Here is a 115343-nt window from a genome sequence, read left to right as displayed (position 1 = left end):
CCATGCCGGTCGTCAGATCGGCCTTGGCCAGCAATGCCGCGCGCTGGGCCTGAGCCTGGGCTTGCGCATCAAGACCCATGGCCTTTGCCACAGTCCCAGCGAGCGCGACGATGCGTCGAACGCGTGCGCCTTGGCTGCCCAGACGGGCATGGAAGGTCACACCATCCAGCGCAGCAACGCGTTCCGCCAGTTTGGTCTTGCGATCCAGATCCCAGAAATGCCGCGCGTCGGCAAAACGGGCGCGCAGCACGCGCTCATTGCCAGCCACGGTCAGCGCGCCACCATCGGCAAAATCCATATTGGCGATGAAGGCAAAATGCGGGGCTGCCGTTCCGTCTGCGCTGCGCAGGGCAAAGTAGCGCTGGTTGATGCGCATGGAGACCTGCATCACCTCAGGCGGCAGGTCCATATAGGCTTCATCGATCCGGCCGAGGAGAGCGACTGGCCATTCGGCCAGGCCCGACACTTCCTCGACCAGCTTCTCATCCTCGACAAGCGTGAGACCGGCCTTGTCGGCCTGTGCCTTGAGACCATCGCGGATGATTGACAGGCGCTTTTCCGGATCGAGCACGACACTGCGGGCGAGAAGTTCGGAGGTGAGCTGGGCGTAGGAGGAGACGGTAAACGCGCCCGGCGCCATGAAACGATGGCCTTCGCTCTGCGCGTCGGAGGTCAGACCATGGGCGTCATCACTCTCGGTCGCCAGGGTGAAAGGCACGAGAGTCCCGTCGAGCAGACATACAATGCGACGCAAGGGGCGCACCCAGGTGAACAGGCTGCCACGGCCCCAGCGCATGGATTTGGGCCAGGGAAAGCGCCAGAGCAGGGCAGGGAGTGTTGCGGCAATCTGCTGGGCGGCACTGATGGCGGGCAGCGTGCGATTGAGCACCCAGAAACCGTTTTCGAGCACCAGCGCGTCGCGATCGGCACCGTGCTTGCGCAGAAAACCCGCCAAAGCCTGCTCGGGCGCCGTCTCACGCGGACCGCGCTCTGATTGGGTGGTTTCGGCAATGTGCTCGGCAATCTGCATGACCACGCCGATGCGGCGTGCACCCCAGAACGGGGTGATGTCCGAAGGGGAGAGGGGAGAGAGGGCCTCGGAAACAAGGCGCGCCAGATCCTGACCGGCGCTTTCCTGCATGCGGGCAGGAATTTCCTCGCAATCGAGAACGAGAAGGAATTCGGCCATTATTTCGACTCCTCGTCGCCAGCAAGCCAGGTTTCGCAGCAGAGCTTCGCGAGATTGCGCACGCGCCCGATATAGGAGGCGCGCTCGGACACCGAAATGACACCGCGTGAGTCGAGCAGGTTGAACAGATGGCTGGCCTTGACGCACTGGTCATAGGCGGGCTGGGCTACGCCCGCCTCAGCCAGACGCACGGATTCCGCTTCGGCATCGCGAAAATGGCGCATCAGCATTTCGGTATCGGCCAGCTCGAAATTATGGCGTGAATAATCCTGCTCGGCGCGCAGGAAGACGTCGCCGTATTTCAGGCCTTGACCATTGAAGTCGAGGTCATAGACGTTCTCGACCCCCTGCACATACATGGCCAGACGCTCAAGCCCGTAGGTCAGTTCGGTCGAGGGAACGACGGTCGGAATGCCGCCAACCTGCTGGAAATAGGTGAACTGCGTGACTTCCATGCCATCGCACCAGACTTCCCAGCCCAGCCCCCAGGCGCCGATGGTCGGGTTTTCCCAGTCATCCTCGACAAAGCGGATATCGTGCTTTTCCGGGTCGATGCCAATGGCACGATAGCTGTCGAGCAGCAGGCGCTGGCTGTCTTCCGGCGTTGGCTTGAGCAGCACCTGATACTGGTAATAATGCTGGAGCCGGTTCGGGTTTTCACCATAGCGTCCGTCTGAGGGCCGACGACAGGGCTGCACATAGGCGGCCTTCCACGGCTTGCGCCCCAATGCCCGCAGCGTCGTATGCGGCGAGAGCGTACCCGCACCCAGTTCGGTATCATAAGGCTGGAGCAGGGCGCAGCCCTGTGCCGACCAGAACTGATGCAGGCGCAGGATCAGATCCTGAAAGGAAAGGGGGCGTCCGCCGTTTTCGGGCAAGGGGGTCAAGGATCGAGGCTCCGGTCTTGTTCAGTCGGTCCGTTCTACCCCGATGGCGGGAACAAGCCAATCTCGCGCCAACGTAACGGTCTTGTGGTTTGTCCCAGATAGTTTTCAGTCCAAAGCCTGGACAGAAATGAGACGTCTGACAGCGTGACAGGCCCTGGCCCAGATATGACCGCATCTCCTGAAAAAGGGGTTCGCGGTCGCTTGGGTTTTGATGCTGGGCTCATCAGTTATTTAGGCGCACCCGTACGCAGGATCGGCTCCGGTCCGGGCGACGCTTCCGCAGTTCCATGAACGCGTCTGGCCATGGAAACGGCCCGAAGAGGAGGACCGTGTCCGTTCCTGGGGGATCACCGTCTATGACGAGTTTTCAGACTTTGGGCCGTCGGTAGCCATATGCCCGACGCACTTCTTTACAGGGGATGGGACTCATGGCCGGTCGCGCCATGCGATGACTGATGCGCCGACATCTTCTTCGCGGGCATCGGCGTCGCCGCTACCGTCATGTTCTCATAAGGAGCGCAGGCAGTTCGCACTCGAACAGCTTGATGCGGTGATGCGCGCCTCTTGCAACTCTTTCGGGCTCCGACCACATTATGTGGCGTTATCATTTTGACCGGATGGAGAGTCATCCCCATGAACCAGCAAGAGCGTGATCTTATTTCGCAGTTCGTCGCCCGCGTCGGCGGGGCGCCGAATAGCGGGTTCGGTGGCTCTCAGGCCCCGGCCAATCTGCCGCCCATCGATCAGGAAGCTGATCGCTGGATCGGGGAGAATTTCCAGAAATATCCTGAAGCCCGTTACCGCGTGACCCAGATGGCCGTGGTGCAGGAGGTGGCGCTGGCCGAAGCGCAGAATCGCATCCGTCAGCTCGAATTCCAGCTCCAGCAGGCGCAGTCCCAGTTGCAGCAGGCTCAGCAGCAGCGCCCGCAGGGTGGCGGCGGCCTGTTTGGCGGATTATTCGGTGGTGGGGGTAACCGTACGCAGCAGGCTGGCCCGCCGCCGGGCTGGGGCGGTCAGCCGCAGCCGGGGCCGCAGCAAGGGTATGGGCAGAATTACGGTTATGCTCCCCCGCCGCAGGCCAATCTGCCCCCGGGCTATTCACCCGGCATGTTCCAGCAGCGCGGATCGGGTTTTCTCGGATCGGCCCTTACAACGGCCACAGGTGTTGCCGGGGGTATGCTGGCGGCCAATGCCATTGAGAGCCTGTTCTCGGGCCATCATGGCGGTGATGCTGCCGGGGGTTTTGGCGGGGGCGAGACGATCATCAACAACAATTATGGCGCTGGTGCTGGAAACGATCCCTTTGCGGGGAGCGGCCAGGATGCAGGCCAGTCTTATGACGCCGATAACTGGGGCAATGGTGGCGGCGACAATGGGGGTGACTGGGGCGGCGATAGCGGCGGTGGCTGGGGCGACGATTCCTTCTGAAACCCCGTCGACACGGTAAATCTCGCCGACTTGATCAGTGAAAACCCGGCCTTGGTGCCGGGTTTTCTTTTGCCTGTGCGTCCGCTGTGCCAGACTCCGGGGAGTGCTGGCCCTGCCTGTTCCGCCTCTTAGTCAAAGGACGCATGCCATGAGTTCTCCCCTGTTTCGCCGAATTCTTCTGACCAATGACGATGGGATCGATGCGCCCGGCCTCTCGGTGCTTTTCGAGGTTGCGTCTCTTCTCTCCGATGATGTCTGGGTCGTGGCGCCTGCGCGTGATCAGAGCGGAATCTCCCACGCGCTCAGCCTGCATGATCCGCTACGCGTCCATCAACATGGCCCGCGGCGCTTTTCCGTGAATGGTACGCCGGGTGATTGCGTGGCGATTGCCGCACGGCAGATCCTGGGCGATGCACCGCCGAGCCTCGTCCTGTCCGGTATCAATCGCGGCGCCAATCTGGGGGTCGAAACCGTGTTTTCGGGTACGGTCGGCGCCGCGATGACCGCCATGCTGCTTGGCCTGCCTGCTTTTGCCCTCAGCCAGGCTTTCAGCCCTATGAAAGAGGTGCCATGGGAGACGGCACGTGTTCTCGCGCCTGATATCATCCGCCAACTCGCCTCCCACGTTCTGCCTGAACCCTGCTGCCTCAATGTGAATTTCCCCGCTTGTGACGTTCAGGATGCCAAGGGTCTCGTGGTGACCGAGCAGGGCAGGGGATTGCTGCGCGATATCGATATCGTTGCACGCGAGGATGTCCGCCGCATGGCTTATCACTGGCTCCATCTGCGACGCGATCACGAGAGCGATGCCCCCGGTACGGAAACGAGAGCGATCGCCGATCATCATGTCAGCGTCACGCCGCTCTCCTTCGGTCGGACAAATCTGGAAGTGCGCCATTTCCTGACAGAATTACTGAGCTAGGAACGGGGACGGATCGATCGGTTTTTGTATTTTCCGAAGCTGGGATCACACCTGTCCCCAGGCGAAAGACAGGAACCGCCTCAACCCGAGCCCATTCCTCACGTTGCATCCGGTATCGCTTCGAAATTCCTGATCGAACTGGATGCAAGATGAGTCAAGACCTGCTGGACTGGACGGATGTTCTGGCCCTTGATGACCTCCCCCTCGAGGTGATCACTCCCGTCAGCATCGGTGAAAAGGCGCTGGTGCTCTACCGCTCCACAGACGGAATACGCGCCTTCGACGGCAAATGCCCGCATAAGGGTGCGCCTATGGAGCAGGGCGTCGCCTGCAAATCACGGCATGGCGATGTGCAACTAGTGTGCCCCTGGCACAAGGCAAGTTTCTCCGCAGAAAGTGGAAGGCTGATCGCGCCACCCGCTCTCGATCCCCTGAACCGCTACCCGGTGGAGGTCCATGACGGGCGTGTCCTTGTGGGCAAGCAGGCTATCAGGCGCGAGCCGCCTGCTCCGATGCACGAGCACGAGACGGTTGCGATTATCGGGGCCGGTGCTGCCGCGATAGCCGCTGCCGTCACCCTGCGCGAGGAAGGCTATGCCGGACGCGTGCTGCTCATCAGCCCTGAGGCCGAGCTTCCCTATGATCGCACGGCACTGAGCAAGATGGTGCTCGGCAGTGGTGAGAAAGATGCGGCCCCACCTGCCTTGCGCCCGGAATCCTGGTACGAGGCCAATAATATCGAGCGCATTACCGACCGTGTGACGAAGCTTGATATCGAGGGACGCACGCTCTCGCTCGGGTCTGGAAAGACGCTCACGCCCGATCATATCCTGATCGCCTCTGGATCGCGCGCACGGGCACTCGATATTCCCGGTGCAGCTCTTCCCGGTGTGAAGCTGTTGCGCGGCGCTGAAGATGCACGTGCGATCATCGCATCGGTCGACGAGAAAATCAGTGTTGTCGTCATCGGCTCCGGCTTTATCGGTATGGAAGCCGCAGCGGCGTTGCGCAAGCGCGGTGCGGGGGTGACCGTTGTGTCGCAGAGCGCGCTGCCTTTTGAGAAGCAACTGGGCAAGGATATCGCGAGCGCCATGCGCAGCCTGCATGAGGAAAAGGGGGTGGCCTTCATTCCCTCGCGCAAGGTCAAAGCCATCACGGGAGGGGAGGCGGTCAGCGGCGTCGAACTCGATGACGGGACGCGTATCGGCGCAACGCTGGTCCTTGCCGGGATTGGCGCGGAGCCGGTGCTCGATTTCCTGCCGGACTACGCCATCAATGATCAGGGCGGGATCGATGTCGACGAGGCGATGCGTGTCGGTGCCCATGTCTATGCGGCAGGCGATATTGCGAGCATGAGCCATGAGGGCCAGCGCTATCGCATCGAGCATTGGCGCACGGCGCAATGTCAGGCCCGTATTGCCGCGCGCACCATGCTCGGCTTGCCGGGAGGCGACCTGCCGACGCCCTGGTTCTGGACCCAGCAATATGATCGCAAGATCGAATATCTGGGTTGGCCGCAGCCGCACGACGCCGTGCAGATCGATGGTTCGGCGCAGAGCTTTGATTTCATGGCGCAGTACGTTGCGCAGGATAAAACAGTCGGTCTGGCAGCAGCCTCGCGACCAAAAGAGATGGGCAAGGCGGCTGTCACCTTCGACGATGCTTGACAGACAAGGGGTGGAGCGGCTTCCTGCGCTTCATTCGCGGGGGGACTACCCCCGCACCCCCGAGGTCACGAATCAGGAAGACGCCCATGCACCCCTATCGCACCCATAGCTGTAGCGCCCTGCGCGAAAGTGACGCCGGGCAGACTGTCCGTCTTTCCGGCTGGGTGCACAGCAAGCGCGATCATGGTGGGCTCCTGTTCATCGATCTGCGCGATCAGACCGGCATGACCCAGATCGTTATTCCCTCTGGCACGACTCTTCTGGAGACGGTCGAGCGTCTGCGTGTCGAGAGCGTCATTACGGTTACGGGCGAGGTCGTGGCGCGTGAGGACGGCCAGCGCAATCCGCATCTGCCGACCGGTGCCATCGAGTTGCGCGCCAGCGCGATCGAGGTGCGCTCCCACGCGGCCGTGTTGCCTTTCCAGGTGGCTGGCACCGAGAACTATCCCGAGGATCTGCGCCTCAAATACCGCTACCTCGATCTGCGCCGTGAGAAGATGGCCGCCAATATCCGTCTGCGCTCGGCGGTCATTGCCTCCATGCGCGCACGCATGATCGGTCATGGCTTCACCGAATTCCAGACACCCATCCTGACCGCATCCTCACCGGAAGGCGCACGCGACTTCCTCGTCCCGGCCCGCCTGCATCCCGGCAAATTCTATGCGTTGCCCCAGGCGCCGCAGCAATTCAAGCAACTGGCCATGGTGGCGGGGTTCGACCGCTACTTCCAGATCGCGCCCTGCTTCCGCGATGAGGCCTCTCGCGCCGATCGCAGCCCCGGCGAGTTCTATCAGCTCGATTTCGAAATGGCCTTCGCAACCCAGGAAGACGTGTTTGCGGTTCTGGAAGACGTGCTGAGCGGCCTGTTTGCCGAGTTTGGCAAAGGCCGCAAGGTCGATACCGCGCCGTTCCGTCGTATTCCCTATGACGATGCGATGCGCCTGTACGGCTCCGACAAGCCCGATCTGCGTAACCCGCTGCTGATCAGCACGGTCACCGAAGCCTTTGCCAATTCCGGTTTCGGCCTGTTCGCCCGTATCGCGGCCAATGGCGGCGAAGTGCGTGCCATTCCGGCACCTGGCGCCGGGACGCGCCCGCGTGGCTTCTTCGACAAGCTCAATAGCTGGGCGCGCGACGCTGGCGCCGGTGGACTTGGCTACATCATTTTCGAGGAAGATGGCGGCAAGGGGCCGATTGCCAAGAACCTCGAGGCGGATCGTGTCGAGGCCATCCGCGAGGCATGCGGCCTGAAGGCTGGCGATGCCGTGTTCTTCGCCGCAGGTGAGGGCGATGCCGTCGCCAAGTTCTCCGGTCAGGTGCGTACGCGTATCGCACAGGAACTGGATCTGATCGAACAGGACGCCTTCCGCTTCTGCTGGATCGTCGATTTCCCGATGTTCGAGCTCAATGAAGAGACGGGCCAGGTCGATTTCTCGCACAACCCGTTCTCCATGCCGCAGGGTGGTCTCGAGGCGCTGAACTCGCAGGACCCGCTCACCATCAAGGCCTATCAGTACGATATCGTGTGTAACGGCATCGAATTGTCATCGGGTGCGATCCGTAACCATCTGCCTGAGGTCATGATCCGCGCCTTCGCCATAGCGGGCTATGGCGAGGATGTGGTCGAGGCGCGTTTTGGTGGCATGCTGAATGCGTTCCGTTACGGCGCCCCGCCGCATGGCGGGTCAGCTCCGGGTGTGGACCGTATCGTGATGCTGCTGGCTGATGAGCCGAACATCCGTGAGGTCATCCTTTTCCCGCTCAATCAGAGCGGCGAAGATCTCATGATGGAAGCCCCGGCGCCCGTGGAGGCCGCCCGTCTTAAGGAGCTGTCCCTGGCCATTCTGCCGCCCAAGCCCAAGGCTACCATGGTCAAGGGCGACAGCGACAAGGCAGATCCGGAAAAGGGTGCCGACCAGAAAGGCTGAGGTGAAAGCGGAGACGCGTGGGTGAAACGAACATGTCTCGCGGCGGCCATGGCGATCGGGCTTGCCGCTCTCCCCGCGCTGGCGGCTCCCTCCGGGCGTGATGCCCCATCGGCTGCCGTGCTTCTGCCGCACAGGGTTAGCTACACGCTCAACCTTGCCCGTCTCAAGGCGGGTTCTCTGGTGGCAGCCGGAGGGAAGGCGAGCTATCAACTGCGCGATGCGTGCGATTCCTGGTCGTCCAGCCAGAGGCTGGAAGTCCAGATCATGAGCGGCGATGGCAGTACGAGCACGGTGACTTATCAATCCGCCACGCTGGAAGACAAGGCGGGGCGTCATTTCCTCTTTCGCACGGTGCAGAGCCAGGACGACGAAACGACCAGCGAGACGGCCGGCGAGGCCAGCCGCCAACGTAACGGGCAGGTGGTTGTCCGCTTCACGAAGCCCGAGACGAAAACGATCACCCTTCCGGCGGCAACAGTCTTTCCTGTTCAGTTTACCGGGCAGTTGCTTCAGGCGGCCCGTAAGGGGATGTTGCATCTTCAGAGCCAGATTTTCGACGGGGCATCGATCGACGGAGCAACGCCGAATTACGTGACGCTCGGCAAGCTCGCGCCTTCCACACCGGGCTTCGACAGCGCTGTCTTTGCGGGGGGCAAAGCCGTCCCCATTTCGGTCGCGAGTTTCGGAGGAGGAGACGCCGCGCTGCTGCCGGATTCGACGTATAGCGATCGTCTCTGGACCAACGGGGTCGAGGACAAGCTCCTCATCGATTTTGGCGACTACGTGCTTTCAGGCCAGATCGACACTCTGACCCCGCTGCCTGCAGCGTCATGTCCGATGACCCGATGACCCGATGACCCGCCCGGTGTCCACCGCCGCTCGGGACAGGCAGAGCCGGAGCAGGGCCGTGGCGTCTCATTTCATAGGTCGATCGTGCCCGTCACCCGGGTTGTCGTACGTCCACTCACCCAGATTGTTTCCCCCCGTTTTTCGACAGAGACAGCACCCGCGCGGCCCAAAACCGTTCCCTGCGCGGCGATATAGCTGTCGGGGGCCAGGCCCTCCTCAATCAGCCACTGGGCGATACTCGCATTCAGGCTTCCTGTGACAGGATCCTCATACCCCGGGTCGTCCCCGACAAAAGCCCTGATCTCGACATGCGCGCCATAAGGATGCTCTGCTGGCTCCCAGGCGCCGACAACTCCGAGTTTCTGGCCAATCAGCGCACCCCAATCCGGCTCTACTGCGAGGACCTGAGCGCCGCTACGCAGGCGAAGAGCCAGCCAGCCCGGCCCGTTATCGGCCCATCGCGCATCGAGAATGTCGTCTGGATGGAGCCTGAGGGCGTTAAGGGCCCGGGAAAGCACGGCGGGACTCGCCGGACCGGAACGCTGTCTGGGTGGTGCCGCGAAAGCCAGTCCTTCGCTTGTCTGGCGCAGGGAAATGAGCCCTGAGCCGCATTCCTGGACAATGCGCTCGCTGCCCGTCGCACCATGGAGCGATTGCCAGACATGGGCTGTGCCAAGTGTGGGATGCCCGGCGAACGGCAATTCAGAATGCGGGGTGAAGATTCGCACACGATAATCGGCCGCCTCCGATCGGGGCGCGAGCAGGAAACTCGTCTCGCTGAGATTGGTCCAGTTGGCGATGGCCGCCATTTGCGTAACGGAAACAGTGTCCGCGCCGACGACAACCGCCAATGGGTTGCCGTTGAAAGCGCCAGTCGCGAAGACATCGACCATATGGAAAGCGAGCTTCATGATCAGGGTGCCTCCTGTGCGAGACCGCGCGTCCCGATCATGTCCTGGGCCAGTTGCGACAATATCGGGCTGTGGAGCGAAGAGACCGAAGCGGTCAGGCTTGTGCGGTGACAGTCCGAGCGTTCGATCGCTTCCTGCAGCGGGAGCGACATGCCATCCATGGCACCACATGCCTGCATCGAGGCGCTATCCAGACGCCAGAGCAACTTCCGGGCGCGTACCGGATCGGTGAGATCGGTGGCCTCATAGGTGACGGGAATGCGTTCGATGCGGTCATCGTCGTTCTCCGGGGCTGCGTGGCATGGCGTGGGGAGGCCCGCGAGCATGCTTGCGATCAGCAATGCCGTCACGGCGCCGAGTGTGGCACCAAACCCTGAAGGGGACGGGCTGGGTTCAGGCGGGCAGCGCAAGGCGCTTTTCGCTCGACAGGGATGTCTCATGATTTCCTCTATTGTACTGATACAATTATAACGAATCGATTCGATTGTATTATTTTGATTGGTATCTTATAAATGGCAATCAGTATATTGAACCATGACAATATAGAGGCGCGTTACCCAGATGTGGCACCCTGAGATCGAAGCCGGTCCGATGCCGTTCTATGAGCGCCTGGTCCGCGCTATTGCCTCCGACGTCCGGCGCGGCGCACTTGCCGCAGGCGCTCGTCTGCCCCCGCAGCGCGATCTTGCATTTCGTCTGGGTGTCAGCGTCGGAAGCGTCACTCGGGCCTATGCCGAGGCAGAGCGGCGGGGCCTTCTGGTGGCGCATGTCGGTCGGGGGTCATTCGTCAGGGGGGCGTCTTCCCCCGTGCCTGATGTCCCTGCTCTCGAACGTGGCTCCGGGGGGCGCGCCGGAATCATCGATTTGCGGTGCAACACGCCCCCTCCTGTGCCCTTGATGCAGGAGCTCGATCTCGCGCTCACACAACTATTGAAGCGCGGCGCTCTTGATCCCGCATTGCATTATATACAGGGGCCAGGCCTGGTGCCTGTACGGCAGGCCGCAGCGCGCTGGATCGGTGAAAGCTATGGCCTCGATGTCGCTGCGGAAAACCTCATCCAGTGCAATGGGGGCCAACATGGTATTGCTCTGGCATTTTCGTCCTTCTGTGGGCCGGGCGATACGGTTCTGTGTGAATCCACCACGTTCTATGGTGCGCGCATGGCGGCCGAACATCTCGGGCTAAGGCTTCATGGGGTGGCGATGGATGAACAAGGACTTTGTCCCGAAGCGCTTGATCGAGCTGCAGCCGAAACGGGCAGCCGGATGCTTTTTACCCTGCCAACGCTGCACAACCCGACAACACGGACAATGTCGCTGCAGCGCCGCGAGGAAGTCGCCAGGGTTGCGCGCGCGCGTGATCTGCTGATTCTTGAGGATGATGCGTATTATGCCTATTCGTTGCGCCCACCGCAGATTGCCCGTTTCGCGCCGGAACGGACGCTCTATCTCGTCAGCCTGTCCAAGGGAATATGCCCGGGGCTGCGGCTGGCCTTCCTTGCATTGCCTGCCGAACTGCCGAGGGAGCGTCTAATCCGCGGCGTGAGAGCCTTTGGCTATTGTCCTCCCGCCCTCGGGGCGCTGATCTTCATGCAATGGGTCGAGGATGGCCGCATCGAGGCCATGGCGAGGGCAATCCAGCAGGAGGCCTCAGCACGCTGGGTCATAGCGCAATCTGCTCTTGGCGAGCTCTTGGCAACGCCCGGCGCCGCCCATTCTCCTCATGCCTTTCTACCCATGCCCGCCATCGAGGCCGAACGTATGACGGCGCGGCTGCTCCGCGCGGGCGTCGAAGTAACACCCCCTGAGGCCTCAGGCGTCTCGCATGAGGCTGATACCGGGCTTCGCTTATGTCTCGGCGCGCCAGGGAGCCGTGAGGAACTTGAGGATGCGTTGCAAATCGTCAGCGGTGTTATTGCCGGGCGCGGTGGCGCGGAGCGGGATGGGATCATCTGATCCGGATCATGCTCCTGTGCCCCGCACTCAGGATAGTGTGACCACAAGAGGAATATGGTCCGAAGGCTGGTCCTTTGCCCTTTCGTCACGGTCGGGCGTAACCGACACAAGACGCTCGGTCAGTCGTGGCGAGAGCAGTGCGTGGTCGATGCGTAAACCGGCATTCCGCTGGAAGGCCGCGTTCTGGTAATCGAAGAACGTATAGTGCCTTCCGGTGGGGCGAATCGCGCGCAGGGCGTCGGTCAGGCCCAGCCAGAGCAGACGGCGCCATCCTGCCCGGCTTTCGGGGCGCAGAAGGGCGTCATCGGGGCTCAGCGCGCCCGGCGCGAAATCCTCGTCGGTGGGGCAGACATTGAAATCCCCCGTAAACAGGAAATCTTCCTCTGCATCGAGTAGAGCCCGTGCGCGCTGGGCAAGCGCGTCGAAGAATTCGAGTTTGGTGGCAAAACCCGTCGTCCCACCGGAATTGCCATTAGGCAGATAGAGATTGCCGATCACCATTCCCGATATGCGTATCTCGACATAGCGCGCCACGTCATGATCGAAGCCGGGGAGCTTCTCATGCACTATTTCGACCGGTGTACGTGAGAGCATCGCCACGCCGTTATAGGCTTTCTGCCCCACCACCACCGGATGATACCCCGCCTCGGCAAAGCTCGCCGGGAAGAGATGCGTCTCGCATTTCAGTTCCTGAAGGCAGAGCAGATCGGGCTTCTTGCGGTCGAGCCAGTCGAGCACGTGTTTCTCGCGCTGGCGTATGGAATTGACGTTCCAGCTCGCAAACGTGAAGCTCATGCGAGGGAAAAACTCGTGCCGCATCCACAGGATGACGCCGCATTGGGGTTGGTCACCGTGAAATGTGCCCCCATCAGCTTGTCCACGAATTCGAGCTGCGCCCCTTCGAGCAGATCGAGGCTCACGGGATCGACAAGCACAGTCGCCCCATCCTGGTCGATCACAACGTCATCCGATGCGCGGCCAGTTTCCAGCTTGAACTGATACTGGAATCCATTGCACCCCCCCGCGAGCACCGCCACGCGCAGGGCCAGCCCCTCAGGCTCGTCCTGCTGGGCAATGATCTCGACAATCCGGGCAGCGGCACCGGGCGAGACCGAAAAGCGACCCGTCTGGGCCGCGTCGGAGGGGGGCGTGGTCTGGCTCATGTTTTCCCATATAATGCGCGTAGCCACGCTCTTAAAGCGGGCAAAGTGGAGAGTGTGGATGATCAGTCAGGATGTCGCCCCTTATGCCGTGCGTCGCGAGACTGCGCGTGGTCGTCTCCACCCCGAGGAAGACGCGCCGACACGCTCGCCCTGGCAGCGCGATCGTGACCGCGTGATCCATTCCGCAGGGTTCCGCACGCTCCAGTACAAGACGCAGGTCTTCATCAATCATGAGGGCGATTTTTTCCGAACCCGCCTGACGCATTCGCTCGAAGTCGCCCAGATCGCGCGCTCGATCGCGCGTCAGCTCAGACTCGACGAAGACCTGACGGAGGCGCTGGCCCTGGCGCATGATCTCGGCCATACGCCCTTCGGCCATGCGGGCGAGGACGCGCTCAAGGCCTGCATGCAGGATTTCGGCGGGTTCGATCACAACACGCAATCCCTGCGGCTCGTGACGCTGCTCGAGGGGCGCTATCACGCCTTTGACGGGCTCAACCTTACCTGGGAAACGCTGGAAGGGCTCGCGAAACATAACGGACCGGTCAAGCGGCCCACCCCGTATCTGCTGGACTACGACGCCCAGCATCATCTCGATTATGGCAGCTACGCCTCGGCCGAGGCGCAGGTCGCGGCTCTGGCGGACGATATCGCCTATCACGGGCATGATCTGGATGACGGATTGCGCGCGGGCTTGCTGAGCTTCGACGATATCGCGGGTCTTCCGATCGTGGGGCAGGCCTATGAGCGCGCTTTGGGCGGCGCGCGGGCAGGGGAGCGCTATGACCGCGAGCGTCGCATCCGGCACGAGACCATCAGACAGGTCATCAATGTGCTCGTCACCGATCTGACCACCACCACACGCGCCAATCTGGCTGCACTGAAGCCGGACTCCTCCGACGATATCCGTCAGGCTTCCGGCCCGGTGGTCGGGTTCAGCGCGCAGGTGGCGCTGGAGAACAAGGAAATCCGTAAATTCCTCTATGCGCGGATGTATCGTCACTGGAAGGTGAAGCGCATGACGCGCAAGGCCCGCTTGGCGCTCACCGCCATTTTCGAGATATTGGCCGAAGATACGAGCCTGCTGCCCGATGGCTGGCGCGACAAGGCGCAACAAGGCGATGAGAACGGGCGCCGGCGCGTCGTCGCCGATTATATCGCCGGAATGACCGATCGATTTGCGATGGATGAACATCGACGGTTGACGGAACTCTCCGTGCTGGGTTGATACAGGCAGCAGAATACACGTCAGGAACGCAAGGCCCTTCATGTCCGATACCATTACGCCAACTACAGACTGCCTTTTCGCCCGCTACCAGAATCAGGTGCGCGAGGCGCTGCGCTCGGTGGTGGCCGATCTTCCTGACGATATTGCCGCGCGTGTCGAACTGACCCCCACGCGTGATCCGTCCCACGGCGACATGGCCACGAATGCCGCCCTTCTGGCCTCGAAATTCGCCCGTCGCCGCCCGGCCGACATCGCCGCCGATCTGGTCCCGCTCCTGACGGCGCTTCCCGGCGTTGCGAAGGCGGAAGCCGCAGGGCCGGGCTTTGTGAACATCACTCTGAGCCCCGACGTGCTGCAATCGGTCGCACGTAGCGTGATCGAGGCAGGGCCGCGCTTCGGTGAGTCGCGTCTGGGCGCAGGCAAGCGTGTGAATGTGGAATATGTGTCGGCCAACCCGACCGGGCCGATGCATGTGGGTCACTGCCGTGGTGCCGTGGTGGGCGACGCCCTCGCCAATCTGCTGGCCAAGACAGGTCACACCGTCACAAAGGAATATTACATCAACGATGCCGGGGCGCAGGTCATCGCGCTCACCTGGGCGGCGTACTGGCGTTATCTTCAGGCGATCGGCACGGCGGTCGATGCCGAGGCCTTTGCAGCACTGACTCCTACAGGGCTGCAATATCAGGGCGACTATCTGATCCCCGTGGGTGAGGCTCTGGCGGCGGAGCATGGCAAGGCACTGGCCGATGATCAGGGGCAGGCAGCCGATCCTTCGGTCTGGTTCGACATCGTGCGCACCGCGACGCTCAAGGTGATGATGGCGGAAATTCGCACCGATCTGGGCCTGCTCGGCATTCATCACGAGGTGTTTGCCTCGGAAGCCGAAACGCTCGCCAATGGCCGTGTGGACTCGGCGATCAACGCGCTCGATGCGAAGGGCCTGCTTTATGAGGGCGTGCTCGAGCCCCCCAAGGGCAAGACGCCTGAAGACTGGGAGCCGCGCCCCCAGACGCTGTTCCGCTCGACCCAGTTCGGCGATGACGTGGATCGCGCGCTCCGCAAGTCCGATGGCAGCAATACCTATTTCGCCAATGATATCGGCTATCACGCCAAAAAGGCCGAGGGTGCCGATATTCTGATCGACGTGCTGGGCGCCGATCATGGCGGCTATGTTTCGCGTATGCGCGCCGCTGTCAGCGCGCTGACCGATGGCAAGACCGCATTTGAAGTCGTGATGTGCCAGATTGTACGGATCATGAAGAGCGGCGAGCCCGTGCGCATGTCCAAGCGCGCGGGCACTTTCGTGACCCTGCGTGATCTGCTGGACGAGGTCGGTCGTGATGCCGTGCGCTTCACCATGCTGACCCGCAAGGCGGACGCACAGATGGATTTCGACCTTGATGCGGTCGTGGCGCAGACGCGCGATAATCCGGTGTTTTACGTGCAGTATGCCCATGCGCGCTGCCGCTCGGTCATGCGCAGCGCCGAGGCAATGTTCGGAGCCGAGGTGACGTCCGATGCGTCGCTGCTCGGGGCAGACCTGTCGCGCCTCGCCTCGGATGTGGAACTTGCCGTGCTGCGTCGCCTGTCTACCTTTCCCCGGGTGGTCGAGGGCGCGGCCCAGACGCGCGAGCCGCATCGTATCGCCTATTACTGCGGTGAGCTGGCGGCGGATTTCCACGCCTTGTGGAACAAGGGCCGTGAGGATACGACCCTGCGCTTCCTGCATGAGCAGGACCGCCCGGCGAGTCTGGCCAAGCTCGCGCTCGTGGCGTCGGTTGCCAGCGCGCTGCGCTGCGGTCTGGCCATTCTTGGTGTCGAGCCGGTTGAGGAGATGCGATGAGAGACGACACGCCGGACTGGCGGGACGACCGCACGGGCGATGAGGGCGGCTATGAGCGCCCCCGCCAGAGCGAGGATGCCGAACGTCGCTCGCGCGATCCGCGCTTTACTGACACGCGTCCGCCCTCCTATGCCGATGACGCCGGAGCTGGCCCGCGAGAAACGGGTCGCAGCGCGCCGCCCCGCGAGCGTCTGAGCGCCGATTATGACGAGGAGCCGGTTTTCCGGCGTCGTGCCGGCGGATCTGCGGGCGGGCTCTCGGCCTTGCTGGGCTCGGATGCGCTGACGCGCCGCCTGGTCTACGGGGCAGCGGGGCTTGGCGCCCTGCTGGTCATCGGAGTGGGGGGCTGGTCGCTGCTTGGCGGACATTCGGGCGGTATTCCTGTCATCGGCCCGCCTCCTGGCCCCGTGCGCGATCGCCCGGCCGATCCGGGCGGGATGCAGATCATGGGCGACGGTACCGATCTGGATGTCACGGGGCAGGGCGAAGCGCATCTGGCCCCTGAACCCGAGCAGCCTCGACCCGAGGCGCTTGCCGCCCGCGCTGCGCCCGAGACACCAGCGGCCCCGACCGCCAAGGATGCAGCAGGGAATGCGCCCGCTTCCCCGGCCGATGGCCCTGCCAGCAGCGACGGGGTAGCACCTGCCCAGAATACTCCCGCAGCACCTGCCGAAACCGGTTCGGCGCCAGGAGCAACGCGGGAGTCCGCACCGCGCAAGGCCCCGGAAACAACATCCGTGTCCAGTCCTGATGCGTCGCCCGAGGCCCGGCCTGCACCAAAGCATGAGGTCGCATCCGGCACCCCGGCCACTTCTCCTGCCGATTCACCTCCGGCCTCGTCGGCGGTCCCCGCTGCGGAAGCCCCGGCTTCCGCCAAACAGGCTTCCGGTGGCCATATGGTGCAACTCGCCGCGCTCGGGAGCGAGGCGGATGCCAAGGCGACCTGGGGCAAGCTGAGCAAGCAGGCCACTGACCTGCTGGCCGATCGCACCCCGATGATCGAGCAGAAGACGATCAATGGTCATGTCTTCTTTCGCCTGCGCGTTGGCGGGTTCGACACGGCCCAGGCGGCGCGCGCCTTTTGTGTGCGCCTGCATGCGCGCTCCATTGCCTGCACCCCGGCGGTTTTCTGATCGGTATGGGTGAGGGGGGATCGGTCTTTCTGTCGGGCGTGGAGCAGGAAACCGCGCCCCATCTTTCCCTCACCGGTTTTGAGGGGCCGCTCGACCTGCTGCTCGATCTGGCCCGTGCCCAGAAGGTGGATCTGGCGCAGATCTCGATCCTGCAACTGGTCGAGCAATATCTGGCCTTTGTAGAGGGGGCCCGGCAGATCCGGCTTGAGCTGGCGGCAGACTGGCTCGTCATGGCGGCCTGGCTGACCTGGCTCAAATCCCGGTTGCTCCTTCCGGCCGAGAACGAACCCGATGGCGAGGCCGAGGAGGCTGCCGGTCTTCTGCAGACGAGATTGCAGGAACTGGAGACCATACGCGCTCTAGCCCTTTGGCTCGATGAGCGCCCCCGCCTGGGCGAGCATGTGTTCGCGCGCGGCTGTTCGGAAGACATGACCCGTATCGACCGCTCGGGGCTGCGCGTGGATCTGATGGGGTTGATCGGCGCCTATCTGGCCATGACGCGTCGTCGCGGCCGCAAACGCTTTTATGCCCCGCCCCGGCCTCGCTACTGGACCGTTACCGAAGCTGTTTCGGCGCTCCAGCGTCTGCTCAATGCCAGCGAGGTCGCTGGCTGGCAGAAGCTGACAGCACTCCTGCCTGCCCAATCTGCAAGCTCACCGCGCGCGCGGGCAGCGGCCATGGCCAGCGCGCTTGTGGCAGGGTTGGAAATGGCGAAAAGCGGCGCCGTGGAACTCAGGCAGGAGAGTTCCTTTGCCGAAATCATGCTTCGTGCGCCGCAGGACAGGGAAGAGGATCCGGCGCATGGCCCTTCTTCCGGCAATGTCGCCCAAGAGAGCGACACGATATGAAAGCGTTCGTCATGTCTGATTTCGAGGCTCTCACCCGACTGGTCGAGGGACTGATCTTCGCGAGCGCTGAGCCGGTCTCCGAGCACGCGCTCAAGGCTTTCATGGTGGCGCAGGGCGCAGACGAGGCAGGGCTCGGGCCTGTGCTGCAAGCCGTCATGACGCGCTACGACGATCATGCAGTCGAGCTTGTGGCCGTCGCGCGCGGCTGGCAGTTCCGCACGCGTCCGGAAATCGCGCCTGCCCTGACCCGCGTGGTGGAGAAACCGCGCCGTCTCAGCCGTTCCGCCATGGAAACGCTTGCCATCATCGCCTATCATCAGCCCTGCACCCGTGCCGATATCGAGGGCATACGCGGTGTTTCGCTGAGTCAGACCGTGCTCGACACGCTGATCGAGGATGGACTGATCATGACCAAAGGACGCAAGGAAGTGCCGGGGAGGCCCATTCTCTGGGGCACATCGGCGCATTTTCTGAGCAGTTTCGGCCTGAGCGATCTGGGGGCGCTCCCACGCAGGGAGGAGCTTTTGCTCGACCCGGATGCGTCGGGACGCAATGATCGTGTCGTGACCCAGAAAGGCAGTCTGCAGGCATGACCATGCAGGCGTTGGTCAGGGTGTGCGCAGGTGCGGGGCGCAGTTTTGGAATGAGTGAGGAACATGTTCGATTTTAGCTGGTCGGAAATTGCGCTGATCGTTGTCGTGGCGCTGGTTTTCATCGGCCCCAAGGACATGCCGACCGCCATTCGCGCCGTCAGCCGGGGGATCAAGGCCGTACGCCGCATGGCGTCGGAATTTCAGGGCCATGTGGATGAGATGATCCGCGAGGCAGATCTGGGCGAGGCACGCGATCATCTGCGTGATCTGAAGCGGTTCGACTTTCGCGACCGCATCGCCCGCACCATCGACTCCGATCAGACGATCAGCAAGAGCCTCGATTTCACGCCCCCGCCGTCGCTCTCTGCTCCGACCGGTACGACGGGCGCCCTGGCCGGTCAGGCGCCGAGCCCATCCCTGCCGGTCAGCGGTCCGGGGGTGACCCATACGGAGCCTGCGGCTGCCGAAACAAGGCCCACCGATCGACCCGGGCCTGCTATTCTGCCGCCTGCCACAGCCAGACGCCTGCGTCATGAAGAGACGTTATGGCACGCACCGGCCATTATACCCCCGCTCAGAGTCATCCATAACGGGCGACGTATCGCGCTCGATCCACCCCCTGTATCGCGCCAGATAGATGATACGGTTCCCGCCACAGGATCGACCGGTCACGACGCCACCGACTCCCAGCCCTTCCAGACAGAATTTCCGGCAGCGCCATGACGAACAACGATTCCCTCGACGACAAGGCGATGCCGCTCCTCGATCATCTGATCGAGCTGCGTAAGAGGCTGATCTGGTCTCTGGCCGCGTTCATTGTTGCCTTTTTGATCTGTTACCACTTCTCGGAGCAGATCTATCTGTTTCTCGCTGACCCGCTCGCGCGGATCATGCGTCAGCAGGGGGAAGAGCCGCATCTGATCTATACCGCCCTCTCTGAGGCGTTTTTCACCTATGTCCGAGTGGCGTTTTTCGGTGCGGCGTTCCTGTCTTTCCCGATCATTGCCATGCAGGCCTGGATCTTCATCGCGCCGGGCCTTTATCGCAATGAGAAGCGGGCTTTCGCGCCCTTCCTGATCGCGACCCCGGTGCTTTTTCTCGTAGGCGCAACGCTCGCTTATTACTTCATCTTTCCGATTGCCTGGCGCTTCTTTCTGTCGTTTCAGACCGCACCGGCGGGTTCGCATGGCATGCATATCGAGTTGCAGGCCAAGGTGTCAGACTATCTCTCACTGGTCATGAAGCTGATCCTGGCTTTCGGTGTTGCTTTCGAACTGCCTGTGGTGCTCACGCTCCTGGCACGTGTCGGGATCATTACTGCTGCTGGGCTGAAGAAATTCCGACGCTATGCCATTGTCGGGGCCTTCGTGATTGCCGCCGTGCTCGCGCCGCCCGATGTGATTACCCAGGTAGGCCTCGCCGTGCCCCTGATCTTTCTGTATGAAATCTCGATCGTCACGGCCCGTTTTGCCGAGCCGCGCCCTGCGGAGATCGACTAGGCGCCGACGACCGTACACAAAAGACCAAGAACCGAAGACCACGTACTGACGGGATAAGACTGAAATGCATGACTTGCGTGCCCTCCGCGCCGATCCGGCTGGTTTTGACGCAGCTCTGAACCGTCGTGGCCTGTCGCCCGTCGCCAGTGACCTGGTCAGTCGTGACGAAGAACGTCGCGCGGCGCTCCAGGTGCTTCAGGAACAACAGGCACAGCGCAAGGAGCTGGCAAAGGAGATCGGACAGGGCAAGAAGGCTGGTCAGGATACTGGCGCGCTCGAGCAAAAGGCCGTGGAACTGCGTGATCATATTGCCTCTCTCGAGGTCCGTGCCTCTCAGATCGAGGGCGAGATCAGCGCCATTCTTGCGGGCCTGCCCAATCGTCTGGATGAGACCGTGCCGGAAGGGCGTGATGAGGAGGCGAATCAGGTCGTTCATCAATGGGGCGAGGTTCCGGTTTTCGACTTTGAGCCCAAACAGCATTTCGAACTGGGTGAGCAGCTTGGCCTGATGGATTTTCCGGTCGCGGCCAAGCTGTCCGGCGCGCGCTTTACCGTGCTGCGCGGAGCGCTGGCACGGCTGGAACGCGCGCTTGGTCAGTTCATGCTCGATACCCACACGCAGGAATTCGGCTATAGCGAGACCGTCGTTCCGCTTCTGGTCAACGACGCAGCGATGTACGGCACCGACAAGCTGCCGAAATTCGCTGAGGATTCCTTTCAGACAACGGATGGTCGCTGGCTGATCCCGACCGCCGAGGTTCCGCTGACTGCCAGCGTGTCAGGCGAGATTCTCGATGCGAAAGCACTGCCTTTACGCATGACGGCCCTCTCAAGCTGCTTTCGCTCCGAGGCGGGGTCCGCCGGGCGTGATGTGCGTGGCATGCTGCGCCAGCATCAGTTCAGCAAGGTGGAACTGGTCTCGGTCACGACCCCCGAAGCCAGCGCGGATGAGCATGAGCGTATGACGCGCTGCGCCGAGACGATTCTTGAGCGGCTGAACATCCCGTATCGACGCATGTTGCTTTGTGCGGGCGATACCGGCTTTGGCGCGGCGAAGACCTTCGATCTCGAAGGCTGGCTGCCGGGACAGAAGGCGTGGCGCGAGATTTCATCGTGCTCCAACACGCGCGACTTTCAGGCGCGCCGCATGAATGCGCGCTACCGTACCGAAAACGGGCCCGCCTTCGTGCATACGCTTAATGGCTCCGGCCTGGCCGTCGGGCGCACGCTGATTGCGGTCATGGAAAACGGCCAGACGGCGGAGGGGGCTATCGAGATTCCAGCTTCCCTGCATCCCTATATGGGCGGGATCACGCGGATCGGCTGAGGGCCTCTCCGGGCGCGCGATCCCCGGCGACGCAGGGATCACGGTGGCGCTTTCCTGCCGGAGCGATCGTCGATGAGCCCCTGGGGGCAGGTTCTCTCCCGACAGGGGGAGAGCGAAAACCTGCGGAACCCGATGCGCTGCTTGGTGCACCGGGGGGACGCGGAAGGAATGATGGCAAGGGCCCGAGATGTCGGAAACGGGCCGCGCGGCCCGAAAGGGGCCGCTGACAGGGCGGGAAAAAGCTTACGGTGCCTTACTGCGGCACAGGGCGCGCGCTCTTCCGACGATGCTGAAAGGATGAGCCTCATGCGCCTGACCGAACCTACAATTCACGCTGACCGCCTTTTGGTCCTGCTTCGGCAAATTGTCGGGACGTCTCATGTGCTCGTTGCTCCTCATGCGACTGCGCCCTACACGAAGGGGTTCCGCTTCGGTGACGGCAAGGTACGCGCGGTGATCCGGCCGCGTACGCTCGTCGAGCTCTGGCGCGTGGCCGAGCTTTGCGTGGCGGCCGATCAGATCATGATCGTCCAGGCGGCCAATACCGGTCTGACCGGGGGCTCTACGCCCGACGGCAACGAGTATGATCGCCCGGTCATTCTCATCAATACGCGCCGACTGCGCGGGATGCATCTGCTGGCCGGTGGCAGGCAGGTGATCTGTCTGCCCGGTACGACGCTGCACAAGCTTGAAACCACACTGGCCCGCCATGGGCGCGAGCCGCATTCCGTTATCGGCTCCTCCTGCATCGGGGCGTCGGTCCTGGGGGGGATAAGCAATAATTCCGGCGGCGCTCTGGTGCAGCGAGGGCCGGCCTATACCGAGATGGCGCTTTTCGCGCGGGTGACCGAAGATCGCCGACTCGAACTCGTCAACCATCTCGGGATCCGTCTGGACCCGGACCCGATCAAGGCGCTGACCCGACTAGAAAGCGGTGCTCTCACCCGCGACGAGATCGAATGGTCAGGGGCGAAGGGCCATGATCAGGACTATGTCACCCATGTGCGTGATGTGGATGCCGAAACCCCGGCGCGCTTCAATCAGGATGAAAAGCGCTGGTTCGAGGCATCGGGCTGCGCGGGCAAGCTCATCGTGTTTGCAGTGCGTGTCGACAGCTTCCCGGCAGATGCCGATAGCCGGGTCTTCTATATCGGCACGAACAGCACGGATGCGCTGGAGGATCTGCGCCGCCATCTGCTGACAGCCTATGACGAGTTGCCCATCGCAGGTGAATACATGCATCGCGATGCCTTTCGCATCGCCGAGGAATATGGTCGCGATACGGTGGCGCTCATCCGCATCATCGGCACGCGGTCCATCCCGCGTCTTTTTGCCGCCAAGGCGTGGCTCGATAACCTGCTTGGCCGATTTGATTTCCTGCCAGACCATGTGACCGATCGGGTCATGCAGAAGCTGGGCCGGCTCCTGCCGCAGCAAATACCCGCAAAGATGCGGGAATTCGAAAAACGTTTCGCGCATCATCTGATGCTTCGTGTGTCATCGCGCCTCGCGCCGCAAATCGAGGCGTATTTGAAGACAACCATGCAGGGCGAGGCAGGAGGGTGGTTCGCCTGTACCCCTGATGAGGGCAAGCGCGCCTTTCTGCATCGTTTCGCTGCTGCCGGTGCGGCGCTGCGATACCGCGCGGTCCACGGAAAAAAAGCGGGAGAAATCGTGGCTCTCGACATAGCGCTCAGGCGCAATGAGCGCGCATGGTTCGAAACTCTGCCAGCATCACTCGAAGCGCGTATCGCACGCGCGCTCCATTACGGGCATTTTCTATGCCACGTGATGCATCAGGATTATGTTCTGAAACCGGGAGAATCCGCCGAGGCGGTAGAGCACGAGATGCTTCGTCTGCTAGATGCGCGCGGCGCGCGTTATCCGGCAGAGCATAATCTGGGGCATCTTTATGAGGCGGGGGAGGCGATATTGTCTCACTACCGGGATCTGGACCCGTGCAACTGTCTCAATCCCGGTATTGGAAGGTCGACAAAGGAACGAAACTGGAAAGCCGAAAGTATCTGAGGACATTAGGAGGAAGAGTGGCCCTGCGCATGGCCTGTTCATGCAGGAGGCGAAGGGCCGAGGCGCACCTTTACGGTGGGCCAACTCCTTTATATTTGGCATCTGCAAAGAAAACCCGGACCGAGGTCATAGTTTTCGGCGAAAATGTGCTTACGGAAAAACCAGACGACATATCTGTATTCCTTCTTCACATGGCGCAGGATGCGCACTATTTCGCGGAGTCCGAAGTTTGCTTTCAACTTCAGAAATATTTCTGAAGAATTACTTGAAGCAATCTCCGTTGCCGCAAGGAAACGCTAGCGCGGTTTTTGTGAAGAATGGAAGAACTTTTTGCGTCGTTTTCCGGAAAATTTTTAGCGCGCCATCATGTCGCTGCGCTCAAACGTCCTGGAAATCGAGGTTTGAGGGACACTCGAGCCTCTCCTGAGACGGTTTGCGACTCGGCGAGCGACTCGATCTTTTGAGGCAAGAGCAAAGCGTCGATCTTCCTTCAGGCATGTGCATCGACCCTGCCCCTGAAGCGAAGCGATATGATGCGCCTGATTTCATGCCTCAGCAGTGACACTCATCGCCCCGCGAGGCTTATGAAGCCGCAAGGGGAGGGCACGACATGGAACAGCAAGTGCTGAAAAGCGGCCTCAGCCGCGCCTGCGTCCGTTATTCGAGCCCTTGCGGGCGCCGCCGCCTGCCCCCTTGAAACGCTTCTTGCCGGGAGCGCCGCCAGTCGGGCGTTCGCTATTTTCGCGTCCCCCCTCACGCCCGCCGCCATGGGCGTGGCCTCCTTGCGGTCTGGGGCCACGTCCGGGGCCGGAATAGCTTCCCCCTGAACGGTCACCTCCTGATCGCTCACCACTGGCACGGTCACCGAAGCCCCTGGCACCGCCGCGCCTGCCGGGCGCGGCGCGTTTCTGGTGTTCGCGCTCGCGGCTCTGCTGACGCAGCACGGCCTCGATCCAGTCATTCAGCGCCGTCGTGTTGTCCTCAGCGGCCTGCTTGTCTGTGTAGGCATCGGCGAAGCGCAGCGAGAGCCAGCGCCACGCCACGAGGCGCTTGTGGCGCTTCTCGGCGCGTTCGAGTTCCTCGCGCCCGGCCTGTGAGGGCTGAACCAGACGCCCCGTGCCGGGCGGGGGTACACGACGCCCGGCCGCATGGTCGCTGGCCCAGCCGACCAGCCGCGAAATGCCGTTATCGCGCTCATCGATGGGGCACATGGCATAGACCCAGCGCTGGGTAAGGGAGAGCCCTTCCACACCTTCCAGCGCCGAGGCGATCTCGAAGGCCTGATCCATATCGGCCAAACGGTAATTCGGGTCATCGGCGCGCAGCACGGCGCGCTTGATGCGCACGAGCACACCGTAAAGGCTATCGGTTTCGATTTCCTCAGCTACGGCGCGCACGATATCGGCATCCGGTTGCACAAGGGGGCGCAGTTCCGTGATGGGCTCGGGCGGTGCAGCGAGCATCTTGCGGATATGGGCCGGTGTGCCTGCCTCGCCCAGCACGGCGACGACGCCGTTTTCATGATGGCCGTAGCGCCCAGCGCGCCCGCCAATCTGCTTGATCTCCTGCGCCGTCAGGTCACGCGTCTGCTTGCCGTCATATTTGCGCAGTGCACTGAACACGACGCGCTTGATGGACAGGTTGAGCCCCATGCCGATGGCATCGGTCGCGACCAGAATTTCGGCCTCGTCATTATTGAAGCGCGCGGCTTCGGCGCGGCGCACCTCAGGGCTCAGCGCGCCATAAACCACGGCCACGCGCTTGCCGAGCGTCAGAAGTTCAGCGCGCAGATCCAGAACCTCGCGACGTGAGAAGGCAATAAGTGCATCGCCCGCCTCCAGATCGCGCAGGCGCAAAGGCGCGCTGGCGGCGCGAAGCGGGGACTTGCGCTCGAGGCTGATCTCGTCCAGCGGATCGTCGCAAAGTTCGGCGATGCGCCTGATGAGCGGAATACAATCCGGTGCTCCCAGAATGTAAAGATGACGCGCTGGCACGCCCATGATGGCAGCCGTCCAGGCGGCACCACGGTCGGGGTCCATCAGCATCTGCGCCTCATCGATCAGGGCAACATCGACCGGGTTATGAAACGGGCACATCTCGACCGTTGCGGCCAGATGGCGCGCCCCGGGAAACTCGATGCGCTCCTCGCCCGTGGCGAGTGAGGCGGGAACACCGCGAGACAGCAGGGACTCGCGGAATTCATGCGCCAGAAGGCGTAGCGGCGCGAGCGCGAGACCGCTCTCGGCATTGGCCAGAGCATTGAGCGCGGTATAGGATTTGCCCGAGTTGGTCGGGCCGGTGACCAGCGTGATCCGACGCTTGAGCGAGCGCGCCGTGCGGAAATGCGCGACATAACGATCAAGCGCCGCTACACGGGCAATGACCGCATTCCCCACCTTGCGTCCGGCGAGAGCCGGCGTGCCTTTTTCTCCTCCGCGCCACTCGGCCAGCTGCGAACGCAGGCGCTTGAGAATTTCGGGATCGAACTCGAATTTCTCTGTACCGTCGGGTTGCGGAGTGCGGCGGGTGACCGGCAGGCGGTTCTCGGCAATCCAGCGTAGCGCCTCGCGCGGGGTGCAATGCAGGATGGCCGGCACCTGATCGAACCCGACAAGGCTATCTTCCCATGCCTTGAGGCGCTCGTTTTCCCGCTTGCGGCGTGCCTCGGCGCGTGCCTCGATGCGCTCTTCCTCTTCGCGACGCGCTTTCTCGCTTGCGATCAGCTCAGCCTCGAAGCCGGTATCTTCCACTCCGAAAGCCGAGGCGATGATCTGGGCAAGGCGATCGATCTGCCCGCCCGAGAGGAAAGTGCCCGCATCGGTCAGATCGGCCTGCACGGCCTCCAGTACATCGCGTGGCGTATGGCCCATATCGCGAAAACGCGCGGCCAGCGTGTCGTCCAGCGTGGCGCGCAGGAGATCCGGCGTCGCGCGCGGGTCGTGCACGCGGCTCACGGCATCGAGCATATCTGCCTTGCTGATCCAGAGCTCGCCCGCGCGGCGGGTGAGGTTCATGAGCTGCGCCGCCCAGTCTTTCCGTCGAACGTCGCAGATCAGCCGCTCATATTCCGAAGCGAGGATGGTGTTCGTCCCCGGTACGAGGCTGCGCGCGATCAGTTTGAGGAGGCGCGGCTCCTCCTTGGGGCTGGGCGAGAGGCCGGTTTCCTCAATCGCAACAGAGAGCGCGTGATCGGCGGGGGAGAGTGCTGAATCCATAGATACGTTTGTGCGATAGGACACGTTTCGCTGCAACGGGAGACTTGCGACATCCCCACTTTCGCCCTCCTATACGCAACCGGAACGAAACTCACGGTTACGACACGAGGAGACCCTGGTGCGGTTCAAGAAAGCTTCACGACTTTCCGCCATTCTGGCTTCTGCAACGCTGATGGGCAGTACGGCGCTCGCAGCGCCTGATATGCCGCCGCCGCATATGGGGCCGCCACCTCCACCCGGTGCTGGCCCTGATGGCGGGCCTATAGGTGGTCCCATGGGTGGCCCGGGTGAGGTGCACGGCCCCGCCTATCTGATGAAGCCGCAGCATGTTCTGAGCGATGGCAGCGCCACCATTCGCGGTCAGGTCATACCGTATCAGGCAGAATCCGGTACGCTGATCGTTCATCCTGAAGGCTGGGATGACGCCAATCCCGATCCCAAGGTCCCGCAGGCTGTCGCCTCCATTTTCTACGTCGCCTATCTCAAGAAGGGTGCGCATCCCGAAAACCGGCCCATCACCTTCATCTATAATGGCGGCCCCGGCTCCTCCACCGTCTGGCTGCATATGGGCGCACTCGGTCCCAAGCGCGTCGTGACCTCGGACGACGTGCATACCCCCGCCGCGCCGTACAAGCTGGTGGATAACGACGATTCCCTGCTGGACTCGACCGATCTCGTCTTTATCGACGCCCCGGGAACAGGCTTTGGTCGCGTGGTCGGCAAGGATCGGGACAAGGCCTTCTACGGCACCGATCCCGATGCCGCGGCCTTTACCGATTTCATTGCCCAGTTTCTGGCCCGTCACGGGCGCTACAACTCGCCCAAATATCTCTTCGGCGAGAGCTATGGCACCACACGCTCGGCCATCGTCGCCAATGCGCTGGCGTCGGAGAAGGGGATCGACCTCAATGGCGTGATTCTGCTGTCGCAGATCCTGAATTACGGGAATTCCATCGATCGCGCCCAGAGCAATCCGAGCAACGATCAGCCTTATGTGCTGGGCCTGCCGAGCTTTGCCGCGACGGCCTGGTATCATCACAAGCTGCCTGATCAGCCTGCCGATCTGAAAACCTTCCTTGCCGAGGTCGAGCATTTTGCCCTGACCGACTACACCTCCGCCCTGCAGGACGGCACCGGGATCAGCGATGAAAAACTCAAGGCCACGGCCGAAAAGCTGCATCGCTATACCGGTCTGCCGGTCGATTACCTGATCAAGGCTGATCTGCGCGTGAACGGGGGCGAATTCGCCAAGACGCTGCTGGGTGAGGAGGGGCGGGATACGGGTCGCCTCGACAGCCGCTTCTCGGGACCGAGCCTGGACCCGCTGGCCCAGCGGCCCGCCTATGATCCGCAATCTGCGGCGATGGAGTCCGCTTATGTCGCAGCGTTCAATGACTACGCGCGCAAGACGCTGCATTACGGGGCCGATCCGTCCTTTGGCGATGGCTACATGGAATATCGCGTGAGTGCCCATAGCATCGGAAAATGGAGCTTCACCCACAAGCAGCCCGACCAGCGCGGCGCGGCGCGGGGGGAGCCGAATGTGCTGCCGGACCTCGCCATGGCCATGAAGACCAACCCGTCACTTCAGGTCATGCTGAACCAGGGCTATTATGATCTCGGTACCCCCTATTTCGAGGGCGTGTACGAGATGCGCCACCTCCCAATCCCGCGCGCGCTCTCGAAGAATGTCGAGATCAAGCAATATGCATCTGGTCATATGGTCTACGCCCATCTGCCTGCGCTGAAGGAAATGCACGATAACGTGTCGCAGTTTATCGCAAGGACGCATCCAAAATCGTCGTAATAATTTAAAACAGACGAAGCTGTGGGGTTTTCAAACGGCGGAAGGATGCTCTAGAAATTTCGCCACTTTGGGCGGTGTCAGACCGCCCGCCCCCTGCTCCCTGCGAAAGAGTGCCGATGAACGCGCCTGTCTCCCTGCCGATGCCCATTATTGCCGAGCCGCTTTCGGGGCTCCTTCCTCTCGAGGGCCATCCCGGCCAGTATCGTCTGGCACCGCCCAGCAAGGAATATGGGCATCTTCAGGCCTGCGAGGTTCTGAGCGTCCATCACTGGACCGATCGTCTGTTCACCTTCACCTGCACCCGCGACCCTGGACTGCGCTTCGAAAACGGTCAGTTCACGATGATCGGCATTGAGGTTGAGGGCAAGCCGCTGCTGCGCGCCTATTCCATTGCCTCAGCCAATTACGAGGAAGAGCTCGAATTCCTCTCCATCGCGGTGGAAGACGGTCCGCTGACCTCGCGCCTGCGCCATGTGAAGGTGGGCGATACCGTGCTCGTCGGTCGCAAGCCGGTGGGCACGCTGTTGCTCGATAATCTGCGCCCGGGCCGCAATCTCTATTTCCTGTCAACGGGCACGGGCCTTGCACCCTTCATGAGCCTGATCGAAGATCCGGAATGCTATGAGCGTTACGAGAATGTGGTGCTGAGCCATACCGTGCGCGTCTCTGGCGAGCTGGCTTATATGAACCATATCCGCCACGATCTGCCGAACCACGAATTCCTGGGCGAATTCGTGTCCAAGCAGCTCCGCTATTATCCGGCTGTTACGCGTGAAGACTTCCCGGTGACCGATCGTATCACCACGTTGATCGAGAACGGCAAGATCTTCGAGGATCTGGGCCTTCCCAAGCTGGACCCCGAGCATGACCGCGTCATGATCTGCGGGTCGCCCGAGATGCTGGCCGATACCGAAAAGCTCCTTCTTTCCATGGGCTTTGACGAAGGCAATATGAGCAACCAGGGTTCCTATGTCGTCGAGAAGGCCTTTGCGGAACGTTGAGCCCTCTCGTCCCGTTCTGAACGGGCGCAAGACAGAATACTGATTATGCCATGCGCGGCCGGGAGGTTTCCCGGCCGCGTTTCATTTGGGGGAGGGGCTTCATGCCGGATTTCGATGTTTTCGTGATTGGCGCCGGATCGGGCGGTGTCCGCTTTGCGCGTATCGCCGCGCAGAACGGGGCCAAGGTCGCCATTGCCGAAAGCCGACATTGGGGTGGCACCTGCGTCAATCTGGGCTGTGTGCCCAAGAAGCTCATGGTCTATGCCTCGGAGGGTGCCGAAGCTGCAGAAGACGCCCGCGCCTATGGCTGGGACATCAAGACCGGCGCGCATGACTGGCAGAAACTGATCGCCGCCAAGGACAAGGAAATCGAGCGGCTCGACGGGATCTACAAATCCATGCTGGGCAAGGCAGGGGTCGAGCTTTTTATCGGGCGGGCCAAGCTTATCGACGCCAACACCATCGAGATCGGCCCGGGACCGCTGGACGAGCAGGCGGAGCCGAGGCGGGTCACCGCCAAGCGCATCGTGATTGCCACGGGCGGACGCCCCACGCGCCCCCCCATCGAGGGCGCGGAACACGCCATCATATCCGATCAGGCCTTCCACCTGAAAGCGCGCCCGGAGCGTATCTGCATTATCGGCGGCGGCTATATCGGGGTCGAGTTCGCCGGGATTTTCGCCGGACTGGGGTCACAGGTCGATCTCGTCTTCCGTCAGGACCTGCCTTTGCGCGGTTTCGATCAGGAATTACGTGAGAAACTGCATGAGGCGCTGCCGCATCATGGCATCACGGTCCATGCGGGTCAGAGCCCGGAGCGGATCGAAAAACTAGGTGAGTCCAGTTATCGTGTCACCCTCGGCAATGGCGAGAGCATCGAGACCGGACTTGTTTTCTTTGCCACCGGACGCAAGCCCAATATCGATGGGCTCGGGCTGGAAGCCGTCGGCGTGACGCTCAAGAATGGCGCCGTTGCAGTCGATGAGCGATCGGCGACCAATATCGCCAATATCTTCGCGATTGGTGATGTGACGGACCGGATCAACCTCACCCCCGTCGCGATTGCGGAAGGGCATATCCTGGCCGAGACCCTGTATGCCGGTCAGGCCAGAAGCTGGTCATTCGAGACGACACCCAAGGCCGTGTTCTTCTCGGAGACCCTCGCCAGTGTCGGCTTGACGGAAGAAGAGGCCGTGGGGGAGGCAGATATCGAGGTGTTCACTGCCGCGTTTCGTCCTTTGCGTCAGACCCTGATCGGGCGGGATCGCAAGGCGTTCATGAAGCTGATCGTCGAGCGTGAAAGCCAGAAAGTGGTGGGCGCGCATATGATGGGCGATGCGGCGGCAGAGATGATGCAGGGCATCGCCATTGCGGTCACGGCCGGGCTCAAGAAAATCGATTTCGACCGCACGATCGGCATTCACCCGACCACAGCGGAAGAATTTGTCACCATGCGCACGCCCACGCGTCAACGCGAGCGCACGCTCCGCTCCTGAACCGCCTTCCGAACCGTTTCCAACCCGGCCAAACGCGCGCATCGTCGGGTTGGGGCCTCTTTCGTTTCGTGCCTCGAGTTACCGGCTGAGGCTAGGGAACCGCGTGGCGCACGGGTTCGGGCAGTTTTCTCGACAGAGGCGCCGGAGCCGAGCCGGTGGCGGGGTCGTAGCCAGGGTTGTCCGGATCGTCAGGATGGGTTGGCGGAAGGGGGGAGAGGCCGCTCTCTTTCCAGGCGCGGGTCACCAGATCGCGCAGCATCGCCGATGCCGCGGCGCAACGCTCATAGACGAGGCTCCGGGCCTCCCGATTGCCGGCGTCGTGCAATGCGCCGTCCCGGTCCAGACGGTAAACGGTTTCGACATCCCGATGCGACCGGTCGAGATAGGCAAGCACGGCAGTAAAGACATCGCTGTGCTGATGCGCGACCGGCGCCAGATACGGGACAATATCGCTTTCCGAGAGGCCGATCAGGTTGACGTAATCGGTCTCGAAGCGGCCATGAACAGCCGGATCGCGGGTATAATGCGCCGGGTTCGGCCCGACCCAGCCATCATGATGAACGGTGACATGCAGGGGCTGGGAGCCATCGGCAATGTAATGCCCCATCCAGGCCACCAGAAACGCCGTATCGGTCTCGAACGGCGTGGTGTCCACGCCCTTCAGACGCAACGCCCGTATGAGCCGCATATCGGCGACCAGACGGCCATATCCCTCCAATACCGCATAAGGCAGAGTGCCGGTCCAGCGTATGTTCATGCGTTGTGCCGTGCCCGGGTCGCTCCGGGCAAGGCGCTCATGCTCGCGATAAAGCGACAGAAGGAAAGCGATACGCGAGCGCGGGATAGTGGTTATGAAGGCGAATTGTTCGCGAAACCATCCGTGGTTGGGGTCTTCTTCCATTTTGGAAAAGGCCTCGCTTTCGGCCCGCCAAGTATCGGGCAAGGTGGCCGATCGCGCGATCAGCGCCTCTTGCGCCTTCAGATAGACGGGACCGTCATCGGGGAGTGCATCTATGGCCGCGCGATTGATGACGCCATGCGCCCGTTCGCCCCAACCATAAACCGTGCAGGGGCACAGCAATGAAATTGCGATCAGCCCTGCAAACACGCCTCTCGGGTAGAACAACAAGACGGTCCTTCCGTGCATCCATGAACGAATGAGGCAGGATAGACCGTGAGCGCGCGTGGTAAGGTGACGCTTCGATGATATTGCCGGAAGGACGGAGTGACCCGAGCCTCGTCGCGGCATGGCATCCGCAGAGTGCTCGCTTAGTGTCGCCGCTTGTTTGGCCATGGCATGGCCCATGAAGCGGCGCGTGACAGGCCCATCACCCGGGTAACGAAGATTACCCGGGTGGAACGCGTATCAGAGTGCCGTGCTGGACAGGAAAGCCAGAAGATCGCGATTGAGCGCCTCGGCATCGGTCGCGAAAAGGCCATGAGGGGCGCTATCATACTCCACATAGCGCGCATGGGGCACGAGATCCTTCACGCGCTTGCCCGTCAGTTCATAGGGCACGGTCTTGTCGCCCGTGCCATGCACGACGAGCGTAGGCACGGTGAAAGCCGCCAGATCGGGGCGGAAATCGGTGCGGCTGAAGCTGTCGATACAATCCAGCGTGGCGTTCGGGCTTGCCATGATACCCAGCGTGAAGCTCCAGTCGATCAGCGCCTGGCTGACCGGCTTGCGGATCATGCTCACGCCGTAGAAGCTCTTGAGGAACTCAGCCAGGAAGGCGAAGCGGTCACGCCGTATCTGGGCCTTGAAATCCGCGAAGACATCGACAGGGACGCCGTCGGGATTGCTGCTGTCCTGAAGAAGATAGGGCACGACCGAGGCAACCAGGGCGACGCCTGCGAGACGCGTCGTGCCGTACCGGCTCAGATAGCGTGCGACCTCGCCACCCCCCATGGAGAACCCGACAAGCGTGAGGTCTGTCAGGTCGAGGCTTTCGATCAACTCGGCCAGATCGGCGGTGAGGGTGTCGTAATCATAGCCGCCAAAGGGATGACTCGATTGACCGAAGCCACGACGGTCATAGGTGATGACCCGGTAACCGGCCTCGAGCAGCGCGAGGGTCTGGTATTCCCACATGTCGCCGGTGAGCGGCCAGCCATGGATCAGCAGGACGGGGCGACCCACACCCATATCCTTGTAATGGAGAGAATTTCCGTCGCGCAGCTTGAGAGAGGGCATGGTCTCATCCTTTCCGGTTCGCCCGTCATAGGGGGCGGTGATTCCGGAAAGAAGAACCGGGACCGAGGCAGGGAGTTCCTGCCCGGGTCAGGAGTGCGCTTTCACCGGGGCGTGAGACCCACCAGGGCTGGCCTCACATTCTCAGGTCGGCTCGTGTGACAGCGGGCAGAGAAGAGATGTCGGGCAGGGGCGCAATAAGGTGATCAGCGCGGGGCAACCCAGCCGTTACCCGAGGCGTCGCCCAGCTGACCGCTCTGGACAGGGCTGCTATTGGAATAGGCTGAGCCGAACTTGCTCAGATCCGCGCCGGTCACCGCATCGCGCTGCACATTATCGGCGTGATCCGGATCGGGGCCATGCTGAAACTCGGTGCTCGGTGTTTCCTGATAGCCGGGCGGCAGGGAGTGACGCCCCTTTGCGGTCAGATGCTCGCCCTTGCCATGATATTCCACGCCCGTGTCATTGGCCGTGTTCTGCGGGGCATGGGCCTCGCTGGGTGCGTTCTGCCCGGTGAACTGGGCGAAAGCCGTTCCGGCGGGCAGGGCGAAAAGAGAGGCAGCCAGTAAGGCGGCGCGTCGGCGCGTTGACATCGAAGCATTCCCTTGCAGTTTCGTCCCATTCGGCAAGGCCTACAGGAACGGTGGTTGCCATTTCGGAAATAAGCCCGATCTCTGGCGCAGTCAGAGACTCCAAGTAATTCGTGAGATCGGAGGCGGCAAGAGCCTATCGTGATGGACGACCTCTTCAATGCGGTACGACAGACAGAGACCCTGGGACCGGATGCCGTTTTCCTGCCCGGGCGGGCGCTCGAGCAGGAACGCGACCTGGTCGAGACGATAGAAGCAATTGCCGCTTTTTCTCCCCTTCGCCGATTGCAGACACCGGGTGGACGGCAGTTCTCGGTCCGCATGACAAATTGTGGCGAGCTGGGCTGGCACTCGGACAGGGGCGGCTATCGTTACGAGTCCGTCGACCCTCTGACCGGCAGGAAATGGCCCGGTTTGCCCCGGGAATGGTCCCGGCTCGCGCGTGATCTGGCGCGAGAGGCAGGTTTTGACGGGTTCACGCCGCAAGCCTGTCTGATCAATTGCTATGAACCGGGTGCGCGGATGGGGCTGCATCAGGACCGTGACGAGGAGGCATTGGAAAGTCCGATCGTCTCGATTTCTCTGGGGGTTCCGGCCCTGTTTCTCTTTGGCGGGGTGGCCAAGACCGACGCCGTTCGCAAGATCCCCCTGTTGAGCGGCGATGTCGTCGTCTGGGGAGGCCGGTCACGGCTGTTTTATCACGGCATCGCCCCGCTCAAACCGGGCACGCACCCGCTGACCGGCGCGCTGCGATGGAATCTCACCTTCCGCCGGGTGAGGGCGCAGGATAGCCCCTAGGCGTATGGGCTATTAGGCTCCATACTAAGTTCCCTTTTTTCAACCAAAGGAAGACGCTCTCATGCACCCGAACCGCGAATCCGCTGCGCACGCCGGCTGGACGCCGTCGAGCTGGCGGTCGCACCCCATCCGCCAGGCGCCCCAATATCTGGATGCAGCCGCGCTCGACTCTGTCGAAGCCCGTCTGCGGCGATATCCGCCACTGGTGTTTGCGGGTGAGACGCGGCGCCTCAAGAGCCAGCTTGCCAAGGCAGCGCGTGGCGAGGCCTTTGTGCTGCAGGGCGGTGCCTGTGCCGAGAGCTTCAACGAGTTCACGGCTGATATCGTGCGCGACACGTTCCGTGTGCTCCTGCAGATGGCAGTCGTTCTCACCTTTGGAGCCAAGGTGCCGGTCATCAAGATCGGTCGCATGGCGGGGCAATATGCCAAGCCGCGCTCTTCCGACACAGAGACGCAAGACGGCGTCACCTTACCCTGCTATCGCGGTGACATCATCAACGGGCCGGAATTCACGGAATCCGCCCGCCTGCCTGATCCAGGGCGCATGGAAACCGGCTATTTCCAGTCTGCCGGCGTTATGAACCTGCTGCGCGCCTTCGCATCGGGGGGCTATGCGAATCTGCATGAGGTGCATCGCTGGAATCTGGGCTTCGTCAAGCGTTCGCCTCTGGCCGAGCGCTATCAGGATCTGGCCCAGCGCATCGATGAGACGCTCTCCTTCATGGGGGCCTGTGGGTTCAACCAGAGCGCCCCCCAGATCAACGAGACCGAGTTCTATACGTCTCATGAGGCGCTGCTTCTGCCCTATGAGCAGGCACTCACGCGCATCGATAGCCTGAGCGAGAACTGGTACGATTGCTCGGCCCATTTTCTCTGGATCGGCGATCGCACACGCCAGCCCGATGGGGCGCATGTCGAGTTCCTGCGCGGCGTGGGCAATCCGATCGGCATCAAGGTTGGACCGACGACCACGCTGGACGATCTGGAAAACCTGCTCGATATCCTCAACCCGAAGGATGAGGCAGGACGCATCACGCTCATCTCGCGCATGGGTGCCAGCAAGGTCGGGGATTTCCTGCCGCCTCTGCTCGACAAGGTCCAGGCAAGCGGTCGCACCGTCACATGGCTGTGCGACCCGATGCATGGCAACACCATCAGCACGGCTGACAAGGTCAAGACGCGCTCCTTTGACTCCATTCTGGGCGAAGTGAAGGGTTTCTTCTCCGTCTTCCAGAAGGCCGGGCTCCGTCCGGGCGGCATCCATATCGAGATGACCGGCCAGGATGTGACCGAATGCGTGGGCGGCGCCCAGTGCCTGACCGAGGCTGACCTGGCCGGGCGCTACGAAACCTTCTGCGATCCGCGTCTCAATGCGGAGCAGTCGCTTGAGATGGCCTTCCTCCTCGCCGAGGAACTGACGGGCCATTTCCGTGACCACGGGGCGCTTCGGGGATGACCCCGCCCAAGGCGGATGAGGGACGCGCAGCACTCGATGCGGCGCTCAGCCCCAGACTCTCGCTGACGCCTGGCGAGATCGCGGCACGGACGGATGCGTATTTCAATCGCACCCAGGCCATTGTGTCGCGCTTCGGCGAGTGTGAGGTCACCTATGCGCTGTTCATCCGGCGCCCGGTGATTGCTGCGCACGGGCTGATGGTGGCCTGGCTCGAAAACGTGGCGCGCGAGCAGGGTTTCGAGGTCGCGATCGACATCATCTCGGCGGAAGGAAGCTGGGTCGGGGCAGGAGAGCCCCTGCTTTATCTGACCGGCCCCTTTACGAAGCTTGCTCCGCTGGAAACCCTGCTGCTCCAGAAGCTCGGCTCGGCCTGTGTGGCTGCGCATAATGCCTATCAGATGGCGCTCGCTTTGCCGGATGCCGCCTTCATGGCCATGGAGGCCCGTCATTGCGCCGGGTTCGAAATGCAGGAGATGATGGGCTATGCGGCGTCCATCGGGTCGCGCGCTGCACGACGCGAGGGCGCGCGTGGTTTCGTTGGCTGTGCCAATGACGTGACCGCGGCCTTCTTCGGTCAGGATCACGGGCTGGGGACCATGCCCCATGCGCTGATCGGCTATGCCGGCTCCACGTTGCGCGCCGCCGAGATGTATCGCGAGGTCTATCCCGACGATCCGCTGGTGGTGCTGGTCGATTATTTCGGTCAGGAGATCACTGATGCGCTGGCCGTCTGCCATCGTTTTCCGGAACTGGCGGCGCAGGGGCGCATCAGTGTGCGTCTCGACACCCATGGTGGGCGCTTCATCGAGGGGCTTGATCCCCAGTCGTCCTATGCCGTGCTGGAACGTCATACGCCGGGCACGATCAGGCGCTATCGCTCCGATCACGAATTGAAGGATCTGGTCGGGACGGGCGTTTCGGCAGCCGCGATCTGGTGGATGCGTGAACAGTTGAATGCGGCGGGCTTCACGGAAGTGAAGATCATCGTCTCCTCAGGGTTCGGTCTGGAGAAATGCATGACCATGCGCGACTCCCACGCCCCGCTCGATGTGGTCGGCACCGGATCGTTTATTCCGGTCAAATGGAACGAAACCTACGCCACCGCCGATATCGTCGCTTATGACGGGGAGAAGCGGGTCAAGGTCGGCCGCGAATTCCTCCTTCAGAAGATACAGAGCAAGTCCAAGGAGAATGGCGCATGAGCAGCTCAGAAGCAGAACCCGATCGCGGCTGGTTCGTCAGGATTCTTGATAATTCGGGTGGCGCCGAGGAGGGGATCGTCGAGGAGGTCAAGGACTTCCAGGACCTTGCCCATGCCAATGCCTATGCCCGGGCCTATGTGCGTGACAGTGTGGAACGCTGCCGTGTTGGCGGGGCTGTCGGGCGTGAGGTGCTGGAAGCCTGGTTTTCGTTTGGTGAGGACGCGATTGTGGTCGAAGCCGGGGATGATGGCTGGAAATCGGCCTCGGAACTCGAGGATTTCGCGGCGACGCCTGCCACCCCCATGGAACGTGACTGGCGTACGCTCGACCCGCGACGACTTGTGGAGGATGACGAGGAGGTAGAGCTCTGATGACCCTGCCGCGTCGTCAGCTCATCATCGCCGCTACCTCTCTGGGTGTCGTTCTTCCTTTCGCCGCGCGGGCCGCACGGCCGGTGCTACCGACCCCCGCGCCCCCGGCCCCCGAAACCCATCTGCCGGATCTGAGCCGCCAGTTGACCGCTTTGCCGCGTCGTCGTGAGTTCACGACGCTGCCTCGGCTGCTGGATCATCCGGATCTGTGGGACGACGTCGCCTTCGATGCTCTGCGCGCCTATCGCGGGGCGGAGCGGATGATCGGGACGGGGACTGCCCTTTCCGGGGCCTGGCCCGTCGAGGCTCAGAATCTGCTGAACAGCGAGATCTTTGCCTTCGGTCATCCCGACGCGCTTCTGGTCATGGCGCTCTGGGGCGAGGCGCAGCTTGCGCTTTATGACGAGGCCGCATGGTCGCAATTCGATCTCGCCCGCCTGACCTCGCCGGGGCAATCTCCGCTGCCGCTCAAGCAGAGCGCTACGGGGAGCTCTCGCCACCATCAGGACGAATTGGGCGCGTATGGCGCGGCGGGGCGCGGTATTCCGGCACTTCAGGCACGCGGCGTTGTGTTTCTGGCCTGCCATAACGCGGTCTGGGCTCATGCGGGGCGTCTGCTGGCACTGGGTGCCGTCCCGGGAAATCCCGCACAGGAGCAGCTTGCGGCGCAGCTCACGAATCATCTCGACAAGCGGGCGATTGTTACACCCAGCGCGTTGGGCGCACTGGCCGAGTTGCAGCGCGCCGGTTTCTCGCGCGTTTTCTGAACGCGCCTGAAGTTCTGATCGTGCTCGGCGCGCACGGGCACTGGCAAATTGCCCGCGCGCTTGGCATAGAAGCAGCATGAAACTGCGCTTCGCCCCCAGCCCGACCGGCTATCTTCATGTTGGTAATGCCCGTCTGGCCATTGCCAACGCCCTCTATGCCCGCAAGCATGGTGCCCAATTCCTGCTGCGCATCGACGATACCGATCTGGAACGCTCAAAGGCGGAGTATGAGCAGGGCATCAAGACCGATCTGGAATGGCTCGGTCTGGACTGGGACGAAATGGCGCATCAGTCCGAGCGTCTCGATCGCTATGCCAAGGCCATTGAGGCCCTCAAGGCGTCCGGTCGGCTCTATCCCTGTTTCGAGAGCGAGCAGGAACTGGCCGCCAAGCGCGAGGCGCGGCTCAAGGCACGCAAGCCCCCCATCTATGACCGGGCCATGCTGCGCCTGACCGCCGATCAGCGCGAACGGGCCGAGGCCAATGGCAAGGTGCCGTATTGGCGCTTCAAACTGTCGGACGGCCATAAGAGCTGGCGCGACCTGGTCATGGGAGATCTGTCGGTCAAGCTGACGGCCATCTCCGACCCTGTTCTGGTCCGCGCCGATGGCACGGTGCTCTACACCTTGGCTTCGGTCGTGGACGATATGGAACTCGACGTGACCCATATCATCCGGGGCGAGGATCATATCACCAATACCGGCGTGCAACTCGACATCATCGAGGCTCTGGGCGGCCGTTCTTCACGTTTTACCTTCGCACATCTGCCGCTCCTGCTGGACGAGGGCGGTGGCAAGCTGTCCAAGCGTTTCGACTCCCTCTCTCTGAGAGCGCTTCGCCATGACGGTATGGAGCCGCAATCGGTGGTCTCCTACCTTTCGAAGATCGGCAGTTCGGATGACCCTGTGCCGATGACGCTCGAGGAATCGATTGCCAGCTACGATCTGTCCCATGTCTCGCGCTCTGCGGCGCGTTTCGACATGCAGCATCTGCTCGGGCTCAATCGCCGTCTGCTTCATACGCTCGATTTCGAGGCAGTGAAGACGCGCTTGCCCGAGGGCGCGAGCGAGGCCTTCTGGAACGCCATTCGCGGCAATGTCGATCTGACCGGCGAGATCGCGTTCTGGTGGGACGTGGTGCAGGGCGAGATTGCGCCGCCTTCCCTGAGTGGCGAGGCGGAGTTCCTGGCACAAGCCCGGCAAACCCTGCCTGCAGAATCCTGGGATGGCGAAGTCTGGAAGCAGTGGATCAACGCCCTCAAGGAGGTCTCAGGCCGCAAGGGCAAGGCCTTGTTCCATCCGCTGCGCCTCGCCTTGACAGGGGAAGAGGCCGGACCGGAACTGCATGCGCTTCTGCCGCTCATGGGGCGCGCCCTTGTGTTGCGTCGCCTTGAAGAAGCTGCACTGGCCTGAGCAGGGCAAGGGCGAAAAGGACGTGAAGGGCGACCAGAGCCAGAAAGGACCCCTCGAATGGGGCCGCCTCCTCAAGGGTCGGGTTGGGTTGCCGCTCCAGGGGCAGGAGGATGAACTGGATGCGGGGCAGAAACGCGAGCGTTCTGCGGTGGTACGGATCGGCATCGGCAGCAATTTCTGGACCGATCTCTATCACCACGCCCTGACCACCTCCTGGCCCCGCTTCATGGGGTGGTCGACCATCGCCTATGTCGTCGTCAATCTGGCTTTCGCACTGCTCTATCGCCTGTGCGATGCGCGTATCAACAACGCCGCTGATCTCGATCTGCTGGCATTGTTTTTCTTCAGCGTGCAGACTCTCTCGACCGTCGGCTATGGGGTCATGGCCCCCACAGGCCACATGGCGAACGCGCTCGTGTCGATTGAAGCCTTGCTGGGCATGATGGTCAATGCGCTCTCGACCGGTGTCGTATTTGCGCGATTCTCCAGGCCGCGCGCCCAGATCCTGTTCAGTCAGGTGGGGGTGATCAGCCAGCAGGCCAGCCCGCCAGCACTCTGCATAAGGCTCGCCAACTCACGCAAGAGTGCCGTCCTGGCGATGGACGTTCAGCTCTCGCTTTCCCAGTTCGTGATTGGAGAGGGCGGATACCCGACGCGCATCTTTTCTCCGTTGAAGCTGCTTCAATCCCAAGTGCCCGAACTGCGCTTCATCGAGACGCTGGTGCATCCGATCGACAGTACCAGCCCGCTCACATTGCTGAGCCTCGAGCAGCTTGATGCCACCCACGCCGAAATCCTGGTGACCGTGCGCGGCACGGATGAAGCCACAGGCCAGGCTGTTCTGCTGCAACGCAGCTATGACCACGCCCGGATGATGAAGGGAATGCGCTTTGTCGACATGGTGATCCATGACGGACAGGGAACCTATCGCATCGACTATCGCCGCCTTCATGACATCGAAAAGGAAGCTGATCGGCCCGTTTGATCGGCTGGAGCACTTGCTCAGGGGCCCGGCCTGAAGCGCGGCAGGAGAATAGGGCATCGTGATGCCAGTTAAACTTTTGCCTGTGACTCATATCGAAGCTGTAAACATCTTGCCATGAAACCGTCGGGGTGCGACGAGGAACCCGTTCAGGCATGTCGACTCACATCCTGCAGCGATGGACGCGCGAAATTACGCCACGGAGGAGCGGTTTCTCGCAGAACCAGCCCGCAAGTGTTTGGGGATTGGCGGTAAACCGATGCTGCGCGCAGTCTGGGGCGATGAGATGCAGGTCAGTGGGCCCGAATTGGTGTCGACGTGTATGAAGCGTTATGGAGATCGGTCAGGAATATGGTTTTCTTCGATAAATTGCGTCAGAATTTCTCGCATGTGCGGGAAAGCTGGTTTCTGGCGAGCCTATACCTTTTCTGCGGCTGTATTTGCGTCGCGTTTCTTGCGGCGATCGTTCCCCCTTTTGAGAACTCCGACGAGTTCAACCACCTCAAGCGTGTCGATCAGATTCTCACCGGTCATCTCATCGCCTGGAAACACGGTACACCAGCGCGTTCGGGGGGAAAGGTCGAGGTCGGTATCGATCAACTGGATCAGATCTACGGTGCCATGCGCTTTCATGCTGAAGTGAAAGTAACACCCGACATGATCCGGCGCGGTTCAGCGATCCGGCTCGGCAACAGGGGATATCAGGATTTCTCCAATACGGCGATCTACTCGCCACTCCTCTACATTCCCAACGTTGTGGGTCTGGGTATGGCGAGGCTTATTCACGTCAACCTTCATCACGCTCTGATCGTCAGTCGGGCTTTCGGTGGCGTTGCCTGTGTCCTGCTTGGGGCTCTCTCCATTTATCTGATGCCGGGTGTTGGGGCGACTTTTCTGTTTGTCATTCTCTCCCTCCCGATGACGCTCTCACTTTTCGCCTCCATCAGTCAGGATGGGTTGATGATCTGCTCGGCGACGCTGGCAGCCGCCTTGATGGCACGCATCGGCTCATTGGCGAGTTCGAGGCCGGATACAGCGGTCAGGGTTCTTTTTGTACTCGTAACACTTCTCACGCTTGGGCGCCCTGCCTATGCTCCTCTGATCTTTATTCCGTTCTTTTTTGCATCCCGTGAAAATTGGCGCAGCCTTCTCAAGTATTGTCTAATCTCTCTGCTGATCGTTGGTGCGTGGTCTCTGCTCGTCAAGTTCTTCGTGATGATACCTATGTGGGAGGGGCGCTCTTCATCCGGTCAGGTTCTGTTCCTGCTTCATCATCCTTTCCATGCCATACGTCTTGTCGTGAGTGCGTTTACCTCCCATCAGGGAATGGAGGGCATTGCCTTTTAGAAGGAAATGATCGGAGTTCTCGGGTGGATCGACGTCGTACTCCCCGCCTGGTTCTATGATCTGACAGCGCTTGTGCTGATTGCGGTACTCGTCTCTGGATGGAGGGCTGGGCTTGACGCGCGATCTTTGCTGAACTCCTCCTTTATCACCCTGATACTTGCCGGAAGCATTTTCCTTATCTTCCTGCTCGAATACATTACTTTCACGCCTGTGGGAGCGGATTATGTGTTCGGCGTACAGGGGAGATACTTTATTCCTCTTCTCCCATTTATGGTTTTTCTCATGCCTATGCGGGAAGCCCCACGTATCGCCTGGAGTGCGCGTGCACTGGCACTGTGCTGGATGCTTCTCTCGGTTGACGTCACCCTGTATCGCGTGACGGCGCGTTACTACATTCCGTAAGGGCCGAGTATACCCGGACTTTGAATCGCAGCGATGCTGCCAAAATCGCTTCTGAAGACGCTCTGGCGGGCAGATTGAAGGCTTTCTCGCCTGTGAAGAACACTTCATCAATGGAGGGTGTCCGATTGCCGGGATATGAATGCGTCAATAGTCGGCCTCCATCAAGGAGGCCGACCTTTCTAAAGTTCCACGGTAATGCGGTTGAGCTCGCCACGTCGGATTTGCGGGTGGAAGGGGCAGCGTACGGTAGCAAAGCGAGCTGGCCAGCGCTTACTGATAGGTCTTACGCTTTTCCGCCTCTTATGCTTACGCCCTCGACCATCGGCGGAACAAGCGTGTAATAATTCTATAATATGAATCAATTATGACGATGAAATAATATCTTCATCGTTCATACTTACTTCGCCACAAAACTATTTCTTTTTCGAATTAATTGAAACTGTCCCGATACGGTTTGTCACTGCGCTGCACCGATCGGGATTGTGTTCGGTTCGAAATGAGCCCGGACGGCGCGTGGCGGCCCCTATCCGGTCAGGAGAGAGTTTTGTGTTGAGAGGTAAGAGACTGTGCCTTGTGGTCACTTTTCTTTGCTGTACCGGCTCGGCCTTTGCCGCTGACCTGCAGGGAAGTGCAGGGCAGGGCGACCCATCTACTGGAATTGCATCGGGTCGCGCAGAAAAGGCAGATTCAGTCAGTGCCCCTCCCGGGAGGGGCGCCCCCCAGGATATGATCGGCGGATCTGTTCGTCGGGGTGAGGTTCCCAGAAAAACCAGACGTCATCCGGCCAGCCGCCGGGGTGCTGCCGGGCAGGAAACGACCGTTGGCGCTGCGAAAGACCCGGTGCAGGTCGCAGCAGCCCCCCCATCGAAAGCGGCACATCTGGCGGCAAAGAAGCACGCAGCGCATGTTTCGACGCCAGAAAGCATCAGCGTGACCGGCACCGGTCATGGGCGCAACGTCCAGAAAGATCCGGCATCGATCACGGTTTTCAGTGCCAAACAACTTGCCAATCGTCATGTCGTTTCGCTTGTCGATCTGGGTGACGGCTCCATCCCCTCGCTGCGTATCGCCCAGTTCTCGGGGCGTAATTCAGCACTTGTCGTGAATATTCGCGGCGTCGGCGTTCTCGGAGACAGCAACCAGCCCGCACGAGACCAGGGCGTGGGCGTGTATATCGATGGCGTCTATGTCGCGCGTCCTCAGGCTCTGGGTACCGCCTTGTTCGATGTCGAGAGTATGGAGGTACTCAAGGGCCCGCAAGGGACGCTTTTCGGGCGTAATACCGAGGCTGGTGCGCTCAACATCATTACCCGCAAGCCAACCGGAAAATTCGGAATGCGCCTGGTGGGCGGTTTCGGTAATTACAGCAGCAGCAAGGGCGAGTTGCATCTTGATCTGCCCGCCTTTCACGATCTCGCCATCAAGGTCGATGCGGTCACTGCGCATCGCTCGCCCCTTGTCTCGAATCCGCTGCCGGATACGGGCGGGTTCAACCAGTATGACAAGCATGGCGTGCATGTTGAGGCGCTCTATCGTCCGGTCGATAATTTTTCCGCCGATTATGCCTATGACAATTCCTATGACAGCACGACCACGCTCTGGATGCAGTTGCTGAAAGGCGGGTCGAACAAGCTCGCCAAACTCGCGACCTTACAAACTGCGCGCGCCAAAGAGGCCAATATCGGCGTGCCCGAGCGGCCGAGCATCGGGAAAAATAGCGGGCACCGCATGACGCTCGACTATAAGGCGATACCCCAATATCTGGCGTTTCGTTCGATCACGGCTTATCGCTCCCTCAGTCAGAGCCAGTTCGATAACGGCATGGCTTCAGGCAGTATGTCCAATACCTCGGGCAATTTCCTCGGCATGAACTTTGCGCGTAACTCGCTCGCGGGATTCTGGCAGAACCAGATCAGTCAGGAAATCCAGGCCTTTGGGCATACCAAGCGCCTGAAATACCAGGGTGGCTTTATCTATTATCGCGAGCATGCCTCCGATAATGCGCAGGCCTTCTACACCAACCAGTTCACCGATGCGGCGGGCAGTGCCTACAAGCTGCTTTCCGGCCCGGCCTATGATGACTGGAGCCTTCAACCCATCGATCGCGCCAGCCATGTGACGTCCAAGAGCTGGGGTGTCTATGGTAACGCCGTCTATACCCCGCCCGTGCTGCACGATGCCCTGCACCTGACTGCGGGGCTGCGCTGGTCGCATGACGGCAAGCAGGGCACACTGACCACGGTGAATAACAAGGCTCCCGTGAATACGGCGGGCGTCTCGGGCCCGATCGATTTCGGTGCCGGATGGTCGCGTGTTGATCCGTTGCTCGAAATCAGCGGCGACCTGACCCGACATGTGCTGCTCTATGGGAAATGGAGTACTGGCTACAAGCCGGGTGGTGCCAATTCACGCGCGCAGGATTACGAAGCCTTCGGCCCTGAATCGGTCTCGATGTTCGAAGTCGGCTCCAAGACCGAATTTCTCGATCACCGCGCGCGTTTCAATGTTGCGGGGTATTGGGGGGATTACAAAGACATCCAGGTTGACTTCAGCCGACCTTACCAAATCGGTAATCAGCTGACGACGCGCACGACGACCTCGACCATCAACGCGCCCGGCCATGGCGATTTGAGTGGTGTCGAAGCGGAGCTGAATGTCACCCCGTTGCGCTACCTGACAATCGGGTTCTCCTACGCCTATAACTATGTCCATATCCCTCCGACCGCGAACCCCTATCCGAACTCGATCGGCGTGGTCAGCCCGATGCTGGTGCCGATCTACCAGAGCTATACGCCGGCGCATTCGGGGAGCTTTCAGGTGGATTACGTGCGGCCGTTCCAGGGCTTTACCGTGCTCGCGCATCTCGATGGGAATATCGATAGCGGCTATTATGCCAACACGACCGACCCGGTCTATCTTGGCACCGGAAACCCGAAAAATGTCTATCAGCCCAAAGGGGATAGCGGCCTGATCGTCAATGGGCGTGTGGCGGTGTCCAATGTGCGGCTGGGGAATACCGGCAGTAAGGCCACGTTCTCGCTCTGGGCGCGTAACCTGTTTGCCGAGCAGCATGTATATTTCAAGACGCTGGGCGTTACGACGGGCCTGCAGGGCTATTACAATGAGGCGCGTCAATTTGGCGGACAGGTCGAGCTTGCTTTCTGAGCCCGGCCTCGTCAGGGAGGGCATCGCCCCCCTGATCCGCCCCTTTCTCCCGGCGCGGTTCAGGCTTCGGGGATATCTTCCGAAAGCGCCTCGGCCTGAGCCTTCAGGCGATGGAAGCTGCGTCGGCTGAAAGGCAGCATCAGCAGATAGAGGACACCCGCTGCCGCCAGGGCAAGCCAAGGATCGGCCAGCAGGATCGCGGCGTAGAGCAGTGTGCCGAGCATAAGCGGCAGCACATAGCGTGAGGCGATCTTGAAGTTCTTGAAAGACCAGACCGGCAGCGTCGAGACAAGCAGGGCCGCCGTCAGGATGAGAGCGCCTGCGGCCAGAAGGGGAGAGCGCGCCAGACCGTCGATGAGCGGCCAGTGCATCTTCTCCGCCTCCAGCCCCAGAAAGATGGGAAAGAGAACGATGCCCGCCCCGGCGGGCGCGGGAACGCCGGTGAAGAAGCTATAGGAATATTCCGGTTTCTCGTCGTCATCGAGGCTCGCATTGAACCGGGCCAGACGCAGGGCCATGCAGACCGTAAAGAAGATGCAGGGCACAAAGGCGTAGCGTCCGCCATTTTCATGCAGGGTCCACAGATAGAGCAGAAAGGGCGGCGCCACGCCGAAGCAGACGAAATCGGAAAGCGAATCGAACTCGGCGCCGAAACGCGACGTACCATGCAAAAGCCGGGCAATGCGCCCATCGAGCCCATCGATACAGGCTGCAATCACCAGGGCTGCTGCGGCATAGGCAAATTGCTGCTCAAGCCCGTAGCGCATGCCGCTGAGCCCGGCGCACAGCCCGAGCATGGTCAGCAGATTCGGGATGAGCCGGTTGAAGGACGGACCGCGCACGCGCACACGGCGGGGGCGGATACGCCTCAGGCGACGGCGCTTGCGTCCTGCTCGCAGGGGAGCTGTGCCCTCATCGCCAGGGCTCTGCACCGGAAGTTCGGCCATGGGTGCGGGGCGCGCTTCGGACATCGTCAGGGGCGTTTCAGAGATGGGCCATGACGGTTTCACCACCAACCATGATCTGGCCAGTGCTAACCAGCGGGGTCACGCCGGGCGGCAGGTACAGGTCGGTACGCGAGCCGAACCGGATCAGGCCGAAGCGATCACCCGGCTCGACCACACTGCCCTCATCCACGTAACAGACAATACGGCGCGCGATGAGACCGGCAATCTGGACAACGGCCATATGGCGACCGTCTTCCAGTGTCAGCCGAACCTCGTTGCGCTCATTGAGGTCGGAGGCCTTGTCCAGACTCGCATTGAGGAACTGCCCCGCATGATAGGCAATCTTGGTAACCGTCCCGGCGGCGGGCATGCGGTTGATATGCACGTTCAGAACCGAGAGGAAGGTCGCCACGCGCCATACTGGCTCGCTGCCCATGCCCAGCGCGGCAGGGGGCGTGGCGAGCTCGACAGAGACCACGCGGCCATCGGCCGGAGCCAGGGCGAGGTCCGTGCGCGCAGGCGGAAAACGCTTCGGGTCTCGGAAGAAGTACAGGCAGAAGCCGAACCCGCCCAGCGCCAGATTGCCGATGATCCGCGTGGCACGCCACGGTGTCGCGCGGCCGAGCAGGGTCAACCCGCCAGTCAGCGCGAGAAAGGGAAGGGCAGCGCGGTGCGGCGGTGCCAGAACGGATTTGATCGATTGAATCAGGGACATGAGCGCAGTCTTACGATACCTGCGTTTGGGGTCAAGCTTTCGGCCGTTCGGGTTCCGTCTGATAGCTTCCGGCAGAGCCCGCGAGTGTGGTGACGCGACGGGCAAAACCGAGCGTGGCCCGCTCCGCCTCCACCGGCATGCCGGAATAGAGATCCTTGCAAGCATTCACGAGATGCACCCCGCCAAGGCGGCGCCCCAGAGCGCCAAAGACCTTGTCTGCCATCAGCGTGGCCTTGTCACCCAGAGGCAGCAGACCGAGCGGGGCGCTGAGGGCGGTTGCGTTGGCCTCGGCCCGGAACAATCCGCGCTGCAGAGTGCGATCGAGCTGGCTGGCAGAAAAAGGGCTGCCATGGCCGAAGGGCAGCGTATCGTCTTTTGCGGCAAGGCCTGTCCGATTGGGGACGACCAGAATGAGACGACCGTGATCGGCCAGCAACTTCCAGACGATGCGCAGGAGAGGCTGTGGATCGACCAGTTCTAGCCCATGCATCATGAGCACCAGATCGACGCTCAGATCATCGAAGGGCAGGCAGTCGGGCGCTACCAGGCAGGAGGGCCAGAATGGCACGCTCGAGGGTATCATCCCGCGACGGCGCGTCAGCGGCGTGTCTAGTTGGGCCGAGGCGACCCATTTCGCTTCGCTGAGTGCGCGCCATTGCGAGAGGAGCGGCTGGGCGAACCCCAGCCCCAGGACGCGCTGTCCCCGCGGGTCAGGGAGAAGAGGCGCAAGCCGCGCCATCAGTAGCGCAGTGACCTGCTCTCCGCGCCGACTGGCATAGAAACCGGCGGCGTCGGGTGGAATGGGCTGGGCGATACGCTTCGGCATGGTGAACACGCTAGACCGAACCGGCTTCGACGGCCAGAGGGCCGGGCCGGTCGGGACGACGGGCGCAAGGGGTGCCCAGGCTGGGCAAGCGCATCCCTCGCTCGTCTGGATGCGTTGGTTAGGGGAATACGGCCAGGGGGCGGGCAGGATGCCCCTCCCTATGTCGTGATCTCAGAGGCGTGAGGATACGTTACCCCCTGAACAAGGCTAGTCTTCGTCCAACAGGCCGAATCAGCAAGTAGAAGGAAAACAGGATAGTGAGCCTCGAAATCAAAGCTATTCCTTTCGCGCGGGACAATTACGCGTGGTTGCTGAAAGATCCTCAGACCGGCACCGTCGCCGTGGTTGACCCGGGTGAGTCGGGGCCGGTGATGAACGCGATTGGAGAAGGGCGGCTGGATCTGATTCTCCTGACCCATCATCATGATGATCACATTGGCGGGGCCGAGGCGCTGCGCCAGAAATACGGCGCGCGTATCGCCGGGGCCGAGGCCGACCAGGCGCGCCTGCCCCCGCTCGACCTGTTGCTTCATGACGAGGACCGTATCGCCATCGGGCATGATCTGGGTGAGGTGATCGCCACACCGGGTCATGCACGCGGTCACATCGCCTTCTACTTCCGATCCGTCCCCGCCCTGTTTTGCGGTGACACGCTGTTCAGCCTCGGTTGCGGGCGGCTTCTGGAGGGAACGGCGCAGGAGCTTTTCGACAGCCTCAAGCGTTTTGCGCCGCTCCCAGACGAAACGCTCGTTTGCTGCGGGCACGAATATACCGAGTCCAACGCAGCTTTCGCCTTGGCGCAAACGCCTGATGACGCGGCCTTGAAGCAGCGCGTTGCTGACGTAAAGGCGTTGTGCGCGGGAAATCGCGCGTCAGTCCCGGTGAGGCTCGGCGTTGAGCGCCAGACCAATCCGTTTTTGAAAGCGCGTGACGTGGCCGAATTTGCGGCGTTGCGTCATGCCAAGGACAATTTCTGAAGGGAGGCAGACCGATCATGAGTGCGGCCATATCCGATGACGATGGGACGACCCCGGCGACGTCCGAATTTACCCTGAGCAATCACACGTTTGATGCGCTCATTTTCGATTGTGACGGGACGATTGCCGACACGCTCCCCGTGCATTTCCTGACCTTTCAGGAGGCGCTGGGTGAGGTGGGTTACACGCTCGAGCGAGACTGGTATTTTGCTCGGACCGGGCTGTCGAGTGACAAGCTGTTCAACGCTTATGAACAGAGCTTTGGCCTCATCTTGGATCGGCCAGCCCTGCTGGCGCGCTGCAAGCTGCTCTACCAGAACCATCTGGACAAGCTGCGCGAGCATAGTTTTGCCGCGACGATTGCGCGTGAGCAATTCGGCCATGTGCCGATGGCTGTCGCGTCAGCGGGGATGAAATCTGCGGTGACGTCTACCCTGCAGACGCTCGATCTGCTGGAGCTCTTCGATACGGTGGTCACGATCGAAGACGTGAAGCGCGGCAAGCCCGCGCCTGATCTCTATCTCCTGGCCGCCGAACGTCTGAAAGTCGCTCCCGCTCATTGTCTCGTTTTTGAGGATACGGAAGAGGGGCTCGAGGCGGCCCATAATGCCGGGATGAGAGCGATCGATGTACGCCCTCATCTCACTCCGGCCGTTCAGAACTGATGGAAGATGATCATCTTGATCAGGGTCGCGACGATGGCGAGCGTCACGACTCCGGCTGCCCATAGCCCGACAAACCAGCCGAGCCGGGCGAGGAAGGACCTTGGCGCAGTAGTGACAGGCATGATCGATCTCCCTTGAGGCAGCCCCCATCCAAACCATGACGTTCGGATGGGGGCGACTGCGCGCAGTCTGCGTTAGTGATAGTGCTGATCGGCGGTCACGGTGCCGCGGAATACCCAGTAGGAATAAATCGTGTAGGCCAGAATGATCGGCAGCAGGATCGACGCACCGACCAGAAGGAACAACTGGCTTTCCGGCGGGGATGAAGCCGACCAGATGGTGACTGTGGGCGGAACGATATAGGGCCAGACATTGATGCCCAGACCCGAGAAGCACAGGAAAAACCAGCCCAGCGCGCAGAGGAAGGGCGTCAGACGCGTTGTCTGCTTGCGCAGCGACAGGAAGAAGAGCGCAGCCAACACGATCACGGCGACGGGCACGGGGGCTACCCAGACGATCTCGGGGAAATCGGTCCAGCGGTGCATGTAGTTAGCATGCAGATAGGGTGTCCAGACCGAGACAATGGCAATCAGCACCAGCATGCTCAGACCGAGCGGCGCCGAAAGACGCTGCATGACCGCCTTGAGATCGGTTTCCGTGCGCCACACCAGCCAGGTTGCGCCCAGCAGGGTATAGCCCACAGCCACGGCAAAGCCGCAGAAGAGCGGGAAGGGGGCGACCCAGTCCCAGGCACTACCAACGAAGGTGTTGTTCTCGACTTTCACACCCATGATCAGCTCGCCGAGAATGATGCCCTGCATGACGGAGGCCACGAGCGAGCCGATGCAGAAGGACCGATCCCAGAACCCCATGCCGAAAATGCCGCTTGCCTTGACGCGGAACTCGAACGCTACGCCACGCAGGATGAGCGCGAGCAGCATGAACAGGATGGGCAGATAAAGCGCAGGCAGGATCGTGCCATACGCCACGGGGAAAACGCCATACAGTGTGGCACCGCCGAAAATCATCCAGGTCTCGTTACCGTCCCAGACCGGTGCGATGGTGTTGACCATGACATCGCGATGTTCCTTGCGGTGCTCACCGAGGAACAGAATGCCGATCCCCAGGTCGAACCCGTCAAGGCAGACATAGATGAAGATGGCCAGAGAGGCGAGGGTTGCCCAGATGATGGGCAACCAATAGGCGAGGGTGTTCATGGTAAACGCTTACTCCGCCGGGTGGTGAGAGACTTGGGTGATACCAGCGGCACGATGCGGCTGATCGCGCGGGGGCTCAGGCTCGTTCGAGCTCGGTTCCTTGGCGAAGTCGCGCAGCAGGATGCCGATACCGGCGGTAAAGACGATGAAGTAGACGATGACGAAGGCCACCATGGACATTTCCATGTTCGGCAGTGTCACGGGTGAGACGCTGTCGACCGTGCGCAGCAGCCCATAGATCGTGAAGGGCTGGCGGCCCACTTCGGTCGTGACCCAGCCGCAAAGCAGGGCGATGAATCCGGCAGGTGTCATGAGCAGCGCCCCGCGCAGCAGGATCGGGTTGGTATAGAACCCGCCTTTCCAGCGCAGGAACAGCGAGAAGAAGCCAAGCAATGCCATCAGGCTGCCGAGCGCCACCATCACACGAAAGGTGTAGAACACCACATACATCGGCGCGCGCTGGTCCTTGGGGAAGTCCTTGAGCCCAGGGACCTTGCCGTCAAGACTATGTGTCAGGATGAGCGAGCCAACGAGCGGGATGCCGATCTTGTAGCGGGTTACTTCATGTTCCATGTCCGGCACGCCGAACAGCAGTTCAGGAGCACGCCCCTCGCTCTCCCAGTCGCCTTCCATCGCGGCGATCTTGGCGGGCTGGTATTTCAGCGTGTTCAGACCATGGGCATCACCAGCCAGAATCTGCAGCGGGGCCACGATGGCGGCCATCCACATGGCCATGGAGAACATGACCTTCACGGCGTCGGTCGGCTGGCGCTTCTGGCGCTTGGCCTTGAGCAGATGCCACGCACCCACGCCACCCACGATAAAGGCCACGCAGAGGAAAGCGGCAAGCGCCATATGAACGAGGCGGAACGGGAAAGACGGGTTGAAGACGATGGCCCACCAGTCTGCCGGAAGGAAACGGCCCGTCGCGGCATCGATCTTGTAACCCTGGGGTGTCTGCATCCAGGAATTGGATGCGAGGATCCAACTCATGGAGATGAGCGTGCCGATCGAGACCATGCAGGTTGCCGCGAAATGCAGCCCTTTGCCCACGCGGTTGAGCCCGAACATCATCACGCCAAGGAATCCTGCTTCGAGGAAGAAGGCGGTCATGACCTCGTAGGCCAGCATCGGACCAAGGATTGGCCCAGCCTTTTGCGAGAACTGCGACCAGTTGGTGCCGAACTCATAGGACATCACCAGCCCTGAGACGACGCCCATGGCGAACACGACCGAAAAGACGCGCAGCCAGTATTTGAAGAGGTCGAGATAGACGGGCTTGTCCGTCTTGAGCCAGAGCCCTTCGAGCACGGCCAGGAACGCTGCCAGACCGATGGAGAAAGCGGGAAAGACGATGTGAAATCCGACGGTAAACGCGAATTGCAATCGTGCAAGGAAGAGAGCACTCATGTCAGGCATTGCAGGGATCCGCGGCCATCAAGGCCAGTCGTGAAGGGGAATGGTTAACTGCCACCGCCCATAAGGCGTCAGCTTCCCCTCCGGTTCATCGAGAATGCCCCGTTATTATCGCGGAAATGTGATTTTGCAATAAAATGTCATCGCGGCCGACTGGTATGGGCAGGTCGAGATGGTCCGGTATCCTTGCCGATTGTTCATCCAGCGCCTTCAGAAGGGGCGCATAATCAGGCGTAATCCGCCCGGACTCGGGCAATAGGGCAATCCAGGAACGAACGAAGCCCTGCAAGCCCGACAGGTGCGCCCAGAGGGTGCCTTCTCCTGCGCCAGACAGGGTGCCGCGGGCTATGCAGGAGAGCGCGCCGAGCTGGAATGAGGCCTCCTGGATTAAATAGCGTCCATATGCCGTTTTCGAGGCGTTCCGTCCCGCTTCGTCACGCAGCGCCACGATGATGAGATGCAGCTTGCTGGCCGAGGGCAGGGTGGTCAGCAGCGGACCGATATCTGGCGTGAGGGTTTCGTTCCGCTCCTGGGCGGAGCGCTTGATCGACACCGACTCGGCGCTCAACTCCACCGCGCCTCCAGGAAGCGGGGAGGACCGCGTTATATCTTTATTGCCCCTCGCAGGAGGATCCTTCGTCACATCAGGGGTAAGTTGCACTGTGACATGGCCAAGCGTGAGAGTCTCGATACCCGAGACAGGGGGCATGTCGAGGGACATCTGCCGTGTTTCGAGGATCAATGTACGACTGGCGGGTACGAAGTGTCCTTCAAGAGCGCTACTCGTCACGGTCATGGTGTCGCTCGGTTTGAAGATCTGCGGTCCACCAAATTCTAGGCGGATGGAGGCTGGGTGAAGAAAGCTCACGCCGAGTACCAGGGTCTTCCCTCCCCAGCCACGACCGCGGGCATCGATCAGGCGTGGCTGAGAAAGGGTGAGGGATTGCCCCCAGGGGGAACGGGCAAGACTCCTCTGGTCCCAGTCCAGATGCCAGCCTGCTGCGGCCAGTGAGAGACGCATCTGATCGAGAGACCTGCCCAGGCGGGCCATGCGCAGGCAATCCACGCCAAACGCTGAAAGTAACAGCAGCGTAATCCCCAGCAGGGCGTAGAAAAGCCGGTTTTTCATGGGCTCGAACCGTGATGATTACTGATCGCGGTGTCTGCCCTGCGCTCCAATTTCACAGTCATGATGAGAAACCGCACAAATTATCCCCAGAGCGCACTGGCTTCGTTCGAGAGGGAAGAAAAGACTCCCTGACGAAGGGCTATGAAAGCGTCCGGGCCTGTGGTAGATGCCCCCACCGCGTGGAATTTCGGGCACAATGCTCCGTAAAACCTAGGTTTTACGATGATTGTCTCTTGACTCGTGCGCAAGGGCGCTTTGGTCCCAACGCTTGGGTGATGCACAGCTTTTCCCCAGTCAGCTCTCCGGTTCTGCACAGGGGATCCTCCGGTCAGCATTTCGAGTCCACAGAGTTATCCACAGGGTGTGGCAGGTCCTCGCGCGCGCTTAGTCGATCCCAGGATTTGTAGATCGAGTCGATCAGGGATAGCCGTCCGGCATTGGCGGGGAGGGCCTCTCCGATAGCGATAGTGATCTCCCCTGGCTGCATCAACCAGCCTCTGCGCGGCCAGTGAAGGCCCGAATTTGTCGCGACCGGAATCACGGGGGCGGCGGCCTGTTTGGCAAGTGCTACGACGCCGGGCTGGAGGGGCACCCTTGCCCCGGGAAGCGTGCGGGTGCCTTCAGGGAAGATGATGATCTGGCGTGAGGCGTCAAAATGCGCCTGGGTTGCCTTCATCAGGCCGCGCAGAGCCTTCGCCCCCGCTTCTCGCTCAACCGGCACCATTCCGGAAAGAAGCAGCATTGGGCCAATGAAAGGGATGCGCGTCAGTTCCTGTTTGATCACATAAGCGGGGCCGGGCACGAGCGTCATCCAGATGAACCCGTCGAAGAAGGACTGATGCTGCGATGCAATGAGGCAGGCGCCTTCAGGGAGGTTCTCCGCGCCAACAACGCGAATGCGGATACGGCAAAAGAACCTGAGGCCCCGAAGTGTCAGGGCAGACCAGCTCTGGGCGTAACGCAAGGCAAGATCACGGCGGCGCAGTACGCGGATCGGCATCGCGCCGATACCCATGATCAGCGTCAGGATGACGAAATAGGTGATGAAGAGAAAGGCGCGTATCCGGTTCATGCACTCCCCCAGGGCCGGCTCCATGTCGCTTGTTCACTAGAGCAAGCGAGGGCGCGATGGAATTCTTCCACAACGAGAAAGATGGGCCTCACGCTTCCAATCCCCATGCCTGATCTCACTGGTGTGGCAAGAGACGATGGGTCTGTCGCCCAGCGCAAGCCTTCGTCGTCGCGTGCATCTCGGGATGCTCTATGACGGGGTCAGGAGCGGGGGGTAAGATTCACACCGCGTGACAGGCCAAGGTTGGAGCCGATCCATTTCGTATATTCGTGTAAAAGCAGCCTGAATGTCGCCCGATCGGGCGTGCGTCGCAACGCCGGCGAGCGTATCGGGTAAGGATGCAGCGCTACACCGGGCGCGGCACGATGCAGTTCCAGCATGGCGCGCCGGATGTGATAGCCTGCGGTGACGACAAGAAGGGAATGGATCGCGTTCTGGCGAGCCCAATCAGCCGTTTCCGACCCATTGCCGATGGTCGAGACGGCGCGACGGCCCAGCGTGATGCGGGCCGCAAGCGCAGGAGTGAGGGCGATCGGCGCATGCTCGGTGAGTTGCGCGAGCGTGGCATGGGGACCGACGCCCGATATCAGCAATTTTCCCCCGACCCCTTTGTCGAGCAGGGCAAGTGAGGCTTCGATCCGGTCGCGCCCTCCGGTGAGGGCGACGATGCCGTCGCAATGGACCGGTTGCGACACGGGATGAAGCGCATCGACGCAGAACCACGCGAATCCGGCGCACCAGGTCAATGCCAGGACGAGCAGAAGAAACGGCACGGCCAGCCAGAATTTCATGGCAGGCGCCGCAGCCAGAGCCGCACCGTCGCCTGGGCCACGAGGAAACTCAGCAAGGCTACCAGCAGCGGCACACAGATCAGGGACTGGAGCAGGGCAGGGGGTAGACTCGTTGCAAGCTTCAGCCATCCGTCCATATCGCCCGGCCAGAACGCCAGACTGCCCTGCTGATGGTCCAGGAAGGGCAGGATCAGGCGATGCACGATGGCGAGGGTCATCCCCCCCAGCGCCATGCCAACCGCGCCTCCCCCAAATCCGAGCCCGAAGCTGCGCCAGGCGATGCGCCTTGCGATGAGGCCGTCCCTGGCGCCGAAACCATGGAGGATTTCGATGGTGCGCCGACGGGCCGTCAGGGTCATGCGTACCGAGAGTGTGGTCACACCGGCCGTTGCAAAACCAGCCAGTAGCACGGCGAGCCAGGCACAGGCCTGCAGGCTTTGTCCCAGCAGCATGAGACGCTCGCCCCATCGCCCGTTTTCCTCAATGACCGCGGAAGGCGCCAGCGTGTCGAGAATACGCGGCAGATCCGTTACCGGGCCCTCTGCACGACGTGTGATCTCAAGCACAACAGGAAGGTCTGACACAGTACCCTGCATCGGTCCCAGCCACGGGCGCAGGAGCTCACGGATCCGCTCTTCGGAGAGCGTCTCGACGGCAGCGATTCCCGGATCGCTCTGCAGGACCGATACCAGTCTGGCCGCCGTCTCCCGTCCGTCTCCCGAGAAGTCGGGAATTTCGATCGTCACCTGCCGTGCGGCGCCATGGGCCCATTCGCGCGAGAGGCTCCGTGACGCGTCCCATCCTCCGAGTGCCAGCGTCGCAATGGCCGCGACGGCCGCGATGATCGGGATGAGGCCGCGGTCCTGTCTGCCCAGATGCAGCCCGTCTGGCAGGGCGCGGCTCATGGCGCTGCTCCCCTCTCGGCAGGCGGATCACACAGGCGCCCCTGTTTCAGCATGATCTGTGGATGACGAATCGCCCGCACGAGCGCCTCGTTATGGGTTGCGACGATCACGGTGGTGCCCGCGCGACTCAACGCCTCGAGGGCTTCGACCAGTTGCCAGCTCTGTCCTTCCGCGAGGGCATTTGTCGGCTCGTCGGCCAGAAGCAACGCCGGACGCATGATCAGCGCCCGCGCAATGGCCACGCGCTGACGCTCGCCCCCCGAAAGCTGATCCGGGAATTTCCTCTCTTTCCCATCCAGCCCGAGCCAGTCGAGAATCGAGGGGATCTCGCTTTGCAGGATTTCTTGCGTCGTTCCCGCCAGGCGAAGGGGAAGTGCGATATTGTCAAACACATCCAGCTCGGAAAGCAGGCGCAGATCCTGCGGGATGAAGCCAATACGCTGCCGTAGCTGAGCAAGCTGGCGTCGTCGTGCCGTCCTGATATCGACACCGAGAATTTCGACGCCCCCCTCTTCGGGAAGGGCTTCTCCATGCATGAGGCGCAGGAGGCTCGATTTTCCGGCGCCTGAGGGGCCTGTCAGCCAGAAGAAGCTGCCCTGGGGAATATCGAGAGTGATTCCCTGCAGACCCGGGCGCCCCTGGGCTTTTCTCCCTTTTTCAAGCCGATAGGTGACATTGCGAAACCGGATCATGAACGCCCTGGCCGGGGAATTACATATTGCGCGCGGCGACTGCCGAAACCGTGGCGCCGAGGGCAGCGACAGCCATCAGCAGGAACCCGTCGAAAACCAGACCCGAAGGGGTCATCACATGGCTGCCGATGGCCAGATGTTCCGGAATGCTGCCCACCACATGGTTCATCACGTCCTGTGCCTGCGGGTCCGTCGAGGCGCTCGATGTGGTGATCGAGGCGAGTGCGCGGGGCAGAGCCATCCAGCCAATGCCGATCACGAGACAAAGCGGCGCGAGGACCTCGGCGACCTGTTGGGCGAAGTAGAAGGCGAAATAGCAGATCGCCCAGAACCCGGTTCGGACGATGCCGAACCCCGATGCCTTGCGCGGCGCGCGATCGTCGCTCGTCTGGGCGAGGCGGGACAGGGACGGACGGGGCGAAACTTCCATGGGGCGCTTTCAGCTTTTCGTAACGGGCGAGGTTGAAAAGGCGTCCAGTCGACGCTGGCCACGTTGTCTCTGGTTGAGGTAGCTGGGCGGGGCGGGAAATGCAATGATTGCCGTCCTCACCGCAGCTCGGTGTTCCTCCTGGGGCGCAGGTCTCGATGCCGTCCCGACGGCGAAATACAAACTGGTCTGAGTCCATGCCCGGACACTGTGCGGTACTGTGTGAGTGGCGCAGACCACGCCGCCGCGCTGCGGATTCCTGACCTGGGTATTGCAGCGCAGAGGGGAGCAACCATGAGAGGTCTCGCGCGGTAATGGCGTATCGCGACAACCATGCTAGTGATGGAAAGACTACCTGAAGGCCGCGCATGATGGATCTATCCCCCCAATGACCAGTTCCGTGACGATCCCGGACATGCATCTCCCCCGGATACTTCTGGTTGAGGAATCGGACAGCCAGGCAGAAGCACTCGTCCAGCTCCTGGAAGAGGCAGGCTTTGACGTGCGTCGCGTCGCGAGCGGTGAGGAAGCGCTCTCCTGTCTCGATGACGGCCTGCCGGATCTGGTCGTGTCGGATTATCACCTGCCGGGGATGAATGGCGGGCAAATGGCCCGTCAGTTCCGTATGAATGCGCATACGCGCTCGATCCCGATCCTGATGCTGACGGAAGACGTCGCGCCGGGTCTGGAACGCGAAGGGCTCGAGAGCGGCGCTGACGCATATATCTCGAAATCGGCCCATCCCGATCTTCTTGTGCTGCGCATCCGGGCGCTGCTGCGCGAGGGCTCTGATTTTCTCCAGGCTGAGGAAGCCGGGCGCTTCAGACGCGCGCGCATTGTGATCGTCACAAGTCCGAGGAGCGATGACAGCGACGAAGAGCCCCTCGCGGATAATGCGAGCTGGGAGCGCGATGCGTCTGGTGCCTCCCTGGGGGAATTGCTCTGGCGTGATGGCCATACAGTTACGACAGTGACGGCGTCGAGCGAGCTGGTGAATGGGGGATGGCTCGGAGGCGAGGAGGGACCGGATTGTCTCGTGCTCGATCTCACGTCGCGTATGCTGGACGGGGTCAATTTCTGCCGTCGTCTCGACGCCCGTCGACAGGATGTGCTTGAGGCTGGCGGAACCTCCTTTCGCATCCTTGGTATCGTGGACGCCAATCGCTTTCGGCGGCATTCGGCCGCCGATCTGTTTGATGCCGGGCTGGATGATCTGGTCCCCAGCGATATCGCCCCTGACGTGCTGGCCCTGCGCATACGGGTTCTGGTCAGGCGCAAGCTCGCTCAGGACGAGATCAGACAGCAGGAAATCAAGCGTCAGGTGCGCGAGGTGGCGCTCCAGACTGCCCAGAGTGAGGCACGAGCCATCGCTGCCAAGGCGGCCATGGCAGAGGCGCTTGCACATGCCAACTCGGAACTCGCCGATGCGAATGCGCGACTGATCGAGACACAGGCCAAACTTGTTCAGACGGCCAAAATGGCCTCGCTTGGCGAACTCGTGGCGGGCATTGCCCACGAGATCAATAATCCGTTGGCCTTCACTCTGGCCCATGAGGAGACCATCGCCCGCGCTCTGCAACGGCTGATCGACTCAGAAGGGCCGCTTCAGTCGTCCCAGCTCGCCCTGCTTGAGAAATGTTCGAACCGCATCGGGGCAATGCGCCTTGGATTGCAACGCATACAAAATCTGGTGCTGAGCTTGCGCCGCTTCTCCCGTCTGGATGAAAGCGCCTTTCAGGACACGGATGTGGTCGAGGCCATCGATACCGCGCTGGCCCTGCTCGCCCATAAATTCGGCAGGGAGATCATGGTGGAGCGTCATCTGAACGCTCCGCGTATGCTGGTCTGCCAGCCGGCCCTGCTGCATCAGGTTGTGATGAATATCGTGAGCAACGCAGCCGACGCCATTCGATCCCGCGCCGAGACGGAGGGGTTCGAGCCGGGTACGCCGAGCGGCAAGATCGTGATCGAAACCACCCTTCGGCAAAGCGGCAATGAGGCCTTCTACGTGATCAGTGTGGCCGATGACGGGCCCGGTGTACCGCCCGCGCTCAGGGCCCGCGTCTTTGAGCCTTTCTTTACGACCAAGCCCGTAGGGATGGGCACAGGTCTTGGCCTTGCGATCGCCTATGGCGTCATTGAGGCCCATGGCGGCACGATTGATATCGACGACGCCAATCTGAGTGGGGGACGTGGCGTGGGGGCCTGCTTCACCCTGTCTGTCCCTGTCCGCCTGACGCCGACAGGCCCGGTCACCATAGGACGCAGCGCATGAAACGCACCGAGATGAGTGTCCCTTTCGGACGCAGCAGAATCCTCCTGGTTGATGACGAGGCCGAAATCCTCGTCGCGCTGACCGATCTGCTTGAGGATGAGTTCGACATCCTTTCGAGCACGGATCCGCTCGAGGCGCTGAGCTTTCTCAAGAAATCACCCGACATTGCGGTGATTGTTTCCGATCAGCGCATGCCCAACATGACGGGCGATGTGCTGCTCAGCAAGGCGCGTGAGTTTTCTGATGCTCGCGGTATCCTGCTGACCGGCTATGCCGATCTGGCAGCGGTTGTGGCGGCCCTGAACCAGGGGCGCATCCAGTTCTACGCCCACAAACCCTGGGAATCCGACTCCCTGCGCGCCATGGTGCGTGAGGTGGCCGCGCATCACAGGCTCGAGCGTGCGCTCATGGTGGAGCGGGTGTTGCTGCATGGCGCGCTGGAATCGGTGCCTATGGATGTGGTGTTCACAGAAGCCGATGGGACGGTTCTGCGACACAATATGGAAGTCGAGGCTCATCCCAATGCCAAGGGCGATATCGAGGAGGACTCACTGCATGGCGATGCGCTGCGTGAGGAAATCGCCGCGATGCGTGAGGAAACGAAACAGTCGGGGAGTGCGACCCGTCTTGTTTCAGAGCTGACTGAGGAGGGACTGCGCTGGCACGAGATCATTCGCCAGACTCTTCCCTGGCCGCGCAACGCATCCGGCGTGCCGTTCCCGATGCCGCAGCGTTGGCAGATGAGTTACGATCGCGACGTGACCGATCGTCTGGCAATGGAAGAGCGCCTGCGTCAGGATGACAAGATGCATGCCCTTGGAACTCTCGCCGGCGGCATCGCGCATGACTTCAACAACCTGCTGACCGCCATGCTCGGATCGCTGGAACTGCTGCAGGACATGACACCTGCCTCCAACCCAACGGTCACCAAGCTCTTCGAAAACGCGCTGGAATCAGCGCGCCGCGGCACGGTCCTGACACGTCGATTGCTGGAATTCGGGCGTCCCAAGCCCATGGCGCTGCGCCCCGTGGACATGGTCGAGATGATCTGGAGCATGCATGACCTGATCGTGCAGAGCCTGAGTCGAGCGAGCGATCTGCGCGGCGAGACCGGGCGATGCGACCTCGATCTTTCTGCGGTGCCACGTGACCTCGTTGTGCCCCCCGTTCTGAGCGATTCCGGCCAGCTCGAGATGGCGCTTCTCAATCTCTGCATCAATGCGCGCGATGCCATGCAGGAAGGCGGCGTGATCTCCATTTCCCTGACTCGCGATGTCACGCCGGACGGCGGGGATCATATCATGCTGAGCGTTGAGGATCAGGGCTGTGGCATGCCGCCCGAGGTCGTGCGGCGCATATTCGAACCCTTTTTTACGACCAAGGGCTTGGGCAGCGGTACCGGGCTGGGTCTCTCGACCATATACGGCTTCCTGCAGCGCAGCGGTGGCGATATCCGCGTCGATAGTATGCCCGGCAAGGGAACGCGCATGACGATGATCCTGCCGATCTGTCAGGAGGACGCACCGGAGGAGGCGCATGATCTCCGATCCGAGCCCATCGTCAGCGGGAAGCTTCGTATTCTTCTTGCCGATGATGAGCCTGGCGTTCGACTCGTTACCGATCAGTTTCTGTCGCAGGACGGGCACGAGGTGGTCAGTGTCGGAGATGGCGCTGAAGTGATTGCCCATCTCGAGGCGGGTGAGGTCTTTGATCTGGTGGTGCTGGATCTGCTCATGCCCGGCATGGGCGGTCGCGAATGCGGGCTCATTCTGGCGGCCAAGTATCCTGAATTGCCGGTTCTTTACGTCAGCGGTTATGCCGACCCTCAAAACCTGCCGGCAAATGCGTTTGTGCTCGGCAAGCCATTCACGCCGCAGGAACTGCGCGATGCCATAGGCGCAACGCTGCGCAAGCGGCGTTAGGGCGGGCTTGTCTGGGCGTCTCCAATCCTTATGTGTGGAGACATGCAGATTTCTTCTTCTTCCCCCCATGACCCGGTTGGCTGGCATGGCACTACCATCCTCTGTGTGAGACGCGACGGTCAGGTGGCCATGGCAGGCGACGGTCAGGTTACGCTCGGTCAGACCGTCATCAAGGGTAATGCCCGCAAGGTCCGCCGCATTGGCCCCAAGGGCACTATTCTGGCCGGTTTCGCCGGAGCTACGGCAGATGCGTTCACTCTGCTTGAACGGCTCGAAGCGAAACTGGAGCGCTATCCGGATCAACTTGAGCGCGCCTGTGTCGATCTGGCCAAGGACTGGCGCACGGACCGCTATCTGCGTCGTCTTGAAGCCATGATGGCAGTCGCCGACGCCCATCGCTCCTTCACATTGACAGGGAATGGCGACGTGCTCGAGCCTGAGGATGGGATCATCGCGATTGGCTCAGGGGGTAACTACGCCCTCTCCGCTGCCCGGGCGCTGATCGATATCGAGGGGCTGAGCGCCGAAGATGTGGCGCGCAAGGCCATGAAGATCGCGGGCGATATCTGCGTGTACACCAATCATTCGGTCAGGGTTGAATTGCTCGGCGGGGAGGAAGCGTAATGGATATCCCGAATTATTCGCCCCGAGAGATCGTCTCGGAACTCGACCGCTTCATTATCGGACAGAACGAGGCAAAGCGTGCCGTTGCCATCGCCATGCGCAATCGCTGGCGCCGGGCGCAATTGCCGGAGGGCCTGCGCGAGGAGGTCGTTCCCAAAAACATCCTGATGATCGGTCCGACCGGCTGCGGCAAGACCGAGATCGCCCGCCGTCTTGCCCGTCTTGCCCAGTCGCCTTTTCTGAAGGTCGAGGCGACCAAATTCACCGAAGTTGGATATGTCGGGCGCGATGTCGAGTCCATCGTACGCGATCTGGTTGAGGTTTCGCTTACCATGCTGCGCGAAGCGCGCCGCAAGGACGTGAACGCGAAGGCCGAACTCGCCGCAGAATCCCGTCTCGTCGATGCCCTGGTGGGAGAAACGGCGTCTGCTGATACCAAGACCAAGTTCCGTCAGATGCTGCGCAATGGCGAGCTTGAAGAGAAGGAAATCGAGATTCAGGTCGGGCGCGAGCCGGGTGCAGGTGAGATGCCCGACATGGCGGGTGGCACTGTCATGAATGCCGCAGCCTTTGGCGACCTGATGAAGAATCTCATGAACCGGTCCCCTCAGAAGCGCCGCCTGAGTATTGCGACGGCCCGTCAGCTACTGATTCGCGAAGAAGCCGATCGTCTCGTCGATAATGATGCCCTCACACAGGATGCCGTACGTCACGCGCAGGATCACGGCATCGTCTTTCTGGACGAAATTGACAAGGTCTGTGCCCGTTCCGGTGAGGGGGGAGGGCGCGGTGGCGATATCTCTCGTGAGGGCGTGCAGCGCGACCTCCTGCCGTTGATCGAGGGTACCACAGTCACGACCAAATACGGTCCGGTTAAGACGGACCATATCCTGTTCATCGCCTCAGGTGCGTTTCATCTGGCGAAGCCCTCGGATCTGCTTCCGGAATTGCAGGGGCGCCTGCCGATACGCGTTGAGCTGGCGGGTCTGACGCGCGACGATCTCAAGCGTATCCTGCTGGAGCCGGAGCACTCTCTGCTCAAGCAATATGTTTCCCTGCTCGGCACCGAGAACGTGACACTCGTTTTCGAGGAAGGGGCGGTCGATGCGCTTGCGGAACTCGCAGCCGACATTAATGAGCGGGTCGAAAACATCGGCGCCCGGCGTCTTGCGACGGTCATGGAGCGTCTGCTCGAGGATATCTCCTTTCGGGCTTCGGATCGTGGGGGAGAGACCGTGACGGTCACGGCGCATGACGTGCAGGAGCGTGTCGCTCCACTGGCACGCAAGGGCGATCTGAGCAGGTTCATCCTGTGAGCGGGGCGGTGATCATGGCGCCCTGGGTGCAGAATGTCGACGATACAGCTTCAGACGCGATTGAGGCTATTCGTGAAGAGCTTGCCCTCTTCGACGACTGGATGGATCGCTACGAATACATCATCGAAATGGGCCGCACTCTTCCGGCTTTTCCAGTCGAATGGCAAAACGATGCGCATCGTGTCCCTGGCTGCCAAAGCCAGGTATGGCTTGAAGCGCATGAGGAACAGGGCAGGCTTTTCTTTGCCGGAGCGTCTGACGCAGCCATCGTGAACGGGCTCGTGGCGCTGTTGCTACGCGTCTATTCTGGGCGGGGCAGGGCCGAGATCGAGGCGACCGATCCCGGGTTCCTGCATGATCTCGGTCTGGTGAAGGCGCTTTCGACCAATCGCGGGAATGGGGTCGAGGCCATGGCGCAGGCGATCAGGGCCCGTGCGCGAGCCTGACCCCAACGGGTGAAACCGCAATAGATTTGCCCCGCTGATAAAGGTTTTAAAACGGAAATAGCCCGGCATTGCCGGGCTATTTTCTTGTCATCCTGTAAACAGGGGGCCGAAGACAGGGGCTGATCAGTTCTTACCCGGAGCGCCATCTGCAGGCGTTGCCGGGGAAGCCGATTTTGCTGCATCGTCTTTTGGCGCATCTGCCTTGCACTTCATGAATTTCCCTTTGGCATCGCGGCATTTTTCCGCTTTGGGCTTTTCACATTTGGTGAACTTGCCAGTCGTTGCATCACGACAGGGCTTGGCATAGGCCACCGGGGCGGCAGCCGTTCCAAGGAGCACGGTAAGGGCGAGAAAACCACGAAGCATGGGTGAAATCCTTTTGGAGTGTTCAGCAACACTCTGACATTATTCGGCCCAAGGCAAGCGCTTTGACATCGCACCCAAGACACAAAAAAACCCGCCACGAGGCGGGTTTTTCCGTGTCGTTTCCTGCCGGATTTAGTTGGGCAGGGCATAGGCGATGACGTAATCGCCCATCTTGGTTCCGAAGGAGCCATGACCACCGGCATAGGTCACGATGTACTGCTTGCCATTGGCCGAGTAGCTCATCGGCGTGGACTGGCCACCGGCAGGCAGGCGATCCTGCCAGAGGGTTTCACCCGTCGTGACGTTATAGGCGCGGATGTAGAAATCCAGCGTCGACGTCAGGAAGGCAACGTTGCCAGCCGTCGTGAGCGGACCGCCAAGGCTTGGCACGCCGATCTTGAGCGGGGGCAACTGCACGGGCAGGGCGCTACTGTACAGGCTGTCGCGCAGCGTGCCGTTACGATGCTGCCAGATCACCTTGTTGGTGCGCAGATCGATACCAGCCATGTAGCCCCACGGCGGACGCTTGCAGGGGATCGGGAAGCCGATCTTGGTGGTGATCGGGTTCAGGAACGGGCTGAGCATGACGGCAAAGGGCGCACCGTAATTATGCTGCAGGCCGGTCTCGCCCCCCGATCCCTTTGCACCCTCTTCAGGCCAGAGCGGGTTGCCCGGACCACGGGGAACGAGCCTTGAGACGAAAGGCAGGGCGATCGGGTTGGAGATGGCGATCTGGCGCTGCGGATCGACAGCAAGACCACCCCACTCGAAGATGCCGAGATTACCCGGGAAGATCAGCGAGCCACGCTCTGATGGCGGGGTGAACGTACCCTTGTAGTCAAGCTGATGGAATGCCACGCGGCAGATCAGCTGATCGAACACGGTGCCGCCCCACATGTCCTTGCCCGTCAGCAGGGCCTTGGGGCGCAGGGTCAGATCAGAGAAGGGCTGGGTCGGCTCGGTATGGTCACCCTTGGCCGCGCCCTGGGGCACGGGCAGCTCGGGAGCGCCCACGATCAGCTTGCCATCGCGACGGTCGAGAACGAACACATTGCCTGTCTTGGCCGGAGCATAGATCGCCGGAACGACTGTGCCATCCTTTTGGGTGATATCCACCAGGCTCATCTGCGAGGGCAGATCCATGTCCCACAGGTCGTGGTGCACAGTCTGGTAGCTCCAAGCAAGCTTGCCGGTATCGGCGTGCAGGGCGAGGATGGCCGAGGCATAACGCTCGGAATCGGCGCTGCGGTCGCCGCCCCACTGATCAGGTGTCTGCACACCCGTGGGGATATAGATCAGCCCCAGATTGGAATCGTAGGACGCGGTGATCCAGGAATTCGGGGAGTTCGCCACGTATTTGTGGTCGTCGCCCGGCATCTGGTTCGGGTCGGCGTTTCCGGTATCGAAAACCCAGACGAGCTTGCCCGTGAACAGGTCGAAGGCGCGCGTGACGCCCGAAGGCTCCTTGGTGGACCCGTTATCGGTGACAGCGCCTGAAATGATGACCAGCTTGTCGGTGACGACAGGCGGCGAGGTTGGCTCGTAGCCACCCACATGGTCATAGGGCATGTACGGGGTGCGCAGGTCGATTTCGCCGCTCTTGCCGAAGCTCGGGCAGGCCTTGCCGGTCTGGGCATCGACAGCGAAGAGGCGGCCGTCGTTGACAGGCAGGAACAGACGCTCATGGCATTCATCGGGTGCGGGCGAACCATCGGAGGTTACAGCACTCGCATCGGATTTGTGGTAGGTCACGCCACGGCACGTCAGATGCTGGAAGCCTGGGTTGACATAGAGATGGGGGTCGAACACCCATTTCGTCTTGCCGGTAGCGCCATCGACAGCCCAGAGCTTCTGATGCAGCGAGCAGAAATACAGCGTGCCGTTGATGGCGAGCGGCGTGGCCTCATTGGTGGCTTCGCCCGGATCGTTCGGCCCCTTTAGGTCGCCCGTACGCATGGTCCAGGCCACTTTGAGCTTGCTGACATTGTCAGAGGTGATCTGCGTGAGCGGAGAGAAGCGGTCGCCGTACTGGGTACGGCCATAGGCCTGCCAGTCGCCATCGGGGAGCTGAGGGGCATCGCTGCCGGCTGCGGCCACCTTTTCGGTAGGCAGGTTACCCGCCTTGTCACCCGGATCCTGCACGAAGGCGACGACCACGACGATCAGGGCAAGGACGACGCTGCCCAGCAGGGGCAGGGTGGCAAGACGGCTTGTGGTGATCTGGCGGCTGACGAAAGGCAGGAGCAGCCAGATCCCGAGAATAGTGATCACGTCGCCACGGGGTACGAGCGACCAGAAATCGATACCGATTTCGCTGATCGCCCAGAGGAGCGACCCGAGGATGATCAAGGTATAGAGCCAGAAGGCGGCCGCGCGGCCCCTCCAGACGAGATAGGCGGTGGCCAGAAGGGCAATACCGCAGACTGCGTAATAAGGGGTGTCGCCATAGCTCAGGAGCCAGACACCGCCGAGTGTCAGATAAATGCCACAAAGGGCAAATATCACGGCGGTGAGGGCTGCCCAGAACCGCGGCCGGGAAACCGTGTTCATGCGTCGTCCTATGTGTGGTTTCGTGTTCGGAAACGTTGCGAAAAGAGACCGCGTGGAAAAAGGCCCAAATGTTGATCTACGTCAAGAACGTCCCACATTGTGGTTAGGGTTCTGTCTAACCCAAAGTAAATGTTTATGCGCGTCAAAATGGGTTGTGCGTGGGGAAGATATCCTATAGGTGCCCCCTTTCGAACGCGCGTCCAGGCGATGGTAGGGCATGCCTGGCCGCTCGGTGACGGCTGCGAGCAATCGCAATCCGGCACCTTATATGTCGAGAGGAGAACGAAATGCCCAAGATGAAGACCAAATCGTCGGTCAAGAAGCGGTTCAAGATCACCGCGACCGGCAAGGTGATGTGCGGTCCCGGCAACAAGCGCCACGGCCTCATCAACCGTCCGCAGAAAATGAAGCGCACCAATCGCGGCCCGCAGACCATGACGGACATGGATGCGAAGACCGTGAAGCAGTGGGCCCCCTACGGACTGGCTTGAGGAGCATATATAAATGGCACGTGTTAAGCGCGGCGTAACGACGCACGCCCGTCACAAGAAGGTTCTGGATCTGGCCAAGGGCTATCGCGGCCGGTCTTCCACGAACTATCGCATTGCTCTCGAGCGCGTCGAGAAGGCGCTTCGTTATGCCTATCGCGACCGTCGTAACAAGAAGCGCGATTTCCGCGCTCTGTGGATCCAGCGCATCAACGCTGCCGTTCGCGAGCAGGGCCTGACCTACAGCAAGTTCATCAATGGACTGGCAAAGGCTGGCATCGAAATCGACCGTAAGGTTCTGGCCGCCATCGCATTCGATGACGCTGCAACCTTCGCCGAGATCGTGAAGCTGGCGCAGATGGCTCTTGAGCAGTCCGCTCAGGAACAGACCGCGCAGGCCTGATCATAGGCTTTTGCCTTCGGATTTTTGCTTCGGCAGATTTCCGGATTTGATAGAAAACGGGTCGTCCTGTATCAGGACGGCCCGTTTTCTTTTTTGACGATACCAGTTGACCGATGGGACAGGCGAATGATGGGCGATGATCTTGAAGCGCTGAGAAGCGAAACTCTCGAGGCCTTGGCGCAGGCGCAGGATCACGCCGCCTGGGACGCCATTCGTGTGGGCGTTCTGGGCAAGTCCGGCCGCCTGACCCGTCTGCTCAAGGAACTGGGGAAGATGAGCCCCGAGGAGCGCAAGGAGCGTGGCCAGGCGCTCAACCGCCTGCGCGACGCCCTCAACAGCGCCGTCGAACAGCGTGGGCAGGAAATTGCCGATGCCGCTCTCGAGGCGCGCCTGAAGTCCGAGCAGGTCGATGTGACCCTGCCTGCGCCCGCGACTCCTCTTGGCCTCCTCCATCCGATCAGCCGTACTATCGAGGAAATGACTGCCATCTTCGGTGCGATGGGCTTCTCGGTGGCTGAGGGGCCAGACATCGAGTCCCAGTGGCATAATTTCTCTGCGCTCAACACGCCCGACCATCACCCGGCGCGTACCGAGCATGATACTTTCTATCTGCCTTCGACCCACGAGGACTCCCCGGCGCGTGTTCTGCGCACCCAGACATCGGGCGTACAGATCCGGACCATGCTCACCGAGGCACCGCCTATTCGCGTGATCGCGCCGGGCCGCACCTATCGTGCCGATCATGATGCCACCCACTCACCGATGTTTCATCAATGTGAAGGACTTGTCATCGACAAGGGGATCACCCTCGGTCATCTCAAGGGCTGCCTGATCGAGTTCCTGCGTGTCTTCTTTGACAAGCCGAACCTTCCGGTGCGCTTCCGCGCCTCCTATTTCCCGTTCACCGAGCCCTCAATGGAGGTTGATATCGGCTGGTCGCGCCAGACGGGTGAAATCGGGGGCGGGACGGATTGGCTCGAGGTCCTGGGCTCAGGTATGGTGCATCCGCGCGTACTCGCCAATTGCGGTCTCGATCCGGCCATTTGGCAGGGCTTCGCCTTCGGCATGGGGATCGAACGTCTGACCATGCTCAAGAACGGCATTCCCGATCTGCGCTCTTTTTATGAGAGCGATCTGAGATGGTTGCGCCATTACGGCTTCTCGGCCCTGTCTTCCGTCAGCCTCGCAGAAGGAGTCTGAAACCATGAAGTTCACCCTATCCTGGCTGCGCGAGCATCTCGATTTCACGGTTTCGCTGGACACCATTCTTGCGAAGCTCAACGCCATCGGTCTTGAGGTCGAGAGTGTCGAGAACCCTGCCGACAGCCTCAAGGGCTTTCGCGTCGCCAAAATTCTGGAAGCGCATCGTCATCCCGATGCAGATCGTCTGCAAGTGTGCGTCGTCGCGGCTGGCGGCGGCTACGAGAAGGTTCAGGTCGTATGTGGCGCGCCCAATGCCCGAGCAGGGCTGCATGTGATCTTCGCTCCGCCGGGCACCTACATCCCGGGCAGCGACATCACCATCAAGGCAGGCAAGATCCGCGGACAGGAAAGCGGCGGCATGCTGTGCTCGCTGCGCGAACTCGGACTCGGGGCTGAATCCGACGGGATTGCCGAGTTGCCCGAGACCGTGGTGCTGGGTCAGTCCTATGCTGATTATGCCAAGCTCGACGATCCAGTGATCGATATTTCGATCACTCCGAACCGCGGTGATGCGCTGAGCGTGCGTGGTATCGCCCGCGATCTCGCCGCTTCGGGGCTGGGGCATCTCAAGCCCTGGCTGGTCGAGACGGTGGAAGGGCAGTTTCCCTCGCCCATCAACTGGCACATCCAGTATGAGTCTGCCTGTCCCTTCATCGCCGGGCGCCTGGTGCGCGGCGTCCGCAATGGACCAAGCCCCGACTGGCTGCGCCAGCGCCTCGAGTCCATCGGGCTCAAGCCGATCAGCGCGCTTGTCGATATCACCAATTACCTGACCTTCGATCTCGGGCGCCCGCTTCATGTGTTCGATGCAGGCAAGATCAGCGGGACCACGCTGTCGCTTGCCCGTGCGGCGCGCGAGACATTCGGCGCGTTGGATGGGCGCGATCTCGTTCTGGGCACCGACGATCTGGTGATCGTCGACAGTGCGGGCGTTCAGTCGCTTGCCGGGTTGATCGGTGGTGAAGCAACGGGTGTCAGCGACGAAACCGTTGATGTCTTCATCGAGGCTGCGCTTTTCGATCCCGTCCGTATTGCCCTGACCGGGCGCAGGCTCGGGGTGCATACCGATGCCCGCCAGCGTTTCGAGCGCGGTATCGACCCGGCTCTGGTGCTTTCAGGGCTTGAGGCCGCAACCCGTCTCATTCTCGATCTTTGTGGCGGAGAGGCCAGTGACGTCACGAGCGCCGGCGCAATCCCCGTCTGGCAGCGCGAGGCGTGGCTGCGCTTCGAGCGCCTGAGTTCTCTTGGCGGTGCCGACATCGCCGAGGAAGAGGCGACGCGTATCCTGGAGCATCTTGGCTTCGAGGTCCGTGAGCGCGCGGAAGGGCGCAGCTGTTTTGCCGTGCCGTCATGGCGCAATGACGTCGCGACGGGTGTCCAGCTCGATCAGGCCCCGCATCTCGATCCGGATCAGGCGCAGAGCGCGGCGTCATCCGTTCATGCCATCGAGGCAGAGAACGATCTGATCGAAGAAGTACTGCGCATCCATGGTCTGGACTCGGTGCCGCCTCTGCCCCTGCCGCTCAGAACCGCTATCGCTGCGCCTGCAGTCACCCCGGCGCAGAAGCGTCTTGGCGATCTGCGTCGTCTCTGCGCGCTTCGTGGCCTGGTTGAGACGATCGGGTTCTCCTTCGTTTCGCATGAGGATGCCCTGCTCTTCGGAGGCGCCCCTGAGGGGCTGCGCCTTTTGAACCCGATCGCCTCCGATCTGAATCAGATGCGGCCTACTCCGCTGATCAATCTGGTGCGGGCCTGGCAGCATAATGCGGCGCGCGGCTTCAACGACGCTGCCTTGTTCGAGCTCGGCCCCTGTTTTCATGCCGATGGCCAGAAGCTTGTTCTGGCAGGGTTGCGGGGAGGGGAAACGCCCCGTCGTCCCGGTGTGCGGGCTCAGGCGATGACGCTGTGGGATGCCAAAGCCGATCTCATGGCCGCTCTGGACGCATTGAAGCTTCCTGCTGATGCGCTCAGTGTCACGGCCGATGCGCCGGGCCACTACCATCCCGGTCGCTCGGGCGTGGTGCGTCAGGGCCCCAAGACCGTCCTCGGTTGTTTCGGTGAGCTGCATCCGCACGTGACACGCGCCATGGGGATCGATTCGACCCTCGTGGTTTTCGAAATCTTTCTCGATGCCGTGCCACTGCCTAAGGTCAAGCGTCGTCAACCGCCTGCGCTCTCGGCGTTCCAGCCGATCAGCCGTGATTTTGCGTTCATCGTGGCGCCGGGAGTGGACGCACAATCCGTGCTGAAGGCCGCACGAGGGGCAGAGCGCGCGCTCATCAGCGACGTAAGCCTGTTCGACATCTATGAGGGCGGCTCGCTCGAGCCCGGTCATCGCTCGCTTGGCATCGATGTCACGTTGCAGCCGGTCAAGGCCAGCCTGACGGATGAAGAGATCGAGGCCGTTTCCGAGAAGATCATCGCTGCGGTTGCCAAGGCAACCGGCGCAACTCTGAGGCGCTGAAACCCCCATGCCCCATTCAGCCATTACCCCTCGTGTCATCTGGCTTCTGGCAGGTGAGGCCAGCGGTGATGTGTTGGGGGCGCATCTGATGCAGGCGCTTCATGCGCGTGATCCGCATCTGATCTTCGTCGGCATTGGCGGCCCGCGCATGGAAGCCTTGGGGCTTGCCAGCCTTTTCCCGATGCGTGACCTCGCGGTAATGGGACTGGTCGAAGTACTGCCGCGCATCCGGCAACTCTCCCAGCGCCTGAACGAGGCGGTCAATGACGTTGTGCTGCGTCAGCCGGACATGATCGTCACCATCGATTCCCCAGGCTTTGCCCTGCGCTTTCTCAAGCGCCTGCGTCACGTCACTGTGCCCAAGATCCATTATGTCGGGCCGCAGGTCTGGGCCTGGCACGAGAAGCGCGTCCATAGCTTCCCCGAGCTATGGGACCGTTTGCTCTGTCTCCTCCCGTTTGAGGTGGACTGGTTCGGTGAGCGTGGTGTGGCCGTGGATTTCGTCGGACATCCTGTCCTGCAATCTGGCGCAGATCAGGGCGATGCCAGGCGTTTTCGCCTGAGGCACGGTATTGAGGATGACGCCCCGATCCTGATCCTGATGCCGGGCAGTCGCCGGTCCGAGGTGCCGCGCCTGTTACCGGTCTATGGCAAGATGCTCGCTTTGCTGCAGGAGAAGCTGCCCGGTATCGTACCGGTTCTGCCTCTGTCTCCGCTGGTGGCCCAGACGGTCAGGGCCGCCGTCGCGCGCTGGCCGGTCAGGCCGATCATCGTGACTGAGCTTCATGACAAGCATGACGCCTTCGCTGCCGCTGGTGCAGCGCTGACCAAGTCGGGAACCTCGACGCTCGAGCTTGCCCTGGCGCATGTGCCCATGGCGGTGGCATATCGCGTCAATCCGCTTACGGCCTTCATGGCGCGTCGCATGATCAAGGTGAAATATGTCGCCATGGTCAATCTGCTGGCAGAGCGTGAGGTCGTTCCAGAGCTGCTTCAGGAGCGCTGCACGCCCCGGGAGCTTGCCGATGCGTCCTATGCCTTGTTGACGGATCCGTCTCTGGGTACCTCACAAAGGGCGGCGTTCGATGAGGTGATGGCGCAGCTTCGGCCGCCGGAATCCCTTGCCCATAACGGGACACCGTCAGATGCGGCGGCCGAAGCTGTGCTGCGGATTCTCAATGAGAGAAGCGCTTCGCGTCCTACTGAGGCCGGGGGCTGAGGGAGAAGACGCGGCGCCGCGAAGGATGGCGTTGCGGGTGATAGGCTCAGTGTGCCCCACCGTAGAGCTGCTCGGGCGAGATTTCTGGTGCGGTCGTGTCGCGCAGTCCTTCTGGCACCACTTCGTGATAGAAGCAGCTACGTCGGCCCGTGTGACAGGCGACACCCGTCTGCTGGACGAGAAGCAGCACGGCGTCGCGATCACAGTCCAGACGCGCTGAGACGAGCGTCTGTCTCTGACCGGAGCTCTCTCCCTTGCGCCATAGCGCATTGCGGCTGCGGGAATAGTAGCAGACCTGGCCTGTCGCGAGCGTTTCCGCCAAAGCCTCCCGGTTCATCCAGGCAAGCATCAGAACATCATGGGGCGCTTCGGCAGACTGGGCGAGGGCGGTAATCAGCCCGTCCTCGTTGAAGCGCACTGTCTCCAGAAGCGCTGCGAGAGTGGCTGTGTCGGGGGGGAGATAGCTCATGATGTCTCGTCTTTGAACCAGTCAGGGATAAGCGGTGTGAGGGTTGTTCCCTCATGGTGGAGCGTCACTGCCCAGGCCTCACGGCGCAGAAGGGCCAGGCCGCGCTGTCCGATGGCGCTGCGCATCTGGCCTACTTCCCGACCGTCTAGCATGAGTGCGGTGCCGGGGGGCGGGAGGGGGCCGTCGCCCTGTACCGGAACGAGACGCTTCTTGACCAGACCGCGATAATGGGTCCGGGCGGTGAGTTCCTGTCCCATATAGCAGCCCTTGCTGAAGGAGATACCGTTCAGCCAGTCGAAATTTGCCTCGATCAGAAGCGTTTTCTCGCTCTCGCAATCGACAGCGTCGGGCAGGCCGAGCGAAAGCCTATGGGCATGATAGGCAGAAGCTGCGGCAGTATCTTCGCGTCGCAGAGACTGAGCGATGCGTCGTGCGCCTGCGCTCGCGAGGCGCGGATCGGCTCTCATTCCCCGGTCCTCGGCGTTATCGCCCCAGAGCGCTTCGACGCAAAGATCGGTGACCTCGATCTGAACATCGGCCCGAAGACGAAAGCGCAGGAGCTTCGTCCTCAGCATCTCGGCATGGTCTACGGGCACGTCCAGCAAAAGCCTGTCGGGCTCATGCCAGATGAAGAAATCCGACAGGTACCGCCCCTGCGGCGTCAGATAGCCGCACCAGATGAGCGCCGTGTCAGTGGCCGCCGCAACATCATTGGAAACGAGCCCCTGGAGGAAGCCGATGCGGTCCTGTCCGGTGACGGAAAGCACCGTGCGATCCGTGAGCCATGCTCTTGCCATCTTCATTCTCCAATTCGGGCAGTATTGGAAGGAGATGCGGGTTGCAGGGGCCTGAAACAAGAGAGAAAATGTGAACGCGACCCATGCAAATGTCGTGCGTTGAGACGCAAAAGCAAGTCATCCCCAGCAGGAGGGGATATCCTGGGAGGGTGATTGTTGCCTGTTTCTGAGATCATTGACCCGGCTGATCCCGAAGCCGAGCTGAGGAAGCGGCGGCTTATCGAGCTCGTCGCGCCGATATTGGGCGTGATTCTGGTGATCGTCGTGATCGTTGCTGTCACGCTCCATTCCTATCACAAGACGCGTGGCGGGGTTATTGCGCTCTCCCAGGACCTGCTGCGCGAGGAACAGAAGAATATCACGCAGGAAGTCTCGGATTATCTCGCTCCGGCCCCGGCGACGGCCATTGTCGCCCGTGATCTGCTGACTGACCCTGTCACCGATGCGCCCCCTCAGGTCTTTCTTGCTTATGGCGCATCCATGCTGCGCAACGTGCGGCAGGTCGAGAGCTTCTACCTTGCCGATGATCAGGGGTCATTCTGGTTCATCGATCGGGCGCCTGCCGATATTTCCGATGGCATGGAATGGGTTCATCTGATCCGGGACAAGAACGTCTTTCGTCACTGGTATTATGACAAGTCGGGCGGGCTGGTGCGCACGGTCGACACGCCGGGCAAGAATTATGATCCGAGAACCCGGCCCTGGTATAAGGGGGCGTTCGAGCACCCGGACCTGAACTGGTCGGACCCCTATCCGACCGTTGCGACCGAGGAACTGATCGTGACCGCGGCCAGCGTGCTGCACACGACAGACGGCCATCAGGCCGTATTCGCCATCAATATCTCCCTGAACCGCCTGACGGATTTCCTGGCCGCCATCAAGATCGGCAAGAGCGGGACCGCCGTCGTGGTGGACAAGGACGGGCGCATGGTGGCCGGGAGCCATCTGCTGGATGTGGCGCGCAAGGCGAACTGGAAGTTCGACAGCATGCTGCTTGACCCACAGACGCAACCCGTGTTCACGCGTGCGCTCGCACTTTACCATATCTACGGGGCGGGCGTTCACCTGATCAAGGCGCGCGACAAGCAATACGTCACGATCATGGCGTCGCTTCACAAGATCCGTCCTGGATGGATCCTGATGCTGAACGCACCCGAGGATGATTTCGCGGCCTTCGCCGCAGCGGCGGGGCGGCAGGGCTTTCTGTTTTCCATGGTCATCGTGGTGCTGGCCGCCCTGCTCGCAGGGTTTCTGGTACGTCAGAACCGCAGGACCGAGCGGCTGCAACGCCAGATCGGCTTTGAGCGCGCCCAGGTCCGTGCCGAGAGCCTGGCGCTCAATGCCATGGCTGGCACACCCAACCTGCTCGACCCTAATCATGACGCCCCTCTTCTCACCCAGCGTCTTTCCGAACTTGCCAAGGCCCGCCGCGTCAGTCTCTGGCGATCGGTGGGAGACGATCAGCGCCTGCTTTGCGAAGATTCGTATGATCAGTCGAGCGATGCCCATAGCGCGGGCATGGAGCTCTCTCATAACGATCTCTCGGCTTTCTTTGGTCTGCTGATGTCGGGCGATGTGATCGAAAGCGATAGCGCGGCGACGCAGGAAGGACTCAGGACCTTTCAGCGGATGGTGATGACCCAGATCAACTCACGATCGGTCTATATCCAGCCGATTCTGGCGCGCGGCTCGGTGATTGGCATGCTGGTGCTGGAAGACGCCATCCGTCCCCATGCTGTCTCGCATATCATTGCCATTGTGGCAGAGATCGCCGCCGTGCGCTTTGCCGCGATGCGCGCCGACGAAACACGCGTCGAGCAGCCGGATCAGGCCGGCACGAGTGACCATAGCGCGGCGACAACGCGTCTGGGTGAAGGTTTTCTCGCTTCCCCCCGTGCGGAAGGTACGCCCGATCTGGTGCCTGGGCAGTATAGCCAGGTTGCCGTGGCGACCATCCTGTTCATGGATACAACGTCCGATACCAATGTGGATCTCCTGCCGGTGGTGCAATCTCTCGTCCGGAAATTTCAGGAGGTCATGCGGCACGAATCGCTCTTTTCGGCCCAGATCCTCGGTAATCGCCTCGTCCTGATCGGGGGATGCACCCAAACCCCGGACCCTGACTCCGCACGGCGTGTCGCAAATGCCGTGCTGGCCCTGCGCGAAATCGCGCTGATCACGCTGGCCGATGCAGAGCTGACACCAAGCTTCCGTATCGGGCTCGATGTCGGGCCTGCTTTCGGTGCCATTCTGGGGGATGATCCCGGGATCTTCAATGTCTGGGGCGAGGCGGTTCAGACATCGGAACTCCTGGCGATCAGCGCGCCCGACTCAGGAACCATTCAGGTTTCCGAAACCGCTCATGCGCTGTTGCGGGATTATTATCTCTTCCGGCCTCGTGGCATGTTCTATCTTCCTGCCGTCGGAATCACGAACACCTATGTTCTGGCGGCCAAGCGGTGAGTGAGACACTGCCTCGTTATCGTCGGTGGCTGCGCGCACTGGGAGGGCTGACCCGTCGTCAGCTGCGGTTTACCCTCATGCTGGTCGGAGCGAGCTGGGGGGTGGCGCGGGAAGCCTGTCGTCCCAGTTCATGGCGACGCACGGTGGTGTACGAATTCAAGAGCACCTTGCGGCAGGCGGCCGGGGGCGGGTTGTTCAGCACGCTCTTTACAGCCGGTCTGACCGGGTTCGGCATCGTGGCTCAGGCAATCTACTGGCTGGGTATCGCGGGGATGGCCGATACGACGGACTCCCTGCTTGCGACAGTTCTGGTACGTGAAATCGCGCCGGTCCTGGTGGGCGTCATTCTGCTCGGGCGCAGCGGTATGCTCGGTCTGACCCAGCTGGGGCAACTGACCATTGGCGGCGAGTTGCGGGCCCTGCAGGGGCTCGGCATCGATCCTTTCCTGACGCTGGTCATGCCGCGTGCTCTGGCGATGATGCTGAGTTCCTTCACGCTTGGCGTTGTCTTCAGCCTCACCTCGCTTTCAGTCGGTTACGGTGTCTGTCGCCTGCATTCGATCATCACCATGCCGCTCTGGACATTTCTCTACGACATCGTGGGGGCCATGAAGCCCATCGATTATCTCGGCATTCCGCTCAAACTGATCATCAGCGGCTTTCTGCTGAGCCTGACGACCCAGCTCACCGGGCTGGACGCCACGCGTTCCGATACCATCGCCACGTTATTGCCGCGCGGCTTTGCACGCGGGATCCTGGTGATCATGGTCGTCAATGTCATTCTCGGAGTGCTTGTGGCATGAGCGACGATCTCCACGCGGCGCTCGAACTGCGCGAAGCCTGCCCTGTATTCGAAGAGAGCGGGCTGACATCGGTGCCCTACAGCCTGAGGCTGATGCCTGGAGACTGTCTTCTCATCGCTTGTCGTGACCCCGTGCGCGCGACACGTTTTGCCGATCTATGCAGTGGGTTGATCCCGCTCGTTTCGGGGCAGGCTCTGTGTATGGGGCTCGATTGGGAGCATCTGGCCGAAAACCGGGCCTGGGCGCTGCGTGGGCGCATTGGCCGTGTGATGCAGCAGGGAGCTTGGATCGACCTGTTTGGTACCGATCTCAACATCCTTGTGCAGCAATTGCATCATACCCGTACCACCACCGAAGATCTCGTGGCCCAGGCGATCACCCTGTCGCGTCGCTTCGGCCTGCCCGGCCTGCCCACCCTGACCCCGGGACGGCTTAATAATGCCGATAGGGCGCGGGCGGCCTGTGTGAGAGCCTTTCTGGGGGAACCCAAGCTGCTCATTCTGGAAGATCCCGTTGATCTTGAGACCGCCGATATGATGACCGCCTTCCTTGCGGAGCTTACCGCGGCGCGCGAGCGCGGATGCGGGGTGATCTGGTTCTCACGCGAGCCGGATCTTTGGCACGGCTATAATGCCGCTGGAACGCATCGATACAGATTGCTCGACGAGGGTCTGATGCCAATGAAACAGGGGGTGTGATGTTTCGCATACGCACGAATACCGAAACCGATGGCCGCTCGCGTCCTCTCATGCGTATTCGCTACGCCGATGAGTGGGTGGGAATTCTCGTGGTCGCGACTTTTGGCCTGTTCATTTTCGCTATCGTCGAGGCGGGTATCCTGCGTGATTGGCTTACGCCATCAGGAAAGCTGCACTTCAACCTGCCCGAGAGCGGGATTGCCGGGCTCGCCGTGGGGAATGATATCGAGCTGATGGGCATCCGCATCGGGTCGATCCGCTCGGTCAAGATCAACCCGCACGGCAATATGTATGCGATTGCCGATATCGATCCTCAATTCGAGCCTTACATTCGCAAGGATAGTCGCGCGATCATTCGGCACCGTTTTGTCGTTGCCGGGGCGAGCTATATCGAGCTCGAGCGCAGCAAGGGGCCAGCCATGGATTGGGAGTTCGCCGAACTCGAGGCGACGGTGGAACCTAATCCGGCGGATATGATCACCAAAACCATTGGCGATATTCGCGCCGGAATGATGCCGGCCCTGCACAACGCCGACAAGATCATGGCCGATCTGGCTGCCGTGACCACCGCCATACGCTCGGGCAAGGGGTCGATCGGCGGGATCGTTATGGATGACAAGCTGCTCAATCAGGCGGATGCCGTGTTGAAAACGCTGCAGGATTCGATCGAGAGACTGAAGCCGATCGAGGGGCAGATTTCCGGTGTGCTGAAGCAGACGCAAGGGACCATGGAAAATCTGCGCCAGAGCAGCGGGGATGTGCGCAAGGCAACGCCCAAGCTCAAGGATACGATGACGCATCTTGACGAGGCGAGCGCCCAGCTTCCAGCATTGCTGACACAGGCTCAGGCGACCACAAACAGCCTCAAGCGTCTGACCGATCAGCTGCGCGGTCTCTGGATCCTGGGGGGCGGCGGAAGCAAGGCGCCACCGCGCCGACTGCGCGCCGGAGATATCAAGCCATGAGTCGGCATTTTCTCATTCTCTCCACAGCGCTGCTGGCGCTCAGCGCATGTGGGGGGAGCGCTGATCCTGATGGAATACGCACTGATCAAGGCTATGCCAATGCGATGGATGTTGGACGCGACAGCTTCGACATGACTCATGCCGAGCAGGCGAAGGCCCAGTTCGAGACAGCCTATGACAGGGCTTTGTTGCGCGATGATGCCGATGATCTGCGCGACGCCGGGTATAATCTCGCGATTGCCGAACTGACCATGGGGAATTCCAGCAAGGCGCTGGCGACCGTAGCTCGGGTACGGCACGATCTCTCTCTGCGCACCGATCCTTCCAGCCCGGCGCTGGATCTCGTGGCAATGGCGGCGTATTGCCGCCTCGGCCAGTATCGCGAGGCACTTGATCAGGGCCGTCGGGTCCGGACGAACGATCCGGCATTGCTGGAGCGCCTGGCGTTTCTTACGGGGCTTGCCGCAGACGGCGTCGGTGATGGCACCACGCTGGCCTCTGCCCTCAATGCTCTGCCGCTCCCTTCCAAGAAGGCGCCTCTGCTCGAGCAGGCAGATCGTGCCGAGCTCGTATCGAGACTCGCCCTGCGCCAGGGGGCTTTCGACCAGGCAGAGAGCGAGGCGCTCAAGGCTGCCGGATTGCGGCGCGACCGTCTGGATTATCGCGGTATGGCTCGCGCGCTCGATTGCGCTGCTCAGGCTGCACGGGGCGCCGGGGCTGGGGGGCGAGCCGCCGCTTATGCCCAGCGCGCCGCGCAGAGCCGGGAGCAGGCGTCGCCCCCGGGCTGAACTTGCCGCCACGTGTCGGGAGAGGCGTTCGCTATCGCTGGCTCATCGCCCCGGGGGAGGGGCGCTTTCAGCTGGCTCTTTTCTCCTGACGCGCGAGATGAACGGAGAAGCCTGTCAGAGCGAGACAGGCCAGTACTCCAGCCACCGAGCCTGTGCCGAGCCAGGTCAGGAGGCCCTGAATGGCACCAAGCTTCCAGCACAGCCAGAGCGCTAGAGGTGGAAACGAAAGACGGCACAGATGCAGGGGGAGCCCCGGTAAGATCGGAAGCCCTGTGGTACGGAGCATCTTGGGTTGCAGAAGGGCATGTGCGGCGAGAGCCAGGCCCCAGAGGAGGAGAGAGGCGAGAATGATCATAGGGCTACCAGCCTGCGATGGATCAGGAACGCCATGAGACCGATTGTCATCGCTGTGAGATCGACCGCCTTATAGACATCGAACCCGCTCAGTAATCCTGTCACGCTGCGCGTCAGGAGATCGAGTGGAAAGAGTGCGATTGCGAAAGCCGCAAAGACCACGCATTGTTCGTTCCAGCCTCGATGAGGTGTCCTGCCGAAACTGCGTATCGCACCGTGCAGGAGGGCTGCAGCCCAGACGCAGAAGAAGGCCCGTATCTCGAAAACCTCGCGCCCCGGCAAGTCAGACCAGAACAGTCTGTTGGCCCAGAAATAGGCAAGACAGGCGAGAGGCAGGCCGGTTGTAACCGCCATGGCCAGGGTTTCCGCCAATCGGAACAAGAAGGTCTTCGCCTTTTTCGAACGGTGCTTCATCAGGAAGAGCACAAGCCCGCCCGACATCATGACGCTTCCGACGATACCGGACAGGAAATAGAGCCAGCGCAGGGACAGCGGTGCCCAACGGATGAAGTGAAGGCCTCGCAGCACCCCGCTGATGCGATGCAGGGTGTCCGGTACTGTCACGACCTTGAGGAGCGAACCATCCCGATCAGAGAACTCGGCGTGATCGCGTGACAGGGCGAAGGAGGCGGAATCCGCCTTGGTCATGGACACCTTGCCCTTGTCAAACAGTACGAGGCCGATCGATCCTGCGCCGAACTGGGTCTCCGCTTGATGGAACATGGGAGCGAGCGGCGCCGAGAGTGGCGTGCGTTCGGTCCAGGCCGGTGCAGCACCGGACTGTCCGTGGGGTGCATGGGGGCGTTCATGCCCGCCGGGTCTCCCATGATGGGCGGAACCGAACATCGGAAAAAGCCGGGGGGCATGAATGACAGCCCCCGTATAGGCCATCATGACCATGAACGGGAGGAAGAGAACCCCCGCGAGGATATGCGCGTCCATCCAGGCGCGCGTTCGGGACGCGAAAGGACGGAAAAGCAGCAGATCGCTGAAGAGCGATCGAAAATGGATGACGATGCCCGAGCCTACTGCGATCAGAAGGCCGACAGCCGCGATCTCCGTAAGCATATTGCCCCAGAACGGACCGTAATAAAGCGAATGGTGCAGGTCGAAGAAAAGCTGCCCACCACCCGTTTGCCGTGTCTGGAAAGGATATCCATCCACCGGGCTATAAGCAGTACCAATGAAAGCATGGCCGTTGAAATGCTGGATACGGATAATCGGGTCGCGGGGTGTCGGCAGTGTGATGAAGGCGTTCTCGCCCTTCTCACGCAGTTCCGCCACGATATACCCTACTTGGTTGAGCGCCGCATCGCTCATAGGTTCGGGATGATAATGCGAGAGTTCCGGCTGCATCCAGCGCGTCAGTTCCGTGTCGAACAGCGCGAGCGATCCGCCCGTGAACGTAACCACCAGAACGAGCCCGCCCAGAAAGCCGACCCATTCATGAAGCCACCCCATCCGGGTGCGAAGCGTGTCACGCATCAGCAGGTCCATCCATAGGCAAGCGCCGGAAGGCCGCAGCCCAGGCAGCCCAAGGCGAGGACGTGCAGAGGTTGATTCTTCCGCAGGGATGGAAACGAGAATAACGCGAGCAATAGGGCGGGCATGAGCACGAAGGCGCAGAGGAAGCCCACAATAAGCAGGCTGTCGCCTCCCAGTCGGCGGAAGACCCAGAGCGTGACCAGTGCTATCAGATAAATGACTCCCAGCCCTCCAATTAAACGGGCTGCCCAGGACCGTATCAGAATACGGTCATTCTTGATTTTGAGACTCTTTCGCATGTGGTTCCTGTGCAACAGGGCCTGACTATCCTGACATTCTTGTGAAAGGGGATGCAGAGTTTAGTTGCGAGCGTTTCTTATTCGCGTCTATTTGGCCCCGTCATTTACCTATTGTCAATGAGACCGCGCTCTTGAACTGCAAGCCTTTCGTCCGCCTTTCCGTGCTCCGTCCCTCCCGTCCGGGCCAGTCCTCGAACGGCTATCTCCTTACCCGATTGACCCTTTCCTCTTTGCTTATGCTCTCCGTGGCGCTGCCACGTGAAAGCTGGGCACAGGATGCTGGTCAGGGGCAAGCGCAAACCGAGACGAAACAGACCGGGCAAGCGGGTAATGCGTCGAAGACGGCGCGAGCAAAGACGCTGACCAGTGACGAGCAGATCGAGGTGAAGGCGCAGCGTCAGAACCGTATGGAAGTGAAGTCAGGCGGCAATCTGGGAGCGTTGGGGGACAAGAAGGGTCTCGATGTGCCCTTCAATGTCCGCAGCTATACCTCGGCCCTGATCCTGAACCAGCAGTCCCAGACGCTGGGCGAAGTGCTGATGAACGACCCGACGGTTCGCACGACCTATGGCTACGGCAATTTCTCCGAGCAGTTCATCATCCGCGGGTTCCCGGTCTATGGCGATGATGTGGCGATTGACGGACTCTATGGCATCACGCCGCGACAGCTCGTCTCGCCGCAGCTCTACGACCAGGTCCAGGTGCTGAATGGCGCCAGCGCGTTTCTCAACGGCGCAGCCCCAGGCGGTACGGCCCAGGGTGGCAATATCAATCTCGAATTCAAGCATGCAGGCGATACGCCGCTGACGCGCATTACCGGAGACTATACCAGCTCCTCAATGGGGGGCGGTGCGGTCGATGTCGGTCGGCGCTTCGGGCAGGACAAGCAGTTTGGCGTGCGCATCAATGTGGCCGGGCGCAGCGGCGTCTCGGCGATCGATCGTGAAAAGCGCCATCAGGTGGCCGTGGGTGGCGGGTTCGACTGGCATGATCGCTCGGAGCGCACCCGGGTCACTGTGGACATGGCTTACGAGAACCAGGGCGTGAATGGCGGTCGCGGTGGTGTGTTCCTCAGCGGCGTCACCAGCGTTCCCAAGGTGCCGGGCGCGGGGGCGAATTATGGCCAGCCCTGGACCTATACAGAGCTCAACTACATCTATGGCAAGCTCAAGGTCGAACATGACTTTGGCAAGTATCTGACCGCCTATGCGCAGTTCGGTGGCCTCGGGGGCAATGAAAAGGGCAATTACGGCAGCACCTATGTGACGAACAGCCAGACTAGTGCGGGCTATAACGGCGCGATGTATGTGCCCTATGTTCAGACCAATGAGAGCACCCAGGCGGGTCTGCGCTCGCATTACCACACGGGTGGCATCAAGCATGAGATCAATGCGGGCGGATCAGGGCTCTGGGAAGAAAATGCCTCGGCCTACGCGCTTGCTCTGACACGACAGCAGACGAATCTCTATCATCCGACGCTGTATAATGCGTCTCAACCCGAAACCTACATTGGCGGCAATATCGATAATCCCCAGAAGAACAATACGACACGTCTGTGGAGCCTGTTCTTCTCGGATACGGTCTCGGCGTTCCATGATCGCGTGGCACTGACAGCGGGCTTCCGCTACCAGTCCATCAAGACAGTGGCCTATAATTACGGCAAGGGAACGCCCACGGGCTACGATCAGGGCGCGTTCACGCCGGTGGTCGGGCTGGTGGTGCATCCCACCCGACAGACGTCCATTTATTTCAACCGTATCGAGGGTCTTGCTCCTGGCCCGCAGGCGAGTGGGCAGGTTGTCAATCTCGGCCAGATCTTCCCGCCCTATCAGACGGTCCAGTACGAGCTTGGGGCCAAATATGACATCGGCCGCTTCTCGACCTCGGTCTCGATCTTCCAGATCGATCAGCCCAACTCCTATACCGTGGCCATTCCCGGTACGGGGATGAGCATCTTCTCTGTCGATGGTCTACAGCGTAACCGTGGCATCGAGTTCACCGTCAATGGCGAGATCGTCAAGGGGCTGCGCTTCAACGGGGGTACGTCAATCATCGATGCCGATCAGCGTCGCACTTCGGGTGGCCTCTACGACGGCAACCGTGCGATCGGCGTGCCGGGTTACACGATCAACGGCAATCTCGAATATGATCTGCCGTTCATTCGTGGGGCGACTGTCACCGGGCGTGTGATCCAGACCGGCCATCAATATGCCAATAATCTCAACACGCTGCGTGTGCCGAACTGGACGCGCTTCGACGTCGGCGCGCGCTACAGCTTTGTCGTAGAACACAAGGCCATCACGACCCGTCTGGGCGTGGATAACCTCGCCAATAGCCGTTACTGGGAGAGTGCTTTTGGCGGCTATCTGCTGCAAGGCCTGCCGCGTACCTTCAAGTTCTCGGTCACAGCCGATTTCTGATTGACGCAGGGCGCGCATGGGCGCGCCCTTGATCGTCCTGCACGGTCAGCGGAAGAATGCTTCCGAGCCAGCCTTCGGGCTGGCTTTTTTTATGCGTCATTACGGGAAGCTGGAGTGCTCAGGCGCCTTGGGCAGATGAGGAGGCCCAGCCGGTATGCGGCGATGGGCGCAGAAGACGATCGTGCCCCTCACCACTTGCAAAATGCCTGGACCTGTCTGCTTCGGGTCGACCCCGGAATCAAAAGGCCCTTTGTTCGCGCCAAAGCTTGCGGCAGCGTCCCGGAAACTCCGCCCATAAAAAAAGGCCAGCCCCTTCTCAGGAACTGGCCTTTCCCTTTAATCAGCGAGGACGCGGTGTCAGTGCCCCTCGGTCATTGGCTTCATGCCGAGGCTGGCAAGAAGCTTACGGTCACGATGCTCGGCCGGGTTGGGCGTGGTCAGCAGCTTGTCACCGCAGAAGATCGAGTTCGCACCCGCCAGGAACACCAGGGCATGGGCTTCGTCGCTCATCAATTCACGGCCTGCGGCGAGGCGCACATGGCTGGCCGGCATGGTGATGCGGGCAGCGGCCACGACACGGGCGAATGTGATGGGATCGACGGCTTCGGCCTCGGCGAGGGGTGTGCCCTCGACGCGCACGAGCAGGTTGATCGGCACGCTCTCGGGATGCTGGGGCAGGGAGGCGAGGGTAGCGATCAGCCCGGCGCGGTCGCTTTCATCTTCCCCCATGCCCACGATGCCGCCGCAGCAGACATTGATCCCGGCGTCACGCACATTGGAGAGCGTGTCGAGGCGGTCCTGATAGGTTCGGGTGGTGATAATCTTGTCGTAATACTCGGGCGAGGTGTCGAGGTTGTGGTTGTAGTAGTCGAGCCCGGCGTCTTTGAGGCGGCGCGACTGCTCGCCATCGAGCATACCCAGCGTAACGCAGGTTTCGAGCCCGAGCGCCTTCACGCCCTCGATCATAGCGCAGACCGTGTCGAGATCACGTTCCTTGGGGGAGCGCCAGGCTGCGCCCATGCAGAAGCGTCCGGCACCGGCTGCCTTGGCGGCGCGGGCTTCGGTCAGGACCTTTTCAAGGGCCATCAGACGTTCCGCCTTCACGCTTTTCTCGTGAAGGGCGCTCTGGGGGCAATAGGCGCAGTCTTCCGGGCAGCCGCCCGTCTTGATGGAGAGGAGCGTCGAGATCTGCACCCGGGTCGGGTCAAAATAGGCGCGATGGGCCATCTGGGCGCGGAAGATCAGCTCCGGGAAAGGCAGGTCGATCAGCGCGGCTACTTCGTCGCGTGTCCAGTCATGCCTGAGTTCAGGTTTCCAGCTTGCCGCAGCGCGAAGTTCACGAGGGACGACCGGGTCACGTGTCAGGGTATCGAGGGACATGCGGGGCATGGCTCCAAAACATTTGAAAACGAAAAGCTCGCGCAGCGATGCCACAGCAAGGGGGCGCTTGTCACGCGCCTGCGCGAGAACTCTACCCAAATTGGCGCGGACATGTCATCTAGGCGTCATGAAACATTGGCGCATCGATCAGATGGATTGGGATGCTTTCGATGCATCCCGCGTGGACCCGGACCTGATTCCGGTCATCAAGGCTGCGGCTGTGGTCGAGCGGAACGGGCTCGATTACGCGGTTTATCTCGGCAATGTCTTTGTGGGCGATCCCGATTTCCGTCAGGCTGCCGATAATTGGGCCGTCGAGGAAGTGCAGCATGGCGACGCGCTCGGTAAATGGGCGATGCTGGCGGATCCGAGCTGGGATTACATGACCGCCTTCGAGCGTTATCGCGCGACCTATCACATCGAGCAGGATGTCGACGCATCGATACGTGGCTCACGCACGGGCGAGCTGATTGCCCGTTGTATGGTCGAGACCGGGACCTCGTCCTTCTATACGGCTCTGGCCGATGCCACGGACGAGCCTGTGCTCAAGGCCATCTGCAAACAGATTGCGGCTGACGAGTACCGTCATTTCAAGCTTTTCTACGATCACATGCATCGTTACCTGAAGCGTGAGAAGCTGAGCGTGTGGCAGCGTACGAAGATTGCGCTCGGCCGCGTGACCGAGAGCGAGGACGACGAGCTCGCGACGGCGTATTACACGACGAACATGTCGAACAACACGCCTTATGATCACAAGAAATGCATTGCTGCGTACATGGCGCGGGCCATGGGCTGTTATCAGCCCAAGCATATAAACCGGGTGACGAGCATGATCTTCAAAACGATCGGCTTCACGCCGCATTCACGTGTTCAGAACCTCGTCGCACGTGCCATGTATGCGCTGATCCAGTTCAAGGCCAAGCGCTATCGGCGTTCCGTCATGGCCTCATAACGAAAGCGTTTTTTGTCCTACGGCGAATTAAGCCCTTATACGGCACGTTTCCGGTCTAATATGGCGGGAAGTATTCACCGTGGAGAGCTTTGGCTGTGCTGACACATCTTGCGCGTCTCACCCTTGGGGTGACCCTTGTTTCAGCGTTTGCGCTGGGTCTGGCCCCGAGGCCAGCCCTGGCGGATCCCTATTCCCTCCCTATCGCCTCATCCGGGCCCGTGATCCTGCCGCCCGTCGCCGATGACGGGACGATCGCGGCACGGCAGCTCGCCGCGCAGGTCGGGCTGGCCCAGTTCACCGCGCCAGGCTGGCGTCCTGGCCTGCTGCGCCATGTCGTGATGTTCCGCTACAAATCCGGTACGACCGCCGCGATGCGCGCCGAGATCACCATGCGCTTCCTGCGTCTGGCCGAAGATTCCCGCCGTCCCGATGGATCGCACCCCGTTAGATCCATCGAGATGGGCGTGCAAAACAGTGGGGAGGGCGCTGATGCCGGATTGCAACAGGCTTTTATCGTGACCTTCGCCTCGGAAGGCGATCGCAACTTCTACGTGGGCAAGCCGGTCATCATGGACCCGGCCTGGTTCGATCCCGCGCATGAGGCCTTCAAGAGCTTCGCGGCACCGTCGATCGAGAAGGTGATTGTATTCGACCTCAATGTCCTGGCCACGGCAAGCCGTGCGCCCTCGGGGCATGGCGAAAAAGCCAGGCATTCACAGACTCGCCGTTGAGATTAATCTGTCATAACGTTGCATAACGTATCTTCTCGCGTCTCGACCGAGAGGGCGGAATGTTCACCAGAGTGGAAAAGGCTGATCTGTGACCGGAAAACTGCAAACGAAATCGTCGATCTGGCTCGGTGCTGTCAGTCTTCTGGCCCTGACGGGGCACGCGGCCCTGGCACAGGATACGGCCAAGAGCCCTGCAAAGACGACCTCTTCGGCGCCTCAGGCTGCGCCAACCCCCGTCAAACCCTATGATCCGACCTGGGGTTTCGACATGGCCGGGATGGATAAGGCCATCAAGCCGGGCAATAACTTCTTCCTCTACGCCAATGGTACCTATCTCAAGAACATCGTGATCCCACCGGATCGCTCATCTTTCGGGCCGTTCATCATCCTGGCCGAGACTGCGCGTGAGCGCGTCCAGAAAATCCTGAGCGAGGCCGGGAAGAACCCGGTTGCCGAGCCCAAGACGACGGAAGAAAAGCTGGGCGCGTTCTATGCCAGCTTCCTTGACGAGGCCAAGGCGGAACAGTTGGGCGCGACCCCGCTCAAGGCGGATCTGGAGGCTATTCGCGCGGTCAAGGATGCGCCTTCCCTGGCGCGGCTCTTCGGGCAGGCGACGCGTGGTTTCCAGTACGCGCCGTTCGGGATCATGATCAATGCTGACGACAAGGATCCGACGCAATACGCCCTGTCCTTGCACCAGGGGTCGCTGGGCCTGCCTGATCGGGACTACTATCTGAAGCCCGAATTCGCCGCCAAGCGTAAGGCCTATCAGGCTTATATCGCCAAGATGCTCACGCTGATCTCCTGGCCGCAGCCCGAACAGGAAGCCGCGCATATCCTGGCGCTGGAAACCGATCTGGCGAAGGCCGAGTGGTCGCGCACCGAACTGCGCAATCCGGTCAAGATCTATAATCCGATGACAGTTGCGGATCTCGCTAAGAAGGCGCCGGGTGTGAACTGGCACGACTTCCTCGAGGCGGCCGGGATTCCTGCGAGCGGGCTTGAGTCGCGCAGGCTCATTGTGGGCGAGCCAACGGCTCTTGCCGGCATGGCCAAGATTCTGTCCGGTGCCGAATACGCCACGCTTCAGGCTTGGCTCGCTTTCCATCTCTCGGATAACGCTGCCGGCTATCTGAGCCACAATTTCGTTCAGGCCTCGTTCGATTTCAACGATCGCGAACTCGAGGGCTCGCCGCAGCTTCCGGTGCGCTGGAAGCTTGCTGTCAGCCACAGCGAAGCCGCGATGGGCTGGGCTATTGGCAAGATCTATGTTGATCAGTATTTCCCCCCCGAAGCCAAGGCGCGCATCACGGAACTGACCCAGGATGTGAAGGCGGCTTTCGCCAACCGTCTGGCGCATAATAGCTGGATGGCGCCTGCCACCCGCGAGGCAGCCGGGCGCAAACTGCAGAACTTCGAGATCCAGGTTGGCTACCCCAACAAGTGGCGCGACTATGCAGGGCTGACCATCAAGCCGGGTGATATCTATGGCAACGGTGCGCGGTCGATCGCCTTCGAGTGGCAGTACAATCTGGGCCATCTGGACAAGAAGGTGGATCGCAACGAGTGGTTCATGACGCCGCAGACGGTCAACGCGTATAACGACCCCAACCAGGTCGAGATCGTTTTCCCGGCAGCGATCCTGCAGCCGCCTTTCTTCGACCCGAAGGGAGATGCAGCGGTCAATTACGGCGCTATCGGTGGGGTGATCGGTCACGAAATGACCCATTCCTTCGATGATGAGGGGCGTCAGTATGACGAGCACGGACGTCTGCATCAGTGGTGGACGCCGGACGACGTGAAGCGCTTCTCGGCTCTGGCAGACCGCTTCGGCAAGCAATACGACGCGTTCCAGGTCCTGCCGGGCGTTCACCTGAACGGCAAGCTGACCATGGGCGAGAATATTGCTGATCTGGGTGGGCTGACACTTGCGCTCGATGCTTATCATGCCTCTCTGCATGGCCAGCCTGCGCCGGTCGTCCATGGTCTCTCGGGTGATCAGCGCGTGTTCCTCGGTTGGGCTCAGGTCTGGCGTCAGAAGCTGCGCGAGGATTCGATCCGCAATCGCGCCGTGACCGACCCGCATTCCGCACCTGAGGCTCGGGTCAATATCCCCATGCATAATATCGATGCCTGGTACGATGCTTTTGGCGTGAAGCAGGGCGATGCGCTCTATCTCGCACCGAAGGATCGCGTTAAAATATGGTGAAATACCCGTGAAACACGGTGTAGGTTCACGCTATGGCCTGTCTGCCGGTCGGGGTGTCGCCCCGTCCGGCAGAGGACCGGAAAGGTGGTAACGACCTGATGCGAGTCACTGGAACGGCAAGGGAACAGTCTCCGACAGAAGAGACGACCGATCCGTTCATCTTTCCCGTGGCTGGGCCTTCATGAGGCGCCAGCAGGATTTGCATGATCTCCTCACGGCGGCAGCGGCAATGGCTCGTGCTCCAGGGGCCTATCTGGCTTTGCCTGAGCGCGGAAGGCAGGCTCTGGCCGTCACTTTCGGGCCTCTGCCCGAAACGCTGGTCGTACCCGAATCCGCGCCGGACAGGAATTTCATCCAGGAGGTGATCCAGCCTCTCGCCGAACTGGCGCAGCCCCCCTGGAACTATACCTTCCAGATACGCCACCCGGTTCCCTTGCCGGAAGGCGAGGGAGTGGCGACGCTCTGTTTCCTGAGCAGAACGTTTCTCGATCCTGATGCCATTTCTTTTCGCGCAGGGCTGGAGGCGATTATCCGCCAGATTGGTTTGGCTCTCGCGCGCCATGCCGAGAGGGGGGAAGACACCGTTTCGGCAGGCGGTTCTGGGCGCAGTCCAGTGCGGGGCGGGGCGGGGCGTCGTCGCCTTCCCGGTACGCCGATCCTTCCTTCGATCGAGGATTTGCCGGGTATCGGCACGTTCGAGATCAGGCTGGGCAGCAATCTCATCACTCTTTCGGCCGAGCTGTTGCGTCTGACAGGGGTGCCGACGGGAACGCAATGCCCGATGGATGTGTTTCAGCGCTGCATGCCTGTCCCCGATGCGGATCTCCTGCACTTTGCAGATGGCACGAGTGATGAAATCCTGCTGACCGAAACGGATTTTGCCGTAGAGAGCCTGTCCGATCAGACCAGAAGCTGGGTCAGACGCAGGGCGGAGGTCGAGGCCGATGAGCGCGGCAAGCCGTGGCGCCTCATCGGCACGCTCGAAGATATCACGCGGGACCGTGTGGCGACCAACCGGCTGGCGGCCATGGTGATGCTCGGCGATGCCTTGCGCAAGGTCGATACCGCCCCCGAAGCCTATCATGCAGCTGCAAGCGCGCTGGGTGATGCGCTCGGCGCTGATCGCGCGGGATGGGCCGCCATCGAACCGGGTGACGAGACGCGTTTCAGGATTGCTCAGGACTGGCATGGGTTCTCGATCCCCAGCGCCGAGGGGCTCTATTCACGCGACGCTTTTGCCACCGCACTTGACGTGCTGGAGCAGGGCCTCCTTCTCGCGGTTCGCGACGCGCGGGAGAATGTCTGGATTCCCTGTGTCATGCCGGGGCAGGACCCGACAGACCGGGTCAGGGCGCAGCTCCTCATGCCTGTTTTGAGCCAGGGACGCATGACACATTGCCTCTTTGCGCAGTGCTTCTCGCCACGAGACTGGACCGATCAGGAACTCGCCTTTTTGCGTGCAGTCACCGATCGCGTTCAGGCGGCGGTCGCCTCTCTCGATGCGCGTGCGCATCAGCAGACAATGCATCAGGAACTGGCGCATCGCCTCAAGAATACGCTCGCTCTGGTTCAGGCTCTCGCCAATCAGAGCCTGCGCGGGGTCGAGAACCGGGAGGCGGTCAAGGCTTTTGAAAAACGTCTCGTGGCGTTGGGTTCGGCCCATGAATTGCTCATGCGTCAGGCCTGGCAAAGTGGCGACCTCGAGACCCTGGCCTGTGAGGTGCTCTCGCGTATCGCCCCGATCGATCGCTTCAACCTTGCGGGAGAGAGGGTATCGCTCGGGCCCAACACCGCGACAACTCTGGGATTGATGCTGCATGAACTCGGCACCAATGCGGCAAAGTACGGGGCGTTGAGCGCGGAGGGCGGCAAAGTCACCTTCGATTGGTCGATCACGAGCGAGCGGGAGCGGCCTCTTCTCTCGTTGCACTGGATGGAGGAAGGGGGGCCTCCTGTCGTGGCCCCCAGCGCAAAAGGATTTGGGTCGCGTCTGCTTCATGTCGGGTTCGGACATCAGGGCTCGGCCATTCTGCGCTATCCGCCTTCGGGGTGCGAGGCCATGTTTACCGTGCCGCTCCATCAGGCCCAGGAAAATTGAACAAACGCGTCAGGTCCTGAGTATCCTCTTGCCATTCCACGGCTGAAGTGATCGAACACAGGCATTCCGCCTGAATTCTGTTTGCTGAAGGATGTTCGATGACAACGATCTCACTGGGCCATTTGCGCGACGCCCTGAATGCCGGCTGCGCGAGCGCCGTTGCGCGGGTTCTCGACGCCCATGAGGTCGAGGTCGATTTCGTCGATGCTGATCAATCGGAACTGCCGGGTCTGCTGGAAGAAGGCGCGATAGACCTTCTGGTTTCGGCCTGGCTGCCACGCGATGCAGGGCTGCTGCAACACGGGATGCGGGTTCTGGGTACGCTCTATCGCCCCTATTACTGTTGGGCCGGTTATGGTGGGCTTGAGACAATCGAGGGGCTGACCGCAGGGCAGATTACCCGGGTGATCACCACGCGCTCGGACGAAGCGCAGATGCGCGGACTTCTCGCGCAGACGGAAGCGCTTTCCGAAACAGCGGTCACGCTTTGTGCCGATGAGTCGCTCTATGCGACCGTGCAGAACGCTCGTGAGGCAGGGGAAAATTTTCTCGTCTTTCTGGCCCAGCCCCACGCGCTGTTTCATGATGACCGCTTCCAGCCGGTACGCGATGCCCGTCTGGGAGAAGAGATGGAAGCAAACCTGCTGGTGCGAGAGGCCGTCGCAGCCTGTGCGGACCAGGACATGCTCGACGAATTGTCCGAGATGACCCTTGGCAACAAGGTCATGAGCGCGCTCGATCATGCGATTCAGATCGATGGCATGGATCCGGAAGAAGCCGCCGAAGCCTGGCAACGCGGGCGTCTGGTCGCCCGCTGAGCGCTCCGCGATAATGACGGGGCACGAAGGCTCAGCCCATTGTGTTGGGGAAAAGGCGTGCTCCTGCTCCGGCGCACGCGCGTTACGTTGAAGTGTTAGACGGGGGACACATCCACCAGTGGGCAGGGTTCTGCTCTATTTCAGGGCATGTTTCTAGTTTAGAAACATGTACTGTTCCACAACTCTGCTGGTAGAACGATTCTATTTACTGATATTTTAATGATCTGTTGTTTTGTCTATGGTGGCGGCTTTCCGATTCAGTCGAAAGCGCCTCATGGCTTCTCATCCGGATGCCGCCGATCTTTTTGAAAAATTCCGACAATGCAGTGACGAGCAATGGTTGCAGATCCTCGTGGCCTCGCTGCGCCTCCCGGAGATCGAGCAGGTGCTCATGCCGGGTTTCCCCAGTGAGACCCTTCAAAGTGAGATCCATGGCCATTCGGGCGAGGTTTCGCTTCACGAAGCCTTCATGTTCTTTCGTGAGGTCAAGGCCTATTGTCGTTATGCGGGTCAGCCTCTCGCCGCTGATACGCGCATGCTCGATTTCGGTTGTGGCTGGGGGCGTATCCTTCGTCTCTTCATGAAGGACGTACGCCCGGAGAATCTGTTCGGGGTCGATGTCACATCGCGCTTCCTCATGGAGGCACGACGCTGTAATCCGGCTCTGGCCTTTCTTTCCTGCGGTCTCGCGCCCCCGATGATCATGAAAGATCAATCCCTCGACCTTGTCGTGTCGTTCTCGGTGTTCTCGCATCTGGATGAGTTTCTTGCTGGTCTCTGGATCAATGAATTCCATCGCCTTCTGAAACCTGGCGGGCTTGCCATCATCACCACGCAAAGCCGACGTTTTCTAGCCTTCTGCGCAGAGCAACGCCTCAGGCGGGCTTCTGGCATCCGGCTCGAGCATGGCTGGCACGAAGCCTGCGCCGATAGTTTCACCGACGAGCCCCTGGCCAATGCCCGGTATGACGCGGGGCGGTTCCTGCATGCGACACCATCCCGGCGGCCCAATCCTGGTGCCCATTACGGTGAGGCGATTATCCCGCGCGCCTATATCAGTCAGAAATGGGGACAGCTGTTCAGGATCATCGAATTCCTCGATGATCCCTCCCGCGTCCCGCAGGTCTTCATCGTCCTGCAGAAGAAGTCCTGAGGAGAGCCTAGCTTGGCCCTGTCGAGAAGAATTGCGTCCTCTCTTTTTGCCCTCTTCTCAGCCTCTGTGGCGATATGGCCCGACCGGGCGCTTGCCCAGATCGTGTCCCATCGGACGGAAACTCCGCAGGGCATTGTCTCAGCGCAGGGCGTGAGCATGCCTCGATCGCCGGGCTCCGGGTCGGACAGGGAGGAGACCATCGAGGTATCCGGTCAGGCGCTTGTGCCTATCGAGCACGGGTATAGGCGGCTCGAGCGAGTATTCAGACGTTTTGACTCATTTCCATCCTCGGACCGTGCCGGGTTGACGTTGCATATGGACGCGCATCTCCAGCCCGGCGATCGTTCAGCACGTGGTTCGGTCCTGCAGCTTCAAAGCGACACCCATGTCCAGCTGCTCCTGAACGGTGTGGAAAACGAGGTCGTCGTCCCGCATGATGAAACGCTCTGGCAGAAGGATCCTCCGCTCTATGCACGGCTGCGTCCTGGAGAGGCGCTCAGTATCGGGTTCTTCTTCACAATCGACCCGCAGGGTCTTGGGGCGAGGGAGCATAGGACAGGGGACCATTCCCTCGAGGACCCCACCCGCAAGGACCATCTCTCGAAGGAGGGGCAGAGCTTCACTCAGGCTCAGGCCCGTCACTGGCTCGGGCAACTTGATCGGTGCATCGAGGATGAAGGTGGATTTCTGCTCGCTCTGCTTCTGCCCGATACACACAAGCTGAGTGTCGATCTGGCGCCGAATAGCCGGTTCGAGGTGGTCGAGCACGGCGTTGCCCGCCTGCTGGTCGATAACCAGGGGGCTGTGCCCTATCGCTTCGTCTTCAGGCCGCAGGATTATGCTCGTGATGCGGTATTTCAGTCCGATCGCCCATTTATGCGCCTCGTGCTCACCCTACCTTTCGCGTTGCATGGCACGCTCAAGCGTGCGTAACGATTTGACAGGGACGGCCCGCCTCCGCCATCACGCGATGCAGAATTGCTCAATCTTGGGATGAAAAAGAGCCGATGTCAGTGCATGCATTCGTGTTTCCGGGGCAGGGGAGCCAGTCCATCGGGATGGGGCAGGGCCTCTACGAGGCTTTTCCGGCAGCGCGTGAAGTCTTTCAGGAAGTCGATGATGCGCTGGGCGAGCATCTGTCGAAGCTGATCTTTGCCGGTGAGGCGTCAGAGCTGACACGCACCGAAAACACGCAGCCGGCTCTGATGGCGGTGTCTCTGGCGACTGTGCGTGTCCTCGAAAGCGAGGGTGGTTTCAGCTTGTCGGACAAGGCAACGGTGGTGGCCGGGCATTCTCTTGGTGAGTACTCGGCCCTTGCGGCTGCCGGAGCCCTCGGGATTGCCCAGACTGCCAGATTGCTGCGTTTGCGTGGCCTCGCCATGCAGGAAGCCGTGCCAGCGGGTGAAGGGGGTATGGCAGCTCTTCTGGGCGTCGAGGCCGAACTCGCTCACGAGATCTGCGCCGAGGCGGCCCGACTGAGCATCGAGGGTGAGGCGGATCGCCATGAAACGATCGAGCTCGCCAATGATAATGGTGGTGGTCAGATCGTGGTTTCGGGTCGCTTGTCTGCGGTCGAGCGCGCGATCGCGCTGGCCAAGGCGAAGGGTGTGAAGCGTGCCGTGATGCTGCCTGTTTCCGCCCCGTTCCATTCCTCTCTCATGGGTTCTGCAGCAGAGCGTATGGCTGAGGCGCTGGCACGCGCCGAGATCGCAACACCGCTCATTCCGGTCATCACGAACGTGACGGCGGGCAAGAATACCGATGCCACACGTATTCCGGAATTGCTGGTTCAGCAGGTGACGGGCTCGGTACGCTGGCGCGAGAGTGTGCTGGCCATGGCGGCCATGGGCGTGACCTCGCAGGTTGAACTCGGCGCCGGCAAGGTGCTGACGGGTCTGGTGAGGCGTATCGCCCCAGATATGACCGCGCGCAATGCGGGGACCCCTGAGGAAATCGAGGCGCTGCTGCGTGACCTCTGAAAGCGTGGAGAAGAGAACAATGTTCAATCTTGAAGGAAAAACCGCCCTTGTAACCGGAGCTTCCGGTGGTCTGGGCGCGGCCATCGCCCGCGCGCTGCACGCGCAGGGCGCCGAACTGGTCCTGTCGGGAACGCGTGAGGCCGCGCTTGCCGAAGTGGCAGCCACTCTTGGTGAGCGGGTGCATGTCTGCGCCGCCAATCTCTCCAAGGGAGAAGAGGCCGACGCTTTGGTGGGCAAGGCGGAAGCGCTTCTGGGCAAGCCGTTGGATATCCTGGTCAATAATGCAGGTCTCACGCGAGACGGCCTGATCATCCGTATGAAGGATGATGACTGGTCGCAGGTCATGACCGTGGATCTCGAATCCCCGTTCCGTCTGTGCCGTGCGGCGCTCAAGGGGATGCTGCGCCGTCGCGCCGGTCGCATCATCAATATCGCTTCCATCGTGGGCGTGACCGGCAATGGTGGTCAGGCAAATTATTCTGCAGCCAAGGCTGGCATGATCGGCATGACCAAGTCGCTCGCGCAGGAGACCGGCTCGCGTGGGGTCACGGTCAATGTGATCGCGCCGGGCTTTGTCGAGACGGCGATGACGGCCGTTCTGCCAGAGGCTCAGCGTGACAAGCTGCTTGGGTCCATTCCGCTCGGACGCATGGGCAAGCCCGAGGATATTGCCGCCGCCGTGGTCTATCTGGCGTCTGAAGAGGCTGGCTGGGTGACGGGCATGACCATGAACGTCAATGGTGGCATGGCCATGCCATAAGGGCATCGGTTCCTCGCGCACGCAAAGCTTGGCGTGTGAGGGTAAACCATGCTAAGCGCCCGCTGCTTCGTCCGAAGCGTGGGCAACATGGCCCGCCGGGGCCCGATCTTCGGTCCGCGATTCAGAGCACTGGCCGTGAGCGCCGCCTCTGGAGTAAAGACGGGGACCGACTGGGCAACCAGACGGATGGTAAACAGTTTCGAACCGCCCGAATTGCCGGGCACACAGGAAGCCAGAACAGATGAGCGAAATCGCCGATAAGGTTAAGAAAATCGTTGTTGAGCATCTCGGCGTTGAAGAGAGCAAGGTGACCCCTGACGCTTCCTTCATCGACGACCTCGGCGCTGACAGCCTCGACACGGTTGAGCTGGTCATGGCGTTCGAAGAAGCCTTCAGCGTCGAAATCCCCGAAGATGCCGCCGAGAAGATCGCGACCGTCAAGGACGCCATCGACTACATCGAAAAGCAGAAGGCCGCCTGATCCGGCTGCATCGGGTATACTGACCCGATGCAATGATCTTTCTCCGGCTCCCCCTTTCAGCGGAGCCGGGACATACGACGAGATTGACAGCCTCTCCCCTTTGGCAGCCGCCGGGAGAAGGCCTTTATGACTGGAGCTTCGTCCGCCCATGATGGCAAACCTATCGGCAATGAAAGAAAGACGCGTCGTCGTCACCGGTATGGGGCTTGTCACGCCACTGGCGGTGGGCGTGGAACAGACGTGGCAACGTCTTATCGCCGGACAGACCGGCATTGGTCGCATCACCAGCTTCGACCCAAGCGATCTCCCGGCCCATGTGGCGGGTGAGGTACCCGAGGGACCGACGGCAGAAGGTGGCCTGACGCTGTCCGACTGGGTTCCGACGAAGGACCAGAAGAAGATGGATCGCTTTATCCATCTTGGCATGGCGGCTGCCATCCAGGCCGTAGAGGATTCCGGCTGGAAGCCTGAAACCGAGGAAGACCGTTGCGCAACCGGCGTGATGATCGGCTCGGGTATCGGTGGTCTGCAGACGATCTACGACGCCTCGCTCACCGTGGCGAGCGGCAAGGCGCGGCGCCTGTCACCGTTCTTCATCCCTTCTGCCCTGATCAACCTGATCTCGGGTCATGTCTCAATTCGCTATGGTTTCAAGGGACCGAACCACTCGGCCGTAACCGCTTGCGCGACGGGTGTGCACGCGATTGGTGACGCAACCCGTCTCATCATGCTCGGCGATGCTGATGTCATGATCGCTGGGGGTGCTGAAGCTGCCGTTTGCCCGCTCGGTATTGCCGGGTTCTCCTCGGCTCGTGCGCTCTCGACGAGCTTCAACGAGACGCCGGAAAAGGCCTCGCGCCCCTGGGACCGTGATCGCGACGGTTTTGTCATGGGCGAGGGCTCGGGCATTGTGGTGCTCGAGGAGTACGAGCACGCCAAGGCGCGTGGCGCGAAGATCTATGGCGAAATCATCGGCTATGGCCTCTCGGGCGATGCCCATCACATCACGGCGCCTGCCGAGGGTCATGAGGGTGCGTTTCGTGCCATGACGGCGGCTTTGCGTTCGGCTGGTATCAGCCCGGCGGATATCGACTACGTCAATGCGCACGGCACCTCCACCATGGCAGATGATCTGGAACTCGATGCGGTTGAGCGCTTCTTCGGCGCGGACGCGAAGAGTGTGGCCATGTCCTCTACAAAATCCGCTACAGGGCATCTCCTGGGTGCGGCGGGTTCGGTCGAGGCCATGTTCTCGATGCTTGCCATTCGTGACAACGTGGCGCCCCCGACGCTCAATCTGGACAACCCGGCGCGTGAGAGCGTGATCGACCGCGTGGCCCATGAGGCCCAGCAGCGCAAGATCAACATCGCTCTCTCCAACAGCTTCGGTTTCGGCGGCACGAATGCCAGCCTGATCGTCAAGGGCGTCTGATCCACGGAATGCGGGCATGAAGCGAGTCGTTCTTGCCCTCTTCCTTCTTCTTGTTCTGAGCACGGCGGGGTGCGCGGGCTGGACCTGGTCCTACGCGCGCCGAACCGGGCCGCTCGCAGTAGCGACCGATCACGTCGTGCCTCACGGCAGCACTGCACATATCGCCCATGATCTCGCGTTGGCGCAGATCATTCCCCCGGGGCGTATCTCCGAATTCCAGTTCCGCCTGATTACGAGGCTGACGACGACGCAAGGCGCGCTCCATGCCGCCGAGCTGCATTTCCCGGCTGGTGCTTCGGTGCTCGACGTGTTGGCGATCCTGCGTCATGCGCCACCGGTCCGGCACTTTCTCACGATCCCTGAAGGACGTACGGCCCGGCAGATCGCGTTGATATTGGGTGAGGCCCCGCTGCTTACGGGGCCCTTGCCCCCGCTCGCGGAAGGCGCAATCCTGCCTCAGACCCTTGCTTACGAACGGGGTACGCCGCGTGCGCAGATCGCACTGCGCCTTGAGACGCTCATGAGACAGACCCTCGCGCGTGTCTGGGCCCAGCGTGATCCATCGATCGGCCTTGCCTCTCCCGAACAGCTTCTGATCCTTGCCTCGATTGTTGAGCGGGAGACGGGGGTGAATGCCGAGCGGCCCATGGTGGCCCGCGTGTTCCTGAATCGTCTGGGGCAGAATATGAAGCTGCAATCAGACCCGACAGCCATCTATGACCTGAGCGAGGGGTTGGGAGTGCTGGATCATGGCGTGACCCATGACGAGCTGCATCGTCCGGGCCCGCATAATACCTATGTTGTCGATGGCCTTCCCGAGGGTCCTATCTGTTCACCGGGTGTGGCCGCACTGGAGGCGGTCGCGCATCCCGCGCAGGGCGATATGCTGTATTTCGTGGCGGATGGGACAGGGGGGCATGGATTCTCGCATGATCTGCGCGAGCATAATCAGCGTGTTGAGGCGCTCAGAACGATGAAATCCGCGCATGCTGCGAAGCCGAAGACCGTAGCGCCCGCCCATCCGTGACGTTCTGAGCAGGAGGCGTTTCCGGCATCGCCAAGGCGCTCCTGAATGATGGACCGGCCTCGAAGAAAGACGTATCAGTTCGACGCGCGACGCTCAGGGGGCGGTAATCCCCCGGAGCGCCGCTAGATCCCCTATTTGGGCGCAGCGAGTGACTCGCTCTTGATGGCTCCATGAGACTGGCTCGAGAAGGATTTGTGGCTGTCGTAATTGGCAGGGTAGGGGCTGGAGCCCACCGCGCTGCCTGACGTTGCTGCTGCCGTCGTGGCGGGTGTGGTGGTGGTTTGCGGCGTACTGCCCTGTTGCTGAACCACCTGCATAAGGATGCGGCGCAACGGGTCGGCGCCCGTGTTGTTCACGCGCATTGAGATCACGATATCTTCGGGACCCACTGGCTGGTTGTAGAACGCCCGGTTGGATCCGCTGTCGATAGTCAGCTTCGAACCGCCAAGCGAGGCGCCTGCGAACAGTCCCGATGACTTCTGAAGCGCGAGAATATCCGTGTTCGAGGCGCCAGCCGATCCGCTCTCGATCCCGCTTCCCATATTAGCGAATGAGGCCGAAGCCCCGGCGCTGAACTTGAATTGACTGTCGAGGAGTGCCTGAAGTCCGCGATCGGACATCACGAAGAACATGAGCTCCGAGCTCTCCACTCCAAGCTGAATCCCCATAGAGGCTGAGCTGAGCGTGTAGAAGGCGGGGTCCGACCAGGAGCCGCGCGCGTCGCGCGAGAGCAGGAGGCATCCGCCGCCTGCACCGCCGAAGACGATCGACATGCGAAACACCGAGGGACACACCATGACAGCGCGCGCCTTGGCGAGATAACGCTGCGCGCGGGAATTGGGGTTCGTACCCTGAAAGATGTCCTGTACGGCAAGCGTTGCCCGATCGACCAGCGCCTGCTGCTTCGATGCGGCCACGGCGGGAAGGGCGGTCAGGCCCGATGCCAGAAGTACCGTCGAGGCGACGAGTCGGCGGGGGAAAGAAACCATGAGTATCTGGGCCTCGTATCTGGATCCGTCAGGGGAAACCTAGCCGTGACGGGTAATTATGGCGTGAGAATGGTGGGGCAGGGTGGCCCTTAACGCGCGATGCGTAAAGAGCCGCGGCGCGGCGTCCCGGGATCATTCAAGGCGAAACCTTCCCCCCAATGGGGCTGTGTTGCTCAGAGCAGTTCCATGCCCGCCGCATGGGCGATGGGCTCGGCTACGCCGGGCGCGGCCGCCAGAATGGAGATACATCCTGTCATCCCGCCATCGCGCAGGAAAGGCGAGACCCGGGCCCCGCTCTCATGCAGCAATACGAGCGCTGCCGCCACGTCCCAGAGATTGATGGCGATTTCGAGATAGCCATCGCAGCGTCCCGAGGCGACATCGGCCAGAGCCAGGGCTCCACAGGCGCCCGTGCGGGGGGCGATACCGAGCTCCAGAAAGGCCTTGGAGAGATTGGCAAAGGTTTCGGGCGAAACCTTTGCGCTCCACCCCATTTCGACCATGGCGCTTCTGGTGTCGTCCACGGGTGAGGCTTTGAGCGCCCGACCGTTCATCCACGCGCCCACACCGCGCTGCGCCGTGTAGATTTCTCCCAGAGCCGGGGCATTGATCACACCCGCCACCGGGATGTTGCCCTGCATCAGACCAAGCGAGACACACCAGCGTTCACGACCACGAGCATAATTGGAGGTGCCGTCGATCGGATCGATCACCCAGGTCAGGCCTCCCTGTCTCTGGCGACCGCCTTCCTCGCCCATGAACCCATCCTCAGGGAAAAGGGTTTCGAGGCGTTTTGAAACCAGTGCCTCCACCGCCATGTCGGCTTCGGTCACGTAATCCTGCAGGCCCTTGGTCGTGCCGACCGGACCTCCCGGTGGCGGCCTCATTGCCATGGCCAGAGCAGCGGCATCGGCCACGACGGCGCGCGCCACTTCCAGACGTTGGGCAATCAGGCGTTGATCGGTCATGCAGGAACTCCTTAGTCAACACGTCTCGCCGCGCGAAGAGAGGCCGTCATGGCGGGATCTTCAAGGGCCATGAGGCGCAAGGCGGCGCCATGGCCGAAAAGCTGCATCAGCGTCTTTCGGCGGGCGGCCGCCAGCTTGATGAGCGGCGCATCGCGTATCATCGCACATTCCGGCAGGATGGTTGAGGGGCTTTCCGGCAGATGGGCGATGAAGAGTCCGACATCTTCCGGGATCAGCTCACGGGGGAAATTCTGGTCCACGGCAAAATAAAGCCTGTCACACCAGGCACGATATTCCGGCCATTTCCTGTCACTCAGGTAGTCGCGCGGGCCAGATTTGATCTCGATGCAGTGCAGTTCCCCGCTCTGGGTGAGGGCCATGACATCGGCACGTCTGCCTGCTGCGGGAAGGGAGAATTCATTCACACAAGCCCAGCGCATGGTCCGGCAAAGGCCAAGCACGGCTCGTCTGATCGCGAACTGGGTTTCTGGCAGGGAGAGCGCGGGGGAATTGGCTTCCGCTGCGTCCCCCGCCTTCGCGCTGTCTGCGGCAAAAGCATGTGTGGGGCGATCGGGAGGTTGCATCTTCTGCGCGTGCCTTTATCCAACGAAGACATGACCGTGACCGGGTTGGGAGAGAAACTTGCCGGATAAACGTGACAGAGCTGATCAGGTTACTTCCCTTTCCCGCTGGTTGCAGCGCGAGAAGGCGTTGAGCTGCGCCCTTCTGGGGGTGATCGTCTTTGTGCTGGGTTATCTCTGCGGGCATCTGGACGAGCGTCTGCACTTCGCCCTGGATGTGGTCGCGCTCGGTGCATTTGCTGCGGCGGCCTTTCTCGAGCGACAGGCCGCTCCCAGAATGGTCTGGATCTTGCTTCTCGTCGCTTGCGTCATTTTTGCCCAGATGGATTTCCGGCTTTCCAGCGCGCTTTCGCAGCCTCGCTCAGAGGGTGCTTTCGAGGCGCGCTAGGATTTCCCGACCCCGCCGGTCGAAGGATGCGGCGTCAAAGCGTGAGAGAACACGCTCGCGCCCCGTCGCTCCCATGGCAGAAAGGCGCGCGGGCGCACGCAGGAGTTCGGCCATGGCAAGAGCGAGGGAGTCGGAATCATTTGGCGGGACGATGCGGCCACAGGATTCTGTGATCGTATGGGGCAGTTCACCCGCCTCCGATGCGATGACCGGTACGCCGCAAAGCAGCGCTTCATGGGCGGCGAGGCACAGCCCCTCCCACTGGGATGGCTGGACGTAGATCTGCAGGCTTGAGAGAAATTCCTTGGGGTCGGCATTATAGCCATCGAGGATCACGGGCAGACGATCACGCGCAATCAGCTCTGCCAGCCGGTCGCGTTCCTCACCCTCGCCAGCGATATGCACTTCGAACTCCGGCAGCCCCTCTATCTTGCCAAGCAACCGTACGGCCGCGCAGAGCACGTCATAGCCCTTGACCGGATGCAGGCGTCCGAGACTGCCTATTCTAATCGGGCCGCCCTCCGACCACGGGACCGCTATCGGGAAATCGTGGCTCGCGCGGAATATCGGCCAGCAGGTAAGCTTGCTCGGGGGAAGTCCCAGCTTGCGCTCGGTTTCCAATTCAACGCAGGTCGAGTCAGCAATCCAAAGTCTCGAGAGCCCGCGCATCAGGCGCAGCAGCCGGGCATTGGCGGGTTTGAGCCGCGAAGAGTGCTGCCAACTCACCACGGGCAGGCGGCGGCGCAATCCGACCAGCTGACCCAGAAGCGTTGCACGCGTAAGGGAAGTCCAGATCAGGTCAGGCTTCTGCTCGCCGATTTCGCGGTTTAGCCAGAGCAGAGCGGCAAGGTGGTCCTTGCGACCGCCTTCGCGCACATGAACGGTCAAGCCCGCCTGAAGCATGGGCTTGATGGCGCGCCCGTCGCGCCTGGTCAGCGCGAGAACGATCACTTCATGACCGTTTTCACGCATGACCTGCGTAATCGCGGGAACCGGCAGGGCTGCGCCGCCGCCCTCCACGGAGTTGATGACGTAAGCGATCTTCATGCGCGCTTGGACAGACGGGTTTCGACGAGGTCGAGATCGAGGGGCTTGTCGACATCCACGGCAGCCCAACCATCATCGATCGGGATCAGGGCCACATGCGCGCCTGTAATCCGGCGCACGCGCCCCGTAAGCTGAGTGCTTGTCAAACGACGGAACGCAGCGCGCAGGAGCGTCATGAGACCCAGGGTCCGCGCCATTTTGAGCGGATGCTTGCGGTCGCGCTCAAGCGACTGCCAGAGCGTGATCACGGCACGCGCCCTCGTGTTTCGGAGCAGGAACAGGTTGCAGCCCGAAAAGCTCATGTCACGCAACGGGATGTAGGTTCGCTTCGTGTGCGGGACATCGCGCTCGATCGTCTGACGCAAGGCGACCCCGACTGCCAGATCGCAGTCAGTCGCTTCGGCCGCTTCGAGGAAGCGCCTGATCCATTCTGTTTCAAGAAGGGGATGATCGGCAGTGGTAATCAGCAAAGGCGTACCCAACTCATCCAGCGCGAGGGCCACACTGCCACTGGGCCCCCTGGCTGTGGGGAGGCAGGTGAACGTGGGTGCCAGTGGCTCCAGAGCCTGGGGCGTCTCGATGCTCACATAGAGCGGGCCGAGCTCCGGTACGGACGAAAGCGTTTCGAGCACATGATCGATCATCGGGCGCCCTGCTACCGGGAGCAGGGCCTTGTGGGCCACATGACCGTGCCGGGCGAGTGGGTCCTGTGCCCCATCGCGCGACCCGGCAAGAACGAGAACGGGCAAGGTCACGGGGCTGTGCTGCCTCGCCTTGCGCCGTCGGGCCGCTGCTTGGGCGGTGCTCCCGTGCGTTTCATGACCCAGGGATACCGCTGCGCCTCATCCAGATCATAGCCGAGATCGAACACATGGGCGCTGCGGGGACGGGCGCGGGCATCCTTGTAGAAGCTGCCGAAGAGCCGGTCGGCAGCGTAATTGGTAATCCCGTAATTGCCATCTTCGTCGTGGAAATGATGCAGCACGTGCAGTTGCTTGATCTTGGCCACCCAGGCCCAGCGCGGCTTGTAGGCGAGATGCTGGATGCAGTGGAAGAACTCGTAGATGCAGGTCATGACCAGTCCGGTCGAAAGCGCGGCAAAAGCGGCGCTTTCCCCGCCAATGGCCCAGCCAATGGGCATGACGATGATGGCAATGGTCGGAATGGTATTGAGGGGCGAACCGAACAGTACGTCCAGCAGATGCGGATCCTGATGATGGTCGAAATGGACGCGCTTCCAGAGCGAGGCTGTCAGCGGATTACGGTAAAGCCAGCGGCCATGAAGGATAAAGCGATGGATGGCGTACCAGGCGAAAGGATAGATCGCGACGACCAGAAGGATGGTCACGAGCGTTCCTGTTGCCTGCGGCCCCAGATAGAGCGCCATGCCTGCCGAGGCGAGGATAAGGGCAAAATAGAGCAGGATGGTGGGATAGGTGAGATACGCCATCCAGAGATGCGGAAGGCTCATCTTGCCGAGGTCGAAGCTTCGTCCCGTGCGCAGGGTGCCCTGGTTTTTTCGGGCGTTCCAGAAGGCGCGCCAGAAGCCCTCCGGTTGATCAGAATTGAGCGTGCTCATTTCTCTTCCATCTTCACGATCCATGCCCCTCCTAGGAGGAATGCCAGGGCGGGAGGCGCCATGACGGCAACGAGTGCGGGCAAGGTTCCCGCGTTGCCAAGAGCCTGTATCAGGCCTTGCAGTACGATGAAACCAAAACCGGCCGCGAGAGCCGCGATTGGCAGAAAGCTGCGCGTACCGGCGCGCGGCGGGATATAGATGACCGGCAGCGCCATGAGGAGCATGGCGCATAGGGAAACCGGCAGGACGAAAGGCGCAAAGAGCGCCATGCGATAGGTCGCCTTGGGCAGGCTCGAAGCACCGCCCCGATGTAATATGGACCAGAGAGTGCCGAATGAAAGGGTCGGGTAGTTCTGGGACAGCTGAATGATCGTATCCGGCGTGATACTGCGGGGCAGCAGCACCACATTCGCGCGTCTCTCGATTTCAACCCGGTTGCTCTTGAGTGTCAGGCTGCGCACGGCGCCCGCCCTCCACCCCGAAGCGGCGTCATAAACGAGCTCCGGAGCGGTATCTGTGGCGACGAGATCGCCGCCAGTGATGCGGTGGTACAGACCCACTTTCTGAATGCGCTGTCCGCCCTCGCTGAAGCTGTCGATATGCACGACATTGCCTTCGGCGTGAAACCAGAATCCGTGACCGCTCCCCGCAGCTTTCGGGTCTGTCCGGTTCCACCATTTGGCAAGCGCCAGTTCGGTGCGCGGTGCGACGATTTCCTGCGTGGTTATCCCCGCGAGGCTGATGATTCCGATGGCGGGCAGGAGCAGGCGCAGCAGGCGACGCGTGGAAAGACCCGTTGCCCGCAAGCTCGCCATTTCACTATTTAGGGTCATCTGCATCAGGAGGAACAAGGCGCCGATCAACGTGCTGAGCGGCAAGGTCTGCACGGCGAGGCTGGGCAGGCGCAGCAGGGCATAATGCGCCATACCGAGAGCGCCAAGATGACGCTCAAGAATAGGTGTGGTCATCTCCAGAAGCCCAAGGATTTCGAGCATGGAGACGAGAATGGCGCCGCAAAGCACGGTCCGGCTGAGCAGGGAGCGCGTAAGATGCGTGAGAAGAACGGAGCGTCCCGCCTGGGGAGGGGTCATGGCGTCGCTCCCGTTTCACGGAGCGGAATGGCCTTGCGGCGCAGCCAGGAACCGCGTGAGCGCCGGAAGATCGAGGCGAGGCAGATCGTGCAGAACAGGATCTCGGGGAGCCATATCGCATAGAAGCCGCGCATGCGCCCCGTCGCGATCAGCCCGTGCCCGAATTGAAGCATGTGATCGAACCCGACCAGAATTAGTGCCAGTGCGATCAGTCCGATGATGGGCCTGCGGCGTTTCGCTCCGATGGCGAGTGCAACGGCAAGAGGCGGAATGAAGGGGATGGCGAGCGCACGGGCGAGCCGGAAATCAAGTTCTGCACGGAGGCTGGAACGCGAGATGCGGCTGTCATCAGGCCCCGTATCCTTCTGATGCGACGCTTCGAGTTGGGTTGCCAGTTCCACGAGGGTGAGTTCGCGCTCATCGATGCCTCGAGAGCGAAAAGCTTCCGTGTCATGGCCCTGATCGAAGGTGCGCATGGAATGCGCAAAGCGTGTCTGGGTAGCCTTGTTACTGTCATCGCGCGGGTCATACACGATCAGCCCGTCCCACAGATCCAGGCGCGTCTGCTTGAGCGATGGAACGGCCGTCACCAGCCCTCGATGCGCGGTGATGATACGCACGGCGCCGTTGGCCTCGCGCTGCCGGATGAAAACCTCATGCAGAACGGTGCCATTCTGCGTGACGCGGTCAGCTGTGAGCATCGAATCGCCAGAGGTCGTGGCAAACATGCCGGCCTGCAGATGCGGCGCCCAGCCCGAATGCGCGGCATAGTAGAAGCCTGACCTGAAATCATAGCGCGCGACGGGTTGGATATAGCCATAGAGCAGAATGCTGCCGAACCCAAGACAAACACCTGCCCACATATAAGGCCGTGCAATACGCAGGAGGGACACGCCACTCGCCATGAGCGCGTCGATCTCGTTATTGTCGCTCATGCGCCTGATGATCAGGAAGACGCTGACACAAAGTGCGGCGGGCAGGGCGAGCCCCAGGTAATGGGGGAGGAGATCTGTCAGCAGAGCGACGAAGGTGGCGAGAGAACTTCCCTCCGCCGCGAGATCGTCGAACAGCACCAGAAGCCGTTCGAGCAGGAGTGCTGCCAGCACAGCGGCGAGAGACACGATGAAGGGGGGCAGGAGCTGGGCAAGCAGATAGCGGTCCAGGGTCGGGAAATGAGGGAGGCGCATCAGCGGTGTCCGCCTTGGACATACCATTGCCGGTGACGACTGCAGCGCCATCCATCACGCTGCGTATATTGCCTTGTAGTCAGGTCAATCTCCCATCCGTTCTCCCGCCGCGTGACGGCGATCCGGTTCCAGCCACTATGGCGCCAGGGGCGCGAGGAAAGCAAAGATGCCGAGGGAACACCGATCAGGGGAATGGTGCTGCCCGGAACGGTCGCGAGCGTCGCGTTATGAGAGTGCCCATGCAGTACGCAGGCTGCACCATGGTGCGCGATAATCCGCGCAACGGCACGATGGTCGAGCAGGGATTTGCGCCAGGGCACAAGACCTGGACGCGGCGGATGATGGATCATCACGATCCGGCAGCAGGCGCGGGTAGAATCGAGCAGCATTGCAAGTCGATCGGCCTGTGCCTTGCCAACACGGCCACAAGCCATGAAAGGAGGGGTAGGAAGTGCGCTGTTCACGCCGATGATCGCCAGATCACCCGCCCTCACGAGATAAGGAAAATCGTCCGAGGCGGTTTGATCCATCCATTCTGCCCATTGGCTCACTGTACCGGGCCAGTCGCGCGCAACCATCGCGTCGTGATTGCCCGGCACCACAAGCATGCGCGGTGCCTGCGCGCGCATCCAGGCGGCCGCGGCTTCGAACTCATGGGCAAGGCCGAAATTGGTCAGATCACCCGTGTTGAGGATCAGGGCCGGTCGGGCGGCTTCGATATCGTGGCATACGGCTTCACTCAGCGCCGGGAGGTGATGATGCTGTCGGTGGCGCTTCCAGGACGCGACACTCAGAGCACGCTTGTTCAGGAAGTGACGCCATGAGGGCAGGGGAGACGGGGGCGGGAGATGCACGTCGGAGAGATGCGCCAGGACCACAGATGCTGTTTCAGTCAGGGCCATCGGCTTCTCTCTCCCTTGCGATTGGCTCGAGGCCGAGAACGGCAAAATCCAAAAATGACCAATCGGTTTCTGGTCCCGCTGCCTAAGTCATGCTATGGCGCCGCGCAAGGCGGACCCCCGATGTTCCGTCGGGCTGAAGGGAAGACCGTAACATAAATGATACTGCCTTGCGCCTAGCCCTCATTCACAACCCGCGCAGTCGCAAGAACCGACGGGATGGCACAAGATTTGCGACCCTCGCGCGCCAACTCCTTGGCGAGGGATTTCTGGTGCCCGCCTCTCATGAAGAGATGATGGAGATGGTGGCCTCCCTTGCCCGTCGCAATGTGAGGCTCATCGCGATCAATGGTGGTGATGGCACCGTCAGCGACGTAATGACGGCCGTAGCACGCTGCTATCCTGCCGACGCCCTGCCGGAGCTGGCCATTTTCCCATCGGGTAATACCAACCTCATCGCGCAGGATATCGGCTTCTCGCGCCGTGGGGTCGAGGCCCTCAGGCAGCTCTGCCAGAAGCACGAGACACTGCCACGCACGAAGCGTCGCCCCCTCGAGATCTCCTGGCCGGAAGGCGAGCACGAAACCCGTCTGGGCATGTTCCAGGGGAGCTCGGGATATGCGCGCGCCATTGCCATAGCGCACTCGCCGCATGTCCTGCGCTATGCACCGCATAACCTCGCTGTCGCGGTGACGCTGATCGGTGCTTTCGGAAGCCTGCTCTGGCGGCGGCAGCGTGAGACATGGCTTGCGGGTGATCGCCTGACGCTTGAAAGCGATGGCGAGGTTTTGGCCGATGGTCACAGTTTCCTCCTGCTCTCAACAGCGCTCCAGCGCCTCAATCTGGGTATCTGGCCCTTCTGGAACACAGGCAGGGCGCGGACGGGTGGCCTGCATTTTCTTCATGTGGGTGCCCATCCCGCCCGCCTGCTTCAGGCGACGTGGTCTTTGCTGCGTGGTCGCGCGCCCTCCTGGCTGCGCGAGAGCCGCGATTATTCGAGCGGCCGGGCAGGGGAACTCATCGTGACCTGCAAAGGCGATTTTGTATTGGATGGCGAGCGTTTTGCTCCGGGTGCCAGCAATCGGATCAAGCTTTCCGAAGGGCCGGAATTCGGCTTCATCCATGACTGAGCCTCGAAATGCCTCCGCCTCCGGGCTCAGGGCCGAGGCGCGTCGGCAGTTGGACGAGACTCTGATTGCCGAGCTGACGACGCCGGTGGATCCTCGGCTGCACGCGCTTGTCAGGGCAATTCTTGGTGGCAGGCGCGCTCTCGCGGTGCTGTTCTACGGGTCGGGACTGAGGCAGTTCGATCCGGACGGGGTTTTCGATTTCTATATCATCCTTGATCGTCTGACAGACTGGCCAGCCGGGAACCTCGCCCGTCTGGGCAATGCGGTTCTGCCGCCCAATGTCTTCTACGCCGAGCATGAGATTGAAGGGGTAACTTTGCGCGCCAAGGTGGCCCTGCTCACGTGCGCACAATTCAGGGCGGGGTCTTCACCCCGTGCCATGGACACCACGCTCTGGGCACGTTTCTGTCAGCCGGTACGCCTCGTCTGGGTGAGCGGGCCTGACGTTGCCGATTCTGTCCTGCAGATCCTGCGTGACTGCGTTGTAACAGCGTCTGGCTGGGCGGCACGCCTCGCAACGGGGCCGTACTCAGCTCAGGGCTGGTGGGAGGCCCTGTTCCGCCGGACCTATCGTGCCGAACTGAGAGTCGAGAATGCTAGTCGTGGTGCGGCCATTCTTGCGGGGCAGGAGGCCCGTTACGAAGCCCTGCTGCGTCCTGCCTGGGATCTTTGCGGACTCTCTCATGATGGTACCGATGCGGCGCTCGTGCCTCATCTTTCTGCAGCGCAACGCCGGCGCGCAGAACGTCGCTGGGTGCGCATGGCACAACGCGGGCGCTGGCGGAACGTGGCGCGTCTGATCAAGGCCGCCTTCACATTCAAAAATGGGGCGGCCTATCTCGCCTGGAAGATAGAGCGTCATAGCGGCTTTCAGTTGAGGCTTTCCAGCTTCGAGGCTCGCCATCCACTACTCTGTCTCCCTGTGCTGCTATGGCGTGCGCGCAGTATCTTTCTGCGCGGCATGAGGGGATAGAAAAGGGGAAGGAGCCATTGGCCCTTCCCCTTTCTTCAATCTGGTCGACGGGTTGTCTCCCGCGCTCAGCCCAGTACCTCGCTCTTGACCTGAGCGAAGACGGACAGTGCACGATGGATTTCCTCTCTCGTGTGCACGGCCATCACCGAGCAGCGCAGAAGCGGATGCTCGTCCGGTGTCGCCGGGGGAAGGGAGAGATTGACGTAGACGCCGAGCTCGAGCAGGCGATTCCAGAAAGCGAGAGCTTGCTCGACCGTTTGCAGGGTGACGGCCACAACCGGGCTGACATGCGGGCTCGTATTGAGACCCAGAGCATGCAGACCATGATTGAGCTGCTCGGCATTGGCGTAAAGCTGCTTGCGCAGTTCAGGGCGCGCTTGCATCTCGTCGAGAGCAGCCAGCGTCGCGGCGATGATTTCGGGCGGAAGCGAGGCTGTGAACATGTAAGGGCGCGAGCACAGGCGGATGAGCTCGAGACCGTCGAGGTTTGAAACGCAATACCCGCCTACCGTGCCAAGGCTCTTCGAGAACGTGCCGACGACGAAATCGACATCGTCCTCACAGCCGTCGCGCTCGGCCACGCCGCGGCCATTCTCCCCCAGAACGCCGAAGGAATGGGCTTCATCCGCGAGCAGATAGGCGCCATGCTTCTTCTTGACCTCGGCGAATTCGCGCATTGGCGCGACATTGCCAGTCATTGAATAGATGCCTTCGACCACCACGAGCTTGGCGCCCTGGTGATCCTTCAGCCGCGCGAGGCGACGATCGAGATCAGCGGGATCGTTATGACGGAAGCGGATGACCTGCGCATATCCGAGGCGGCTCGCATCATAAATGCTTGCGTGGCTGTCGGCATCGAGAAGCAGCACGTCATCCTTGCCAGCCAGCGCCGAGATCGCGCCGAGATTGGCCTGATATCCGGTCGAGAAAATCATGCAATGGCGACGACGGAAGACGTCAGCGAGACGCATTTCGAGCTTGCGATGCAGGGCGAAGGTACCGTTCGCAATACGGGAGCCGGTCGTACCGACGCCCTCACGACGGACGGTATCAATGGCTGCATCGGCTGCGGCTTTGGACTGGCTCAGGCCAAGATAGTTATTGGTGCCGAACAGAAGCGTTTCGCGCCCTTCGATCAGGCCGACCGTCGCTGAAACCGGATGGTCGATGATCACGCCAAACGGGTTGCGCGGAGAATGGGCGGTAAGCCCGGCTGCTGCAGCCTTGAGCCCCGCATATTTTGCGAAGATGTCGGTCACGAGTTTTGACCACCGGACTTGAGAGAGGCGAGGCACACGGCGAGATCATGAATGGTGCGGATATCGGCCAGCTTGTCGAGCGGGACGGACACATCGAGTTCGTCTTCGATTTCCATCACGAAGTTCATGACTGCCAGAGAGTCGAAGGCGAGATCTTCCACAATCTTGCTGTCGCCCGAGATGTCGCGGGGGACTTTCGGATTGGCGAGCAGTTTTTCAACGATCATCGATGAGATGGAGTCAACCGTATCGGCCATGGGGGATCTCCGAAATTGCACGTCAGGGCGCGGAGCGCCCTCAGATGGAGGGTCTTATGCGACAGCGGGTGTCGAATAGCCAGAGGGAGGGCGTGAACGGGGCGTAGACGTCTCAAGCTGATGCAAGAGCGGGACGGCGCAGTCAGACCTGGCGTCGTCCTGTCGGCTCATGCTGCCGTGCTGCTCGTCGTCGTCTCGAACTGACCGGCAAGGAGCATGGCCTTGGCGCGCGCGCGTGTCAGCTTGCCAGAAGAGGTCTGGGGCAGGGTATGGGGAGGTACCAGGATCACGTCAACGTCGATGCCATGCTGGCGACGGAAGAGCCCCATGGTCTCTTCTCGCAGCTTGGCGCGATCCTCTTCATTCGTCGCACGACACTGGACGAGGGCCACCACGCGTTCGCCGGCTTCTTCCTCAACAGCAAACACGGCCACATCGCGTGAGCGAAGCGAGGCGATTTCGTGTTCGGCCGACCATTCAAGATCTTGTGGCCAGATATTGCGGCCGTTGATAATGATCAGATCCTTGGCGCGCCCAGTGATCACGATCTCCCCATGGAGCATGTAGCCGAGATCGCCCGTGTTGAGCCACCCCTTGTCGTCGAGGACCTCATCCGTTTCAGGCTGGCGTCCGAAATAGCCGCGCATCAGGCTGGGTCCGCGGACGTAAACCATGCCCACATGGCGCTCCGGCAGAAGACCTCCCTTGGCATTGCGTACCTGGATGTCATGTTCAGGCAGCGCCAGACCGCAAAGAACAAACGTGCGCAATGCGTGAGACGGGTCGTCGGAAGCAGAAGCGACACCCTCGGTCTCGAGCCTGCGCAGATCAATCGTGTCGGTCTTGATGCCTGTATCGAGCGGGGCGAAACTGATCGCGAGCGTCGCCTCAGCCATGCCATAGCTGGCGACGAAGGCACGACCGTCGAAACCATAGGCTGAAAATCGCTCGGCAAAGGTTTCCAGGATATGATGGCGGATCATGTCGCCGCCGATCCCGGCAATACGCCAGCAGGAGAGATCAAGATCGCCAGAAACAGGGCGTCGTGCGCAGAGCTCGTAGCCAAAGGACGGGCTGTAGGCGATGGTGCCGCGATTGCGGCTGATCAGATCGAGCCAGACATGAGGACGGCGAGCGAACTCGCGTGTAGGCAGAAGATCGACCGTAAGCTGACAGGTCATGGGGGTGAGGAAGAAACCGACCAGCCCCATATCGTGATAGAGCGGCAACCAGGAAACGCAGCGATCGCAGGTTTCGGTCACCTGCAGCCCGTCGCGCGCGATCGCGCGCGCATTCGCCATGCCTGCCGCCTGGGTTACGGCAACGCCCATGGGGAAACGGGTGCTTCCTGAGGAAAACTGCAGATAGGAAAGATCCTGTGAGCCGATTTCGGGCAGCGCTTCCGCTGATGCCGTTAGGGCAAGCAGTTCTGCGGGAGAGCCGCCAAAAGCCAGATCGAGCCCGGCGATGATGTCGGCTGTCCAGGACCCGATCAGCTCGGGAACGATGACGGCGCGCGCGCCAGAGGCAGAGACCATACCGCGCAGCGTGGCGATATAGGCGTCGCGTCCACCGAAGGCGATGGGAAGAGGCAGGGGGGCCGGAACGAGCCCGGCATACTGGCACCCGAAGAAGATACGTGCAAAATCGCCGTCGCTCTCGGCAATGATAGCGACGCGATCGCCGCTCTTCAGGCCTGCGCCGAGCATACGGCGCGCGGTATCAAGCGCCTGCTCGCGCAGCACGCGGTAGGGGAGCGCCTCAAGAAGCTGGCCACGACCATTGTAAATGTTGAATCCCGCCGTTCCCTGCGCCGCGTAATCCAGCGCAGCGCTGAACGTCGGAAAGTCGCCATGACGGCGCTTCTGGTTCGAGGCGGTAGGAACGGGCGTTTGGTTCGGCGTCATCGTGTTGTGTCTGCTCTGCTTTTCATTCTGTCGTGGTGTCGGAATACAGGGGAAACCCCGGTCCGTGTCATGCGTATCGTGTCAGGCGGCGCTGCGCAGGTAGTCGACGATAGCGTCGGCTGCGCCCGGGGCGGTCGGGCCGTCATCGGTGAATTCGAAGGTATCTAGTATATATTGACGTTGCGCCTCAAGGAAATCGTCATGTTTTGTCACAGCAGCTTCCAGAGCGGCGGATAAACCATCGGCATTGTCCAGAACCTGACCTAGATTCCAGAAGTGATAGTTTCGATCAGCTTCCCAGCTGATCTGGTGCGCATTGAGAAACACGCAAGGGCGTGGGCGCACGAGAAATTCGGCAACCTGTGAACTGACATCGCCTAGATACAGGTCGGCTGCCATGGTGTAGGTCATGTCGATGCTGCGCGGGCTGCCCGGATCGATCAGGATATGATTGTGATGAGCAAAGCGGGAAACGAGTTGCTCCCCCTCCTGCCGGTGTTTGTCGAACAGCCTGTAGTGCGGCGCAAAGATCAGATTGTACCGATCCTGATTGGCAAAATACTGCAGGATCTGCTCGCCCATCAGCGGCCATGACGACAGCTTGGACGAGAAATGCGGGTTATAAAGGACAATCGGTCGACCGTTATCAAACAGGGCCGGGCGCGCGCGGGCCATACGCCGAACGATATCAAACTTGGCATAGGAGCCACGATAATAGCGTCCAGGGCTGATTGCCCCCTGGGAGAGGAGACGCTCTTCGATCTTCTTGCCAGAAAGCAGGACGAAATCGAACTCCTTGACGTCCCGCGCAAAACCAATTGCGCGATCGCCGGCCCCATGGCGGGTCCATATCAGGCGGGGCTTGTGAATCCCCATACGGCGTAGATAGAGCGAGGTTCGTTCGGGCACCACGATGGCCTCGAAACGGGAGAAGTAGTCCCGATTGAAAAACAGGCTCGCCAGCTTGCCAATGACGCCCGGTCCCGAATGCTCTATTCGGCGGCGAAGTATCTCGGGCATTTTCAACAGGTCAAACCGCGCCCGTGCCTGGGGGTACAAGGCGCTCAGGGTTTTCGCGTAGTCGAGATGCGCTTCAGTCGTGCACGCCACGTGCACCTCAGTGTCGGTGTGACGGGAGGCGATCTCCATGGCGATCGGCAAGGAATGCAAGGTCTGGTGAGGCTGCGCGATATATGGGAAGGCTATCTTCATCATGGTGCGGAATCAGTTACCGGTTCTGGACATGGTCGTGGAATGTCTCATCGATACTTCCCTCACGTCTCCTGCCTCATATGTCGCGGCCTGTGATTGCCGCATCGTTAAATCGCCCGCCACAGCGCTCGATTGTAATTGGCCGAGTTTTTTGTGCCTCTCTCTTGAAGTTACAAGAGAGGATATTGGAAACGTGATGATTGGATGGCTTAAATTTTGGCAATCGAGCCGAGCTCTGCTTGCCGGGATCCGTCATGGCCCCTCGGGAAAAGCGGTGCGAAACCTCTTGGTGGGCTCAGCAAAAACATCGACCCTAAATAGGTCTTTTTGGGGGCGGGGAAACAACACACGATTTGTGACGCTTCATTGCGCGCTCAGGCGTTCTGTCTCGCAAGGGAAGAAAGTTCTGTTTTTTTGAAGAATGGTGTTGACGGTGGTGTGTGTGGGGTCTAAAAGCCCGTTCACCGCAGCGGACGACGCTGGGGTGGCTGCCTGAAAGACTGAGTAAGATCAGTAGTTTAGGCAGGGTTCTTTGAAAATTGAATAGGAATGGAAGGGATATGTTGGCGGCGCTTTGGTGTTGTCTGAACCAGTGGTTCTGATGATGAGAGTGCTGACTGATTTATTCTTTTTTTTGGAAAGAACTACAGACGT

General features: G+C 61.2%; 102 protein-coding genes and 1 pseudogene (1 of these 103 running past the window's edge). 60 read left to right on the top strand and 43 right to left on the bottom strand.

What is annotated here, in order from left to right:
• Positions 1 to 1189, bottom strand: the 5' portion of a protein-coding gene (glyS, locus tag C0V97_RS02170) for a glycine--tRNA ligase subunit beta (RefSeq protein WP_127100271.1). The gene continues 881 nt to the left of window position 1, outside the view; the window shows 1189 of its 2070 coding nt (coding positions 1–1189); it begins with the start codon at positions 1187 to 1189; its stop codon lies beyond the left edge, outside the window.
• Complete coding sequence (locus C0V97_RS02165; protein ID WP_031240773.1) at positions 1189 to 2076, bottom strand: glycine--tRNA ligase subunit alpha; 888 nt, start codon at positions 2074 to 2076, stop codon at positions 1189 to 1191. The genes glyS and C0V97_RS02165 overlap by 1 nt, the downstream gene beginning before the upstream one ends.
• Before the next feature lie 633 nt (positions 2077 to 2709).
• Here C0V97_RS02165 and C0V97_RS02160 point away from each other — a divergent pair.
• The 5 genes from C0V97_RS02160 to C0V97_RS02140 all read left to right on the top strand — a co-directional run bounded on the left by C0V97_RS02160 (position 2710) and on the right by C0V97_RS02140 (position 8870).
• Positions 2710 to 3504, top strand: coding sequence for a DUF2076 domain-containing protein (locus tag C0V97_RS02160; RefSeq protein WP_127100269.1), 795 nt, complete (start codon positions 2710 to 2712; stop codon positions 3502 to 3504).
• Between the two features lie 148 nt (positions 3505 to 3652).
• Entirely contained in the window at positions 3653 to 4426 is a 774-nt protein-coding gene (gene surE / locus C0V97_RS02155; RefSeq protein WP_127100267.1) for a 5'/3'-nucleotidase SurE, read from the top strand.
• 149 nt (positions 4427 to 4575) lie between these two features.
• The gene (locus tag C0V97_RS02150; RefSeq protein ID WP_127100265.1) at positions 4576 to 6093 is read left to right on the top strand and encodes an FAD-dependent oxidoreductase; all 1518 of its coding nucleotides are present in this window, start codon (positions 4576 to 4578) and stop codon (positions 6091 to 6093) included.
• Positions 6094 to 6179: 86 nt separating this feature from the next.
• Positions 6180 to 8021: an aspartate--tRNA ligase gene (gene aspS / locus C0V97_RS02145; RefSeq protein WP_127100263.1), complete on the top strand. Its 1842-nt coding sequence runs from the start codon at positions 6180 to 6182 to the stop codon at positions 8019 to 8021.
• Between the two features lie 21 nt (positions 8022 to 8042).
• Positions 8043 to 8870, top strand: a complete 828-nt coding sequence (locus C0V97_RS02140) for an EipB family protein (RefSeq protein WP_127100260.1) — start codon at positions 8043 to 8045, stop codon at positions 8868 to 8870.
• A 71-nt stretch (positions 8871 to 8941) separates the two neighbouring features.
• Here C0V97_RS02140 and C0V97_RS02135 read toward each other — a convergent pair whose 3' ends face one another.
• Complete coding sequence (locus C0V97_RS02135) at positions 8942 to 9781, bottom strand: PhzF family phenazine biosynthesis protein (protein ID WP_127100258.1); 840 nt, start codon at positions 9779 to 9781, stop codon at positions 8942 to 8944.
• 2 nt (positions 9782 to 9783) lie between these two features.
• Positions 9784 to 10221, bottom strand: coding sequence for a UrcA family protein (locus C0V97_RS02130; protein WP_127100256.1), 438 nt, complete (start codon positions 10219 to 10221; stop codon positions 9784 to 9786).
• A gap of 121 nt (positions 10222 to 10342) precedes the next feature.
• Between C0V97_RS02130 and C0V97_RS02125 the strand changes: the two genes are divergently transcribed.
• Complete coding sequence (locus C0V97_RS02125) at positions 10343 to 11737, top strand: PLP-dependent aminotransferase family protein (protein ID WP_127100254.1); 1395 nt, start codon at positions 10343 to 10345, stop codon at positions 11735 to 11737.
• Positions 11738 to 11764: 27 nt separating this feature from the next.
• Here C0V97_RS02125 and xth read toward each other — a convergent pair whose 3' ends face one another.
• Positions 11765 to 12532: an exodeoxyribonuclease III gene (gene xth, locus C0V97_RS02120; RefSeq protein ID WP_127100252.1), complete on the bottom strand. Its 768-nt coding sequence runs from the start codon at positions 12530 to 12532 to the stop codon at positions 11765 to 11767.
• The gene (locus C0V97_RS02115) at positions 12529 to 12900 is read right to left on the bottom strand and encodes an iron-sulfur cluster assembly accessory protein (RefSeq protein WP_127100250.1); all 372 of its coding nucleotides are present in this window, start codon (positions 12898 to 12900) and stop codon (positions 12529 to 12531) included. The genes xth and C0V97_RS02115 overlap by 4 nt, the downstream gene beginning before the upstream one ends.
• A 58-nt stretch (positions 12901 to 12958) precedes the next feature.
• On the opposite strand from C0V97_RS02115, the gene C0V97_RS02110 reads away from it, so the two are divergent.
• The 9 genes from C0V97_RS02110 to dld all read left to right on the top strand — a co-directional run bounded on the left by C0V97_RS02110 (position 12959) and on the right by dld (position 23402).
• Positions 12959 to 14128: a deoxyguanosinetriphosphate triphosphohydrolase gene (locus C0V97_RS02110; protein ID WP_127100248.1), complete on the top strand. Its 1170-nt coding sequence runs from the start codon at positions 12959 to 12961 to the stop codon at positions 14126 to 14128.
• A 40-nt stretch (positions 14129 to 14168) separates the two neighbouring features.
• Positions 14169 to 15974: an arginine--tRNA ligase gene (gene argS / locus C0V97_RS02105; protein ID WP_127100246.1), complete on the top strand. Its 1806-nt coding sequence runs from the start codon at positions 14169 to 14171 to the stop codon at positions 15972 to 15974.
• Positions 15971 to 17107 (top strand): SPOR domain-containing protein, encoded by a 1137-nt coding sequence (locus C0V97_RS02100; protein ID WP_127100244.1) that lies wholly within the window; start codon positions 15971 to 15973, stop codon positions 17105 to 17107. Before argS ends, C0V97_RS02100 begins: the two co-directional genes overlap by 4 nt.
• A gap of 5 nt (positions 17108 to 17112) precedes the next feature.
• The gene (locus C0V97_RS02095; RefSeq protein WP_127100727.1) at positions 17113 to 17955 is read left to right on the top strand and encodes a ScpA family protein; all 843 of its coding nucleotides are present in this window, start codon (positions 17113 to 17115) and stop codon (positions 17953 to 17955) included.
• 11 nt (positions 17956 to 17966) lie between these two features.
• Positions 17967 to 18548 carry an SMC-Scp complex subunit ScpB gene (gene scpB / locus C0V97_RS02090; protein WP_233581917.1) on the top strand — a complete coding sequence of 194 codons (582 nt, stop codon included), beginning with the start codon at positions 17967 to 17969 and terminating at the stop codon, positions 18546 to 18548.
• A 63-nt stretch (positions 18549 to 18611) separates the two neighbouring features.
• On the top strand, positions 18612 to 19271 hold the full coding sequence (gene tatB, locus C0V97_RS02085) for a Sec-independent protein translocase protein TatB (protein WP_127100240.1): 660 nt from the start codon (positions 18612 to 18614) through the stop codon (positions 19269 to 19271).
• Positions 19268 to 20047 carry a twin-arginine translocase subunit TatC gene (tatC, locus tag C0V97_RS02080; protein ID WP_127100238.1) on the top strand — a complete coding sequence of 260 codons (780 nt, stop codon included), beginning with the start codon at positions 19268 to 19270 and terminating at the stop codon, positions 20045 to 20047. The genes tatB and tatC overlap by 4 nt, the downstream gene beginning before the upstream one ends.
• 64 nt (positions 20048 to 20111) lie before the next feature.
• Complete coding sequence (gene serS / locus C0V97_RS02075) at positions 20112 to 21374, top strand: serine--tRNA ligase (protein ID WP_127100236.1); 1263 nt, start codon at positions 20112 to 20114, stop codon at positions 21372 to 21374.
• Positions 21375 to 21680: 306 nt separating this feature from the next.
• Positions 21681 to 23402, top strand: coding sequence for a D-lactate dehydrogenase (gene dld / locus C0V97_RS02070; protein ID WP_127100234.1), 1722 nt, complete (start codon positions 21681 to 21683; stop codon positions 23400 to 23402).
• 638 nt (positions 23403 to 24040) lie between these two features.
• Here the strand turns inward: dld and C0V97_RS02065 are convergent.
• Positions 24041 to 26617 (bottom strand): helicase-related protein, encoded by a 2577-nt coding sequence (locus C0V97_RS02065; protein WP_127100232.1) that lies wholly within the window; start codon positions 26615 to 26617, stop codon positions 24041 to 24043.
• A 274-nt stretch (positions 26618 to 26891) separates the two neighbouring features.
• On the opposite strand from C0V97_RS02065, the gene C0V97_RS02060 reads away from it, so the two are divergent.
• From C0V97_RS02060 to gorA, 3 genes are all read left to right on the top strand, one after another.
• Positions 26892 to 28424 carry a S10 family peptidase gene (locus C0V97_RS02060; RefSeq protein ID WP_233581945.1) on the top strand — a complete coding sequence of 511 codons (1533 nt, stop codon included), beginning with the start codon at positions 26892 to 26894 and terminating at the stop codon, positions 28422 to 28424.
• A 116-nt stretch (positions 28425 to 28540) separates the two neighbouring features.
• On the top strand, positions 28541 to 29425 hold the full coding sequence (locus tag C0V97_RS02055) for a ferredoxin--NADP reductase (protein WP_127100230.1): 885 nt from the start codon (positions 28541 to 28543) through the stop codon (positions 29423 to 29425).
• Positions 29426 to 29526: 101 nt separating this feature from the next.
• The gene (gorA, locus tag C0V97_RS02050; protein WP_127100228.1) at positions 29527 to 30921 is read left to right on the top strand and encodes a glutathione-disulfide reductase; all 1395 of its coding nucleotides are present in this window, start codon (positions 29527 to 29529) and stop codon (positions 30919 to 30921) included.
• A gap of 91 nt (positions 30922 to 31012) precedes the next feature.
• Here gorA and C0V97_RS02045 read toward each other — a convergent pair whose 3' ends face one another.
• The 3 genes from C0V97_RS02045 to C0V97_RS02035 form a co-directional block, all read right to left on the bottom strand.
• Positions 31013 to 32047 (bottom strand): hypothetical protein, encoded by a 1035-nt coding sequence (locus tag C0V97_RS02045; RefSeq protein ID WP_199751574.1) that lies wholly within the window; start codon positions 32045 to 32047, stop codon positions 31013 to 31015.
• A gap of 240 nt (positions 32048 to 32287) precedes the next feature.
• Positions 32288 to 33118: an alpha/beta fold hydrolase gene (locus C0V97_RS02040; RefSeq protein ID WP_127100226.1), complete on the bottom strand. Its 831-nt coding sequence runs from the start codon at positions 33116 to 33118 to the stop codon at positions 32288 to 32290.
• 203 nt (positions 33119 to 33321) lie between these two features.
• The gene (locus C0V97_RS02035) at positions 33322 to 33708 is read right to left on the bottom strand and encodes a hypothetical protein (protein ID WP_127100224.1); all 387 of its coding nucleotides are present in this window, start codon (positions 33706 to 33708) and stop codon (positions 33322 to 33324) included.
• Between the two features lie 141 nt (positions 33709 to 33849).
• Here C0V97_RS02035 and alkB point away from each other — a divergent pair, with 141 nt between their 5' ends.
• The 9 genes and pseudogenes from alkB (at position 33850) to C0V97_RS01985 (ending at position 45606) form a co-directional block, all read left to right on the top strand.
• Complete coding sequence (alkB, locus tag C0V97_RS02030; RefSeq protein WP_127100721.1) at positions 33850 to 34503, top strand: DNA oxidative demethylase AlkB; 654 nt, start codon at positions 33850 to 33852, stop codon at positions 34501 to 34503.
• A 61-nt stretch (positions 34504 to 34564) separates the two neighbouring features.
• Entirely contained in the window at positions 34565 to 35959 is a 1395-nt protein-coding gene (locus tag C0V97_RS02025; RefSeq protein WP_127100222.1) for a class II 3-deoxy-7-phosphoheptulonate synthase, read from the top strand.
• Positions 35956 to 37161, top strand: a complete 1206-nt coding sequence (locus C0V97_RS02020) for a nicotinate phosphoribosyltransferase (protein WP_233581916.1) — start codon at positions 35956 to 35958, stop codon at positions 37159 to 37161. Before C0V97_RS02025 ends, C0V97_RS02020 begins: the two co-directional genes overlap by 4 nt.
• Positions 37158 to 37532, top strand: a complete 375-nt coding sequence (locus tag C0V97_RS02015; RefSeq protein WP_127100220.1) for a hypothetical protein — start codon at positions 37158 to 37160, stop codon at positions 37530 to 37532. Before C0V97_RS02020 ends, C0V97_RS02015 begins: the two co-directional genes overlap by 4 nt.
• Positions 37532 to 38299: a transcriptional initiation protein Tat gene (locus tag C0V97_RS02010; protein ID WP_127100218.1), complete on the top strand. Its 768-nt coding sequence runs from the start codon at positions 37532 to 37534 to the stop codon at positions 38297 to 38299. The genes C0V97_RS02015 and C0V97_RS02010 overlap by 1 nt, the downstream gene beginning before the upstream one ends.
• A 76-nt stretch (positions 38300 to 38375) precedes the next feature.
• The gene (gene gltX / locus C0V97_RS02005; protein WP_127100216.1) at positions 38376 to 39710 is read left to right on the top strand and encodes a glutamate--tRNA ligase; all 1335 of its coding nucleotides are present in this window, start codon (positions 38376 to 38378) and stop codon (positions 39708 to 39710) included.
• The gene (locus tag C0V97_RS02000) at positions 39688 to 40695 is read left to right on the top strand and encodes an ion channel (protein ID WP_158625320.1); all 1008 of its coding nucleotides are present in this window, start codon (positions 39688 to 39690) and stop codon (positions 40693 to 40695) included. Before gltX ends, C0V97_RS02000 begins: the two co-directional genes overlap by 23 nt.
• A 348-nt stretch (positions 40696 to 41043) precedes the next feature.
• Positions 41044 to 42441: pseudogene (locus C0V97_RS01995) on the top strand (DUF2142 domain-containing protein).
• A 726-nt stretch (positions 42442 to 43167) separates the two neighbouring features.
• Positions 43168 to 45606 carry a TonB-dependent receptor gene (locus C0V97_RS01985; RefSeq protein WP_127100208.1) on the top strand — a complete coding sequence of 813 codons (2439 nt, stop codon included), beginning with the start codon at positions 43168 to 43170 and terminating at the stop codon, positions 45604 to 45606.
• A gap of 59 nt (positions 45607 to 45665) precedes the next feature.
• On the opposite strand, the gene C0V97_RS01980 is transcribed toward C0V97_RS01985, so the two are convergent.
• Genes C0V97_RS01980 through C0V97_RS01970 form a run of 3 tightly spaced genes read right to left on the bottom strand, consistent with a single transcriptional unit; the run spans position 45666 to position 48094 of the window.
• Positions 45666 to 46553 carry a phosphatidylcholine/phosphatidylserine synthase gene (locus C0V97_RS01980; protein WP_127100717.1) on the bottom strand — a complete coding sequence of 296 codons (888 nt, stop codon included), beginning with the start codon at positions 46551 to 46553 and terminating at the stop codon, positions 45666 to 45668.
• Positions 46554 to 46590: 37 nt separating this feature from the next.
• Entirely contained in the window at positions 46591 to 47331 is a 741-nt protein-coding gene (locus C0V97_RS01975; protein ID WP_255424148.1) for a phosphatidylserine decarboxylase, read from the bottom strand.
• Entirely contained in the window at positions 47300 to 48094 is a 795-nt protein-coding gene (locus C0V97_RS01970) for a class I SAM-dependent methyltransferase (RefSeq protein WP_127100204.1), read from the bottom strand. Before C0V97_RS01970 ends, C0V97_RS01975 begins: the two co-directional genes overlap by 32 nt.
• Before the next feature lie 257 nt (positions 48095 to 48351).
• Here C0V97_RS01970 and gloB point away from each other — a divergent pair, with 257 nt between their 5' ends.
• On the top strand, positions 48352 to 49071 hold the full coding sequence (gene gloB, locus C0V97_RS01965; protein ID WP_127100202.1) for a hydroxyacylglutathione hydrolase: 720 nt from the start codon (positions 48352 to 48354) through the stop codon (positions 49069 to 49071).
• A gap of 17 nt (positions 49072 to 49088) precedes the next feature.
• Entirely contained in the window at positions 49089 to 49736 is a 648-nt protein-coding gene (locus tag C0V97_RS01960) for an HAD family phosphatase (RefSeq protein WP_127100200.1), read from the top strand.
• Here C0V97_RS01960 and C0V97_RS01955 read toward each other — a convergent pair.
• From C0V97_RS01955 to C0V97_RS01915, 9 genes are all read right to left on the bottom strand, one after another.
• Positions 49727 to 49858: a DUF2474 family protein gene (locus C0V97_RS01955; protein ID WP_127100198.1), complete on the bottom strand. Its 132-nt coding sequence runs from the start codon at positions 49856 to 49858 to the stop codon at positions 49727 to 49729. The genes C0V97_RS01960 and C0V97_RS01955 overlap by 10 nt on opposite strands.
• A gap of 72 nt (positions 49859 to 49930) precedes the next feature.
• Positions 49931 to 50953: a cytochrome d ubiquinol oxidase subunit II gene (gene cydB / locus C0V97_RS01950; protein ID WP_127100196.1), complete on the bottom strand. Its 1023-nt coding sequence runs from the start codon at positions 50951 to 50953 to the stop codon at positions 49931 to 49933.
• Between the two features lie 9 nt (positions 50954 to 50962).
• Entirely contained in the window at positions 50963 to 52372 is a 1410-nt protein-coding gene (locus C0V97_RS01945) for a cytochrome ubiquinol oxidase subunit I (protein ID WP_127100194.1), read from the bottom strand.
• A gap of 85 nt (positions 52373 to 52457) precedes the next feature.
• Positions 52458 to 53498: a DUF2125 domain-containing protein gene (locus C0V97_RS01940; RefSeq protein WP_127100192.1), complete on the bottom strand. Its 1041-nt coding sequence runs from the start codon at positions 53496 to 53498 to the stop codon at positions 52458 to 52460.
• Between the two features lie 328 nt (positions 53499 to 53826).
• A complete protein-coding gene (locus C0V97_RS01935; protein WP_127100715.1) occupies positions 53827 to 54570 on the bottom strand; it encodes a 1-acyl-sn-glycerol-3-phosphate acyltransferase in 744 nt (247 codons plus the stop codon).
• 200 nt (positions 54571 to 54770) lie between these two features.
• Entirely contained in the window at positions 54771 to 55361 is a 591-nt protein-coding gene (locus C0V97_RS01930; protein ID WP_127100190.1) for a YdcF family protein, read from the bottom strand.
• On the bottom strand, positions 55358 to 56266 hold the full coding sequence (locus tag C0V97_RS01925) for an ABC transporter permease (RefSeq protein ID WP_127100188.1): 909 nt from the start codon (positions 56264 to 56266) through the stop codon (positions 55358 to 55360). The genes C0V97_RS01930 and C0V97_RS01925 overlap by 4 nt, the downstream gene beginning before the upstream one ends.
• Positions 56263 to 56958, bottom strand: coding sequence for a cell division ATP-binding protein FtsE (locus C0V97_RS01920; protein ID WP_127100186.1), 696 nt, complete (start codon positions 56956 to 56958; stop codon positions 56263 to 56265). The genes C0V97_RS01925 and C0V97_RS01920 overlap by 4 nt, the downstream gene beginning before the upstream one ends.
• A gap of 19 nt (positions 56959 to 56977) precedes the next feature.
• Positions 56978 to 57388 carry a hypothetical protein gene (locus tag C0V97_RS01915; protein ID WP_127100184.1) on the bottom strand — a complete coding sequence of 137 codons (411 nt, stop codon included), beginning with the start codon at positions 57386 to 57388 and terminating at the stop codon, positions 56978 to 56980.
• A 385-nt stretch (positions 57389 to 57773) separates the two neighbouring features.
• Between C0V97_RS01915 and C0V97_RS01910 the strand changes: the two genes are divergently transcribed.
• Genes C0V97_RS01910 through C0V97_RS01890 form a run of 5 tightly spaced genes read left to right on the top strand, consistent with a single transcriptional unit; the run spans position 57774 to position 63968 of the window.
• Entirely contained in the window at positions 57774 to 59660 is a 1887-nt protein-coding gene (locus tag C0V97_RS01910) for a response regulator (protein WP_127100182.1), read from the top strand.
• Positions 59657 to 61582 (top strand): response regulator, encoded by a 1926-nt coding sequence (locus C0V97_RS01905; protein WP_233581909.1) that lies wholly within the window; start codon positions 59657 to 59659, stop codon positions 61580 to 61582. Before C0V97_RS01910 ends, C0V97_RS01905 begins: the two co-directional genes overlap by 4 nt.
• Before the next feature lie 42 nt (positions 61583 to 61624).
• Positions 61625 to 62206 (top strand): ATP-dependent protease subunit HslV, encoded by a 582-nt coding sequence (hslV, locus tag C0V97_RS01900; protein ID WP_127100180.1) that lies wholly within the window; start codon positions 61625 to 61627, stop codon positions 62204 to 62206.
• On the top strand, positions 62206 to 63522 hold the full coding sequence (gene hslU, locus C0V97_RS01895) for an ATP-dependent protease ATPase subunit HslU (RefSeq protein ID WP_127100178.1): 1317 nt from the start codon (positions 62206 to 62208) through the stop codon (positions 63520 to 63522). The genes hslV and hslU overlap by 1 nt, the downstream gene beginning before the upstream one ends.
• Positions 63523 to 63536: 14 nt before the next feature.
• Entirely contained in the window at positions 63537 to 63968 is a 432-nt protein-coding gene (locus C0V97_RS01890; protein ID WP_127100711.1) for a SufE family protein, read from the top strand.
• Positions 63969 to 64091: 123 nt separating this feature from the next.
• Here C0V97_RS01890 and C0V97_RS01885 read toward each other — a convergent pair whose 3' ends face one another.
• Complete coding sequence (locus C0V97_RS01885; RefSeq protein WP_127100176.1) at positions 64092 to 64334, bottom strand: hypothetical protein; 243 nt, start codon at positions 64332 to 64334, stop codon at positions 64092 to 64094.
• A 132-nt stretch (positions 64335 to 64466) separates the two neighbouring features.
• Positions 64467 to 66884, bottom strand: a complete 2418-nt coding sequence (locus C0V97_RS01880; protein WP_127100174.1) for a glucose/quinate/shikimate family membrane-bound PQQ-dependent dehydrogenase — start codon at positions 66882 to 66884, stop codon at positions 64467 to 64469.
• Between the two features lie 287 nt (positions 66885 to 67171).
• On the opposite strand from C0V97_RS01880, the gene rpmI reads away from it, so the two are divergent.
• The 5 genes from rpmI to lpxB all read left to right on the top strand — a co-directional run bounded on the left by rpmI (position 67172) and on the right by lpxB (position 72661).
• Positions 67172 to 67375, top strand: coding sequence for a 50S ribosomal protein L35 (rpmI, locus tag C0V97_RS01875; RefSeq protein ID WP_023978115.1), 204 nt, complete (start codon positions 67172 to 67174; stop codon positions 67373 to 67375).
• Positions 67376 to 67388: 13 nt separating this feature from the next.
• Entirely contained in the window at positions 67389 to 67775 is a 387-nt protein-coding gene (rplT, locus tag C0V97_RS01870) for a 50S ribosomal protein L20 (protein WP_062164227.1), read from the top strand.
• Positions 67776 to 67904: 129 nt separating this feature from the next.
• Positions 67905 to 68975, top strand: a complete 1071-nt coding sequence (pheS, locus tag C0V97_RS01865) for a phenylalanine--tRNA ligase subunit alpha (RefSeq protein ID WP_127100709.1) — start codon at positions 67905 to 67907, stop codon at positions 68973 to 68975.
• Between the two features lie 4 nt (positions 68976 to 68979).
• A complete protein-coding gene (gene pheT, locus C0V97_RS01860) occupies positions 68980 to 71442 on the top strand; it encodes a phenylalanine--tRNA ligase subunit beta (protein WP_127100172.1) in 2463 nt (820 codons plus the stop codon).
• Positions 71443 to 71449: 7 nt separating this feature from the next.
• The gene (gene lpxB / locus C0V97_RS01855; RefSeq protein ID WP_127100170.1) at positions 71450 to 72661 is read left to right on the top strand and encodes a lipid-A-disaccharide synthase; all 1212 of its coding nucleotides are present in this window, start codon (positions 71450 to 71452) and stop codon (positions 72659 to 72661) included.
• A 46-nt stretch (positions 72662 to 72707) separates the two neighbouring features.
• On the opposite strand, the gene hisI is transcribed toward lpxB, so the two are convergent.
• Positions 72708 to 73130: a phosphoribosyl-AMP cyclohydrolase gene (hisI, locus tag C0V97_RS01850; RefSeq protein WP_127100168.1), complete on the bottom strand. Its 423-nt coding sequence runs from the start codon at positions 73128 to 73130 to the stop codon at positions 72708 to 72710.
• Positions 73127 to 73927: a folate-binding protein YgfZ gene (locus C0V97_RS01845; RefSeq protein WP_127100166.1), complete on the bottom strand. Its 801-nt coding sequence runs from the start codon at positions 73925 to 73927 to the stop codon at positions 73127 to 73129. The genes hisI and C0V97_RS01845 overlap by 4 nt, the downstream gene beginning before the upstream one ends.
• Before the next feature lie 153 nt (positions 73928 to 74080).
• On the opposite strand from C0V97_RS01845, the gene C0V97_RS01840 reads away from it, so the two are divergent.
• From C0V97_RS01840 to C0V97_RS01820, 5 genes are read left to right on the top strand one after another with little or no spacing between them, the layout of a single operon-like run.
• On the top strand, positions 74081 to 76390 hold the full coding sequence (locus tag C0V97_RS01840) for an adenylate/guanylate cyclase domain-containing protein (protein ID WP_127100164.1): 2310 nt from the start codon (positions 74081 to 74083) through the stop codon (positions 76388 to 76390).
• On the top strand, positions 76387 to 77193 hold the full coding sequence (locus C0V97_RS01835; protein WP_233581907.1) for an ABC transporter permease: 807 nt from the start codon (positions 76387 to 76389) through the stop codon (positions 77191 to 77193). The genes C0V97_RS01840 and C0V97_RS01835 overlap by 4 nt, the downstream gene beginning before the upstream one ends.
• Positions 77190 to 77891 (top strand): ABC transporter ATP-binding protein, encoded by a 702-nt coding sequence (locus C0V97_RS01830; RefSeq protein ID WP_127100162.1) that lies wholly within the window; start codon positions 77190 to 77192, stop codon positions 77889 to 77891. Before C0V97_RS01835 ends, C0V97_RS01830 begins: the two co-directional genes overlap by 4 nt.
• Positions 77891 to 78856 (top strand): MlaD family protein, encoded by a 966-nt coding sequence (locus C0V97_RS01825; RefSeq protein WP_127100705.1) that lies wholly within the window; start codon positions 77891 to 77893, stop codon positions 78854 to 78856. Before C0V97_RS01830 ends, C0V97_RS01825 begins: the two co-directional genes overlap by 1 nt.
• Positions 78853 to 79644 carry a hypothetical protein gene (locus tag C0V97_RS01820; protein WP_127100160.1) on the top strand — a complete coding sequence of 264 codons (792 nt, stop codon included), beginning with the start codon at positions 78853 to 78855 and terminating at the stop codon, positions 79642 to 79644. Before C0V97_RS01825 ends, C0V97_RS01820 begins: the two co-directional genes overlap by 4 nt.
• A gap of 67 nt (positions 79645 to 79711) precedes the next feature.
• On the opposite strand, the gene C0V97_RS01815 is transcribed toward C0V97_RS01820, so the two are convergent.
• From C0V97_RS01815 to C0V97_RS18260, 3 genes are read right to left on the bottom strand one after another with little or no spacing between them, the layout of a single operon-like run.
• Positions 79712 to 79999, bottom strand: a complete 288-nt coding sequence (locus C0V97_RS01815; protein ID WP_127100158.1) for a hypothetical protein — start codon at positions 79997 to 79999, stop codon at positions 79712 to 79714.
• Entirely contained in the window at positions 79996 to 81483 is a 1488-nt protein-coding gene (locus C0V97_RS01810; protein WP_158625319.1) for a PepSY domain-containing protein, read from the bottom strand. The genes C0V97_RS01815 and C0V97_RS01810 overlap by 4 nt, the downstream gene beginning before the upstream one ends.
• Positions 81483 to 81782, bottom strand: a complete 300-nt coding sequence (locus tag C0V97_RS18260) for a hypothetical protein (RefSeq protein WP_127100154.1) — start codon at positions 81780 to 81782, stop codon at positions 81483 to 81485. Before C0V97_RS18260 ends, C0V97_RS01810 begins: the two co-directional genes overlap by 1 nt.
• A gap of 236 nt (positions 81783 to 82018) precedes the next feature.
• On the opposite strand from C0V97_RS18260, the gene C0V97_RS01800 reads away from it, so the two are divergent.
• Entirely contained in the window at positions 82019 to 84202 is a 2184-nt protein-coding gene (locus tag C0V97_RS01800; RefSeq protein ID WP_127100703.1) for a TonB-dependent siderophore receptor, read from the top strand.
• Positions 84203 to 84559: 357 nt separating this feature from the next.
• On the opposite strand, the gene bioB is transcribed toward C0V97_RS01800, so the two are convergent.
• Positions 84560 to 85582 carry a biotin synthase BioB gene (gene bioB / locus C0V97_RS01795; RefSeq protein ID WP_370264844.1) on the bottom strand — a complete coding sequence of 341 codons (1023 nt, stop codon included), beginning with the start codon at positions 85580 to 85582 and terminating at the stop codon, positions 84560 to 84562.
• A 127-nt stretch (positions 85583 to 85709) separates the two neighbouring features.
• On the opposite strand from bioB, the gene C0V97_RS01790 reads away from it, so the two are divergent.
• The 12 genes from C0V97_RS01790 (at position 85710) to mltG (ending at position 99222) form a co-directional block, all read left to right on the top strand.
• Entirely contained in the window at positions 85710 to 86534 is an 825-nt protein-coding gene (locus C0V97_RS01790; RefSeq protein ID WP_127100150.1) for an acyl-ACP desaturase, read from the top strand.
• 95 nt (positions 86535 to 86629) lie between these two features.
• On the top strand, positions 86630 to 87265 hold the full coding sequence (locus C0V97_RS01785; protein ID WP_370264841.1) for a Dabb family protein: 636 nt from the start codon (positions 86630 to 86632) through the stop codon (positions 87263 to 87265).
• Positions 87266 to 87353: 88 nt separating this feature from the next.
• Positions 87354 to 89474 (top strand): M13 family metallopeptidase, encoded by a 2121-nt coding sequence (locus C0V97_RS01780; protein WP_370264839.1) that lies wholly within the window; start codon positions 87354 to 87356, stop codon positions 89472 to 89474.
• Positions 89475 to 89703: 229 nt separating this feature from the next.
• Positions 89704 to 91572 (top strand): sensor histidine kinase, encoded by a 1869-nt coding sequence (locus tag C0V97_RS01775; RefSeq protein ID WP_158625318.1) that lies wholly within the window; start codon positions 89704 to 89706, stop codon positions 91570 to 91572.
• Between the two features lie 98 nt (positions 91573 to 91670).
• Entirely contained in the window at positions 91671 to 92390 is a 720-nt protein-coding gene (locus tag C0V97_RS01770; protein ID WP_127100144.1) for a glycine betaine ABC transporter substrate-binding protein, read from the top strand.
• Between the two features lie 274 nt (positions 92391 to 92664).
• A complete protein-coding gene (locus tag C0V97_RS01765) occupies positions 92665 to 93543 on the top strand; it encodes a class I SAM-dependent methyltransferase (protein ID WP_127100142.1) in 879 nt (292 codons plus the stop codon).
• 156 nt (positions 93544 to 93699) lie between these two features.
• The gene (locus C0V97_RS01760; protein WP_127100140.1) at positions 93700 to 94476 is read left to right on the top strand and encodes a hypothetical protein; all 777 of its coding nucleotides are present in this window, start codon (positions 93700 to 93702) and stop codon (positions 94474 to 94476) included.
• A 74-nt stretch (positions 94477 to 94550) separates the two neighbouring features.
• Complete coding sequence (gene fabD / locus C0V97_RS01755) at positions 94551 to 95522, top strand: ACP S-malonyltransferase (protein WP_127100138.1); 972 nt, start codon at positions 94551 to 94553, stop codon at positions 95520 to 95522.
• 19 nt (positions 95523 to 95541) lie between these two features.
• Entirely contained in the window at positions 95542 to 96282 is a 741-nt protein-coding gene (gene fabG / locus C0V97_RS01750) for a 3-oxoacyl-[acyl-carrier-protein] reductase (protein ID WP_127100136.1), read from the top strand.
• Between the two features lie 241 nt (positions 96283 to 96523).
• Positions 96524 to 96763 carry an acyl carrier protein gene (locus C0V97_RS01745; RefSeq protein ID WP_023978090.1) on the top strand — a complete coding sequence of 80 codons (240 nt, stop codon included), beginning with the start codon at positions 96524 to 96526 and terminating at the stop codon, positions 96761 to 96763.
• A 169-nt stretch (positions 96764 to 96932) separates the two neighbouring features.
• Entirely contained in the window at positions 96933 to 98195 is a 1263-nt protein-coding gene (gene fabF / locus C0V97_RS01740; protein WP_370264834.1) for a beta-ketoacyl-ACP synthase II, read from the top strand.
• Positions 98196 to 98211: 16 nt separating this feature from the next.
• Entirely contained in the window at positions 98212 to 99222 is a 1011-nt protein-coding gene (gene mltG, locus C0V97_RS01735) for an endolytic transglycosylase MltG (protein ID WP_127100132.1), read from the top strand.
• A gap of 131 nt (positions 99223 to 99353) precedes the next feature.
• Here the strand turns inward: mltG and C0V97_RS01730 are convergent, their stop codons facing one another.
• From C0V97_RS01730 to C0V97_RS01720, 3 genes are all read right to left on the bottom strand, one after another.
• Positions 99354 to 100211, bottom strand: a complete 858-nt coding sequence (locus tag C0V97_RS01730; RefSeq protein WP_127100130.1) for a lipid-binding SYLF domain-containing protein — start codon at positions 100209 to 100211, stop codon at positions 99354 to 99356.
• Between the two features lie 173 nt (positions 100212 to 100384).
• A complete protein-coding gene (locus C0V97_RS01725) occupies positions 100385 to 101179 on the bottom strand; it encodes an inositol monophosphatase family protein (RefSeq protein ID WP_127100128.1) in 795 nt (264 codons plus the stop codon).
• Positions 101180 to 101190: 11 nt separating this feature from the next.
• On the bottom strand, positions 101191 to 101763 hold the full coding sequence (locus C0V97_RS01720; protein WP_127100126.1) for an MmcB family DNA repair protein: 573 nt from the start codon (positions 101761 to 101763) through the stop codon (positions 101191 to 101193).
• Between the two features lie 58 nt (positions 101764 to 101821).
• On the opposite strand from C0V97_RS01720, the gene C0V97_RS01715 reads away from it, so the two are divergent.
• Positions 101822 to 102148, top strand: a complete 327-nt coding sequence (locus C0V97_RS01715) for a hypothetical protein (RefSeq protein WP_127100124.1) — start codon at positions 101822 to 101824, stop codon at positions 102146 to 102148.
• Here C0V97_RS01715 and C0V97_RS01710 read toward each other — a convergent pair.
• The 6 genes from C0V97_RS01710 to C0V97_RS01685 form a co-directional block, all read right to left on the bottom strand.
• Complete coding sequence (locus C0V97_RS01710; RefSeq protein ID WP_127100122.1) at positions 102122 to 103195, bottom strand: glycosyltransferase family 4 protein; 1074 nt, start codon at positions 103193 to 103195, stop codon at positions 102122 to 102124. The two genes, C0V97_RS01715 and C0V97_RS01710, sit on opposite strands and share 27 nt — an antisense overlap.
• Positions 103192 to 103950, bottom strand: a complete 759-nt coding sequence (locus C0V97_RS01705) for a nucleotidyltransferase family protein (protein WP_127100120.1) — start codon at positions 103948 to 103950, stop codon at positions 103192 to 103194. Before C0V97_RS01705 ends, C0V97_RS01710 begins: the two co-directional genes overlap by 4 nt.
• Entirely contained in the window at positions 103947 to 104666 is a 720-nt protein-coding gene (locus C0V97_RS01700; protein ID WP_233581941.1) for a sterol desaturase family protein, read from the bottom strand. Before C0V97_RS01700 ends, C0V97_RS01705 begins: the two co-directional genes overlap by 4 nt.
• Positions 104667 to 104770: 104 nt before the next feature.
• On the bottom strand, positions 104771 to 105865 hold the full coding sequence (locus C0V97_RS01695) for an LptF/LptG family permease (RefSeq protein WP_127100116.1): 1095 nt from the start codon (positions 105863 to 105865) through the stop codon (positions 104771 to 104773).
• Positions 105862 to 107052, bottom strand: a complete 1191-nt coding sequence (locus tag C0V97_RS01690) for an LptF/LptG family permease (protein ID WP_127100114.1) — start codon at positions 107050 to 107052, stop codon at positions 105862 to 105864. The genes C0V97_RS01695 and C0V97_RS01690 overlap by 4 nt, the downstream gene beginning before the upstream one ends.
• Positions 107052 to 107954, bottom strand: coding sequence for a metallophosphoesterase (locus C0V97_RS01685; RefSeq protein WP_127100112.1), 903 nt, complete (start codon positions 107952 to 107954; stop codon positions 107052 to 107054). The genes C0V97_RS01690 and C0V97_RS01685 overlap by 1 nt, the downstream gene beginning before the upstream one ends.
• Before the next feature lie 167 nt (positions 107955 to 108121).
• On the opposite strand from C0V97_RS01685, the gene C0V97_RS01680 reads away from it, so the two are divergent.
• Together C0V97_RS01680 and C0V97_RS01675 are read left to right on the top strand one after the other, a co-directional pair.
• Positions 108122 to 109081 (top strand): diacylglycerol kinase family protein, encoded by a 960-nt coding sequence (locus tag C0V97_RS01680; protein WP_127100110.1) that lies wholly within the window; start codon positions 108122 to 108124, stop codon positions 109079 to 109081.
• Positions 109074 to 110054 (top strand): hypothetical protein, encoded by a 981-nt coding sequence (locus C0V97_RS01675; protein ID WP_127100108.1) that lies wholly within the window; start codon positions 109074 to 109076, stop codon positions 110052 to 110054. Before C0V97_RS01680 ends, C0V97_RS01675 begins: the two co-directional genes overlap by 8 nt.
• 65 nt (positions 110055 to 110119) lie before the next feature.
• On the opposite strand, the gene spt is transcribed toward C0V97_RS01675, so the two are convergent.
• From spt to C0V97_RS01655, 4 genes are all read right to left on the bottom strand, one after another.
• The gene (gene spt, locus C0V97_RS01670) at positions 110120 to 111313 is read right to left on the bottom strand and encodes a serine palmitoyltransferase (RefSeq protein WP_127100106.1); all 1194 of its coding nucleotides are present in this window, start codon (positions 111311 to 111313) and stop codon (positions 110120 to 110122) included.
• Positions 111310 to 111570, bottom strand: coding sequence for an acyl carrier protein (locus tag C0V97_RS01665; RefSeq protein WP_127100104.1), 261 nt, complete (start codon positions 111568 to 111570; stop codon positions 111310 to 111312). Before C0V97_RS01665 ends, spt begins: the two co-directional genes overlap by 4 nt.
• A gap of 167 nt (positions 111571 to 111737) precedes the next feature.
• Positions 111738 to 113477 (bottom strand): fatty acyl-AMP ligase, encoded by a 1740-nt coding sequence (locus C0V97_RS01660; RefSeq protein ID WP_127100102.1) that lies wholly within the window; start codon positions 113475 to 113477, stop codon positions 111738 to 111740.
• Between the two features lie 81 nt (positions 113478 to 113558).
• On the bottom strand, positions 113559 to 114689 hold the full coding sequence (locus C0V97_RS01655; protein ID WP_127100699.1) for a CDP-glycerol glycerophosphotransferase family protein: 1131 nt from the start codon (positions 114687 to 114689) through the stop codon (positions 113559 to 113561).
• Positions 114690 to 115343 lie beyond the last annotated feature (654 nt).

This window comes from Asaia sp. W19 (genome assembly GCF_003994335.1).
GTDB lineage: Bacteria > Pseudomonadota > Alphaproteobacteria > Acetobacterales > Acetobacteraceae > Asaia.
The sequence above is the reverse complement of the archived record's forward strand: the minus strand, read 5'-3'. Positions and strand labels throughout refer to the sequence as shown.

What these genes read in the sequence shown, in the direction of transcription:
- surE (WP_127100267.1), top strand. Translation starts at nt 3,653, where the DNA reads ATGAGTTCTCCCCTGTTTCGCCGAATTCTTCTGACCAATGACGATGGG.
- C0V97_RS01970 (WP_127100204.1), bottom strand. Translation starts at nt 48,094, where the DNA reads ATGCCGAAGCGTATCGCCCAGCCCATTCCACCCGACGCCGCCGGTTTC.
- C0V97_RS01890 (WP_127100711.1), top strand. Translation starts at nt 63,537, where the DNA reads ATGGCGCCCTGGGTGCAGAATGTCGACGATACAGCTTCAGACGCGATT.
- xth (WP_127100252.1), bottom strand. Translation starts at nt 12,532, where the DNA reads ATGAGCTTCACGTTTGCGAGCTGGAACGTCAATTCCATACGCCAGCGC.
- C0V97_RS01655 (WP_127100699.1), bottom strand. Translation starts at nt 114,689, where the DNA reads ATGAAGATAGCCTTCCCATATATCGCGCAGCCTCACCAGACCTTGCAT.
- C0V97_RS01690 (WP_127100114.1), bottom strand. Translation starts at nt 107,052, where the DNA reads ATGCGCCTCCCTCATTTCCCGACCCTGGACCGCTATCTGCTTGCCCAG.
- C0V97_RS02130 (WP_127100256.1), bottom strand. Translation starts at nt 10,221, where the DNA reads ATGAGACATCCCTGTCGAGCGAAAAGCGCCTTGCGCTGCCCGCCTGAA.
- C0V97_RS01940 (WP_127100192.1), bottom strand. Translation starts at nt 53,498, where the DNA reads ATGAAAAACCGGCTTTTCTACGCCCTGCTGGGGATTACGCTGCTGTTA.
- rpmI (WP_023978115.1), top strand. Translation starts at nt 67,172, where the DNA reads ATGCCCAAGATGAAGACCAAATCGTCGGTCAAGAAGCGGTTCAAGATC.
- C0V97_RS02135 (WP_127100258.1), bottom strand. Translation starts at nt 9,781, where the DNA reads ATGAAGCTCGCTTTCCATATGGTCGATGTCTTCGCGACTGGCGCTTTC.
- cydB (WP_127100196.1), bottom strand. Translation starts at nt 50,953, where the DNA reads ATGAACACCCTCGCCTATTGGTTGCCCATCATCTGGGCAACCCTCGCC.
- C0V97_RS01955 (WP_127100198.1), bottom strand. Translation starts at nt 49,858, where the DNA reads ATGCCTGTCACTACTGCGCCAAGGTCCTTCCTCGCCCGGCTCGGCTGG.
- C0V97_RS01815 (WP_127100158.1), bottom strand. Translation starts at nt 79,999, where the DNA reads ATGATCATTCTCGCCTCTCTCCTCCTCTGGGGCCTGGCTCTCGCCGCA.
- C0V97_RS01935 (WP_127100715.1), bottom strand. Translation starts at nt 54,570, where the DNA reads ATGAACCGGATACGCGCCTTTCTCTTCATCACCTATTTCGTCATCCTG.
- C0V97_RS02010 (WP_127100218.1), top strand. Translation starts at nt 37,532, where the DNA reads ATGACCCTGCCGCGTCGTCAGCTCATCATCGCCGCTACCTCTCTGGGT.
- C0V97_RS02115 (WP_127100250.1), bottom strand. Translation starts at nt 12,900, where the DNA reads ATGAGCCAGACCACGCCCCCCTCCGACGCGGCCCAGACGGGTCGCTTT.
- C0V97_RS01790 (WP_127100150.1), top strand. Translation starts at nt 85,710, where the DNA reads ATGAAACATTGGCGCATCGATCAGATGGATTGGGATGCTTTCGATGCA.
- aspS (WP_127100263.1), top strand. Translation starts at nt 6,180, where the DNA reads ATGCACCCCTATCGCACCCATAGCTGTAGCGCCCTGCGCGAAAGTGAC.
- C0V97_RS02025 (WP_127100222.1), top strand. Translation starts at nt 34,565, where the DNA reads ATGCACCCGAACCGCGAATCCGCTGCGCACGCCGGCTGGACGCCGTCG.
- C0V97_RS02125 (WP_127100254.1), top strand. Translation starts at nt 10,343, where the DNA reads ATGTGGCACCCTGAGATCGAAGCCGGTCCGATGCCGTTCTATGAGCGC.
- C0V97_RS01675 (WP_127100108.1), top strand. Translation starts at nt 109,074, where the DNA reads ATGACTGAGCCTCGAAATGCCTCCGCCTCCGGGCTCAGGGCCGAGGCG.
- C0V97_RS01845 (WP_127100166.1), bottom strand. Translation starts at nt 73,927, where the DNA reads ATGGCAAGAGCATGGCTCACGGATCGCACGGTGCTTTCCGTCACCGGA.
- C0V97_RS01825 (WP_127100705.1), top strand. Translation starts at nt 77,891, where the DNA reads ATGTTTCGCATACGCACGAATACCGAAACCGATGGCCGCTCGCGTCCT.
- C0V97_RS01800 (WP_127100703.1), top strand. Translation starts at nt 82,019, where the DNA reads ATGCTCTCCGTGGCGCTGCCACGTGAAAGCTGGGCACAGGATGCTGGT.
- C0V97_RS02100 (WP_127100244.1), top strand. Translation starts at nt 15,971, where the DNA reads ATGAGAGACGACACGCCGGACTGGCGGGACGACCGCACGGGCGATGAG.
- pheS (WP_127100709.1), top strand. Translation starts at nt 67,905, where the DNA reads ATGGGCGATGATCTTGAAGCGCTGAGAAGCGAAACTCTCGAGGCCTTG.
- argS (WP_127100246.1), top strand. Translation starts at nt 14,169, where the DNA reads ATGTCCGATACCATTACGCCAACTACAGACTGCCTTTTCGCCCGCTAC.
- gltX (WP_127100216.1), top strand. Translation starts at nt 38,376, where the DNA reads ATGAAACTGCGCTTCGCCCCCAGCCCGACCGGCTATCTTCATGTTGGT.
- C0V97_RS02160 (WP_127100269.1), top strand. Translation starts at nt 2,710, where the DNA reads ATGAACCAGCAAGAGCGTGATCTTATTTCGCAGTTCGTCGCCCGCGTC.
- C0V97_RS01945 (WP_127100194.1), bottom strand. Translation starts at nt 52,372, where the DNA reads ATGCCTGACATGAGTGCTCTCTTCCTTGCACGATTGCAATTCGCGTTT.
- C0V97_RS02035 (WP_127100224.1), bottom strand. Translation starts at nt 33,708, where the DNA reads ATGTCAACGCGCCGACGCGCCGCCTTACTGGCTGCCTCTCTTTTCGCC.
- mltG (WP_127100132.1), top strand. Translation starts at nt 98,212, where the DNA reads ATGAAGCGAGTCGTTCTTGCCCTCTTCCTTCTTCTTGTTCTGAGCACG.
- hisI (WP_127100168.1), bottom strand. Translation starts at nt 73,130, where the DNA reads ATGAGCTATCTCCCCCCCGACACAGCCACTCTCGCAGCGCTTCTGGAG.
- tatB (WP_127100240.1), top strand. Translation starts at nt 18,612, where the DNA reads ATGTTCGATTTTAGCTGGTCGGAAATTGCGCTGATCGTTGTCGTGGCG.
- C0V97_RS01720 (WP_127100126.1), bottom strand. Translation starts at nt 101,763, where the DNA reads ATGCAACCTCCCGATCGCCCCACACATGCTTTTGCCGCAGACAGCGCG.
- C0V97_RS01700 (WP_233581941.1), bottom strand. Translation starts at nt 104,666, where the DNA reads ATGAGCCTTCCGCATCTCTGGATGGCGTATCTCACCTATCCCACCATC.
- tatC (WP_127100238.1), top strand. Translation starts at nt 19,268, where the DNA reads ATGACGAACAACGATTCCCTCGACGACAAGGCGATGCCGCTCCTCGAT.
- C0V97_RS01885 (WP_127100176.1), bottom strand. Translation starts at nt 64,334, where the DNA reads ATGCTTCGTGGTTTTCTCGCCCTTACCGTGCTCCTTGGAACGGCTGCC.
- C0V97_RS01830 (WP_127100162.1), top strand. Translation starts at nt 77,190, where the DNA reads ATGAGCGACGATCTCCACGCGGCGCTCGAACTGCGCGAAGCCTGCCCT.
- C0V97_RS01660 (WP_127100102.1), bottom strand. Translation starts at nt 113,477, where the DNA reads ATGACGCCGAACCAAACGCCCGTTCCTACCGCCTCGAACCAGAAGCGC.
- C0V97_RS01710 (WP_127100122.1), bottom strand. Translation starts at nt 103,195, where the DNA reads ATGAAGATCGCTTACGTCATCAACTCCGTGGAGGGCGGCGGCGCAGCC.
- C0V97_RS01960 (WP_127100200.1), top strand. Translation starts at nt 49,089, where the DNA reads ATGAGTGCGGCCATATCCGATGACGATGGGACGACCCCGGCGACGTCC.
- C0V97_RS01930 (WP_127100190.1), bottom strand. Translation starts at nt 55,361, where the DNA reads ATGAAATTCTGGCTGGCCGTGCCGTTTCTTCTGCTCGTCCTGGCATTG.
- C0V97_RS01880 (WP_127100174.1), bottom strand. Translation starts at nt 66,884, where the DNA reads ATGAACACGGTTTCCCGGCCGCGGTTCTGGGCAGCCCTCACCGCCGTG.
- dld (WP_127100234.1), top strand. Translation starts at nt 21,681, where the DNA reads ATGCGCCTGACCGAACCTACAATTCACGCTGACCGCCTTTTGGTCCTG.
- C0V97_RS01770 (WP_127100144.1), top strand. Translation starts at nt 91,671, where the DNA reads ATGACAACGATCTCACTGGGCCATTTGCGCGACGCCCTGAATGCCGGC.
- C0V97_RS01920 (WP_127100186.1), bottom strand. Translation starts at nt 56,958, where the DNA reads ATGATCCGGTTTCGCAATGTCACCTATCGGCTTGAAAAAGGGAGAAAA.
- C0V97_RS02060 (WP_233581945.1), top strand. Translation starts at nt 26,892, where the DNA reads ATGGGTGGCCCGGGTGAGGTGCACGGCCCCGCCTATCTGATGAAGCCG.
- C0V97_RS01760 (WP_127100140.1), top strand. Translation starts at nt 93,700, where the DNA reads ATGCCTCGATCGCCGGGCTCCGGGTCGGACAGGGAGGAGACCATCGAG.
- C0V97_RS01820 (WP_127100160.1), top strand. Translation starts at nt 78,853, where the DNA reads ATGAGTCGGCATTTTCTCATTCTCTCCACAGCGCTGCTGGCGCTCAGC.
- C0V97_RS01775 (WP_158625318.1), top strand. Translation starts at nt 89,704, where the DNA reads ATGGCTCGTGCTCCAGGGGCCTATCTGGCTTTGCCTGAGCGCGGAAGG.
- C0V97_RS02015 (WP_127100220.1), top strand. Translation starts at nt 37,158, where the DNA reads ATGAGCAGCTCAGAAGCAGAACCCGATCGCGGCTGGTTCGTCAGGATT.
- fabG (WP_127100136.1), top strand. Translation starts at nt 95,542, where the DNA reads ATGTTCAATCTTGAAGGAAAAACCGCCCTTGTAACCGGAGCTTCCGGT.
- C0V97_RS02065 (WP_127100232.1), bottom strand. Translation starts at nt 26,617, where the DNA reads ATGGATTCAGCACTCTCCCCCGCCGATCACGCGCTCTCTGTTGCGATT.
- alkB (WP_127100721.1), top strand. Translation starts at nt 33,850, where the DNA reads ATGGACGACCTCTTCAATGCGGTACGACAGACAGAGACCCTGGGACCG.
- hslU (WP_127100178.1), top strand. Translation starts at nt 62,206, where the DNA reads ATGGATATCCCGAATTATTCGCCCCGAGAGATCGTCTCGGAACTCGAC.
- scpB (WP_233581917.1), top strand. Translation starts at nt 17,967, where the DNA reads ATGTCTGATTTCGAGGCTCTCACCCGACTGGTCGAGGGACTGATCTTC.
- C0V97_RS02110 (WP_127100248.1), top strand. Translation starts at nt 12,959, where the DNA reads ATGATCAGTCAGGATGTCGCCCCTTATGCCGTGCGTCGCGAGACTGCG.
- C0V97_RS01730 (WP_127100130.1), bottom strand. Translation starts at nt 100,211, where the DNA reads ATGGTTTCTTTCCCCCGCCGACTCGTCGCCTCGACGGTACTTCTGGCA.
- C0V97_RS01905 (WP_233581909.1), top strand. Translation starts at nt 59,657, where the DNA reads ATGAAACGCACCGAGATGAGTGTCCCTTTCGGACGCAGCAGAATCCTC.
- C0V97_RS01980 (WP_127100717.1), bottom strand. Translation starts at nt 46,553, where the DNA reads ATGGCCGAACTTCCGGTGCAGAGCCCTGGCGATGAGGGCACAGCTCCC.
- C0V97_RS02020 (WP_233581916.1), top strand. Translation starts at nt 35,956, where the DNA reads ATGACCCCGCCCAAGGCGGATGAGGGACGCGCAGCACTCGATGCGGCG.
- C0V97_RS02040 (WP_127100226.1), bottom strand. Translation starts at nt 33,118, where the DNA reads ATGCCCTCTCTCAAGCTGCGCGACGGAAATTCTCTCCATTACAAGGAT.
- C0V97_RS01695 (WP_127100116.1), bottom strand. Translation starts at nt 105,865, where the DNA reads ATGACCCCTCCCCAGGCGGGACGCTCCGTTCTTCTCACGCATCTTACG.
- C0V97_RS01665 (WP_127100104.1), bottom strand. Translation starts at nt 111,570, where the DNA reads ATGGCCGATACGGTTGACTCCATCTCATCGATGATCGTTGAAAAACTG.
- C0V97_RS01985 (WP_127100208.1), top strand. Translation starts at nt 43,168, where the DNA reads ATGATCGGCGGATCTGTTCGTCGGGGTGAGGTTCCCAGAAAAACCAGA.
- C0V97_RS01915 (WP_127100184.1), bottom strand. Translation starts at nt 57,388, where the DNA reads ATGGAAGTTTCGCCCCGTCCGTCCCTGTCCCGCCTCGCCCAGACGAGC.
- lpxB (WP_127100170.1), top strand. Translation starts at nt 71,450, where the DNA reads ATGCCCCATTCAGCCATTACCCCTCGTGTCATCTGGCTTCTGGCAGGT.
- rplT (WP_062164227.1), top strand. Translation starts at nt 67,389, where the DNA reads ATGGCACGTGTTAAGCGCGGCGTAACGACGCACGCCCGTCACAAGAAG.
- C0V97_RS01745 (WP_023978090.1), top strand. Translation starts at nt 96,524, where the DNA reads ATGAGCGAAATCGCCGATAAGGTTAAGAAAATCGTTGTTGAGCATCTC.
- C0V97_RS01725 (WP_127100128.1), bottom strand. Translation starts at nt 101,179, where the DNA reads ATGACCGATCAACGCCTGATTGCCCAACGTCTGGAAGTGGCGCGCGCC.
- bioB (WP_370264844.1), bottom strand. Translation starts at nt 85,582, where the DNA reads ATGTCCCTCGATACCCTGACACGTGACCCGGTCGTCCCTCGTGAACTT.
- C0V97_RS02150 (WP_127100265.1), top strand. Translation starts at nt 4,576, where the DNA reads ATGAGTCAAGACCTGCTGGACTGGACGGATGTTCTGGCCCTTGATGAC.
- C0V97_RS01910 (WP_127100182.1), top strand. Translation starts at nt 57,774, where the DNA reads ATGACCAGTTCCGTGACGATCCCGGACATGCATCTCCCCCGGATACTT.
- C0V97_RS01925 (WP_127100188.1), bottom strand. Translation starts at nt 56,266, where the DNA reads ATGAGCCGCGCCCTGCCAGACGGGCTGCATCTGGGCAGACAGGACCGC.
- C0V97_RS01810 (WP_158625319.1), bottom strand. Translation starts at nt 81,483, where the DNA reads ATGCGTGACACGCTTCGCACCCGGATGGGGTGGCTTCATGAATGGGTC.
- C0V97_RS01685 (WP_127100112.1), bottom strand. Translation starts at nt 107,954, where the DNA reads ATGGCCCTGACTGAAACAGCATCTGTGGTCCTGGCGCATCTCTCCGAC.
- hslV (WP_127100180.1), top strand. Translation starts at nt 61,625, where the DNA reads ATGCAGATTTCTTCTTCTTCCCCCCATGACCCGGTTGGCTGGCATGGC.
- gorA (WP_127100228.1), top strand. Translation starts at nt 29,527, where the DNA reads ATGCCGGATTTCGATGTTTTCGTGATTGGCGCCGGATCGGGCGGTGTC.
- pheT (WP_127100172.1), top strand. Translation starts at nt 68,980, where the DNA reads ATGAAGTTCACCCTATCCTGGCTGCGCGAGCATCTCGATTTCACGGTT.
- C0V97_RS02055 (WP_127100230.1), top strand. Translation starts at nt 28,541, where the DNA reads ATGAACGCGCCTGTCTCCCTGCCGATGCCCATTATTGCCGAGCCGCTT.
- serS (WP_127100236.1), top strand. Translation starts at nt 20,112, where the DNA reads ATGCATGACTTGCGTGCCCTCCGCGCCGATCCGGCTGGTTTTGACGCA.
- C0V97_RS01765 (WP_127100142.1), top strand. Translation starts at nt 92,665, where the DNA reads ATGGCTTCTCATCCGGATGCCGCCGATCTTTTTGAAAAATTCCGACAA.
- C0V97_RS18260 (WP_127100154.1), bottom strand. Translation starts at nt 81,782, where the DNA reads ATGCGAAAGAGTCTCAAAATCAAGAATGACCGTATTCTGATACGGTCC.
- fabF (WP_370264834.1), top strand. Translation starts at nt 96,933, where the DNA reads ATGAAAGAAAGACGCGTCGTCGTCACCGGTATGGGGCTTGTCACGCCA.
- C0V97_RS02095 (WP_127100727.1), top strand. Translation starts at nt 17,113, where the DNA reads ATGGGTGAGGGGGGATCGGTCTTTCTGTCGGGCGTGGAGCAGGAAACC.
- fabD (WP_127100138.1), top strand. Translation starts at nt 94,551, where the DNA reads ATGTCAGTGCATGCATTCGTGTTTCCGGGGCAGGGGAGCCAGTCCATC.